The sequence below is a fragment of the Paucibacter hankyongi genome, from assembly GCF_037482915.1.
In the GTDB taxonomy this organism is placed as follows: Bacteria; Pseudomonadota; Gammaproteobacteria; order Burkholderiales; family Burkholderiaceae_C; genus Paucibacter_A; species Paucibacter_A hankyongi.
The window spans coordinates 230,686-343,828 of the sequence record NZ_JBBHJX010000004.1; the positions used below are offsets into that span (position 1 = coordinate 230,686).

General features: G+C 61.6%; 97 protein-coding genes and 1 tRNA gene (1 of these 98 cut by a window edge). 36 read left to right on the plus strand and 62 right to left on the minus strand.

Going from position 1 to position 113,143, the window contains the following annotated elements; all coding sequences use genetic code 11:
* From WG899_RS09175 to WG899_RS09235, 13 genes are all read right to left on the minus strand, one after another.
* Positions 1-717, minus strand: the 5' portion of a protein-coding gene (locus WG899_RS09175; RefSeq protein ID WP_339595330.1) for a hypothetical protein. Its footprint begins 633 nt before the window's first position; only the first 717 of its 1,350 coding nucleotides appear in the window; it begins with the start codon at positions 715-717; the stop codon falls past the left edge of the window.
* A 346-nt stretch (positions 718-1,063) separates the two neighbouring features.
* Positions 1,064-1,792 carry a PEP-CTERM sorting domain-containing protein gene (locus tag WG899_RS09180; RefSeq protein WP_339595331.1) on the minus strand — a complete coding sequence of 243 codons (729 nt, stop codon included), beginning with the start codon at positions 1,790-1,792 and terminating at the stop codon, positions 1,064-1,066.
* A gap of 393 nt (positions 1,793-2,185) precedes the next feature.
* Complete coding sequence (gene epsA, locus WG899_RS09185; RefSeq protein WP_339595332.1) at positions 2,186-3,037, minus strand: XrtB/PEP-CTERM-associated transcriptional regulator EpsA; 852 nt, start codon at positions 3,035-3,037, stop codon at positions 2,186-2,188.
* A 164-nt stretch (positions 3,038-3,201) separates the two neighbouring features.
* Positions 3,202-3,900 carry a type II secretion system protein gene (locus tag WG899_RS09190; RefSeq protein ID WP_339595333.1) on the minus strand — a complete coding sequence of 233 codons (699 nt, stop codon included), beginning with the start codon at positions 3,898-3,900 and terminating at the stop codon, positions 3,202-3,204.
* 16 nt (positions 3,901-3,916) lie between these two features.
* Complete coding sequence (locus tag WG899_RS09195) at positions 3,917-4,318, minus strand: type II secretion system protein (protein WP_339595334.1); 402 nt, start codon at positions 4,316-4,318, stop codon at positions 3,917-3,919.
* 5 nt (positions 4,319-4,323) lie between these two features.
* Entirely contained in the window at positions 4,324-4,827 is a 504-nt protein-coding gene (locus WG899_RS09200; protein WP_339595335.1) for a type II secretion system protein, read from the minus strand.
* Positions 4,805-6,991, minus strand: coding sequence for a secretin GspD/PilQ domain-containing protein (locus WG899_RS09205; RefSeq protein WP_339595336.1), 2,187 nt, complete (start codon positions 6,989-6,991; stop codon positions 4,805-4,807). Before WG899_RS09205 ends, WG899_RS09200 begins: the two co-directional genes overlap by 23 nt.
* A gap of 101 nt (positions 6,992-7,092) precedes the next feature.
* Positions 7,093-7,674: a hypothetical protein gene (locus tag WG899_RS09210; protein WP_339595337.1), complete on the minus strand. Its 582-nt coding sequence runs from the start codon at positions 7,672-7,674 to the stop codon at positions 7,093-7,095.
* Complete coding sequence (locus WG899_RS09215; protein ID WP_339595338.1) at positions 7,671-8,333, minus strand: hypothetical protein; 663 nt, start codon at positions 8,331-8,333, stop codon at positions 7,671-7,673. Before WG899_RS09215 ends, WG899_RS09210 begins: the two co-directional genes overlap by 4 nt.
* Complete coding sequence (locus WG899_RS09220) at positions 8,330-8,965, minus strand: hypothetical protein (protein ID WP_339595339.1); 636 nt, start codon at positions 8,963-8,965, stop codon at positions 8,330-8,332. Before WG899_RS09220 ends, WG899_RS09215 begins: the two co-directional genes overlap by 4 nt.
* Positions 8,965-9,780, minus strand: coding sequence for a hypothetical protein (locus WG899_RS09225; protein WP_339595340.1), 816 nt, complete (start codon positions 9,778-9,780; stop codon positions 8,965-8,967). Before WG899_RS09225 ends, WG899_RS09220 begins: the two co-directional genes overlap by 1 nt.
* A 19-nt stretch (positions 9,781-9,799) precedes the next feature.
* The gene (locus tag WG899_RS09230) at positions 9,800-11,341 is read right to left on the minus strand and encodes a GspE/PulE family protein (RefSeq protein WP_339595341.1); all 1,542 of its coding nucleotides are present in this window, start codon (positions 11,339-11,341) and stop codon (positions 9,800-9,802) included.
* 8 nt (positions 11,342-11,349) lie between these two features.
* Positions 11,350-12,567 carry a type II secretion system F family protein gene (locus tag WG899_RS09235; protein ID WP_339595342.1) on the minus strand — a complete coding sequence of 406 codons (1,218 nt, stop codon included), beginning with the start codon at positions 12,565-12,567 and terminating at the stop codon, positions 11,350-11,352.
* Between the two features lie 231 nt (positions 12,568-12,798).
* Between WG899_RS09235 and WG899_RS09240 the strand changes: the two genes are divergently transcribed.
* From WG899_RS09240 to WG899_RS09255, 4 genes are all read left to right on the plus strand, one after another.
* The gene (locus WG899_RS09240; protein WP_339595343.1) at positions 12,799-14,661 is read left to right on the plus strand and encodes a S8 family serine peptidase; all 1,863 of its coding nucleotides are present in this window, start codon (positions 12,799-12,801) and stop codon (positions 14,659-14,661) included.
* A 725-nt stretch (positions 14,662-15,386) separates the two neighbouring features.
* Complete coding sequence (rsgA, locus tag WG899_RS09245) at positions 15,387-16,562, plus strand: ribosome small subunit-dependent GTPase A (RefSeq protein WP_339595344.1); 1,176 nt, start codon at positions 15,387-15,389, stop codon at positions 16,560-16,562.
* A gap of 85 nt (positions 16,563-16,647) precedes the next feature.
* The gene (locus tag WG899_RS09250) at positions 16,648-16,989 is read left to right on the plus strand and encodes a nuclear transport factor 2 family protein (RefSeq protein ID WP_339595345.1); all 342 of its coding nucleotides are present in this window, start codon (positions 16,648-16,650) and stop codon (positions 16,987-16,989) included.
* 242 nt (positions 16,990-17,231) lie between these two features.
* On the plus strand, positions 17,232-19,592 hold the full coding sequence (locus WG899_RS09255; protein WP_339595346.1) for a TonB-dependent receptor plug domain-containing protein: 2,361 nt from the start codon (positions 17,232-17,234) through the stop codon (positions 19,590-19,592).
* On the opposite strand, the gene WG899_RS09260 is transcribed toward WG899_RS09255, so the two are convergent.
* From WG899_RS09260 to WG899_RS09275, 4 genes are all read right to left on the minus strand, one after another.
* Entirely contained in the window at positions 19,582-20,004 is a 423-nt protein-coding gene (locus tag WG899_RS09260) for a hypothetical protein (protein ID WP_339595347.1), read from the minus strand. The two genes, WG899_RS09255 and WG899_RS09260, sit on opposite strands and share 11 nt — an antisense overlap.
* Entirely contained in the window at positions 19,997-20,623 is a 627-nt protein-coding gene (locus tag WG899_RS09265; RefSeq protein ID WP_339595348.1) for a glutathione S-transferase, read from the minus strand. Before WG899_RS09265 ends, WG899_RS09260 begins: the two co-directional genes overlap by 8 nt.
* Before the next feature lie 64 nt (positions 20,624-20,687).
* Entirely contained in the window at positions 20,688-21,152 is a 465-nt protein-coding gene (locus WG899_RS09270; protein WP_339595349.1) for a GNAT family N-acetyltransferase, read from the minus strand.
* 55 nt (positions 21,153-21,207) lie between these two features.
* A complete protein-coding gene (locus tag WG899_RS09275; protein ID WP_339595350.1) occupies positions 21,208-21,405 on the minus strand; it encodes a hypothetical protein in 198 nt (65 codons plus the stop codon).
* A gap of 219 nt (positions 21,406-21,624) precedes the next feature.
* Here WG899_RS09275 and WG899_RS09280 point away from each other — a divergent pair, with 219 nt between their 5' ends.
* A complete protein-coding gene (locus WG899_RS09280) occupies positions 21,625-22,710 on the plus strand; it encodes a formylglycine-generating enzyme family protein (RefSeq protein WP_444718829.1) in 1,086 nt (361 codons plus the stop codon).
* A 28-nt stretch (positions 22,711-22,738) separates the two neighbouring features.
* Here the strand turns inward: WG899_RS09280 and WG899_RS09285 are convergent, their stop codons facing one another.
* Entirely contained in the window at positions 22,739-23,419 is a 681-nt protein-coding gene (locus WG899_RS09285; protein ID WP_339595352.1) for a histidine phosphatase family protein, read from the minus strand.
* Between the two features lie 76 nt (positions 23,420-23,495).
* Positions 23,496-24,236, minus strand: coding sequence for a hypothetical protein (locus WG899_RS09290; protein ID WP_339595353.1), 741 nt, complete (start codon positions 24,234-24,236; stop codon positions 23,496-23,498).
* Between the two features lie 267 nt (positions 24,237-24,503).
* Between WG899_RS09290 and WG899_RS09295 the strand changes: the two genes are divergently transcribed.
* Positions 24,504-26,237 carry a hypothetical protein gene (locus WG899_RS09295; RefSeq protein ID WP_339595354.1) on the plus strand — a complete coding sequence of 578 codons (1,734 nt, stop codon included), beginning with the start codon at positions 24,504-24,506 and terminating at the stop codon, positions 26,235-26,237.
* A 54-nt stretch (positions 26,238-26,291) separates the two neighbouring features.
* Here WG899_RS09295 and argJ read toward each other — a convergent pair whose 3' ends face one another.
* The 6 genes from argJ to WG899_RS09325 all read right to left on the minus strand — a co-directional run bounded on the left by argJ (position 26,292) and on the right by WG899_RS09325 (position 32,373).
* Entirely contained in the window at positions 26,292-27,533 is a 1,242-nt protein-coding gene (gene argJ, locus WG899_RS09300; RefSeq protein ID WP_339595355.1) for a bifunctional glutamate N-acetyltransferase/amino-acid acetyltransferase ArgJ, read from the minus strand.
* Between the two features lie 72 nt (positions 27,534-27,605).
* The gene (locus WG899_RS09305) at positions 27,606-28,988 is read right to left on the minus strand and encodes a hypothetical protein (RefSeq protein ID WP_339595356.1); all 1,383 of its coding nucleotides are present in this window, start codon (positions 28,986-28,988) and stop codon (positions 27,606-27,608) included.
* 261 nt (positions 28,989-29,249) lie between these two features.
* Entirely contained in the window at positions 29,250-30,263 is a 1,014-nt protein-coding gene (locus WG899_RS09310) for a S49 family peptidase (protein ID WP_444718830.1), read from the minus strand.
* A gap of 28 nt (positions 30,264-30,291) precedes the next feature.
* A complete protein-coding gene (locus WG899_RS09315; RefSeq protein ID WP_339595357.1) occupies positions 30,292-30,678 on the minus strand; it encodes a Rieske (2Fe-2S) protein in 387 nt (128 codons plus the stop codon).
* A gap of 4 nt (positions 30,679-30,682) precedes the next feature.
* Positions 30,683-31,342, minus strand: coding sequence for an HAD family hydrolase (locus tag WG899_RS09320; protein WP_339595358.1), 660 nt, complete (start codon positions 31,340-31,342; stop codon positions 30,683-30,685).
* A 2-nt stretch (positions 31,343-31,344) separates the two neighbouring features.
* Positions 31,345-32,373, minus strand: coding sequence for an RluA family pseudouridine synthase (locus tag WG899_RS09325; RefSeq protein WP_339595359.1), 1,029 nt, complete (start codon positions 32,371-32,373; stop codon positions 31,345-31,347).
* Between WG899_RS09325 and WG899_RS09330 the strand changes: the two genes are divergently transcribed.
* From WG899_RS09330 to WG899_RS09345, 4 genes are all read left to right on the plus strand, one after another.
* On the plus strand, positions 32,366-32,608 hold the full coding sequence (locus WG899_RS09330) for a hypothetical protein (RefSeq protein ID WP_339595360.1): 243 nt from the start codon (positions 32,366-32,368) through the stop codon (positions 32,606-32,608). The genes WG899_RS09325 and WG899_RS09330 overlap by 8 nt on opposite strands.
* Positions 32,609-33,298: 690 nt before the next feature.
* Positions 33,299-36,331: an Rne/Rng family ribonuclease gene (locus tag WG899_RS09335; protein WP_339595361.1), complete on the plus strand. Its 3,033-nt coding sequence runs from the start codon at positions 33,299-33,301 to the stop codon at positions 36,329-36,331.
* A gap of 199 nt (positions 36,332-36,530) precedes the next feature.
* On the plus strand, positions 36,531-38,051 hold the full coding sequence (locus WG899_RS09340; protein WP_339595422.1) for a POT-type proton-dependent oligopeptide transporter: 1,521 nt from the start codon (positions 36,531-36,533) through the stop codon (positions 38,049-38,051).
* 290 nt (positions 38,052-38,341) lie between these two features.
* Positions 38,342-39,664: a dicarboxylate/amino acid:cation symporter gene (locus WG899_RS09345; protein ID WP_339595362.1), complete on the plus strand. Its 1,323-nt coding sequence runs from the start codon at positions 38,342-38,344 to the stop codon at positions 39,662-39,664.
* A gap of 92 nt (positions 39,665-39,756) precedes the next feature.
* On the opposite strand, the gene WG899_RS09350 is transcribed toward WG899_RS09345, so the two are convergent.
* The 4 genes from WG899_RS09350 to WG899_RS09365 all read right to left on the minus strand — a co-directional run bounded on the left by WG899_RS09350 (position 39,757) and on the right by WG899_RS09365 (position 44,388).
* On the minus strand, positions 39,757-40,710 hold the full coding sequence (locus WG899_RS09350) for an NAD(P)H-dependent flavin oxidoreductase (RefSeq protein WP_339595363.1): 954 nt from the start codon (positions 40,708-40,710) through the stop codon (positions 39,757-39,759).
* A gap of 29 nt (positions 40,711-40,739) precedes the next feature.
* Positions 40,740-42,533 (minus strand): acyl-CoA dehydrogenase, encoded by a 1,794-nt coding sequence (locus WG899_RS09355; protein WP_339595364.1) that lies wholly within the window; start codon positions 42,531-42,533, stop codon positions 40,740-40,742.
* Positions 42,534-42,671: 138 nt separating this feature from the next.
* A complete protein-coding gene (locus WG899_RS09360; RefSeq protein ID WP_339595365.1) occupies positions 42,672-43,604 on the minus strand; it encodes an electron transfer flavoprotein subunit alpha/FixB family protein in 933 nt (310 codons plus the stop codon).
* A gap of 31 nt (positions 43,605-43,635) precedes the next feature.
* Positions 43,636-44,388, minus strand: coding sequence for an electron transfer flavoprotein subunit beta/FixA family protein (locus WG899_RS09365; RefSeq protein ID WP_339595366.1), 753 nt, complete (start codon positions 44,386-44,388; stop codon positions 43,636-43,638).
* A 162-nt stretch (positions 44,389-44,550) separates the two neighbouring features.
* Between WG899_RS09365 and murI the strand changes: the two genes are divergently transcribed.
* On the plus strand, positions 44,551-45,360 hold the full coding sequence (murI, locus tag WG899_RS09370; RefSeq protein ID WP_339595367.1) for a glutamate racemase: 810 nt from the start codon (positions 44,551-44,553) through the stop codon (positions 45,358-45,360).
* A gap of 18 nt (positions 45,361-45,378) precedes the next feature.
* Here murI and WG899_RS09375 read toward each other — a convergent pair whose 3' ends face one another.
* The 5 genes from WG899_RS09375 to WG899_RS09395 all read right to left on the minus strand — a co-directional run bounded on the left by WG899_RS09375 (position 45,379) and on the right by WG899_RS09395 (position 51,279).
* Positions 45,379-45,909, minus strand: coding sequence for a YfiR family protein (locus WG899_RS09375; protein WP_339595368.1), 531 nt, complete (start codon positions 45,907-45,909; stop codon positions 45,379-45,381).
* Entirely contained in the window at positions 45,906-47,921 is a 2,016-nt protein-coding gene (locus WG899_RS09380) for a TonB-dependent receptor plug domain-containing protein (protein ID WP_339595369.1), read from the minus strand. Before WG899_RS09380 ends, WG899_RS09375 begins: the two co-directional genes overlap by 4 nt.
* A gap of 40 nt (positions 47,922-47,961) precedes the next feature.
* Complete coding sequence (locus WG899_RS09385; RefSeq protein ID WP_339595370.1) at positions 47,962-49,302, minus strand: diguanylate cyclase domain-containing protein; 1,341 nt, start codon at positions 49,300-49,302, stop codon at positions 47,962-47,964.
* A 190-nt stretch (positions 49,303-49,492) separates the two neighbouring features.
* A complete protein-coding gene (locus tag WG899_RS09390; protein WP_339595371.1) occupies positions 49,493-50,140 on the minus strand; it encodes a response regulator in 648 nt (215 codons plus the stop codon).
* Positions 50,137-51,279, minus strand: a complete 1,143-nt coding sequence (locus WG899_RS09395; protein ID WP_339595372.1) for a hybrid sensor histidine kinase/response regulator — start codon at positions 51,277-51,279, stop codon at positions 50,137-50,139. The genes WG899_RS09390 and WG899_RS09395 overlap by 4 nt, the downstream gene beginning before the upstream one ends.
* Positions 51,280-51,567: 288 nt before the next feature.
* Here WG899_RS09395 and WG899_RS09400 point away from each other — a divergent pair, with 288 nt between their 5' ends.
* The 7 genes from WG899_RS09400 (at position 51,568) to WG899_RS09430 (ending at position 61,337) form a co-directional block, all read left to right on the plus strand.
* Positions 51,568-52,023 carry a hypothetical protein gene (locus WG899_RS09400; protein WP_444718831.1) on the plus strand — a complete coding sequence of 152 codons (456 nt, stop codon included), beginning with the start codon at positions 51,568-51,570 and terminating at the stop codon, positions 52,021-52,023.
* 50 nt (positions 52,024-52,073) lie between these two features.
* A complete protein-coding gene (locus WG899_RS09405) occupies positions 52,074-52,436 on the plus strand; it encodes a response regulator (RefSeq protein WP_263537105.1) in 363 nt (120 codons plus the stop codon).
* A gap of 25 nt (positions 52,437-52,461) precedes the next feature.
* Positions 52,462-54,606, plus strand: coding sequence for a chemotaxis protein CheA (locus WG899_RS09410; protein ID WP_339595374.1), 2,145 nt, complete (start codon positions 52,462-52,464; stop codon positions 54,604-54,606).
* A gap of 48 nt (positions 54,607-54,654) precedes the next feature.
* On the plus strand, positions 54,655-56,442 hold the full coding sequence (locus WG899_RS09415) for a methyl-accepting chemotaxis protein (protein WP_339595375.1): 1,788 nt from the start codon (positions 54,655-54,657) through the stop codon (positions 56,440-56,442).
* 49 nt (positions 56,443-56,491) lie between these two features.
* The gene (locus WG899_RS09420; RefSeq protein WP_339595376.1) at positions 56,492-57,022 is read left to right on the plus strand and encodes a chemotaxis protein CheW; all 531 of its coding nucleotides are present in this window, start codon (positions 56,492-56,494) and stop codon (positions 57,020-57,022) included.
* Positions 57,023-57,120: 98 nt separating this feature from the next.
* Positions 57,121-59,259, plus strand: a complete 2,139-nt coding sequence (locus tag WG899_RS09425) for a methyl-accepting chemotaxis protein (RefSeq protein ID WP_339595377.1) — start codon at positions 57,121-57,123, stop codon at positions 59,257-59,259.
* 44 nt (positions 59,260-59,303) lie between these two features.
* Positions 59,304-61,337, plus strand: a complete 2,034-nt coding sequence (locus tag WG899_RS09430; protein ID WP_339595378.1) for a methyl-accepting chemotaxis protein — start codon at positions 59,304-59,306, stop codon at positions 61,335-61,337.
* Positions 61,338-61,403: 66 nt separating this feature from the next.
* Here the strand turns inward: WG899_RS09430 and WG899_RS09435 are convergent, their stop codons facing one another.
* The gene (locus WG899_RS09435; RefSeq protein WP_339595423.1) at positions 61,404-63,917 is read right to left on the minus strand and encodes an ABC transporter permease; all 2,514 of its coding nucleotides are present in this window, start codon (positions 63,915-63,917) and stop codon (positions 61,404-61,406) included.
* Between the two features lie 197 nt (positions 63,918-64,114).
* Here WG899_RS09435 and WG899_RS09440 point away from each other — a divergent pair, with 197 nt between their 5' ends.
* The 10 genes from WG899_RS09440 to gbpA all read left to right on the plus strand — a co-directional run bounded on the left by WG899_RS09440 (position 64,115) and on the right by gbpA (position 73,213).
* Positions 64,115-64,993, plus strand: coding sequence for a dioxygenase family protein (locus tag WG899_RS09440; protein ID WP_339595379.1), 879 nt, complete (start codon positions 64,115-64,117; stop codon positions 64,991-64,993).
* 10 nt (positions 64,994-65,003) lie between these two features.
* A tRNA-Gly gene (locus WG899_RS09445) sits at positions 65,004-65,077 on the plus strand.
* A 122-nt stretch (positions 65,078-65,199) separates the two neighbouring features.
* The gene (locus WG899_RS09450; protein ID WP_339595380.1) at positions 65,200-66,537 is read left to right on the plus strand and encodes a tyrosine-type recombinase/integrase; all 1,338 of its coding nucleotides are present in this window, start codon (positions 65,200-65,202) and stop codon (positions 66,535-66,537) included.
* Positions 66,538-66,640: 103 nt separating this feature from the next.
* The gene (locus WG899_RS09455; protein ID WP_339595381.1) at positions 66,641-67,246 is read left to right on the plus strand and encodes a hypothetical protein; all 606 of its coding nucleotides are present in this window, start codon (positions 66,641-66,643) and stop codon (positions 67,244-67,246) included.
* 115 nt (positions 67,247-67,361) lie between these two features.
* Entirely contained in the window at positions 67,362-67,604 is a 243-nt protein-coding gene (locus tag WG899_RS09460; RefSeq protein WP_339595382.1) for a helix-turn-helix transcriptional regulator, read from the plus strand.
* Positions 67,601-67,897: a helix-turn-helix domain-containing protein gene (locus WG899_RS09465; RefSeq protein WP_339595383.1), complete on the plus strand. Its 297-nt coding sequence runs from the start codon at positions 67,601-67,603 to the stop codon at positions 67,895-67,897. The genes WG899_RS09460 and WG899_RS09465 overlap by 4 nt, the downstream gene beginning before the upstream one ends.
* Entirely contained in the window at positions 67,897-68,646 is a 750-nt protein-coding gene (locus WG899_RS09470; protein WP_339595384.1) for a Rha family transcriptional regulator, read from the plus strand. Before WG899_RS09465 ends, WG899_RS09470 begins: the two co-directional genes overlap by 1 nt.
* 1,650 nt (positions 68,647-70,296) lie before the next feature.
* On the plus strand, positions 70,297-70,824 hold the full coding sequence (locus WG899_RS09475; protein ID WP_339595385.1) for a hypothetical protein: 528 nt from the start codon (positions 70,297-70,299) through the stop codon (positions 70,822-70,824).
* Positions 70,825-70,899: 75 nt separating this feature from the next.
* Positions 70,900-71,139 (plus strand): hypothetical protein, encoded by a 240-nt coding sequence (locus WG899_RS09480; RefSeq protein ID WP_339595386.1) that lies wholly within the window; start codon positions 70,900-70,902, stop codon positions 71,137-71,139.
* A gap of 619 nt (positions 71,140-71,758) precedes the next feature.
* On the plus strand, positions 71,759-73,213 hold the full coding sequence (gene gbpA / locus WG899_RS09485) for an N-acetylglucosamine-binding protein GbpA (RefSeq protein WP_339595387.1): 1,455 nt from the start codon (positions 71,759-71,761) through the stop codon (positions 73,211-73,213).
* 123 nt (positions 73,214-73,336) lie between these two features.
* Here the strand turns inward: gbpA and WG899_RS09490 are convergent, their stop codons facing one another.
* Complete coding sequence (locus WG899_RS09490) at positions 73,337-74,971, minus strand: response regulator (protein ID WP_339595388.1); 1,635 nt, start codon at positions 74,969-74,971, stop codon at positions 73,337-73,339.
* A 90-nt stretch (positions 74,972-75,061) separates the two neighbouring features.
* The gene (locus tag WG899_RS09495) at positions 75,062-76,807 is read right to left on the minus strand and encodes a bifunctional metallophosphatase/5'-nucleotidase (RefSeq protein ID WP_339595389.1); all 1,746 of its coding nucleotides are present in this window, start codon (positions 76,805-76,807) and stop codon (positions 75,062-75,064) included.
* A 638-nt stretch (positions 76,808-77,445) separates the two neighbouring features.
* On the opposite strand from WG899_RS09495, the gene WG899_RS09500 reads away from it, so the two are divergent.
* Positions 77,446-79,863: a TonB-dependent receptor gene (locus WG899_RS09500; RefSeq protein ID WP_339595390.1), complete on the plus strand. Its 2,418-nt coding sequence runs from the start codon at positions 77,446-77,448 to the stop codon at positions 79,861-79,863.
* Positions 79,864-79,980: 117 nt separating this feature from the next.
* Here the strand turns inward: WG899_RS09500 and WG899_RS09505 are convergent, their stop codons facing one another.
* Positions 79,981-81,468: an NAD-dependent succinate-semialdehyde dehydrogenase gene (locus tag WG899_RS09505; RefSeq protein ID WP_339595391.1), complete on the minus strand. Its 1,488-nt coding sequence runs from the start codon at positions 81,466-81,468 to the stop codon at positions 79,981-79,983.
* Between the two features lie 166 nt (positions 81,469-81,634).
* Between WG899_RS09505 and alaS the strand changes: the two genes are divergently transcribed.
* Positions 81,635-84,265, plus strand: a complete 2,631-nt coding sequence (gene alaS, locus WG899_RS09510) for an alanine--tRNA ligase (protein WP_339595392.1) — start codon at positions 81,635-81,637, stop codon at positions 84,263-84,265.
* Positions 84,266-84,363: 98 nt separating this feature from the next.
* A complete protein-coding gene (locus WG899_RS09515) occupies positions 84,364-85,083 on the plus strand; it encodes a UPF0149 family protein (RefSeq protein ID WP_339595393.1) in 720 nt (239 codons plus the stop codon).
* 22 nt (positions 85,084-85,105) lie between these two features.
* Here WG899_RS09515 and WG899_RS09520 read toward each other — a convergent pair whose 3' ends face one another.
* Entirely contained in the window at positions 85,106-85,588 is a 483-nt protein-coding gene (locus tag WG899_RS09520) for an SET domain-containing protein (RefSeq protein WP_339595394.1), read from the minus strand.
* Between the two features lie 390 nt (positions 85,589-85,978).
* Between WG899_RS09520 and WG899_RS09525 the strand changes: the two genes are divergently transcribed.
* Complete coding sequence (locus WG899_RS09525) at positions 85,979-86,503, plus strand: GNAT family N-acetyltransferase (protein WP_339595395.1); 525 nt, start codon at positions 85,979-85,981, stop codon at positions 86,501-86,503.
* 460 nt (positions 86,504-86,963) lie between these two features.
* Here WG899_RS09525 and nagZ read toward each other — a convergent pair whose 3' ends face one another.
* The 19 genes from nagZ to WG899_RS09620 form a co-directional block, all read right to left on the minus strand.
* A complete protein-coding gene (nagZ, locus tag WG899_RS09530) occupies positions 86,964-88,031 on the minus strand; it encodes a beta-N-acetylhexosaminidase (protein ID WP_339595396.1) in 1,068 nt (355 codons plus the stop codon).
* 14 nt (positions 88,032-88,045) lie between these two features.
* Positions 88,046-88,441, minus strand: a complete 396-nt coding sequence (acpS, locus tag WG899_RS09535; protein ID WP_339595397.1) for a holo-ACP synthase — start codon at positions 88,439-88,441, stop codon at positions 88,046-88,048.
* A complete protein-coding gene (locus tag WG899_RS09540) occupies positions 88,438-88,974 on the minus strand; it encodes a GNAT family N-acetyltransferase (protein WP_339595398.1) in 537 nt (178 codons plus the stop codon). The genes acpS and WG899_RS09540 overlap by 4 nt, the downstream gene beginning before the upstream one ends.
* Before the next feature lie 8 nt (positions 88,975-88,982).
* The gene (locus WG899_RS09545) at positions 88,983-89,774 is read right to left on the minus strand and encodes a pyridoxine 5'-phosphate synthase (RefSeq protein ID WP_339595399.1); all 792 of its coding nucleotides are present in this window, start codon (positions 89,772-89,774) and stop codon (positions 88,983-88,985) included.
* Positions 89,775-89,826: 52 nt separating this feature from the next.
* Entirely contained in the window at positions 89,827-90,603 is a 777-nt protein-coding gene (gene recO, locus WG899_RS09550) for a DNA repair protein RecO (RefSeq protein WP_339595400.1), read from the minus strand.
* A complete protein-coding gene (gene era / locus WG899_RS09555; RefSeq protein ID WP_339595424.1) occupies positions 90,600-91,532 on the minus strand; it encodes a GTPase Era in 933 nt (310 codons plus the stop codon). Before era ends, recO begins: the two co-directional genes overlap by 4 nt.
* 48 nt (positions 91,533-91,580) lie before the next feature.
* On the minus strand, positions 91,581-92,288 hold the full coding sequence (rnc, locus tag WG899_RS09560; protein WP_339595401.1) for a ribonuclease III: 708 nt from the start codon (positions 92,286-92,288) through the stop codon (positions 91,581-91,583).
* Positions 92,289-92,308: 20 nt separating this feature from the next.
* The gene (locus tag WG899_RS09565) at positions 92,309-92,713 is read right to left on the minus strand and encodes a DUF4845 domain-containing protein (protein WP_339595402.1); all 405 of its coding nucleotides are present in this window, start codon (positions 92,711-92,713) and stop codon (positions 92,309-92,311) included.
* Between the two features lie 53 nt (positions 92,714-92,766).
* On the minus strand, positions 92,767-93,741 hold the full coding sequence (gene lepB, locus WG899_RS09570) for a signal peptidase I (protein WP_339595403.1): 975 nt from the start codon (positions 93,739-93,741) through the stop codon (positions 92,767-92,769).
* Positions 93,742-93,771: 30 nt separating this feature from the next.
* Entirely contained in the window at positions 93,772-95,580 is a 1,809-nt protein-coding gene (gene lepA, locus WG899_RS09575) for a translation elongation factor 4 (protein WP_339595404.1), read from the minus strand.
* A gap of 567 nt (positions 95,581-96,147) precedes the next feature.
* Positions 96,148-97,635, minus strand: coding sequence for a DegQ family serine endoprotease (locus WG899_RS09580; protein ID WP_339595405.1), 1,488 nt, complete (start codon positions 97,633-97,635; stop codon positions 96,148-96,150).
* A gap of 739 nt (positions 97,636-98,374) precedes the next feature.
* A complete protein-coding gene (fabF, locus tag WG899_RS09585) occupies positions 98,375-99,622 on the minus strand; it encodes a beta-ketoacyl-ACP synthase II (RefSeq protein ID WP_339595406.1) in 1,248 nt (415 codons plus the stop codon).
* A 47-nt stretch (positions 99,623-99,669) separates the two neighbouring features.
* Positions 99,670-99,909 (minus strand): acyl carrier protein, encoded by a 240-nt coding sequence (gene acpP / locus WG899_RS09590; protein ID WP_263537748.1) that lies wholly within the window; start codon positions 99,907-99,909, stop codon positions 99,670-99,672.
* 155 nt (positions 99,910-100,064) lie between these two features.
* Positions 100,065-100,814, minus strand: a complete 750-nt coding sequence (gene fabG, locus WG899_RS09595) for a 3-oxoacyl-ACP reductase FabG (protein WP_339595407.1) — start codon at positions 100,812-100,814, stop codon at positions 100,065-100,067.
* Between the two features lie 16 nt (positions 100,815-100,830).
* Entirely contained in the window at positions 100,831-101,772 is a 942-nt protein-coding gene (gene fabD, locus WG899_RS09600; protein WP_339595408.1) for an ACP S-malonyltransferase, read from the minus strand.
* Positions 101,773-101,822: 50 nt separating this feature from the next.
* Complete coding sequence (locus tag WG899_RS09605; protein ID WP_339595425.1) at positions 101,823-102,800, minus strand: beta-ketoacyl-ACP synthase III; 978 nt, start codon at positions 102,798-102,800, stop codon at positions 101,823-101,825.
* A gap of 29 nt (positions 102,801-102,829) precedes the next feature.
* The gene (gene plsX / locus WG899_RS09610; RefSeq protein WP_339595426.1) at positions 102,830-103,927 is read right to left on the minus strand and encodes a phosphate acyltransferase PlsX; all 1,098 of its coding nucleotides are present in this window, start codon (positions 103,925-103,927) and stop codon (positions 102,830-102,832) included.
* 265 nt (positions 103,928-104,192) lie between these two features.
* Entirely contained in the window at positions 104,193-104,378 is a 186-nt protein-coding gene (rpmF, locus tag WG899_RS09615) for a 50S ribosomal protein L32 (protein ID WP_339595409.1), read from the minus strand.
* Positions 104,379-104,680: 302 nt separating this feature from the next.
* Positions 104,681-105,250 carry a YceD family protein gene (locus WG899_RS09620; protein WP_339595410.1) on the minus strand — a complete coding sequence of 190 codons (570 nt, stop codon included), beginning with the start codon at positions 105,248-105,250 and terminating at the stop codon, positions 104,681-104,683.
* Positions 105,251-105,323: 73 nt separating this feature from the next.
* Between WG899_RS09620 and WG899_RS09625 the strand changes: the two genes are divergently transcribed.
* Both WG899_RS09625 and WG899_RS09630 read left to right on the plus strand, forming a co-directional pair.
* On the plus strand, positions 105,324-105,947 hold the full coding sequence (locus tag WG899_RS09625) for a Maf family nucleotide pyrophosphatase (RefSeq protein ID WP_339595411.1): 624 nt from the start codon (positions 105,324-105,326) through the stop codon (positions 105,945-105,947).
* Positions 105,944-106,714, plus strand: coding sequence for an SAM-dependent methyltransferase (locus WG899_RS09630; protein ID WP_339595412.1), 771 nt, complete (start codon positions 105,944-105,946; stop codon positions 106,712-106,714). The genes WG899_RS09625 and WG899_RS09630 overlap by 4 nt, the downstream gene beginning before the upstream one ends.
* Before the next feature lie 33 nt (positions 106,715-106,747).
* Here WG899_RS09630 and WG899_RS09635 read toward each other — a convergent pair whose 3' ends face one another.
* Both WG899_RS09635 and WG899_RS09640 read right to left on the minus strand, forming a co-directional pair.
* Positions 106,748-108,247 carry a DEAD/DEAH box helicase gene (locus WG899_RS09635; RefSeq protein WP_339595413.1) on the minus strand — a complete coding sequence of 500 codons (1,500 nt, stop codon included), beginning with the start codon at positions 108,245-108,247 and terminating at the stop codon, positions 106,748-106,750.
* A gap of 27 nt (positions 108,248-108,274) precedes the next feature.
* Complete coding sequence (locus WG899_RS09640) at positions 108,275-109,423, minus strand: MraY family glycosyltransferase (protein ID WP_339595414.1); 1,149 nt, start codon at positions 109,421-109,423, stop codon at positions 108,275-108,277.
* Between the two features lie 195 nt (positions 109,424-109,618).
* Between WG899_RS09640 and WG899_RS09645 the strand changes: the two genes are divergently transcribed.
* Both WG899_RS09645 and WG899_RS09650 read left to right on the plus strand, forming a co-directional pair.
* Complete coding sequence (locus WG899_RS09645; protein WP_339595415.1) at positions 109,619-111,535, plus strand: SLBB domain-containing protein; 1,917 nt, start codon at positions 109,619-109,621, stop codon at positions 111,533-111,535.
* A gap of 31 nt (positions 111,536-111,566) precedes the next feature.
* Positions 111,567-112,676 carry a Wzz/FepE/Etk N-terminal domain-containing protein gene (locus WG899_RS09650; protein ID WP_339595416.1) on the plus strand — a complete coding sequence of 370 codons (1,110 nt, stop codon included), beginning with the start codon at positions 111,567-111,569 and terminating at the stop codon, positions 112,674-112,676.
* Between the two features lie 9 nt (positions 112,677-112,685).
* Here the strand turns inward: WG899_RS09650 and WG899_RS22340 are convergent, their stop codons facing one another.
* Both WG899_RS22340 and WG899_RS22345 read right to left on the minus strand, forming a co-directional pair.
* Positions 112,686-112,850 (minus strand): integrase core domain-containing protein, encoded by a 165-nt coding sequence (locus WG899_RS22340; protein ID WP_444718832.1) that lies wholly within the window; start codon positions 112,848-112,850, stop codon positions 112,686-112,688.
* Positions 112,774-113,007 (minus strand): integrase core domain-containing protein, encoded by a 234-nt coding sequence (locus WG899_RS22345; protein ID WP_444718833.1) that lies wholly within the window; start codon positions 113,005-113,007, stop codon positions 112,774-112,776. Before WG899_RS22345 ends, WG899_RS22340 begins: the two co-directional genes overlap by 77 nt.
* Between the last annotated feature and the right edge of the window lie 136 nt (positions 113,008-113,143).

The following is a 113,143-nucleotide window of genomic DNA, read 5'->3' on the forward strand; positions in this document are numbered from 1 at the left end:
TCGGCAAACGTTCACTTGCTTTGTATTGACAGCGGCATCAACGGAACTTGGGATCAAGATGTTCCAACCAACCAAGGTGCTCAGGCTGCCAGACGCTTTGCCTGTCAAGGCAGTGCGCACGAAACCAGCCGGAATGGAGGGTTGCTTGGTAGCATCTTCGTCAATGCCGGAGGCGGAGATGTCGACCAAACCTTGAGCCTTCTGCAAGGCCAGGTAAAGCGACTTGCTGACCGCCACGCCGAAGATACCCTGAGCAACGGAATTCGCGTTCAAGGAAGCGGTTGACAGGCTGGAACCACCATTGATCGGTTGCTGGATCATCGCTGGCTCAACGTCGGACATGCCGACATGAGCAAAGCGCTGTTGTGTGGCATTGCAAATGAAGCCAGCCGATTGGACGTCGACTGCTGGGGACACGCCGCCCGGGGCTGCCGTGCAGTTGCTGTCCACCAACATGTGGAACTGATTGGCACCGTCACCATCGACGCCAGGCGTCAAGGTTGCATTAGCATTGACCAAAGGGGTCACGCCTTGCGCCGAGCCGTCCTTGTCCCGCTTGACGATCAGCACCGGCGTACCAGCAGCCCAGGTACCGACGGCCTGCTTCAGCTTGAAGGCGTACGCGCGGTGATCCTTTCCGCTAGCTTGATAAAAGTACACATCGAAGGTGGCGGGTTGGGCCAACTCTTGCATATAGCCGCCGAGCACCAGGCGCAAGGCCGAGGCACCCGCGACATAGACCTCCTTCAGCGTGCCGTCAGCACGAGCGGCGCTGACTTCAGAAGGGGTGAGGGCGTGGGCCGAACCGATGGTAGCCAGGCAAGCCAAGGCAATGGCAGTGGAGCGAATGATGTTCATGATCTTGAGATCTCGCGTTAGAAGTATTCAAAGGTAGGCATAGCTCCGCCAATCCTGGCAACCACAACAACCAAGGTTTGCTTGCGGCAGTTGGCAAGAAGGCAGATCAAACAAATCGAAGGTCGATCTGACCAGGCTGCTTAAGTCAAATCGGTAGACCCAGAGTCGATCGACATATTCAGCGCTTGATCAGTCGACCTAAGCATCAAGCCTGACGGCGACGGGCCACAAAGCCCACGGCGCACAGACCACCCAAGAGCAGCGCATAAGTGCTTGGCTCAGGGACAGCCGTGGTGATGGTCAAGGTCGAGCCAGCAAATTGAGCTGTCTTACCCAGATCGGTGATGGCGACGTTCTCGAGGCCCGCGTCGCCAGCGGTGGCGATGTTCATCATGAACTGAGTTGCACCGCTATTGATGCCGGCTGTGTTCCGAATGGCACCGTTGTAATTGGCATACCCGCCGGAAACGTCGCCCAATTCACCTGTGGCCAATGCAAGCTCATGGTTGGCGACGGCAACACCGCCATTCAATTGCTTGGCGCGGTTTGCAGCATCAACAAACTTCAGAGCCAGACTTTGAGAGCCATCGTTATGCCGCTCAGTAGTGACGGAGATGGATTTGCTCTGAAAGGACGAAGTCAGGTTGTAGTCACCAAGGTTGAAACCATCCCCTTGGAAGCTGGCCGAAGACACGGCCCACTGCGTATCAGCACCATTCAATGCCAAGAAGGCATTCCACTTAGCACCGGAGAAGTCGAAGGCAGTCGTCTCAGTGATGCTGGCGAGGGTCAAACCAAGATCTTTGGTGTAAGTACCCTTGTCGTTCCAGGCCATAAAGACCAATTCCGGGGAGTCTTCAACATTCACGGCGGCGAAAGCCGGAGCGAAAGAGGCGGCAGCCAGAGCGGCCAAGACGATTTTCTTCAGTTGCATAGTGTTCTCCGTTGAGTACAGAAGTAGATGGTTGATAAATAAATCAATGAACCAAAACAGTTCCAGAACTCGGCGCGCTCTGCTTCGAGAGCAGAGTGCGCAACCGGTCCGCTACGCCTGAACCGCCATCCCCTGAAATACAGCTTCGCTAACAAAACTCGCATTTGGCGGTGGCCATGGGCGCCTGGGTCTTTTGGACCCGACATCAAAGAGCAAAAACAAAGTAGCGAACTACTTGCTAAATCCAACAGGCTGAACTTTGACTGCAGCCCGTGACATGCATACCCGCGCTGTGAGGAAATTCACAATCCGAACGGACTAGGGACTTACACGTGGCATTCAAACGCCGCGCCATTCAGGCCCATTCGGGCCTATTCACCCCAAAGCTCGGCATCAAGCCACCGGCACGGGGGGCGTCTTGACCAACTCAATCGGAGCGCGGTCCAGCAGGTTCATCGACATCGCCCGTGCCACCGCCTGGGCCCGGTTGGCTGCGTTGAGTTTGCGCAGGATCTTTTGAACGTGGTTTTTCACGGTGAGCGCGCTGATGCCCAGCACCTCCCCCACCTGCTGGTTGCTCATGCCTTCACGCAGCCAAGACAAGATCTGCCGCTCGCGCTCGGTGATGCCGCTCTGGCGCGCCCCCGACACCGGGGACGGAGAGCTGGCCGAGCTATTGACCTCGCGCTCCACCACCTGCACCCGCTGCCAAGTCGCGTGGATATGCGGCATCATCAATTCGAGATGACTGCAATGCTGTGCCGTCAGTTGAGCGCTTTGATGAGCAAAGACGAAGAAGCTCTCAATCTCGCTGGGGCGTTGTGGGCGTGACACGCCATGCACCAGCAACTGGTGAAACCCGGCCGCACGCAATCCCGCCAACTGCGGCTGCAAGGCCTGACCCTCCAACTGATCGACACCGACGAGCAAGGGCTTGCAGCGCGCCTCCAACCACATCCCCTGCAACTGCTGCATCAAGACGCAGCGCGGCGCACTCAGGCTCAGCAAGACCTCATCGGCCACGGTCACATTGTTGAAGGCATCAAACACCAACTCGCGCTGGCTGCGCTGGTAGGCACCGCAAATCGCCATCTGGTGCGGAATCAGCAATTGGAGATTGCTCTGCGTCCAGACGAAGAATTGGTAGCGACGCCGCACCTCCAAGGAGGACTCGGCAGCACGCACGATGGCCTCGATGTGGCTGTTGCTCAGCAGCACGGCGTCATTCATTTCTTGTTTGTGCATGATTGGCATGGACGCGATGACAAAAGGGGTAGAGGAAGGTACAGATCCGGGGGGTACCGGCGCGTGGACTGTAGAGAGCGCATATGACCGGGTGTTGAACCTCGGGACGAAATGCAGGGCAGAAAATGAGCCATTCGGACCATGCCCAGTGACGCATCCGACCCTCAGGGATCAGCGGAAGGCGCTTCGGCGCCCTGCGCGCCCGAAGTCGCCGCCGAACTGGGCAACACCGTCGGCATAAAACGCAGCTCAGAAACGCGTGGTTTTGGCGCACTGGCTGGCTGGCTGGCCATGGCTGCACCGGTAGAAAGCAAGAGCTGCCGAGCCCGGCTGTGCACCCCGATGATGCCGCTCATCAAGGCCTGGCCCTCGGCATGCGGCTGCGCCGCGTTCTTGGCGACGCCGCCCTCAGCAGGACCTTCAAGGTGCGACCTAAAGGTGGCAGCCGGCAAGCTCGCTGAGCCAAGAGACGAGGTATCACCCGAGCCTTCTTGCGGCGCGCCGAGTTCTGCAGGCGCCCTCGCCGCCGCAGTCTGGCCGATCAGCAAGACCCAGTCAGGGCGACCAGTGAAGGGGTCAGCGTAGAGCCGGCGCAGATGTCGGCGCGTGGCGCCGCTGCGACGGTCTTCCAGCAAATCCTCCAGCCGCTGCGGCAAAGGGTTGGCACCGGCGGGTGTGGCATGCGCGTAACTGGCCAAAGCCTGGGCAATGGCCGTACCGCGAAAACGCAACTCGGCCTCGCGTTCACGCTGCTGCAGGGTCTGCTGACGCTGACCCAAAGCGGCCAGAGCCACGCCACCCAAGGCGATCACGAAGAGCAGCCACAAATAGGTAAAGCCGCGGCTCTTGGCCCTCCTACCCATGAAATGCTGCTGTGCCCTACCAGTCCGCATACAGACTGCCATCGGGGGCCCGGCCGGGCGTGCCGCTCTTAACATCAAACACCTGACCGGCCATCTCCAGCTCTGCCGGCGGGGGCAGCAGCAGCCAAGCGCTACGGCTACCGCTCAGCGGATCTTCCGGGATCTGACGCAGATAGCGTGCTTCGACCAGTTCCTGCAAGGTGTCTGGATAACGCGCTTTATCGGCGGCAAAGTGATCGATGGCGCTGCGCATCACATTCAGCGAACTGCGCAGCGCATGGCTGCGCGCCGCATCCACCTTGGCAAAGTAGCGCGGCGCGGCAATGCCGGCCAAGAGCGCCACGATGGCCATCACCACAATCAGCTCGATCAGGGTGAAGCCCTGGGCGCGCGTCCGTTGACGAGACAAGGCTTGCATCCCCCTCACCAATCTCGGTAAGGCGTGCCGTCCAGGCCGATGCCGGGCGCCCGCGAATAAACATCGAAGACATCGCGGCCGGGCTGTGGCGAGTCGGCCGGGCTGTCATAGCTGCGTAGTCCCCAGCTCCGGGCGGCGGGCAGATTGCTATCGCCCAGCGGGTCGCGCGGCAGGCGACGCAAGAAGTAGATCTTGCGTCCCTTGGGGTCTTTTTGATCGACCACTCCTTCGACCAGGTTCGTCAAACTCGGCGGATAGCCGCTGGCATCGGCCGGCACCGCGATGCGCCCTTCTTGGCCGGCTTGTTTGTAGGCATCCAAGGCCAGACGAATGCTGCGCAGGCTTTGGCGTAGCTCGCTTTCTTGCTGGCGCTTGTGCACCCAAACACTGAGCGGCTGAGCAGCAGCGGCCAAAATGCCAACGATGGTGACCACCGCCAGCATCTCGACCAAGGTGAAGCCGCGCTGACGCGCCGGCCGAGGCAACTCAGCGCCCCACCACGGCCACATTGGGATCCCCCGAGACCTGCACGGTCAGCGGCTCGCCCTTGGGGCCAGCACCACGCAGATTACTGAGTTCAATGCTGGAACTATTGCCCGCTGAGCCGGGGCGCGCCCGCAGCACCATCACCCGATGACCATGAGGCGGCAGCTCAAAATCAATCACCCCGTTGCTGCCGGCATTGTTGGCCTCGGCGGACATGAACAGAGCAACGTCAAACCGAGCTTCGCCTTCCAGTTTGTAGGGCGACTTGTTGTGCAGCGTCACAGACAAGGTCTCGCCGACATCGGCCTCGCTGCTGGTCTGAATCTCGATCTCCCCTTGTGAGGCAGCAGCTTCCTGCCCGTACTGCGCAGGAGCCGCAGTATTTGGCAATGCGGGCACCTGCACCGGCGGCGCAGCGACCACGCCGCTCGCCCCCAGTCCCCCGCCACCCGTCATCGGCAGCGCCACCGCGCCGCTCGCCCGTAAGCGCGAACCTTCAGCCCCAGGGTTGCCGTCAAAGCCGGAGGACAGCACCGTGCGGCTGGCCTCCGGCAGGTTTAAGTTGCGCAAGACCCTCGGTGTGATCAACAACACAATCTCGGTCTTCTTGCGGTTATCGCCATGCACGCCGAACAGGCGGCCCAGCAGCGGCGCCTCGGACAAATAAGGCAAGCCATTGATGCTCTTGCGGTCTTCGTCGCTGATCAGGCCGGCCAGCACCTGGGTTTCGCCGTCGCGCAGGCGCAGCGAGGTGCTGGCGTTGCGCGAACCGATGCGGTAGGCACTGGTCGGCTGCGCGCCGCCCGAGCTTTCCTTCAGGCCCAGGCTGCTGACCTCGAGGTTGACCTTCATCACCACCTCGTTGTCGAGCTGGATGCTGGGCTCCACCTCCAGCTTGAGCCCCACATCGATATAAGTCACCGCGGTGGAGACCCCCACATTGGCCGTCGAGGTGCTGGTGAAGACCGGCACCTTTTCACCAATCTGGATCTTGGCTTTTTCTTTGTTGCGGGCGCGCAGCTTGGGGTTCGCCAGCACATTGCTAGCACCGGTGCCGCCCTTGAGCTTGGCGGTCAAGACCGGGTTGGCCACCATGCTGCGAAAAGCATTGCGCTGCCCTAACTCGACCACGCCGCTGACACCCGGCAGGCCGTAAGTGACCTCGCCGGGCCAGTTCACGCCGAATTGGTCATCGCGGCTGGTCTCGATTTCCAGCACCTCCACATCCAGCATCACCTCGGGTTCGGGTAGATCCAGGCCGCTAATCAATTGCTCGATCATCGCGACCACCTCGGGCGTGTCGCGCGCCACCAGCAGGTTGAGGCGCTCATCGATGAAGATGTCGCGCGTCTTGGCCATCATGCGCACCAAGGCCTGGGCCTGCTTGACGTCAGCGTTATTGAGATAGAAGCTGCGCGTCACCAGTTCCTGATGCTCGCGCTGTTTGGCCTGTGTATTGGGATAGATCAACACTGACTTGTCGTTCAAGAGTTTGCGCTCGAGCTGCTGGGTCGACAGGATCACCCGCATCGCCTCGTCGAGGCTGACGTCCTTCAAGTAAATGGTGACCTTGGCATCGCCGCGCACATCTTTGTCGAAGACAAAATTGACGCCGGCGCCGCGCCCCATCGCCTCGAACACGGTGCGCAGCGGCGCCTCCCGAAACTCCAGGCTGATCGGTTTTTGAAACGAAGCCGACAAGCCACTGGCCACGACAGGTGGTGCGTACTTCTGGCGAAGCTGTTGGTTCAGAGCCAGGGCGCCCGACTGACCTGGGTCCTCGGCCAACACCTGCTGCACGGCGGCCCGCGCCGCATCGAACTGGCCGCTTTGCATCAATTGGCCGGCCTGGCGCACCCGCGCCTCATGCTGGCGCGCGCGCCGCAGGGCCTGGCGCAGCCCTTTGCTGCGCGGCGAATTGGCATCCACCATTTCCATCTTCAGCAACAAGGCCTCGGCCAGGTCGAGTTGGCCCACCGCACGCGCCGTCTCCGCCTGGTTGGCCAGGGCCAGCAGGCTGCGCTCGCTTTGGCGCGCATAAGCCATGCGCAAGGACTGGTCTTGCGGGCTGGCGGCCGAGGCATCGCGAAGCAGGCGCCATGCAGCCTCTTGTTCTCCGCGCTGCAATAACGCTTCAGACTCACGCAGCGCCGGCGAAGCGCAGCCGGCCAGCAAACAAGCACTCAAGAGCGCCTGAACCAGCGGCCTTGGACGCGCGGCCGGCCAACGCCGATTTGAAAAAACAGGAGTCATGGTGAGGGAGAGACAGTAGATGCGTTGAAGGCGACTCAGTTGAAGGCCAGGCTTTGCTTGAGCCCGCCAGGTAGCCAGGTGAACTGGGCCCCGCCGGGGCCGATGGCATCGAGCCGCCATTGCTGATCCAGGGTTTCGCCGACAGCCAAAACCACGGTGCGCAAGCTATTGCTCAGGACAATGCGCGGGCGCTGCGGCTCGTCCATGCGGCCCACCAACTGATAACTCAGCGGTGGCGCGCTCGGTGGTTCTGGCGCGGCCTCTTCGGGCGCTGGAGCGGGGGCAGGCGCGGCAGCGACAAGCGCAGCGGCCTTCGCCCGTGCGCCCGCAAGCCCCCAGCTTTGCAGCACCACATCATCGACCTCGGGCCAGCCTTCACGCGAACCTGAGGCCAGGGCCGGCGGCCAAGTCGTTGTCGCCCTTGCCTCGGCCCCGGCAGCAGCCGTCGGCGCCAAGGCCTGCGCACCGCGCGCTGTCCGCGGCGCGGCCGGCGCCACTGGCACTTCTTCTTCATCCCGCCCAGCCACCCAGGCGGTGGCGGCCAGGCTCAGCGCCAGCCCCGCCATCAAGAGGCGCCGTCGCCAAGCCGGCGTTGCAGTGGTCGATACAACTGTCATCGCTGAAGCCCCGCCGTATGCGGCGCAGCATTGGGCTGCGGCGGCATCTGCATATGCAGCACCCAAGCAAGTTCGGCACTCAGATCCGGCGCGGCGGGGCGAAGGCGGCGCAGCTTGATAGACTCCAAACTCAAGGCCGGATCGCGCCGCAAGGCTTCTTGCACATAACGCCTAATCTGTTCGTAGTTGCCACTCGCATTCATCGCGATCTTGTACTGGGCCAGCCCCAGGCCCGGCTCGGCTTGGTAGCGAAACTCGCTGCGCGGCCAAGGCAGGCCCATTTCGGTAGACAGGGCCAGCAGCGCGGCGGTGCGCGCCTGACGCTCGCTGTCCTCCGGCAAGCTCTGCAAAAAGGCCTGCGGTGATTCGGTCAGGCTGCGCTGGCCCAGCTCTTTCAGCGCCAAACGGCGCTCGCTCAAGGCCTCGCGTTGGCGCTGCAAGGCGCGATCTTGTGCCGGCAAGCCCCAAAGCAGCAGCGCCAGCGCCAACAGGCTCAACAGCGTCGCGAACAGGCCGGGCCAGCCAAGGCGCGCCAGCAGTTGCCTGGCCGGCGGCGGCAGTTGTTCCCACCATGCATGCAGCTGTTGGGCCTTGAAGCGCTGCCAGACACTGCGCCAGTGGGCAAGCGCCGGCAGGCTCATGCGGGTCTGGGCACTCATCCGCGCGCTCCTGCAGCGCGGCGCCGCACCAACTCGAAACGCAGGCCGGCCGACGCTGCATCGATGCCCGCCCCCTCGGCCAAACCTTCGGGCTTTTGCAATCGCGTCAAGACCACCTCGCCGCCACCGCTCTCGCGCGCCTGCAGCGCCAGCCGGTCGACCAGTTGCATCACCAGATCGGCTTGCGGCGACAGACCTTCCAGGCGCAGCGCTTGCGCATCCATCTCCATGGCTTGCAACTGCAGGCCGGGCGGCAAAGCTTGCTCCACGGCCAACCAGCGACTCGCCCAGTCGGCGCCGGGGCGTGGCCGCAGTTCGGCCGTCAGCGCCCAAGCGCGGCGTTGCAATTCGGGAGTCTTGCTCGCTGAACTCTCTGCCGCCGGCTTGCCCGGCTGCGCCGCACGTCCGGCACCGGCCGCATTCAGCTTGTCCAGCAACAGCCACTGTTCATCCAAGAGTTGTGCCTGCTCGCGCAAGACCTGACCCTGCCAGCACTGCTGCGCCAACAAGAGTGCGGCCATCAACAGCCACAGCCACATCCAGGCGCTGGGCCGCCGCGCCGCCGGCATGAAGTCCGGCTGCGGCCATGCCACGCTACGGCCTAGCGGCACGCTTGCCCATTTCTTGCTCATCAAGCCACGGCCTCCTTGGCCAACCAATGCGCGCCTTGCGGACTGTCGTGCAAGGCTTCGAGCCGGCTCCCCTGCGGCCCCCAGCCCATCAGTTTGGGCGCATGGCTGCTGCCGGTGTCGGGCTGCAGGCCTTGCATCAAGGTTTGCAACTCATGGCCATCGGCCTGATCTAGATAGCGCTGCTGCACCTCCACCAGCTGCCCCTTGGACAGGCGCAACCAACTCAGCATGCGCCCCTCCAACAGGGCCAGGCCCGAGCACTCGGCCTTGGCCCAGGCTTGGTCCAGCGTGGCAGCGATCGCCAGCGCATGGCTCCAAGCCGGCCGCAGCGACAAGATGCGCACCCGGTGCGCCCGCGCTGTGTGGCTCAGGGCCGCCAGGCTGAGCCCGCCCTGCTCCTGCAGGGCCACCGCATGGCGCTGCCCCGCGGCCGGGCCACTGCCCGCTTGCCACAGCGCCAAGGGCCAGTCTTGCGCTGCCGCGCCAAAGTAATGCACAAACTGCAGGCGCGCATAGGCCTTCACCGCCTGCGCATCGGCCAGCGGCATATCGGCCGGCACGCTGACGTTGTGCACCCAGGCGCCACCGACCCAGATGCGCAGCTGCTGGCCTGGGTGGGCTGCACACCAGCTCTCAAAGTCGGGCCAGCTCCGGCCGCTCGCCTGCGCGATCGTGTCGCCTTCATGATTGAAGCTCCACAAGCCGGCTTCGCCCCAGTACAGCGAGGCGACCGGCATGGCACAGGCACGCTGCCAGGCGTGAAAGCGCTGCACCCAGCGCGACAGCAGCCCCGGCCGCGCAAGCGTCGGGGACAAGGAAGTTTGAGGGGCGATTTCAGTCGGCAAGCGTGACACGATCGAGTTCCTCCAATGTGGATTCGCCGCGCCGCACCAGGGCGACTGCAGCCTCGCGCAGCGTGCGCATGCCACGCTCGCGCGCGGCCTCCTTGATGCGACTCATCGCGGCGCGTGCTGCGATGAGGTCGCGTAACTCATCATCCAAGCAGAGCAGCTCCGAGACCGCGCGGCGGCCCTTGTAGCCGGTGCCCCGGCAATGGCTGCAACCCCGGCCCTGCATGAATTGATCGTCCGGCTGCGGGCTCAGGCCGAGGGCGGCCAACTCCGCGCCACTGGGCTCAACCGGCGCGCGGCAATGCTGGCAATTGATGCGCATCAGACGCTGGGCCAAGACTCCGTTCAAGGCGGCGACCACGTTGTAGAGGTCCAAGCCCATATGCATGAAGCGCCCGACCACGTCGAAGGCGTTGTTGGCGTGGACGGTCGAAAAGACCAAGTGACCGGTCAGCGCCGCTTGCACCGCAATCTGCGCAGTTTCGGCGTCACGGATTTCGCCCACCATCACCCGGTCGGGGTCATGGCGCAAGACCGAGCGCAGGCCGCGCGCAAAGCTCAGGCCTTTTTTCTCATTGACCGGAATCTGCACCACGCCGGGCAGCTGGTACTCCACCGGGTCTTCAATCGTGATGATCTTGTCTTGCCCGGTGTTGACCTCGGAGATCGCCGCGTACAGCGTGGTGGTCTTGCCACTGCCGGTGGGGCCGGTGACCAAGAGCATGCCGTGCGGTTGCCGCGCCAAGGCGCGGATGGCAGCGCGCGCCTCGGGTTCGAAACCGAGGGAATCAAGTGTTAGCGCGCCCTGCGCCTGGATCTGCGCCCGGTCCAAGACCCGCACCACCGCGTCTTCGCCGAAGACGCTGGGCATGATGGACAGGCGGAAGTCAATCTCGCGACCCTGCATGCGCAGCTTGAAGCGGCCGTCTTGCGGCAGGCGGCGCTCGCCGATGTCCAGCTCGGCCATCACCTTCAGGCGCGAGACCAGCTGCTCGGCCGCCAAGCTGCCCTCGAGGTTCTTCACCTCCAGCATCACACCGTCGACTCGAAAGCGCACCTTCAGGCCGCGCAGATGGGTTTCAAAATGAATATCGCTGGCGCCGTCTTGCAGCGCGTCGTACAGCGTCGCGTCCAAGAGGCGCAGCACCGGGCTGGCCTGCTCGCTCAGATTCAACGCCGACAGTTCCTGCGCCTGCGCGCCTTCGCTGCCATCGGCAAAGGCTTCGCCCAGGTCTTGCAAGGCGCGAAAGTCCAGTTCACCGGCGCCCAAGGCCGCGTCCAGTTCCGCCGCGCTACAAGGCACCCAGCGCAGCGAGCGCTTGAGCCGTGCCTCGACGCGTTGCAGCAGCATGCCGTCCAGCGCCCGGTCCGCCAGCAAAGCCAAGCGCCCGAGCGCAGAAACAGCCATCACCGCGCGCCAACGTTGCGCCTCGGCCTGGCTCCAAAGCTCAAAGCTCAGGCTCCACGGTCCTTCCTCCAGCGGCAGTCGCGCCAGCGCGGCCTGCGCCGTCAGCTCAACATTCAAGACCGCACTCAATTGACCTGCTCCACCAGTTGGAAGATGGGCAGATACATCAACACCACCACGGTGCCGATGACCAAGCCCATCAAAAGCATCAAGACCGGGTTGATCAAACGTGTGACCAACTCACTCAAGCGGGTCAGCTCCTCGTCATAAAAGGCAGCGGCCTGGGCCAACATCAGGCCCATTTCGCCGCTGCGCTCGCCGACACGCAACATGCGCAGCGACACCGGCGTGCCCAGGCCCTCGCGCTCCAGCGTCATCGACAGGCGCTCACCGGTGCGAACGCCTTCGATGCAGCGGTCCAGCTGCGGGCGCAGATGCGCGGCAATCACACCGCGCGCCGTCTGCAGCGCCGGCACCACCGGCACACCGGCCATCAAGAGCATGGCCACACTGCGATAGAACTGCGCCAGAGCCAGCAAGTGCAGCTTGGCGCCCAGCACCGGCAGGCGCCACAAGCGCGACAAGACCGCCTGCCGCAGACCGCGCTGCCAAGCCATGATTGGGCCAAGCAAGAGCGCCGCACCCAAGCCCATCACCGCCCAGGGGTGCTCGCCGCTGAACTGCCCCACCGAGATCAACATCTTTGACGCCCAGGGCAGATCGCCGCCAACGCCCTCCAGCAAACCGGCAAAGCGCGGCACCACAAAAACCAACAAGAACACCACCACCGCCGTGCCCGCTGCGATCAAGGTGGCCGGGTAGATGGCGGCCGCCACCAGCTTGCTGCGCAACTGCTCGGTCCAGGCCAGGTACTCGGCCTGCTCGGCCAAGGCGCGGTCCATTTGGCCGCTGCGTTCGCTGGACTCCACCACCGCGATGAAAAGCCCGTCAAAGGCCTGCGGCTGGCTGCGCAAAGCGGTAGAGAAAGACTCGCCCAGCTGGATGCGCGCGATCACGCCGTCCAAGGCCTCGGTCACGCCGCTGCCCTGCTGCTGTTCTTCTTTCTGTTTCAAGGTCACCAAGGCTTCCAACAGAGGAATACCTGCTTTCAGCAACACCGAGAGCTGCTGCGCAAACTGCCGCAAGGGAAAGCGCTGCGCCGCGCGGGCTTGGCGTGTCTCGCTCGCCCCTGCCCCTCCGGCCGGCAAAAGCGGATGCACCGAGATCAGCGCCGACGGCGCCACGCGCAGCGCGGCGGCCACGGCTTGCGCGTCCGCCGCCTCCACCTGAGCTTGCGCTGGGCGCCGGGCGGCGTCGAGATAACTGACCAGATACTGGGGCATGTGTCTTGGGAAGCGGAGACGAATCGAGGTCGAATCGAGGAACAAGCAGCAGCTCGCAATGAGCCGAAGGAGCTATGAAAGTGAGGCAGCTTAAGAAAACCCTGTGACTGCGCCATGAAAGACAGATTTGTGACGCTTCGCCTCTCAAGCTCGGTGGGTGGTTTGAGCCGTTTGAGCCATGGACAAAGGCTTTGTCACAGGCAATTCATGCGCCGGCGATACCTTGAGCGGATGAAGACCTCACACGCCAAACCCCTCACCTTTGCGCGCAGCCTGACTGCAGCCAGCCTTGCTCTGTTGAGCCTGAGCGCACTGCTTTCGCCTGCCGCTGCAGCAACAAGCACAAGCTCATCAAGCCAGGCCACCAAAGCGCTGCAAACCAGCAGCCAAGGTCTGCTCGTACAGCTGCAGCCCTCCGCCAAAGCGCCTGAAGCCGAAGTCAAACGCCTGCTGGCCGAGCTGAAGCTGCCCCTGCACTACAGCCGCAGCCTGGGCAATGGCTGGCATGTGCTGGAAGGCACGCAAGCCGCTTTGCCGCGCAGCGAAGCCAGCGCGCTGGCCGAGCGCCTGCGCGCCGATGCGCGCGTGGCTTTTGTCAGCCTCAATGGCCGCGAGCAGCGCGCCGCCGTCCCCAATGACAGCTTGTTCCGTCCCACCGACGGCAAGAATGCGCAGTGGTGGTTGGACGACTACAACGCCAGCAGCAACCCGGCCGTCGCGAACTTCACCAAGGCCTGGGATGCCGGCGTGGGCAACGGCTCGCCCATCGTGGCGGTGCTGGACTCAGGCCTGGTGGATCACCCCGAGTTGCCGCCCGGCAAGCTGGTGGCCGGCTATAACTTCGTCAGCAAGATTGAATACGCGAACAACGGCGTTGGCCGCGGCGTCAGCACCGTGGACCCGGGTGACGCGCTGACGCAAGCCGAGTTCGACGCCAACAAGGCGCTGTGGGACGGCTGCGTGGTCAACCCCACGAACAGCTGGCATGGCACTTTGATCGCCGGCCAGATCGGCGCCAACACCAATGACGCCAAGGGCGTGGCCGCCATCAACTGGAACGCCCGGGTGATGCCGGTGCGCGTGTCGGGCAAATGCGGCGCCGCTGTCTCCGACATGGTGGACGGCATGCGCTGGGCGGCAGGCTTGAACGTGACCGGCGTGGCGCTGAACCCCAACCCCGCCAAGGTGTTGATGATCGGCTATGCCGGCCTGACCTCTTGCGATATTGCCGATCCCGACAAAGATGTGGCCGCCGCCGCCAAGCTCTACACCGACACCATCAACGAGCTGCGCGCCAAAAACGTGTTGATCGTGGCCGCCGCAGGCAATCTGCGCGGTGCCGTCGGCCGGCCCGCCAACTGCGCAGGCGTGTTGGGCGTGACCTCGGTCAACAAACAAGGCTTCAAGTCCATTTACGCCAACTTCGGCAAGCAAATCACCCTGGCCGCCCCGGGCGGTGACCAGGACAACGGCGCCACCTGCGACTCAAGCGTAGCGGATACCGGCATCGTTTCGACCTACAAGCCGAATCTGAGCGCGACGCCGGCGACATACCACGCCGCCGTCAGCGGCAGCAGCTTTGCCGCGCCCCAAGTGGCCGGCACCGCGGCCCTGATGTGGGGACTGAATCCAGCACTGACGCTATCCCAAGTGGAAGCCGGCCTAAAAGCCAGCGCTCGGCCCCATGTGCTGGCGCCCGCCCTGGGCTACTGCACCGCGACCAACAAGAGCCGCTGCACCTGCACCGCCGACACCTGCGGCGTCGGCCTGCTGGACGCTGAAGAGGCGATGAAGTTTGCAGCCGCCCCCACGAGCTATGCCGCACCGAAGCGCAATGCCGTGGTGGTGGAGAGCGACTCCCTGAAGGCCTGCGGCAAGCTGCAAGGCAGCACCGCATTCACACCGCCGGCGCCAACGCCCGATCCAACTCCGACGCCTACCCCGACGCCAACTCCGACCCCGCCCCCAACACCTGAGCCTTCGACCGGTGGCGGCGGTGGTGGTGGCGCGGCTTCGCCTTGGTGGGTTGGGGGTTTGGGCCTGGCCGTGGCCGTGCTGCGTCGCCCCAGAAAGGTCCATGCGATCCAGCGTTAGCCTGATGGAAGCGGGGCCACATGAGTCGCCCCGCGCTCAAAGTGAATTTGCACTGCTTTTCCTTTGCTTTTCGTCAAAGCGCTGTCACAAACCCACTGCACAATAGCGTTCATTCGAGGCAACAACAACCGGCTGCAGATTGGGCAGAGTTCTGGAACCCGTCACCAGAGCCAAGAATACCGTCGCCATGTGAGCATGGTGTCCGGAAGTCAACAGGGCCACAAACCGCAAGGGGGTGGCCCTTTGCTTTTGTGGCGCCGGTTTTGGCAAGAGGCCTCAGCATGAACGCCTGAACCAGTCCTCAGCCTCCTGTGGCGTGCACGCCGCATTGCGCGATCTGCCTTGACAAGCGTAAGTCAGACTCGGCACACTGCGCCCTCCATTCGATGCCACCCCGGCATCTGAAACCACCAACCCACTGAGAAGGAGCACACCATGCATGCAACTGATATTGCCCCCAATGCGTCGGCCCTGCTTCTGCAGATGGGCGCTTGCCGCTGAAGTTCCCTCATCTCTTGGTTCAAAACTGACGCCAAGCTTGAGCGGACACTGAACTGAACTGAACTGAACTTCACTTCAGCTGATAAGCAAGCCTGCTTGCCTGATTGAGCAGCACCGCGGTCTCAGCGAGACCTGCGGCCGACGCAAGACTTTCCTCAGCAGCCCCGACAGCGCCCACTCGCGCTGCCGGCCTCTCACGCCTGCACCTTCTTCAAGGCTGCGGCGTGTTGGAAACGTACGACCGTCTTTTCATCACCATGCTGAACAGCAACACAAGCACCACCAACATCACCAACACTCAATTCAACACCGACACAGGGATTGAATCCCTGCAGCCCTTTCGCAGCTTGGGCTTGAACCCCAGCGCCCTGTGGCCGGCCCTGAGCCAGCTCGACTGGAGCGATGACGCGCAGCTCTGGCGTGTGACCGAACTGCATCGCGACCGACTGGGCCTGCAAAGCTGCAAGTCCGACGCGGCCTTGAATGCGCGGGTCTTACCCGCTTTGAGCCAAAGCCTGGCCAGCCAAGGCGAGAGCCTGGCCGTGGGGGACTGGGTCTTGGCGCGCCGCAATGCAATGAACGAGCTCTGGGTCCATGCCCGCGCCACACCGCTCAACACCTTGAACCGGCGCGACCCCGAGGGCCGCCGCCAGGCTCTGGTCAGCAATGTGGACTTGGCACTGCTGGTCATGGGCTTGGACCACGACTTCAAGCTGGCCCGGCTGGACCGATATTTGGTGCTGACGCATTCCGCTGGGGTGCCGGCCGTGGTGGTCTTGACCAAGGCGGATCAATGCCCGGATGTGGTGACGCGCATCGCGCAGGTGCGCGCGCATCTGGCCGGCTCGCCCGGTGCGGTGCTGGAGGTGCTGGCGCTCGACGGTACCGCGCCGAGCAGCCGCCAGGCCCTGCTGCCCTGGCTGGGCCTGGGGCAGACCTTGGTGATGCTGGGCTCCAGCGGCGCGGGCAAGTCAACCTTGAGCAACACCCTCAGCCAGACAGCGCAACAGCAGGTGGGCGGCGTGCGTCTGGACGACAGCCGCGGCCGCCACACCACCACCGCGCGCAGCTTGCAGCGCTGCGTGGGCGGCGCCTGCATCATCGACACGCCGGGCCTGCGCAGCCTGCAACTGGACGCCGACGAAGCGGCCGTGCTGCGGGCTTTTGACGATGTGCAAAGCCTGGCTCAGGCCTGCCGCTTTCGCAACTGCGCCCACCAGGGCGAGCCCGGTTGCGCGGTGCAGGCCGGCCTGAACGCGCAGCGGCTGAAGAGCTTTCACAAGCTGCAGCGTGAGGCCAACCGGGAGCAGATGACGCACCTGGACCGCCAAGAAGCATTGGCCAAATGGAAGACGATTGCGCGGGCCAGTCGCGCCGTCATCAAGTCCAAGCGCGGCTGACAGCACGGCCTTGCAAGCGGCGCGGTGAAGCAACATGCATGCGTGCGACACTGCGCCGCTTCCAACACCCATGGAGCGACAAACGATGAGCCCTGCCGAACTCACCCAGGCCCAATTGCTGGCCTATAACGCCAAGGATCTCGAGGCCTTTGTGGCCTGCTACAGCGAGGATGTGCGCGTCTGGCGCAAGCCGGGCGAAGCGCCGAGCTTGCAAGGCCGCGAGGCCTTTCGAGAAAGCTACCGCAACGGCCCTTTTGCACAGCCCCAGGTACAGGCGGAGATTGCCCAGCGTATCGTGATGGGCAATACCGTGATCGACCATGAGTTGGTGCACGGACGCGGTGGCGACCAGCCGCAGCAGGTGGCGGCCATCTACCGTTGCCGAGACGGGCTGATTGCCGAGGTTCACTTTTTCTCGCCCGATTGAAGGCCGACGCCGCCGAGCCGCAAGCCGGGTAAAGAAGTTAAAACGTGGGTGGGCGGGGCAGAAAATACAGCGCAGGTATGCGATGCTGCGCACCTGCGCAAGCACCCATCCTCATCGTCAACCCCATTGAATAAAGGCATAGAGAGTTTCGCCGCCGCAGGCTCTGTCAGCCCTTACGCCCAATCGATTCCTCTCTCATGCTTGATCTTGATCTCTCCCGCCCCTCGCAATCCCGTCGCAACATGAAGCACGCCCAGCGACTGAGCCGCTGCATCGCTGCCCTGCTGCCCTTGCTCGCGACCAGCCTAGCCCAGGCCCAGGCCCAACCCCAGCCCGTCAGCGGCGCTGCGAACGAAGCGCCGCAAGCCCCCAGTGCTGCGGCCAGTGCCGCAAAGAGAACCTTGTCGCCACCGGCAAAGCCTGCCAGCGCCAGCAAGACCAATGAACAGCCGGCTCAGCTGGAGCGTGTGGAACTCAGCGGCAAGGCCAGCGATGAGGCCGCGCGGCGCGCCTCCACCGCCTCCAAGATCGTCATTGGCCGCGAGGAGATTGAACGTTTTGGCGACTCCAGCGTCGGCGAGGTGCTCAAGCGCCTGCCCGGCGTGACCACCGGCGGGCGGCCAGGCCGTGGCGGCGAGGTGCGCATGCGCGGCATGGGCAGCGGCTATACGCAAATCCTCGTCAATGGAGAGCGGATGCCGCCGGGCTTCTCGCTCGACCAGTTGCCACCCGAGCAGCTTGAGCGCATCGAGGTGATGCGTGCCCCCACCGCTGAATACGGCGCGCGCGGCGTGGCCGGCACCATCAATGTGGTCCTGCGCGAGGCCCTGGCCAAGCGCCTGAATGATTTAAAACTGGGCGTCTCATCGGAGCGCGGCCGGCTGCGCCCCAATGCCAGCTGGAGCCGCAGCGACAAGCTCGACGAGCATGGCGGCGCCTACACCTTGAGCATCAACGCCCAGCAAGGCGATACGCTGGACGACCTCAACAGCCTGAGCCTGACGCGCAATCTGAAGACCCAGGCCGAATCGAGCTTGCTGACCCAGGGCCGCACCGAGGCCTCGCGAAAGAGCTTGAACCTCAATGCCCGCTTGCAGTGGAAGTTAGGCGAAGGCGAGAACTTCAATCTGCAACCTTTTGTCAACGCCGCTCGCGGCAGCAGCGACAACGCCCAGACCTTCAGCCGCACGCCCCCGCAGCCGGGCGACGGCAGCTATTACTTCGACCGTTCCAACACGCACAGCGACACCCGCTTTGATATGGCCCGGCTAAACGCCCAGTGGACCAAGGCCTTGGATGAAAGCCGCCGCATTGACCTGCGGGCCGGCCTTGGCCGCGCCCACGCACTCGGGGACACGCTGACGCAGGAATACCTGGGCGCGCCCGGCTCTGCCGCCATTCGCACCCAGCAAGACCATACCGACAGTCGCGACAGCAATTGGAGCTTCAACGGCAAGTACTCGCATCAACTGGAAAACGAACACAGCCTGGTGGCGGGCTTGGAGAGCGAAGGCACCCAGCGCAATCAAACACGCGACTGCCTGCAAAACGGTGCCACCTGCCGGGGCCAACTGGAGTTTGGCGATGAGCTCTCGGCCAGCACCCAGCGCTTTGCCGCCTATGTGCAAGACGAATGGAGCTTGGGCAAGCAATGGTCCTTCTACGCCGGTCTGCGCGGCGAGACGATTGCCACGCGCAGCCAGAGTAGCGCCCAGGAGGTGAAGAACCGTTCCAGCGTTTGGACTCCGCTCTTGCATGGCGTTTGGAAGTTTGACGAAAAGAGCCGCGATCAGATCCGCGCCAGCCTGACGCGCAGCTACCGCTCACCCAATTTGCAGGACTTGATCGCCCAGCCCTCGATCAACAGCTTTTATCCCTGCCCTGACGGCCAGCCCTGCGGCGCCAACAGCTACGACCACCCTGACCGCGCCGGCAACCCAAATCTCTTGCCCGAGTTGGCCACCGGCATTGACCTGGCCTACGAGAACTATCTGAGCAAGGGCGGCATTCTGAGCGTGAGCGCCTTTGCGCGCCAGATCAGCAATCTGATCCGCAATGACACCCGGCTGGAAAACGTCAGCTGGGCCAATACGCCACGCTATGTGACACGGCCGCAAAACATCGGCAATGCCAAGACCTACGGTGTGGAGTTGGAGGCCAAGTTCCGGCTCGACGAGTTCATCGACGAGGCCTGGCCGGTGCAGGTGCGCAGCAATCTGAGCATATTCAGGTCTTCGGTGGACGGCATTCCCGGCCCGAACAACAAGCTCGACCAGCAGCCCAGCGCCACCGCGAACCTGGGGGCCGACTACCGCCTGCGCAGCCTACCGCTGAGTCTGGGCGGCAGCATCAACTGGACGCCGGCCAACACAGTGCAGCAAAGCCGAGAGACTGAAGCCAATACCAGCCGCAAGATCGTGCTGGACGCGTTTGCACTTTGGAATATCGACCGCGATATGTCGCTGCGTTTGTCAGCCAGCAATCTCGCGCCGTTGGACTACAGCAATGGCAGCCAAACCCTCACCAGCGACAGCCTGATCACCAAGAGCAGCAACGGCGCCAGCTACACGCAGTGGCAGCTGCGCTTGGAAATCAAGATCTGATCAAGCCCATCTGCGCTACGGCAATGGTCAAGAACAAGGCCCCGAGCCCGCCGACGGCGAGCAAGAGGGCCGAGCTGAACCACAGTTCGGCCCAGGTACCGATCTTGGCTCGCGGCCCTTGCCCTGGCCGCTCGACGTTGAGCACCGGCACCCATTGGCCCAGCTTGGGACCGGATATAAAGCTCGTCACTCGGCTGCGCAACTCGGCGCGCTGCCCATTGGCCAACTGAAATTCAACCCGGTAGTAGCGCATCACGCGACCAAAGCGCAGATAGCGCCACTCGCCAATGACCGCGCCCCGAACGAGGTAGGCGCAACGCAGGAAGAAGAGCTGGCGTAGCGCTGAAAGCAAGCCCGACAAAAGCACAAGCAACACGGCGAAGGCCAGCATCAAGAGAGAAAACTCAAGCATCGCGATGCTGGCGCAGCGTTGCAGCCAAACGGGGCTGGGCTTCTAGCTCGAGCGAGCTTTGAAAAAACTCCGGCTGGTTCGCTTGCAAATACGCCCGGCTGCCCAACCACTGCGAAACCACCACAGCCAAGAAGGCCAAAGCACCGGGCTCGGATTCATGCAACAAGGGCCCAAAGACATCCGCAAACACCGCCCAGGCCTGATGCAGCTTGGCGCGCGCGGCGGCCTTCACGGCCTCATGCGCGGCTTGCTCAGGGCTGGTGGTCCATTGCGCGGGAAAGTCGCTGACCGACACTGCGGCGTAACAGTTCGCGGCGATGTAGACCAGGCCTCGCAAATGCTGAGCGCGCAGGCTGGGCTCCGAAGGCAGCAAGCCAGACTGCGGATACTGCAAGCCCAAGTGAATCAGGATGGCCGCACTCTCGGACAACACCGTGCCATCCGCCAAGCGCAAGCTGGGGATCTGCCCCAGCGGGTTCACTTGCAGCAACTCTTGATAGCGGGACTCGGGCTCCCACGAGGACGCTTGAATCAGTTCATAGTCCAAAGCACTGGCCCGCAAAGCCATCTCGATGGCCGCAGAACCAGAACCTCGACTTCCATAGAGCGCAATCGACATTCGGCGAACCTCCGCAAGACGCGTGACGATTGTCGCGGCTACGCGGCGTTCTCGCTCTTGCTCGTCAAATGCTTATCAAACCCGGATGCCTCAACTCGGTGACCGTCACCGCAAAGCGCTCATTGCCGGGCATTCGGCCGCTTTGCTGGCCAAGCGCGACAAAGCCGGCTTTTTGGTAGGTGGCCAAGGCCGCCAGATTGCCGTCCAAGACCTCGGCTGTCAGCGGCGCAGCGGTCTCTTGAAGCACCGCCTGTATCAACTCCGAGCCAATACCTTGGCCATAGTGGAGCGGATCCACATAAAGCCAAGCCAACTCGTCCGGCGTGAAGGCAACAAAACCGAGCACCCGGCCCTCCACTTCGGCAAGCCGAATGGCGTAGTCGAAAAAGTCTTCGTTCTCTGCCGTCTCTGCCAGCGTCAGAAAAGCCTGGCTCAGCCCGGCCGAGGCCAGTTCATCGCGCCGCGCAGCATCGTGAATCTCACAAACGCGAGGCCAATCGGCGTCGGTATAGGGTCGAATTTTCATCATCAAATCACTCTCAAACAGCAAGCACGCGCCCTGATCGAACGCTGCCCTGTCTCAATCAAGGACGCTCTCGATAGCCCAGCAGTCTTGCGGGCAAGAACAAAAGCGTCCTCAGCAAGGCAAATACCGCTTCGACGCTGATGCCGATCAACCTGAAGGGCAGGCTCAACAGCCATATCAGCGGCCACAAGATCAGCGCCAGCAAAGCCAAGGGCCAGCACAGAACCAAGAGCACCAGCCACAACAAGAACTTCATCGCCAGCCTTTCTTAGTTGACGCTCAAAACAAGCCTCAAGGCCGGGCTTGAGTACGCGAGGCCGGCCATGGTAAGAGCCGAGCGTCACCGGGTTCGCGCCTTTTGCGATGAACTGCAGATTCAGTGCGCTGATCGGCATCTGGCCTGGAGGCAGGGAAAAGTCCGAAGACATACCGACAAACAATGCCATTAGGATGCAGCAACACTCAACTGCGACGTATGTCATTTCCTTTTCCACATCGTCTGCCCGCCCATCGGCTTGGATTGATTGCGCTACTCGTTCTCCTGAATGCGTCCGCACCGGTGCATGCGAGCCCCGCCACGGCCGGCGACTCCAAAGACGAGGTCTTGCGCAACTCCATCGGCATGCAGTTTGTGCGCATCCCGGCAGGGGAGTTTTTGATGGGCAGCGAAGAGTCCGTTGAAGCGCTGGCACGAGCCTTTCCGGCGCTGGAGCGAGAGCGATTCGAGATGCTGCGAGACGAAGGCCCGGTGCACCGGGTGCGCATCAGCAAGGCTTTTGCGATGGGGGCTCATGAAGTGACCGTAGGCCAGTTCAAGCGCTTTGTGCAAGCGTCCGGCTATGTGCCCGACTCAATCCGCGACGGCACCGGCGGCTACGGCTACCGGCGTGACTATGACCCTGCCACCACGGAGCGCGGCGATGCCTTCGAAGGCCGCAAGCCGCAATACTCCTGGCTGAACCCCGGATTTACGCAGACCGACGATCACCCGGTCGTCAACATCACTTGGTTCGACGCGGTGGCGCTGGCCGACTGGCTGAGCAAGACCGAGGGCCAGCGCTACCGCCTGCCCACCGAGGCCGAATGGGAATATGCCGCCCGTGCCGGTACGCGCACCCGTTTTCACTCCGGCGACGCCCCCAGCTCGCTGCTCAAGGTGGCGAATGTCTTCGATGCCGACAGTGCGATCAACTGGCCGCAATGGCAGACCCGCGCGCTGCAGGGTCCGGATGGCAAGGGCGATGGCTTCGCCTTCACCGCGCCGGTCGGCTCCTTCGCCCCGAACGCTTGGGGCCTGTACGACATGCATGGCAACGCCTGGGAATGGGTGTCGGACTGGCACGATGACGACTACTACGCCAAGTCCTCCGCGCAAGGCCCGGCGGTCGACCCACAAGGCCCGTCCAGCGGCGATGTGCGGGTGCGGCGCGGCGGCTCCTGGCACACCTGGCCCTTCTACGCCCGTTCGGCCTATCGCAACTGGAACGCGCCGGAAACCCGCTACACCCTGCTCGGCGTGCGCCTGGTGCGAGAAATCAGCGCCGAAAATCCAGGCCGCTGAGCCCTCCGGGTGACGCGGGGCGGCAGCTTCAAGCCGCGCTGATCAGGTGGGCGGTCTCGGGGCTATCCAGGTGTGGCAAGGTGTTGAAGGTCTGTAGCGCCAAGCGTTTGGGGCCAAGGCTGAACTCGCTGAAGGCGCTATTGCGCAAACGCAGGTTCAACTCGATCACCGACTCGCTCGGCATGGCCAGTACCTGGCCAATGGCGACACTGATGGGCCCTCCGCTCGACACCAGCAAGACCTGACCCTCGCAATGCTGCCGCACATGGGCCAAGGCCGCCGCCACGCCGGCAGAGAACTCGGCAAAACTAGGCATGCCCTCGGGCTGGCTTTGGCCCGCCATCCAAGCCCTCAGACCCTCGCGCAGCCAACGGAAATATTGGCGTGCCGCTTCGGCATTTTGCGGCCGCGGCAACGGCGTTGAGGCGCCCTGCACGCTGCGAATCAAGGCCTCGCTGTCGTATTCATTCAGCTCAGGCCAGATCTGTGCTTGCAAGAGGCGGTCTGGACTCAGGCCTTGCTGGATGGCCGCCAGCGACTGCGCATGCCGCCGCAGTCCGCCGCTCAGCACCGCGTCAAAGCGCATCTGACGCGCCCGCCAGTATTCGCCCAACAGCCGGCATTGGCGCTGCCCGAGCTCACTCAGCTGGTCATAGTCGTCGGCACCCAATGAAGCCTGGCCATGTCGAACAAGGTAAAGAGTTCCCATCCGCGCATCATCGGGCCGACGCTGCTAGCCGCTTGTCGCGTCGGTGACCTTGGCCCCCTCTGCGCGGGGCAACGACTCAGTTCGACGCTGCGCCAAACCCTCCATCGGATTGATCCGCGGGGCCACCCAGCCGGCGCCGCAGCAGTTCGCAAGCCTCAGCCGGGCCACTCACCCCGAGCTTGCACCACAGTTGCTCCAAACCACCATGCACCAAACCTGGGCTCGACGCCAAAAGAGCCACCAATTCGGTGCCCGGAGGGCCCTTCAACAGGCCAAACAACAACTCGGCCTCGCTCTCGCTGAGGGCAAAGCTGCGCATCAAGCTGTCCATCAAGGCGGCATCATCGGCCTCGCGCAAGACGATCAGCCACTGCCCTTCACCCAGCACATCGGCATCGACCTGATGCAAGGCGCAGCACAGTCGCTTGCGGGCGGATCGCAGCGGCTCCATCGGCGCAAGCCTGTCTTCCCGCGCCCACACACTCAGGTCTCGCGCAGGCGCGCCGGCCCGCCGCCGCAAGGCCTCTCGATGCAACCACAAGAGCAACTCGGGCGGCAAGCAGCCGCGCTCGAAATGCCCGCCGGGGAAATACTCGGCCATCAGGCTGCGCGCCAAGGCGCTGTGCCAGGTGCAGCGGCCATTCAATTCGGACACTGTCAGGCTGGCATAGCCAAAGGCATCCAGCGCCGAGCGCACCTTGGACTGTGGCTGAGGGGTGGCGGCGTCGCTGTTGATCACCTTGGGGGTGTCACGGTGGGTGACGCTGTCGCTGTCCATATCGGCAATCATGTCGGGCGGGTTCGCGGCTGGCTTCATATGCAGCAAAGTAACGCAAGCCTCATGCCTCCCTTGAGCGAGCGCACTGCGCCGGGCACCAAGGCCGGCTTGACGCCTTGAACATCGCCCCGCCCGCATCATCCGCAATTGGCCTTCTTTTCCAGGCATCAAATGAGGCCTGCAAGGCTGACGCTGAGCCGGACTTCGGGCACCATGGCGACAGTGCGTTGGCATGCCCTGAGGGCGGCCGACCTGCGAGATACTTCCCGGCTTTACAAACACACCTCAACCCAAGACCGCGCGCCCATGGATCGATTGGCCGAGCAAGTGGTGATATGGCATAACCGCCATCCGCTCGCAAAACGGATCACCATTTATGACGTCCACACGATAGGCGTCGTGGCCCTGCCCTTTATGCGCAGCGGGCCGGCCGGCGGCATGGGTGAGGCAGCTCACCCCGGCGACCCCAGAGGCCACATTGAGCCGGTATTGACCGACGAGATTTCGCCCGAAAGCCTGGCCGCGGCCTGGGACGACGAAAACACCGTGGCGGCCAACACCAACGCCGCCCATCTGGACGCATTGGCCGATCAAGAAGCGCCGCCCTCGGCTCAGCAGACGGGCCCGAAATGGCGACAGCTGCTGGCTCGCCTGGCCTTTTGGCGGCGCGGCAACTCGGGGTCGGGCGGCTTGGATAGCCAGATTTGGCCCGCCTTCAGCGAGCGTTTCGTGGCCTCGCTCTCACCCAAGGCGGTGGCTCGCTTCGCCCAAAAACACGGCTATTCCACCCAGCCCGGCGACGCCAGCTGGCCGCTGCGCATCGTCTCCATCGATGACCGACTGATGAGCCGCGGCGGCAAGAGCAGCGGTGGCGCTTGGCCCTTCGAGCTGTACCTGACCAGCGCCGCCATCGATGCCGGACGCTCGCGCAGCCGCGTCTTGGTCGGTCGAGGTGGGCTGCAGGCGCAGATCCTTGGTCATCGCTGCCTCAGCGTGCCGCGCCTGGCCTTGTTGGGCGTCGTGCTGCTGGGCCTGGCGGGCGTTGGCACCGTGCTGCTGGTGCCGGGCGTATTGGTCAAAAAGGGCGAAGACAAGATCGAGGTGCCCGCGGCTCATGAGGCTCATGAGGCCCATGCGCCGGCAGCATCGGCGGCTTCTGGAGCGGCGGCCTCGTCCAACGCTGCGAGCGAGCCCTCGGCCGAAGCCATCACAAACACCGAGCCCGCCGCCTCGGACGCCGCAGCAGGCGAGGCGGACAAGGCAGCGTCCAAGGCAATACCCCCGACACTTGATCTGGCCGCCAGCGCCGCGGCACAACGCGAGGCCATTGCTGCGGCCGCTGCCGAAGCCGCCTCTGCGGCGGCAGCCAAAGCCGCGGCCGGCAAGCAAAGCACCGAGGCTGAGGCTAACCCCAGCACGGACAACGGCCCGCCGCGACCCGACATCCGTCCGCTGTTCATCAAGCCCATTCCCGGCCGAAGCGCCCGTCCCTTGCTCGCCCCGCCGCCCACCGAAGCACCCGCCGCCGCGGAGGACGCGGCCAAGTCAGACAAGTCGGATAAATCAGATAAATCAGACAAGAGCAAGACCGACGCCGGCAAAACAAGCGACAAAGATGCTGCAACTGCAACGGCTAAAGCGGGTGCTGAAAAACCAAAAAGCAAATCAGATGAGAAGCCCGCCGGCAAGAAGGGCGCGCCGGCAGACGAACCCAGCGCGGTGATCAACTCCGCGGCAGGTTTGGGGGAGAAACTCGATGGCCGCGCATCGGCGCGAGTCGCCAGCCTGGCCAACAAACCGGTGGTCGCGCTGGTCGGTCCGGTCAGCGCCAGCAAAGCGGAAGCCGAGGCAACGCTGGAGCGCATGCGCTCAATGGTGGCGCCCACCCAGTCGAGCCGCAGCCCCTTGCAGGCCCAGGTCTTCCAGACCCCCGAGGGCTATCGCCCGGCGGTCTGGCCCTTTGCCAGCCGCGAAGAGGCGCAGCTGATCAATGCGACGCTGGTCGCCCGCGGCATGCGCACGCGGGCGGTGGATTTCTAAGAACCCTGGGCCACCAGGGCACGCCAGCTCGGCGGCCGCTGCCCGCCAAGGCGCTCAGGAACGATAGTCGGCGTTGATGCTGACGTAGTCGTGGCTCAGATCGCAGGTCCAAACGGTGGCACTGGCGGAACCACGGTTCAAGCTGACCCGCACCGTGATTTCGGCTTGCTTCATCACCCGCTGGCCGTCTTCTTCGCGATAAGCCGGATGGCGGCCGCCGGCCTGCACCACCAACACCTCGTCCAGATGCATATCGATCAAGGTCTGATCCAGATCGCCGATACCGGCGTAGCCCACCGCAGCCAGGATGCGACCCAGGTTCGGGTCGCTGGCGAAGAAAGCTGTCTTGACCAGCGGTGAATGCGCGATCGCGTAGGCGGCCAACTTGCACTCGGCCTCATTGCGGCCACCTTCGACCACGATGGTGATGAACTTGGTGGCGCCTTCGCCGTCACGCACGATGGCTTGCGCCAGTTGCTGCGAGACCTGGATCAGCGCGGCGCGCAAGATCTTCGCCTCGGCCGAATCCAGCGATTCGATGCGCGCATGGGCGGCCTTGTGAGTGGCGATCAACACAAAGGAATCATTGGTCGAGGTGTCGCCGTCGATGGTGATGCGGTTGAATGAAGCGTCAGCAGCCTCAGTCACCAGGGCCTGCAGCAGCGCAGGATTGACGTTCGCGTCGGTCGCCACATAGCCCAGCATGGTGGCCATATTCGGGCGGATCATGCCGGCGCCCTTGCTGATGCCGGTGAGTGTGACCGTTTGACCTTGAATCTGCACCTGGGTCGATGCGGCCTTAGGCAAGGTGTCGGTGGTCATGATGCCAAGGGCTGCCTCGCCCCAAGCATCGGGCCGCAAGGCTTCAAGCGCTGCGGGCAGCCCCTTGATGATGCGATCCACCGGCAGCGTTTCCATGATCACGCCGGTTGAGAAAGGCAAAATCTGCTCGGGCTGCACGCCCATCAAACCCGACAAGGCCTGGCAGCTTTGCTGGGCACGCGCCAGACCGTCGGCACCGGTGCCTGCGTTGGCATTGCCGGTGTTGACCAAGATGGCGCGAATACCTGCCCCACCTGCGGTCGCACCGGCCAGATGCTGACGACAAATCTGCACGGGAGCGGCGCAGAAGCGGTTGCTGGTGAAAACACCGGCCACCGAGGCGCCCTCATCCAAGGCAATCACGCTGAGGTCACGTCGATCGGCCTTGCGGATGCCCGCCATCGTGATGCCCAGACGGACACCGGGAACGGGATGCAAGGAGGCGGGATCGGGAGCGTTGAGATTGACGGGCATGATGGGGCTTTAGCGGATCCAAGAACGGTTCGGATTGTAGGGCGACGCCCCTCGCCCTATCGAGGTCCGACGCTAGAACGCACAAGGTGTGGCGGCCACATCGGCCAGCACACTCAGACTCAAGACCATCCGTTGACGATCCAGCACCAGCAAAAACCCACTGCTGCTGGACAAGGGCAGATCGCAGCTGCCGCCGAAGTTGAATCCCGGCCGATCCAGCCACTGGCTACCCGACGCGTAGTTGGGACCAAAGACATTCTTGTCGCTGGCGATCAGGCTCAGCACATGGGCCGACTGTAAGTCCAGGCCGCTTTCACTGATCTGCAGCAAGGCCGTGGGCGACTGGAAGCGGGCATAGCTGCCGCCACCATCAAGTCCGCGCAGATCGGCTTTGACCTCATCCATGGCCAGGCTAAGCCCGCCTCGCACCAGGGGCGCGGCGTAATCGGCCGCCAAGCCCATGCGGGTCAGCGGCAAGACCAGCTCACCGGGCGACAAGGTTTTGGCATCCGCCGCATTCAGCACCTGTTGCAAGGCGGGCTGCGGGCTGCCAGCCAAAAAGGCTTGCAGGCTGCCCGCCATCGGGCGCAAATAGATCAACAAAAAGTCGTCCTGCTGCAGCAAATCGGCCGTGAACTCCGGCACCTGGTAGCGCTGCACACCCTGGCGGACACGCAAGAAATCGCCGTGCCCGACCTCGCCTCTTTCATTCTTGAAACGACCCTTGGCCAGTTCCACATCCGGCCAGACAAAGCGCGTACGCAGGCTGTCAATCACCACCAGCCGAGTCTGCGCCACCGGCACGATGGTATCGGCCGATTGGGGTGGGAGCTGCGCTTGCTTGGCAAGCTGGAATTCCTTGGCGGCGCTGGAAGTGAAATCAGTCTCGGCACCGCGCCATTGCGGCAAGCCCATGGCGCCCGATGACAAGTCACTGGCGGCCAAAAACTGCACATTGAAGGACTGCCCTTGAGCCGCCCACAGCGAGCGTTGCACCCAATTGCTGGCCGCCACTTGGCGAGCCTGCGCCAGGTCGGGCAACAGACTCGGGATTTGGGCCAAGGTGGCCCCAGCGGCAGCCGCCCGAAGCAGTTGCTCCAGTGAAGCACTCAGGGCCGGCGAGACTTGGGCGTTGCCCAGCCATGTGCCCGCGGGCGCGCCCGCCTGCAACTGAGCAATGGCCAGGGCCAGGCTGGCGTTTTGCAATAGACGGCGTTCACTATCGGGCGCCGGGCTGCCCGCCGGCACTTTGCGCGTTGCAGCATAGGCCGGCAAGCTGAGACGCGCGGCACTGGCCGCGCCATCGGCTGGCGTGGTGCCCGGTACGGTACTGGGGACCGTGCTGGGTACCGTAGTGGGAGCGGTCGCTGTTGGCGTCGAATCTGCGCCGGAGCCGCCTCCGCCACCGCAGGCCGCCAGCATCAAGGCGCTGAAGCAGACGCACAAGGACTGCATCGACAACTCAATCGGCCGCCTTGGCTTACACGTTTTTTGTCGATTCACCCTCATGCCCCCTGACTATTCGGCCTCCGTCAATGCCGCTCCGGGCAAGCACTTCGCTGGGCACCAGCGCAAACAAACACGCCCAGGCACCACAGGCCGCGTTTATAACGGTTCATCACGACGGTGCCACTCCCCCAGAAGGACGAAGGGGAGCAGGTTCTTGAAACCTGCTCCCCTTGGTGGGTAGCGCTGAACTGCGCCAAGTCGCTTGGATCAGCGAATTGGGTTCATGCTGCGCATGGTCTTGACAGCGCCCTCACCCATGGAGGCGCCAAAGCGTTTGGCCAAGCGTTCGGCCACGTTTTCACGCGGCGTGTAGTCCACCACCTCCTCAGCCTTGACGACCTCGCGGGCGACAAAGTCCAGGTTGCCCAGGTGATCGGCCAAGCCCATCTTGACGGCTTGTTCGCCATTCCAGAACAGACCGGAGAAGGTTTCCGGTGTTTCTTTCAGGCGCTTGCCACGCCCTTCACGGACCACCGCGATGAACTGCTGATGAATCTGGTCCAACATAGCCTGCGCGAAAGCCTGCTGCCGCGGCGACACCGGGCTGAAGGGGTCCAGCATGCCCTTGTTCTCACCGGCGGTCAGCAAACGGCGCTCCACACCGAGCTTGTTCATCAGGCCGGTGAAGCCAAACCCGTCCATCAGGACGCCGATGGAGCCCACCACAGAGGCCTTGTCGACATAAATTTCATCGGCGGCCGCGGCGATGTAGTACGCCCCCGAGGCGCACATCTCTTCCACCACGGCATAGACTTTCTTGCCATGTTTGGCTTTGAGCCGCTTGATCTCGTCGTAGACGATACCGGCCTGCACCGGGCTACCACCGGGCGAGTTGATGCGCAGCACCACCGCTTGTGAGCCTGCATCCTCAAAGGCGCTCTTCAAGGCGGAGAGCATCAACTCGGCGCTGGCCTCGGTGTCGGCCGCAATCTCGCCGCGCACCTCCACCAGGGCCGTGTGCGGCGTATTCGGCGCCTGCATATGGTGGCGCTGCGGGTAGATCGCCCAGGCCAGCAAGCCCAGCAGCGCCAACCAGATCAAGCGGAAAAACAAACGCCAACGGCGCTCGCTGCGCTTGTCGAGCAGATATTCGCGGGCGAACTGCGCCAGCATCGGCTCATACGTGCTCATTGAAGCCCCTAGCGCCTTGGCGGCTTCGGGTGCCTGACCCCCGATGACGGGGTCGGCAATAGGCTTGGGCAATTCGTCGTTGGGATTCATTGTTCTTGTCTTTGTTGTTCTGCGAAGTTCAGTCTTTGACTGCAGCTTTGGTGTCGCGGGAAGGATACCAATAGACACGCCCCTCGCGCTCCTGCACCTCGAGCTTGGTGAGGCCCATACGGCCACACATGCCGGTGACGCAGCGGCCGGTCAAGGGATCGTAGACCGCACCATGAATAGAGCACATGATGTATTGCTTGTCGCCATCCAGGAACTCGCCTTCTTGCCAATCCATCTCGGCAGGCACATGGGCGCAACGATTCAGATAGGCCACCACCTGCCCCTCGAAGCGCAAGGCAAAGGCGCGCGCCGGCTCCCGGTACTGCAAAACATCAAAGGTGTGAGCGCGGCCGCGCTCCAACAGTTCTTCAGACGGGCACAGCAGCACCGGCTCCGCCGACTCAGGCGTTTTCATCGACTCAGGCATTTTTCAATAACCAATCGTGCAACTCAGGCACCGACTGAGCAATGTACAGCGGCGCGAATTCACCGAAACTTTGATGGTCATGTGCGCCATAGCCCACACCGACACTGGCGGTACCGGCGTTGCGGGCCAGTTGCAGGTCATGGATGGTGTCACCAATCATCAATGTGCGTTCCGCGTCGACCCCGAATTCACGCATCAACTCATTCAACATTTGCGGATTTGGCTTGCCGGCGGTTTCGTCGGCCGTCCGGGTGCCGTCAAACACCGCACGCAGCGACTCGACCTGCAAGACCTCGTTCAGGCCGCGCCGGCTTTTCCCGGTCGCCACCGCCAGCCAATGATGCCTAGCCTTGAGCGCGCCTAGCATCTCCAAAACGCCATCAAACAGGGTGATCTGATGTTGCGCCGCCACATAGTGATGCCGGAAACGCTGGCCCAACTCTGGGTAACGCGACGGCGGCAAATCGGGCAGCGCATGCGCCAAGGCCTCATTCAGCCCCATGCCGATCACATAGCTAGCCCGGGCAGTACTGGGTTCGGGCAAGCCCAGGTCCACTGCCGCGGCCTGAATGCTGCGGGTGATCAACGCGGTGGAGTCGAACAAGGTGCCGTCCCAATCAAAGACGATCAAGTCGAACTGCTGTGGTCTCATGCCTAGCGACCCTGGCTTTTGCCTTGATTCTGCAAAGCTTGGATCAATTGCAGGCATTCAGCCGGCAAAGGCGCCAGCAATTCCATTTCCTTGCCGCCCTCGCTGGGGTGCACAAAGCGCAGGCGCTTGGCATGCAGGAACATCCGGTCAAAACGCAGCGGGCCGCGCGCCAAAGCGCGGTTGGCCTCGAAATCGCCGTATTTGGGGTCACCCACGATTGCATGGCCCTCATGCGCCAGATGAACGCGAATCTGGTGGGTGCGGCCGGTCTTGATGGTCACGTCGAGCAGACTGTGCTCGCCCAAACGCTCCGCCACCCGAACCAGGCTGATGGATCGCTTGGCTTGATCGGCATGGGCGTCCTTTGGATCGGTCACCGCACGGACCCAGCGCTCGCCATCGCTGCCAATGAACTTGAGCAGGGGCACGTCGATGACTTTTTTGTTCGCCGCCCATTCGCCGGCCACCAAGGCCGCATAGGTCTTGCCGGTCTCGCGCTCGCGGAACTGATCTTGCAAGGCCACCAGGGCGCCGCGTTTCTTGGCGATCAGCAGCAGGCCAGAGGTTTCCTTGTCGAGCCGGTGCACCAATTCCAGGAACTTAGCCAACGGCCTTGCCTGGCGCAATTGCTCGATCACACCAAAGCTGACCCCAGAGCCGCCGTGCACCGCCACCCCGGCCGGTTTGTTGATCGCGAGCAGGTAGTCGTCTTCAAAAATGATCGGGAACTCGCGTGCTGGCACATGTTCGACCTTGGTTTCCACTCGTTCGGGCAAGCGCACCGGCGGGATGCGCACCTCGTCGCCGAGCTCCAAGCGCGTGTCGGCATGGGCGCGACCCTTGTTGACGCGCACCTCACCGGCCCGGATCACTCGGTAAACATGGGTCTTGGGGACGCCCTTCAACTCGCGCAGCAGGAAATTGTCCAAGCGCTGGCCGGCCGAGCCCTCATCAATCAGCACCCGCCGAACTGCCGGGGCCGGCGCTTGAGCCGCTTCAAGGACTGGCTCAGCAAGCTGAGGCTTGGCCACAGGCGCCTTCGTCCGCGAGGCCGCGACCGACGGGCGAGAACGCGACTGGGAAGAAGAAGAAGAAGAAGAAGAAGAAGAGGAAGAAGAAGTCGGCGCCCGCTCACTTTTGGACACCGAAACCGCCGGCTTTCGCCCAACCGCAGCGGGTCGCCGCGCGCCGGATTTGCGGGTTTCCGTGGCGGCCGGCGCTTTGGCTTTAGCCCTTATAATGTTGCTCACCACGTTGTTGCCGTAAGTATTTGATTTGTCTGATTTTACCTGGGTAGCCGAAGACAAAGGCTCGCAGCGCTGAAGACAAGGCATACAAGGGATGACGGGGGTCAGTGGGAATGGCGAATTGCCCGGCCCATTGAGCAATGAACAAAATTGGTGATGCAACGCGCAATCGCCGGAAGCGGGCCTTGTCCCCATGTGACAAGGCGGCCTCGGGTGCTGCGCGGCAGAGCAATGTAGAACGAGCCACGCCGCGTGCAGTCCCAATTGACTGTACGAGGCACCAGACAAGGTTTTTTGGGGCGTGAGGCCGGTCGATCAAGAGTCTGACCGCCTCAGCCCAGCGTCCAACAGTCCGCACGGATGATTTCCTTCACTCCCCTCACCCCCCACCGCTCATCAGCACTGCCCCGGCCGAATGCCGGCGAGGCCGTGTTGCCTTGCCGTGGCCGGGCCGCGCAGCTCAGGGTTGCGTGTTCATGGGACGGGACCTCCGCGCCGACTGTCATGTCGCAAGCGCCAACGCTGGCCATTTGATCGCACTCCGATCACGGTCAGTCCAGGGCGATTCCTTCCTCGGTTCCTCCACATTGCCCGTGCATCGATGTGTTGCCGCCAGGGCCCGAATCCGGGTTCGAGCGGTGACGTGATGCTGCGCGTGTGCCGGCCGGACTAGAACTCCGTCCGCTCACGCGTTTGAGGAGTGATGACGATGAAACGCATGCTGATCAATGCGACGCAGCCGGAAGAGCGGCGCCTCGCAATCGTTGATGGCCAAAAACTGCTCGATTTCGAAACCGAGATCGAAGGCCGCGAGCAACGCAAGGGCAATATCTACAAGGCCGTGGTCACCCGCGTGGAGCCTTCGCTGGAAGCCTGCTTTGTGGACTACGGCGAAGACCGCCACGGCTTCCTGCCTTTCAAGGAAATCGCCCGCCAATATTTCCGCGAAGGTGTGGACGTGCGCTCGGCACGCATCCAAGACGCCATCAAGGAAGGCCAGGAACTGCTGGTCCAGGTGGAAAAAGAAGAGCGTGGCAACAAGGGTGCAGCCCTGACCACCTTTGTTTCGCTGGCCGGCCGCTACCTAGTGCTGATGCCCAACAACCCGCGCGGCGGTGGCGTTTCGCGCCGCATCGAGGGCGAAGATCGCGAAGAGCTGAAAGAAAACCTCGACCAGCTCGAGTACCCCAAGGGTATGAGCTTGATCGCTCGCACTGCTGGCATCGGCCGCTCCGCCGCCGAACTGCAGTGGGACCTGAACTACATGCTCAAGCTCTGGACCGCCATCGACGATGCGGCCAAGGGTGGCAAGGGCGCTTACCTGATCTATCAGGAATCGAGCCTGGTGATCCGCGCGATCCGCGATTACTTCACCGCTGATGTCGGCGAAATCCTGATCGACACGGATGACCTGTTCGAACAGGCGCATCAGTTCATGAACCACGTGATGCCCGAGCAAGGCCATCGCGTGAAGCGCTACCGCGACGACGCGCCGCTGTTCAGCCGTTTCCAGATCGAGCACCAGATCGAAACCGCCTTCAGCCGCACGGTCAACCTGCCTTCCGGCGGCGCCATCGTGATCGACCACACCGAAGCCCTGGTTTCGGTGGACGTCAACTCGGCCCGCTCGACACGCGGCAGCGACATCGAAGAAACCGCCACCCGCACCAACCTCGAAGCCGCCGACGAAATCGCGCGCCAGATGCGTTTGCGCGACCTGGGCGGTCTGATCGTGGTCGACTTCATCGACATGGAAGAGTCGAAGAACCGCCGCGAAGTTGAGCAGCGCCTGCGCGATGCGCTGCGCCCTGACCGCGCCCGCGTGCAATTCGCCTCCATCAGCAAGTTCGGCCTGCTGGAAATGAGCCGCCAGCGCCTGCGCCCTTCCTTGAGCGACGGCAACCACATCACCTGCCCACGCTGCAACGGCACCGGCCACATCCGCGACACCGAATCCAGCGCGCTGCAGATCCTGCGCATGGTTCAGGAAGAGTCGATGAAGGACAACACCGCCGCCGTGCATGTGCAAGTGCCGGTGGAAGTGACCTCCTTCTTGCTGAACGAGAAGCGCACCGAGATCACCAAGATCGAAATGAAGCAGCGCGTCACCGTGCTGCTGGTGCCCAACAAGCATCTCGAAACGCCCAACTACAAGCTGGAACGCCTGCGCCACGACGACCCGCGTCTGGAGAACCTGCAAGCCAGCTACACCATGATCGAAGAGCCGCAGGATGAGGTGGGCATCACCCGCCGCAACGACGCGGCCGGCGACAAGGGCAAGAACAAGCAAGAGCCCGTGATCAAGGGCGTGCTGCCCGAGATGCCGCCCCCAACACCGGTGGCACCGGCACCCAAGGCTGAGGCTCCCAAAGCAGCCGCGCCGGCACCTGCCGCTGCAGTGCCTGCTTCGAGCGGTGGCTTCTTCGGCTGGATCAAGGGTCTGTTCGGCGTGGCTGCTCCGGCGCCAGTCGAAGCGCCCGCAGCCGCACCGGCCAAGTCAGCCGCTGGCGGTGATCGCAAGCGAGAAGGTGGACGTGACGGCGGCCGCGAAGGCGGTCGCGATGGTCGCGGCCGTGGCCGCAATGGCGAACGTGGTGGTGAGCGCGGTGCTGAGCGTGGCGAACGCGCTGAGCGCGGCGATCGCAATGCCAAGCGTGATGGCGCCCGCAGCGAGCGTCCGCAAGAAGCCCGCGGCGACAGCCGCCCTGAGGGCCAACGCGGTGAGCGTACAGAACGCACTGAGCGTGGTGAGCCGCGTGGCGAGCGCACCGATCGCAATGGCAATCGTCGTCCAGAGCGCAGCGAACGCCCGGAAGCCGGTGCCGAGCAGCCGCGCACCGAGCGCAACGAAGGTGGCCGCCGCCCGCGTGGCGACCGTCCTGAGCGCGGTGAACGTAGCGAGCGCAATGAAGGCCGCAACGAGCAGCGCAATAGCGAAGAGCTTGGCCTGAACAGCGGAGCCGCCGCGCTGCCGGTGCAAGCCCAGCTGATCGCCGACGCGCCGACAGGCTTTGCCGACACGCAAGCCGATGCCAACGCTGAAGCCTCCAACGAAGAGCGCCAAGGCCGAGGCCGTCGTCGTCGTCGTGGCGGTCGTGACCGCGAAGACGGTGGCGCAAGCAACGAGGCCCCGGTGTCTATCGAAGGCCAAGAGGCCAACGCAGCTGAAGCCGGTTCGGCCCAAGCTGAAGAGGCTGGCGCGACTCGCGCCGAGGGCGAGGCCGATGGCCAAGGCGGCGAAGCCCGCCGTGGTCGCAACCGGGGCCGCGACCGCGTGCGCCGCGAGCGCCGCGATGACCAAGCCCCTGAGCTGAACGGCGAAGCCGCAGCTGCTGAGCTGGCGCCACAAGCGGAAGCTACTGGCAACGCTGCTGTTGAAGCCGCGCCTGCCGCTGCAGCCGTGAACGCTGAAGCTGCTGCTCCGGTCGAAGCTGTACCGGCAGTCGCCGCAGCGCCCAGCCCAGCCCCGGTCGCCGCTGCTCAGGCTCCGGTGGCACCCGCTGCACCGGCTTTTGTGCTGGACCTCGACGCTCTGCAAGCCGTTGCCGCCTCCACCGGCCTGCAATGGGTCAACTCGGATGCCGAGAAGATCCGCGCCGCCCAGGAAGCGATTGCTGCCGAGCCCAAGCCGGTGCATGTGCCGCGTGAACGCGTGGCCACGGTGCTGGCCGATGAGGGCCCGCTGGTCTTGGTCGAAACCCGCAAGGACCTGGCCCAAATCAAGTTGCCCTTTGAGCAGTGATTTGAAGCGGGCTTGATCGCCCGCTTCAGCTCCGGCTGATCCAGCAACGCCGCCGAGGCGCAAGCCCGGCGGCGTTTTCATTTGTTCCATTTGAATAACACTTTTCATTGACGCGATGCCTGCCCTTGCCGCTGAAGAAGGCGCAGCCGCGAAACGAGAACTCCCTGTGACAACAAGCAGCAGTACCCCAGTGGCCAAGATGCCACCCCAAATCCCCTACATCATCGGTAACGAAGGATGCGAGCGCTTCAGCTTTTACGGCATGCGCAACATCCTCACCGTCTTCCTGATGACCAGCCTGCTCTTGGCCGTGCCCGAGCCTTTGCGCAAGGGCGAGGCCAAGGAGGTCTTCCACACCTTTGTGATTGGGGTGTACTTTTTCCCGCTGTTGGGCGGCTGGTTGGCCGACCGCTTTTTCGGCAAGTACAACACCATCTTCTGGCTCAGCCTGGTTTACTGCGCCGGCCATGCCTGCCTGGCGATCTTTGAGAACAATATCCGCGGCTTCTACACCGGCCTGTTCTTGATTGCCTTGGGCTCCGGCGGCATCAAGCCGCTGGTCAGCTCTTTTGTAGGCGACCAGTTTGACAAGAGCAATCGCTCGCTGGCGCAAAAAGTCTTTGATGGCTTTTACTGGATCATCAACTTCGGCAGCTTCTTCGCTTCGCTCTTGATGCCCCTGCTCTTGAAGAACTTCGGTGCCAGCGTGGCCTTCGGCGTCCCCGGTGTGTTTATGTTCATCGCCACCATGATTTTCTGGATGGGCCGCCGCAAGTATGTGCACGTCAAGCCCACAGCCAAAGACGACCCCAATAGCTTCCTGAAGGTGGTGCTGACGGCGCTGAAAACCCCTCGCCCCGGCCAGCTCAACTTGGGTTTGTTCACGGCTTGGGCCGGCGTGGTCTTGGCCGCGCTGAGCCTGGTGCTGCTGAAGCCCACTGGCATCGTGCCGGCCTTGTGCTCGGCCTTGGTCCTGGTGATGGGTTTCGGCGGCTTTGGCGCTTGGCTGCAACTCGATCGGGCCACCGCCAAACATGGCGCCGAAGCCGTGCAAGGCGTGCGCACCGTCTTGCAGCTGCTGGTCTTGTTTGCCTTGGTCACGCCGTTCTGGTCCTTGTTCGACCAGAAGGCCTCAACCTGGGTCTTGCAAGCCGACCAAATGAGCAAGCCCGAGTGGTTCCAGTCGTCCATGATGCAGGCACTGAACCCGGCCTTGGTGATGCTGCTGATCCCTTTCAACAATATGGTGCTCTACCCCTTGCTGGAGCGCATGGGCCTGCGCATCACCGCGTTGCGCCGCATGGGCGCCGGCATTGCCCTCTCAGGCCTGGCCTGGATCGTGGTGGGCGGCCTGCAACTCTGGATTGACCAAGGCCAGGGCATCAGCATCGTCTGGCAGATCCTGCCCTATGCCATCTTAACCATGGGCGAAGTCTTGGTGTCTGCCACTGGCCTTGAGTTCGCCTACAGCCAAGCGCCGCTGGCCATGAAGGGCGTGATCACCAGCTTTTGGAATCTGTCTGTGACGATTGGCAACCTCTGGGTGCTGCTGGCCAACGGCAGCGTCAAGAGCGAAGCGGCGACCGCCTATATCCAAACCACGGGTTTGAGCGTCACCGCCTTTCAGATGTTCTTCTTCGCCGGATTCGCTTTGGTGGCCGCTTTGGTCTTTGCCATTAGAGCGCGCAGCTACACGGTAGTGGACAACTACCGCGACTGATAGCACCCCAAGCGCACCCACCCCAAGCCCGGCATGCCCGGGCTTTTTTCATTTGAACTGGTGAAACTGCCGTCGGAACTTCGCAGACTTCCGTCTTGCTCACTGGAAGCCCACCTGACTCGACTTGGACGGGGCACTAGGGAGGGCTCTGCGCCCCTTCGGCCAACTCAAGCGCGCAATTGGCGATTTAGGCTTGCGGTCAAGTGAAGCAGGTGATGATCTGCAATTCCCCTCATATCAAACCGGGAATTCAGCGCGCAAGATAAGCCCAAGCAGACATTGGAGTTCATATGCAAGCGAGACAGCCCATTTACAAGTCCCTTTATGCCCAGGTCATCAGCGCCATCGTCATTGGCGTGTTGCTGGGCCACTTCTACCCTGAGAGCGGGGCGGCGATGAAGCCGCTGGGCGACGGCTTCATCAAGCTGATCAAGATGATCATCGCCCCCATCATCTTCTGCACCGTGGTGGTGGGCATCGCCGGCATGGAGGACATGAAGAAGGTCGGCAAGACCGGCGGCCTGGCCCTGCTCTACTTTGAGATTGTTTCCAGCCTGGCCTTGGTCATCGGCCTGGTGGTGGTCAATGTGCTGCAACCCGGCGTCGGCATGAATGTGGACCCAGCGCATCTGGACACCAAGGGCATTGCCGCCTACACCGGCCCCGGCAAGATGCAAAGCACCACCGAGTTCCTCTTGGCCATCATCCCCAACACCGTGGTCGATGCCTTTGCCAAGGGCGAAATGCTGCAAGTGCTCTTGATCGCCCTGCTGTTCGGCTTTGCCCTGCATCGCTTCGGCGGCCGTGGCACGCTGGTGTTCGATTTGATCGAGAAGAGCAGCCATGTGCTGTTCGTGATCGTGGGCTACATCATGAAGCTGGCGCCGATCGGCGCGTTCGGCGCCATGTCCTTCACCATCGGCAAGTACGGCCTGGGCTCGCTGCTGCAGTTGGCCAAGCTGATGGGCAGCTTCTACCTGACCTGTTTACTCTTCATCATCATCGTCTTGGGCGGCATCGCGCGCTTCCATGGCTTTTCGATCTTCAAGTTCATCCGCTACATCAAAGAAGAACTGCTGATCGTGCTGGGCACCTCGTCCTCAGAATCGGTGTTGCCGCGCATGATGGCCAAGATGGAAAACCTGGGCGCCAAGAAGTCCACCGTGGGCTTGGTGATCCCGACCGGCTACTCCTTCAATTTGGACGGCACCTCCATCTACCTGACCATGGCAGCGGTTTTCATCGCCCAAGCCACCAACACACCGATGACGCTGACGCAGCAGTTGACCCTGCTGGCCGTGCTCTTGCTGACTTCCAAAGGCGCTGCAGGCGTCACGGGCAGCGGCTTCATCGTGCTGGCCGCCACGCTGAGTGCGGTGGGCGGCATTCCGGTCGCCGGCTTGGCGCTGATCCTGGGCATCGACCGCTTCATGAGCGAGGCACGCGCCTTGACCAATCTGATCGGCAATGGTGTGGCCACCCTGGTCGTGGCCAAGTGGACCGGCGATCTGGACATGGACCGCATGCAGCGGCATCTGAACAACGAGACCGAACTGGAAGCCGATGCACCCGAACAAGTGCTGGACCGCGTCGACAACCACCTGAAGGCATAAGCCCTCAGCTACCAGACGTCGAAAAAGCCCCGGTGCTCACGCAGCCGGTGCTTTTTTTATTGCAATTTGCAGCGCTGAGCTAGCGCGACACTTCAGCGCAAGGCCAAGCGCTCCCGCGCGGCCTGGTACTCACGCGCCAAGCGCGCCACCAGTTGCGCCGCCGGCAGCACTTCGCGCACCGCGCCAATGCCTTGGCCGCAGCCCCAGATGTCTTTCCAGGCCTTCTTGGCATCGCCGCCAAAGTTCATCGCGCTTGGGTCGCTCTCCGGCAATTGGTCTGGGTTCATACCCGCATTGACGATGGAGCCGCGCAGATAGTTGCCGTGCACGCCGGTGAAGAGGTTGCTATAGACGATGTCATCGCTATTGCTGTCCACAATCATCTGCTTGTAGGCGTCCGATGCGCGGGCTTCTTCGGTGGCGATGAAGGCCGAGCCGATATAGGCGAAGTCAGCGCCCATGGCCTGGGCCGCCAAGACCGCATCACCGCTGGCAATGGAGCCTGACAAGGCCACCGGGCCATCAAACCATTCGCGGATTTCCTGGGTTAAGGCAAAGGGGCTCTTCACACCGGCGTGGCCGCCAGCGCCAGCGGCTACGGCGATCAAGCCATCGGCGCCCTTCTCGATCGCCTTCTTGGCGAACTTGTTGTTGATGATGTCGTGCAGCACCACGCCGCCCCAGGCATGCACCGCCTGGTTGACATCTTCACGCGCACCCAGCGAGGTGATGATGATGGGCACCTTGTACTTGGCGCAAACCGCCATATCGTGCTCGAGCCGTTCGTTGCTCTTGTGCACGATCTGGTTGATGGCAAAGGGCGCAGCCGGCTTGTCTGGATTGGCCTTGTTGTAAGCCGCCAGCTCGGTGGTGATTTCATTCAACCATTCGTCCAGCAACTCGGCGGGGCGCGCGTTCAGCGCCGGCATAGAACCCACCACGCCGGCCTTGCACTGGGCAATCACCAGCTTGGGGTTGCTGATGATGAAGAGCGGCGAGCCGATGATGGGCAGCGGCAGGTTTTGCAGAATCGGGGGCAAGGACACGTGAGTCTCCGTTCTATTTTCTAGTGTGCTCAGAAGGCATCCAAGGCCATGGCGGTGACGCTGTCGGCGCCGTCCACGATGGCATCGCGCAAGCTGCTGCTGCGGGTCAGGATGTGCTCGGCGTAGAAGCGAGCGGTGGCGATCTTGGCGCTCATGAAGGCGGCGTCTTCACCGGCGGCCAGCTTGTCCTCGGCGACCAGCAAGGCGCGCGCCAGTTGCCAGCCAGCCACCAAATTGCCGGCCAACATCAGGTAAGGCACCGAGCCTGCGTAGGCGGCATTGGGGTTGCTGCGTGCATTGGCCACGATGAAGCCCACCACGTCGAGGTAGGCCTGTCGCGCCGCGCTCAGGCGCTTGTGCACTGCCAATGCGGCCGCGCTGCCGCGTGCGAGCAACTGCGCCTCGGTCGCTTCGACCAGGGCTGCCACCGAGCGGGCGAACTCGCCACCATCACGGCTGGTCTTGCGACCGACCAAGTCATTGGCCTGGATGGCGGTCGTGCCTTCGTAAATGGTCAGGATCTTGGCGTCGCGGTAGTACTGGGCCGCGCCGGTTTCTTCGATAAAGCCCATGCCACCATGGATCTGCACGCCCAGATCGGTCACTTCCAAGCTCATCTCGGTGCTGTAACCCTTGATCAGCGGCACCAGGAATTCATAGAAAGCCTGGGCCTGCTTGCGCACCTCGGCATCGGCATGGTGGTGCGCGGTGTCGTAGGCACTGGCGCCCACCAAGGCCATGGCGCGGCAGCCTTCGGTCAGCGAGCGCATGGTCATCAGCATGCGGCGCACATCGGGGTGGTGAATGATGGCGCCGCTGCTGGGCAGCGAACCATCCACCGGACGCGACTGAATGCGATCGCGCGAGAAGGCCGCAGCCTTTTGGTAGGCCCGATCCGCCACCGCAATGCCCTGCACGCCCACGCCAAAGCGGGCCGCGTTCATCATGATGAACATGTACTCCAGGCCACGGTTCTCTTGGCCAATCAGCGTGCCGATGGCACCGCCGTGGTCACCGAACTGCAGCACAGCGGTCGGGCTGGCCTTGATGCCCATCTTGTGTTCGATGGAGACGCAGTGCGCATCATTGCGGGCGCCCAGCGAGCCGTCGGCATTCACCAGGAACTTGGGCACCAGGAACAGGCTGATGCCCTTCACGCCCTCGGGCGCACCGACCACACGGGCCAGCACCAAATGGACGATGTTCTCGGCCATATCGTGCTCACCGTAGGTGATGAAGATCTTGGTGCCGAAGATTTTGTAAGTGCCGTCAGGCTGCGGCTCGGCGCGGGTGCGCACTTGCGCCAGGTCCGAGCCGGCTTGCGGCTCGGTCAGGTTCATGGTGCCTGTCCAGCTGCCATCGACCAGCTTGGGGATGAAGGTGTTCTTCTGCTCATCCGAGCCGGCAGTCAGCAGCGCTTCGATCGCGCCATCGGTCAAGAGCGGGCACAGCGCGAAGCTGACGTTCGCGCTATTGATCATCTCGCCGCAGGCCGCGCCAATGATCTTGGGCAGGCCCTGGCCGCCGAACTCGGTGGGGTGTTGCAGACCTTGCCAGCCGCCTTCGGCGAACTGCTTGAAGGCTTCCTTGAAGCCGGGCGTGGTGAAGACTTGGCCGTCCTTCCAGTAGGAAGGGTTCTTGTCGCCTTCCCAGTTCAGGGGCGCGATCACGTCTTCATTGAGCTTGGCGCATTCCTCCAACACGGCCTGCGCGGTGTCGATGCCGTAATCGGCAAAAGCAGGGATCTGCTCAGTCAGCGACTGCAGGCCAGCCAGCTCCTGCATATTGAACAACATGTCTTTGACGGGGGCGCGGTAAGTCATGGTGATGTCTCCAGCAATACGAATCTAGGGTCGTTCAAGGGTGTTCAGGGACGTTCAGATGGAACAAGGGCGCCGCGACCGTGAAGTCGGGCGCCCTGGGGCTCACTCAATCAGAGAGCTTCCCGGTGTTGGAGCCACTCAGAGGCTCTTCACCAACTCCGGCACGGCGGTGAACAGATCAGCTTCCAGGCTGTAGTCGGCCACCGAGAAGATCGGGGCTTCGGGGTCCTTGTTGATCGCCACGATCACCTTGGAGTCCTTCATACCGGCCAAGTGCTGGATGGCGCCGCTGATGCCGGCGGCGATATAGAGCTGAGGGGCGACGATCTTGCCGGTCTGGCCAACTTGCCAGTCATTCGGGGCATAACCCGCATCCACGGCGGCGCGCGAGGCACCCAGTGCAGCACCCAGCTTGTCGGCCAGCGGGGTCAGCACTTCCATGAACTTCTCGTTCGAACCCAAGGCGCGGCCACCGGACACGATGATCTTGGCAGCGGTCAGTTCAGGGCGATCGCTCTTGGTCACTTCACGGCCTGCGAAGCTGCTCTTGCCGCTGTCGGCGGCGGCGGCAACGGTTTCAACAGCGGCGCTGCCACCGCTGGCGGCTGCGGCGTCAAAACCGGTGGTACGCACGGTCAGCACCTTGGTGGCATCGCTGCTTTGCACAGTGGCGATGGCGTTGCCAGCGTAGATCGGGCGCTCAAAAGTATCGGCGCTGATGACCTTGGTCACATCGCTCAGTTGCGCCACGTCCAGCAAGGCGGCGACGCGCGGGGCGACGTTCTTGCCTGAGGCGGTGGCGGGGAACAGGATGTGGCTGTAGCCGGAGGCAATTGCCAGCACCTGGGCGGCCAGATTTTCGGCCAGGCCGTTTTCCAGGCCCGCAGCGTCGGCGTGCAAGACCTTGGCAACACCGGCGATCTGCGCGGCAGCAACAGCGGCAGCGCCAGCGTTGAAGCCCGCCACCAGCACATGCACATCACCGCCTGCGGCCAGCGCAGCGGTCACGGTGTTCAGCGTTGCGCCCTTGATGGAGGCGTTGTCGTGTTCAGCAATAACGAGAGCAGTCATTGTGTTTTCTCCGAATTCTTCTGATCTGGGGTCAGCCAATGACCTTGGCTTCGTTCTTCAGCTTGTCCACCAAAGCGGCCACATCGGCCACCTTGACGCCGGCGCTGCGCTTGGGCGGCTCTTCCACCTTCAGCGTCTTGATGCGCGGGGCCACGTCCACGCCCAGATCGGCGGGCTTGATCACGTCGAGCTGCTTCTTCTTGGCCTTCATGATGTTGGGCAGCGTCACATAACGCGGCTCATTCAGGCGCAGGTCGGTGGTGATGACGGCGGGCAGGCTCAGCTTGACGGTTTCCAGGCCACCGTCAACTTCACGGGTCACGGCGACCGAGTCAGCGCTCAGCTCGACCTTGCTGGCGAACGTGCCTTGCGGCAGACCAGCCAAGGCGGCCAGCATCTGGCCGGTTTGATTGCAGTCGTCGTCAATGGCTTGCTTGCCCAAGACCACCAGGCCGGGCTGCTCTTTGTCCACCAGGGCCTTGAGGAGCTTGGCCACGGCCAGCGGCTGCAACTCAGCATCGGTTTCCACCAAGATGGCGCGGTCGGCGCCAATGGCCATGGCGGTACGCAGGGTTTCCTGGCACTGGGTCACGCCGCAGGAAACGGCGATCACCTCGGTGACCAGGCCCTTTTCCTTCAGGCGCACGGCCTCTTCAATGGCGATTTCGTCGAAGGGGTTCATCGACATCTTCACATTGGCGATATCCACGCCGGTGCCGTCGCTCTTGACGCGCACCTTGACGTTGTAGTCGACCACGCGTTTGACTGGGACCAAGACTTTCATCGATTACTCCAAGACGAATTGACGTTAACGTTAATCAGATTCTAAAGGGGCGGCCCCGAGGCCCTGCACGATCATCGCCGACTTCAGCGAAAAAAGCACGATCGTTCTATTTTAACCACGGCGTCGGCACGGTCCAGCGCAAAAGCTAGACTGCCGCACTCAATGAGCTCAACCCCCTCCTCCAAACCTGCCTGCCTGGGTGTTTTTGACTCCGGTGTGGGTGGCTTGACCGTCTTGCGCGAACTGCGCCGATTGATGCCCGATGTGGCCATGCGCTATGTGGCGGACGCGGCCCACGCGCCCTACGGTTTGCGCGAACCGAAGTACATCATTCAGCGCAGCCTGACGGTGGCGGAGCATTTGATTGATCAGGGGGCAGGCGTCTTGGTGGTGGCCTGCAACACCGCCACGGCGCACGCCATCTCGGCACTGCGCCAGCGCTGGCCACAGCTACCTATCGTGGGCACCGAGCCCGGCATCAAACCCGCCGTAGCGGCCAGCCAAAACGGCCGCATCGGCGTGCTGGCCACACCGGCGACGATTTCCAGCGCTCGCTTCGCCGACCTGGTCCGCCGCCACGCCGGCTCGGCACAGATCATCAGCCAACCCTGCCCCGGTCTGGTCGACTTGATCGAACGTGGCGACCTGCAGGCGCCTGCGCTGCAGCGCCTGATTGCTGAGCTGTGCCGCCCCTTGCGTGAAGCCGAGGTCGACACCGTGCTGATGGGTTGCACCCATTACCCCTTGGTGCAAGCCAGCCTGCAAGCCGAGTTGGGGCCCTCGGTGCGACTGCTGAACATCGAAACGGCGGTGGCTCAACAGGCCAGCCGATTGTGGACAGAACTCGCGCAGCCCGCCCAAGCGCAAGCCCCCGCCCCTTGGCTTGAAACCACTGGCAATGCCCAAGCGCTGAGCCTGTTTGTCCAACAGGCCTTGGCTTGGCCACTGCAGGCCCAGGGCCTGCGGATCTAAGCTTGACCCAAGACCGGCCTATTTCACTTCACGCGCCAGCTTCAGCATTTGGGAGCTGAGCGTCAGGCCGCGCCGTTTGGCCTCGGTGTGGTTGATACGGAAAGACAGACCATTGGGCTCCAACACCAGCGCGATCACGGCGCCATTGCCAAAGGCCTCGGCACTGTCGCCCACCACCAACACCGGCTCGGCCGACAAGGCTTGCTGCCAGCGTTGTAGTTCGGCACGTTCGGTAAATCCAAGCAGCAACAACTGACATTGCTGAGCCTGTTGAGGCTCCATCACCACCAACAATCGGCTGCTGGCCCCCTCATGACTCTTCAGCGTCAGGCCTTGCAAGGCAGACTGCATGCCGGCGTTCCCCGCCACGCAATAGGTGAACTCGCGCAGCGGCGGCGGCGGCCATTGGGTGAACTGGGCGAATCGGTAGATGAATGCGGCCTTCAGTTGGGCATTGTCGGGCGCTGGCGCAGCCCGCGCCGAAACCAGCAACAAACCAAGCACGCCAAGCACCAACAAGGCGGCACAGCGACTGCGCGCCCACCTCATGATCCAAACCTCCAGGTCACCGACAGTTGCCAGACCCGTCCTTCCCGTCGCACAGGCTCACCCAGCAGCGAGGTCCGGTCAAAATAGTCCACGGCGCCCAGGTTGTAGACCCCCAGACTCAGATCCAGATCAAGCCGCGGACGCCAAAGCAAATTGACGTTGTTGAGCAGATAGCCCGGCAACTCGCCATCGCTGATGGTGCGCCGACTCATGGCAAACACCTGCCAACTGGCTTGCAAGTTTTCGCCCAGCAGCGGCTGGCTGAACAAGAGTTTGAGCAGCGCCCGCGGGGAATTGCCCAGGCCTTGGCCTTGAGCATCCGTGCTGCGCTGCAAGCTCAGGCCGGCGCGCAACTCCGAGCCCTGATCCCAGCGCTTATCCAGCCCCAACTCCAGACCGCGACTGCGCATCGTCGCCTGATTCTGGAACAAGGGAAGATCGACCTGATTCAGGGAAATCAGGTCCTGCAACTGCGAGGCGTAAATCGACACCCGGTATTGCATCTGCGAACTCAGCGCCTGATCCCAGGCCAACTCCAGCGTGCGAACCCGCTCGGGTTTTGGCGTCGGCTCACCCCAAGGCGCGTTGGTCTGAAACTCGGACAAATTGGCCGCGCGAAAAGCGCTGCCGTACATCAGCTTCAAGGTCGCGTCAGGCGCGGCGCCACTCCAGATCCAGGCCAGCCGCGGGTTGAGGCTGCTGCTGCCCACCTCATCCTTGTCATGCCGCAAGCCCAAGATCAACCGGTGCTGATCGGTCAATCGCCACTCGTCTTGCAGGAACACACCCAGGCGCCGATTCTTGCCGTTGAACTCTTGCAGCGGCGCCTCTCCGACCAAGCCGGCGGCAATGCGTTGCTGACTGTCGTATTGGTACTCAAGCCCGGTCATCAATCGGTGATCAGCCCACTGGCGACCGCTCAAGCGAAGCTCCCAGTTGGACCAACGACCCCAGGAACCGCTGCGCCACTCACGCAGCCGCCCGCCGGGGTCCAAACTGGGGTAGCGATAGCTGTACTCACTGCTTTTGGCCGAGACCCCAAAGAACACATCCCAGTCTGCACCCAGGCTGCGTTCATAGCCGAGCGACACAAAATGGTTATGGATCACCTCTTTGGCCTGCCCGAACTCGACTGGCGGCCCCTCGCGCAAGAATTCAGGAATGCCATTGCTCAGGCTGCTTGTGCCCACCCGCAGCGCCAAGCCGCCAGCATTGAAGCTGCCAAACAAGCGTTTGCCGCGCGTCCACAGCAAATTACGCAGCGTGTTCACATCCTCGGCCGCGGCCACATAAGGCAAAGGCTTGCGCTCCTGTCGAAACTCGCTGGCCGCCAACCAGCCCTCCCAGCCCGACTCTGAGCGATAGCCCCAACTACCGCGCAACTGTTTCTGACCGGATGAATCAAACCCAAGCCTTGCCGCGGCACCAGCCAGCTTGTCCGCTCGCTTGGTCATCACATTGACGACGCCCAGAAAAGCGTTGTTGCCATAGAGCGCCGAGCCCGGCCCGGGTGCGTATTCAACCCGCTCGATCAAGTCGGCATCGATGTAGAACTCACCGCCAATCTGGCCGGCGTCATAGACGTTTTCGTTGATGCGCACGCCATCAATCAGGAACAACAGCCGTGCATTCAAGTCACCTGGCCGCCCCAGGCCGCGCGCGCCCACATAGGTGAAGGAGAGATCGCTGGTGATGTACAAGCCCGGCATGGTGCGCAAGATGTCGGCCATATTGCGCAGGCCATAACGTGCAATATCGGCGGCCGTAAGCACATAGGTGACCGACGGCGCCTGAGTGGCGCTTTGAGCAAAGCGCGAGGCCGTGCTGACCTCGACATCACGCGAGACCTCTTTCGGCTGCTGGCGCAGCAATTGTTCCAAGTCCAAATCGAGGGTTTCCGCCACTGCAGGCACCGACGGCGGCGCCCCGGAGGGCTGCGCCAAGGCACACAGCGGCGCCAGGCTCAGCACGGACAACAGTGCGAGCAGCAGCGCCTTCCGCACTTGTTTCACCGACCGCAATGGCCAAAGCGCCAATGCGCCTCCGCTTTGCTCAATCCCGGCTCGCATGAGAAGCCCTTCTGAAAGTGTTCTTGCCGGCCCGTTTGGCGGCGTACATGGCCACATCGGCCGCGCTAAGCAGTTGCGCAGCATCCACCTCATCGGTCGGGCAAAAAGCCAGGCCGATGGTGGCGCCAATCGGCATCAGGTGGCCGCCGATGATCATCGGCTCGCGGATCGCCGCGATCAGGCGAAGGGCCAGTTGCTCGGCCACCGTCTCATCCTTGAGCCCCGGCAGAATCAGAGCAAACTCGTCACCGCCGAGCCGGCACAGCACATCGGCGCTGCGCAGCGCACGGCTCATCCGGGCGGCAACTTCGCGCAGCACCTCGTCGCCCGCGTCATGACCATGCCTGTCGTTGACCGTCTTGAAGTTATCCAGGTCGATGAACATCAGCGCCATCAACTCAACCTCCTGGCAACTGACCACGACATGGCGTTGCAACGCAGATTGGAAATACAGCCGATTCGGCAACTGGGTCAAACTGTCGCGGTGCGCCAGCATTTCAAACTGCTGACCACTCAACTGCTCCTGGCGCAGGCGCTGCTTCAACTCGTCCTGACCCTTTTCAACCCGCTTCAGCATCTGGTTGAAACGTTCACTCAGGCGCCCCACTTCGTCGAGTCTATGCACCTTGGCACGCCGCGTATAGTCTTGACTGGTCGCGACCTGTTCGGCCAAATCAGACAGTTCAACGATAGGGGCCAGGGCCGAACGCTGGACCCAGCGCAACAAACGCCCGGCAAGCCCAATCGCCAGGCCGATCAATGCCGCCGCCATGGCGACCATGCGCAACACAGCATATTGCACCTGATCGAGGCTTTCTATCAGGTCCACGCGCCCCAGCACCTCGCCCTTGAAGCGGATAGCCGCACTGACCTCTACATGATGCAAGTGCATTTGGCGCAGCGGCTCTGCCGCTAACTGGCCCAGGCCTTTAGGCATCGCACCGTCTTTCCCATCCACGGGCCATTGGGCAAAGCGTTGCCCAGCCGCGGTACTGACCCGCACCCGATGCCCCTCACCCTGGCGACCAAAAGCAGCCAATTCCTGGATCGCGGCATCCTTGTCCTCGAACACCAGCATCGGCGCCAGGTTGTTGGCCAGCAACTCGGCGCTGTGTTCCGCCGTTTCAGCCTGCATATCTCGCGCCGCCAGCAAGGAGGCCGCCGCGATCAAGACAAAGGTCAGCAGCATGGTGACCGACAAGACCTGCAGATTCAACCGCGTCAGTCGCCTCACCAAGGAGACGGACTCGTCCACTGCGGCGACGGCAGGCTGACGCTGGTGTGGCTCGTCGCTGGCGACGCTAGGCAACTCGGTCGTTTTCACGCAGCATGGGCCCATCAAAATGATGAACGGCCACCTTCACCTTGAGGGTGGCGATGCGCTAGTTTCTAACACGAGAGGCGCTGCGGGGTCGACGAAAAAGAGAACCGAAACTAGCCTCGTCCGAGGCAAAAGGCCGAGAGCAGCCGTTCCAGCCTAGAGCGGGCGCTCATTTGGGCCAGCCAGGGCCGGATCAGCTCGCCACCAGGCCGTTGCGAATTGCGTACACCGTCAACTCGGAATTGTTGGCGAGGCCGAGTTTTTCCAAAACCCGGGCACGGTAAACGCTGACGGTCTTGGGGCTGAGCATCAACTCCTCGGCAATATCACTCAGGCGCTTGCCCGAGGCGATCATCACCAGGGTCTGCAGTTCCCGGTCGGAGAGCTTCTGGTGCGCCAGTTCATTGACCGGTGCGGTCAAGCTTTCCACCAACATTTGAGCGATTTCGGGCGTCACGTATTTGCGCCCCTGCGCTACCGTACGCACCGCTTGTACCAAGACCTGCGGGTCGCCGCCCTTGTTGACATAGCCAAAGGCGCCGGCTCGAAGCGCCCGGATGGCGTATTGGTCCTCGGGGTACATCGACACGATCAAGGTGCGAATCGCCGTGCCCTCGTCCTTCATCACATGCAAGACGTCAAGTCCGCTGCGACCAGGCATATTGATGTCCAGCACCAGCACATCACAACCGCCACTGGGGCCCAAATCACGCAGCAGACTACGCAGTTCGCCGTAATCACCGGCCTCGCCCACTACCTGGATATCGGCCGCATCGGACAAGGTGTCACGGATGCCGCGCCGTATCAGTGCGTGGTCGTCGCAAAGAATCACTTTGATCATGAATTGCCCCAGGCCGCGCCTTCTTGTGCAGCCGTTGGGTTGTCATCGCCCAGCAGACCGCCCTCTTCGGCCCGCAGCGGCACCGAAAGTATCAAGCTCACGCCCTTGCTATTGCTGCTCAAATCCACCCATCCCCCTACCGTTGCGGCTCGCTCATGCAGGCCGCGAATCCCAAAGCTGCGCGCCTTGGCCAAGGCACCGGGTGAAATCCCCACGCCATTGTCGCTGACTTCAAGCGTTAGCACCCCGGAGTCAATACTCAGGTCGATGTCGACCCGGCTGGCCTGAGCATGCTTGGAGACATTGGTCAGCGCCTCTTGGGCGGTGCGGTAGGCCACCAAGGGCACGCCGGCCGGCAGGTTCATCTGTTCACTGCTGGTACGCAGCACCACCGTGATGCCGGTGCGTCGCTCAAAGCGCGCCGCCATCCATTGCACCGCAGCCACCAAACCCTGCTCAAGAATGGCAGGGCGCAGGTTCTGCATGATGCGCTGGCTCGCCTCGATGGCGGCCGTGACCGTTTCAAGAGCCGACTCGACACGCTGCAACACGGCCGGGTCCTTGGCATGCCGATTGATCCAGGCCAGATCGAATTTCAAAGCGGTCAGTGAGCCCCCCACATCATCATGGATCTCGCGCGCAATCGCCGCACGCTCCATCTCGACACTGGTCTGCAAATGCCCGGCCAACTCGTGCAGGCGCTGCTTCGATTTGAGCAACTCACGGTCGGCCTCAATGCGGGCCCGCTCCGACTCGCTCGCTTCGATGGCATGCAGCAAGGCGGGAGCCAGTCGCGCCAGATCTTTCTTCAACAAATAGTCGGAGGCGCCGGTGCGCATTGCCGCGACCGCTGTGTCCTCACCAATCTCACCCGAGACCAGAATAAAGGGCAGCAAGAGCTTGCTTTCCTTCAACATATCCAACACCACGAGGCCGGAGAATCCAGGCAGGTTGTAGTCCGAGATGATGGCGTCCCAAGTCTGCGTCAAGGCACGCTCGACCTCGGGCAAGGTATCAATACGCTCAAGCTCAAGATCGAGGCCGGCGCGACGCAACTGAGCCATGATCAGCTGATGATCGAGCTCTGAATCTTCTATATGGAGAACGCGCAGTCGGCGATCGGCGGTTGGAATCGACATGGGGGCGAAGTATGCAGGCAATGCGTGACGCTCCACCCGGGTGGAAACCGTCTGTTTGCGTTGATTCCCAAAGAATTGCAGCAAAAACAAGGGATAACCCTTATTCTTGTTGTCGCGCCGTCGTCGATCCCCAGAAATAGGCCGCTTCTGTCCGCATTGTCCAGTCGACACGCACGCCAGAAATGCGGAAGATGCAGGCAAGCAAATGGTCGCCGTGATGCGCAATTTAGACAGGCTCTCGTTGGGGCCAGGTTTTGCCTCCGGGGGAACAAAAAGTGTGGAGCAAAGATGCAGATGAATGAAACACCAGACCCCTCCGACCCGGGGATGATTCCATTGCTGGTGGCTGCTGAACTTCAGGATCACCTGATGACGGTGACCAATGATTTGGAGCGTCTGCAACGCTTGCTCGATGATGCGGGCGAAGCGCTGTCGACCCATTTCTACAGCGCGTCCAGCCATGTTGGCTGCCTGCTGCGACAAGACCAGCCCACGGCCGAGGCGCCCGTCTTGCACAAGGTCATGGAAGACATTGCCGGCGCCATCACCGCCCTGCAATTCCAGGACATGGCCACGCAGCTGATTGCGCACACCAGCCAACGCCTGCGCAACTGCGCCGACCAACTCGCCCGCGACACCTTCGGCGACGACGAAGAGGGTGAAGCCATTGTCGAGATTGCGCCGCTTCGGCCCAACCCGGTCACCCAGGACGAGATGGACGCAGGTTCAATCGAATTGTTCTAAAGATCCTCAAACAGTTACCGAAATCAGCTTGATACCCCGGAGAGACAACAATGCACTCAATCCTTGCCGTGGACGATTCGGCCTCGATGCGCCAAATGGTCGCCTTCACGCTCAAAAACGCCGGCTTCAACGTGGTTGAAGCGGTGGACGGGCAAGACGCCTTGGAAAAGTCAGGCACAAGAGATTTCGACCTGGTACTGACCGACCAGAACATGCCGCGCATGGATGGCATCAGCTTGACCAAGAAGCTGCGCGACAACCCGAAGTTCAAGACCACGCCCATCCTGATCCTGACCACCGAGTCAAGCGATCAGATGAAGCAAGCAGGCCGCGCCGCAGGTGCCACCGGCTGGTTGGTCAAGCCCTTTGATCCAGCCAAGCTGATCGAAGTGATCGGCAAAGTGATTCGGTGAAGCCTCGTCAACTCTGGAGCAAAGCATGGGAGAAATGACTTCCGAAGGCGCCAGCCTGAGCGCGGGCATCGACCTGAGCCAGTTTTACCAAGTCTTCTTCGAAGAGGCGAGCGAGAACCTCGACAATATGGAACAGCTGCTGCTGAACCTGAATGTCGAAACAGCCGACGACGAAGAGCTCAATGCGATCTTCCGTTGCGCCCACTCCATCAAGGGTGGCGCGGCAACCTTTGGCTTCGGCGACGTCGCCGAGCTGACCCACCAGATGGAAACGCTGCTGGACAAGCTGCGTCGCCATGAACTAAAGCCCACCTCACCGATGGTGGACACCTTGCTGCAGTCCGGTGACGCCTTGCGCGCTCAACTGGGTCGGCATCAAGGCTCCGGTGCCGCAGCGGTGGACACCACCGACCTGTTGAACAGCATTCGTGGCTTTGTCGAGGGCGAAGGCGATTTCGGTTTCGACAGCCCAGCGCCTACCCCGGCGCCTGCCGCGAAAGCAAGCAGCCCCGCACCCGCCCCGGCAGAAGCCACCAAGGCCGCATCCAACAAGCCCGGCGTGCGCGAACTCGAGTTGCAGGTCGGCCCGCTGACCGACATGAGCTTGACGGACAACCTGGTTGACCTGTTCAAGGAAATCACCGACCTGGGCACGATCGAGCCGCTCGACGGCGGTGTGCCTGCCGACGGCATTCGTCGCTTCAAGGTCCTCACCAGCAGCACCGACAGTGATCTGCTGGACCTGTTCACCTTTCACGTGGCGCGCGAGCAGGTCAAGCTGCTGCCATTTGGCCCCGGTTTCGGCTTCCACGACGGCGCGCCGGGCTCGCCCCCAGCGGCCAAGGAAGAGGCAGACCTGGGCTATGGCTTTTTCGACAATGCGCCCGGCATCCCCGAGAACAGCGCTGCCAGCAATGAATTGAAGGTCCAGGCCGAAGCGCCCAAGCCGGCCGTGGTGGCCCAGGCCGCCGCTCGCCCCGAGGCCCGCCCCGCTGCTGCGGGTATGGAGCAGTCGACCTTGCGCGTTTCGATCGAAAAGGTCGATCAGCTGATCAACTTGGTCGGCGAATTGGTCATTACCCAGGCCATGCTGGCCCAGAACAGCCGCGATGTCGCGCCGGGTCTGTACCAGCAACTGACTTCGGGCTTGGCGGATCTGGAGCGCAACACACGCGATTTGCAGGAATCGGTGATGTCGATTCGGATGATTCCGATGTCGGTGGTGTTCAACCGTTTCCCTCGCATGCTGCGCGATCTCGCCGCCAAACTGGGCAAGAAGGTCGAACTGGTCACCCAGGGTGAAGCCACGGAACTGGACAAGAGTCTGGTCGAGAAGATCACCGACCCGCTCACCCACTTGGTCCGCAACAGCTGCGACCACGGCATCGAACAACCGGCCGACCGCGTCGCCAAAGGCAAGCCAGAGCATGGCACCATCACCCTGGTGGCATCGCATCAAGGCGGCTCGATCGTGATCGAAGTGCGCGACGACGGCAATGGCCTGAACCGCAACAAGCTGATCAAGAAGGCCCGCGAGAAAGGCATTGACGCGCCCGACTCCATGACCGACTCGGAGGTCTGGAACCTGATCTTCGCGCCGGGCTTCTCCACCGCGGATCAAGTCACCGACGTGTCCGGTCGAGGCGTCGGCATGGACGTGGTGAAGAAGAACATCACCTCCTTGGGCGGCACGGTTGAGATCGATTCGGCCGAAGGCTATGGCATGAAGGTCTCGGTGCGACTGCCGCTGACTCTGGCCATTATGGACGGCATGAGCGTGGGCGTGGGCGACGAGGTTTACATCTTGCCGCTGTCCTCCGTCGTCGAGTCTTTCCAGGTGCAAGCCGACACGATCAAAACGGTGGCGGGCTCCGGCCGCGTCGTCGAGGTTCGCGATGAGTACATGCCGGTCATCGGCTTGGAGACCATCTTCAATGTGCCGCGCTTTGACTTCGAGCATGTCAGCACCATCATGGTGGTGGTGGAAGCCGAAGGTGGACGGGTCGCGCTCTTGGTCGATGAACTGCTTGGCCAACAACAAGTGGTGGTGAAGAACCTCGAAGCCAATTACCGCAAGGTGACGGACGTCTCGGGCGCCACCATCATGGGCGATGGCCGGGTTGCCTTGATTCTTGACGTGGGCAGCCTGGTGCGGCGCTCGCGCCAATGATGCTCGGCTGACCCTTCAGTTCATAGACATACACAAAGGTAGTCCTCGATGAATATGGGCGAAATGCTCCGACAGTTCAGCATCCGCACCCGCATGATTGGCGCCATTGCCATGGTGCTGAGCTTGTTGGTGATCGTGGGTGGGGTTGGTCTGATGGGCATGAACTCCATGCGCGACCAGACTCGTTTGTTTGCCGACAACTCGGTCGCCAAGGCCAATGCGGCCGCCGCACTGGTCAAGACCATGGGCGATATGCGGCGCCGCGAGAAGGACATGATCATCAACTATGACAAGCCCGAGATCGTCAAGACCGAGCATGCCAAGTGGGATGAATCACGCCAGTCCTTTGCCAAGCTGATCAGTTCACTGCAATCCGACAACAAGGAACGCAGCTCCAGCGTGCTGGCGCAAATCATCCCCTTGGTGGAGGACTACGCCAACAAGGCCCAACCGGTCTTGAAGCAGTTGGAGGCCGGCGGCTATGACAATGCCGCTGCGGCCGACAAGTCGCTCACCTCGGCCAAAGACAGCATCTGGAAGGCTGATCAACTGCTGGACGAAGTGCGCGCCGAGTTGGAAAAGGTCTCCGCCGCCACGCAGGCACAAGCTAACGCCACGCAGGAACGGATGCTGACCATCTTCATGATCGTGCTGGCGATCAGCGCGGCGGTTGTGGTGCCCCTGACCTTGCTGAATATGCAAAGCATCTGCCAGCCGCTGGCGGAAGCCGAGGAACTGGCCGACGCGATTGCCAAGGGTGATTTGACCGGCTCATCGGTGCATGTGGTCGGCAAGGACGAAGCCTCACACCTGATGCGCTCGCTGCAACATATGCAGCAAGCCCTGCAAAGCCTGGTGGGCCAGCTCCGCACCTCGGCCGACAGCATCCGTACCGCCTCGGTGGAGATTGCCAGTGGCAACCAAGATTTATCCGGTCGAACCGAACAGACCGCGTCCAATCTGCAGCAAGCCGCCTCTTCGATGGTGCAACTGACCGGCACGGTCAAGCAAACCGCCGATTCGGCCCGCACCGCCAACCAATTGGCGACCTCGGCTTCGCACGCAGCTGCCAAGGGTGGTGAGGTGGTCGGCCAAGTGGTCTCGACCATGGATGAAATCAACACCAGCTCCAAGAAAATCAACGACATCATTGGCGTGATTGACGGCATTGCCTTCCAGACCAATATCCTGGCGCTGAATGCTGCGGTGGAAGCCGCCCGGGCCGGCGAACAAGGCCGCGGCTTTGCCGTGGTGGCGAGCGAAGTGCGCTCGCTGGCACAGCGCAGTGCCGAAGCGGCACGCGAAATCAAGACCTTGATCGGCGCCAGCGTCGAACGGGTTGAGACTGGCTCACGCCTGGTGCAAGAAGCAGGCGAATCGATGACCGACATCGTCTCCAGCGTGCAGCGCGTCTCCGACATCATTGGTGAGATCACCGCCGCCGCCAGCGAACAAAGTGATGGCATTGGTCAGGTCAATCAATCGGTGGTGCAACTCGACCAGATGACGCAACAAAATGCGGCCCTGGTGGAAGAGTCAGCCGCTGCCGCGGAAAGCCTGAAGGACCAGGCCGAGCGGTTGGCCGAGGCCGTCGACAAGTTCAAAATCAGTGCGCACACCAGCAGCAAGGCCAAGAGCCTCGGCTCGGCCAGCTTCAAGCCCGCCTCTGCACAGGTTTCTAAACCGATGACGTCCGCCAAGGCGACGAGCCACACAATGGCCAAGAGCGCCCACTCAGCGGCGCCTGCGAGCCCGGCTCCAGCGCCCAAGCCGATGGCGCCGAGGCCGCCCGCACCCGCACCTAGCCATTCCGAATCCGATTGGGAATCGTTCTGAATCTCTGATCCTGCATTTCTTCCATTCCGCACACATAACGAGGTAAGCCATGGAAACGACCCGAGACAACGTGCCGGCAATTCGCCAGGAAACCGGCAATCTCGCTTTGCGCAGCCGCGGCCCAGCCAGTGGCGAATTCCTGACCTTCCGACTCGGTGCCGAGGAATATGGCATCGACATCCTGAAGGTGCAGGAGATCCGCTCCTACGAGCCACCAACACGCATTGCCAACGCGCCAGATTTCATCAAGGGCGTGGTCAACCTGCGCGGCGTGATCGTGCCCATCGTGGATCTGCGCCTGAAACTGGGCTGCCCTTCGGCCGAATACAACAGCTTCACCGTGGTGATCGTGTTGAACGTCAGGAACCGGGTCGTCGGCGCGGTGGTGGACTCGGTGTCCGACGTGCTGGAACTGAACCGCGACGCCATTCGCCCTGCCCCAGAGCTGAATTCCTCGTCGGTTGACACCAGCTTCATCACCGGCATCGGCACCGTCAACGATCGCATGTTGATCCTGATGGACATCGAAGGGCTGATGAGCAGCGCCGACATGGGTCTGATGGACTCCTTGGCCCTGTAAGCCTCGGCGCAGAGAGTCCGGCCCAGTACGGGGCTCGCCCCCACAGGTGTCCACTGCGGTCACCTGAGTTTTGCTGATTCGAAAGGCAAAGAGTTGTTATGACAACGGGCTCCACATCGATAGCGCGGCGCGTGTCCACCATCGGTGGAATCGCGCTTGCCCTGGTCCTGCTGACGGTCAGCGGCATTGTCAGCGTCATGCTGACCCGCGACGCACACCAGCGCGTCGTCACCTGGGTGGGCGACAAAGCGCAATCGCTGGTCGATTCCATGCACGCGATGGACGAGTCCTCGCGCATTCTGGTTGAGAGAAATTTCGGTTCTCTGCGGCAAGAGTTCGGGCCGAGCTTCACGCTCGACGAAGCGACTGGCGATCTGCGCGACTGGGGCCCCAAGCTCAACGGCAACTTCACGCAGGTCGACAAATTTGCTGGCGCCACAGGTGGGGTGGCAACTGTGTTTGCCCTCAAGGGCGATGACTTTGAGCGCATCACCACGTCCTTGAAGAAGGCCAACGGCGAACGCGCCATGGGTACGATGCTGGGCAAGCAGCACCCGGCCTACGACACGGTCAAAGCAGGCAAGCCCTATTCGGGCCGCGCCGTGCTGTTTGGCCGGTCCTATATGACGCACTACGAGCCGATCAAAAGCGACGACGGCAAATTGATCGGTCTGCTGTTTGTGGGCTTTGATCTGGACGCCTTTGAAATCGCCATGCAGTCGCTGGCGACCAAGGCCAAATTTTTCGATAACGGCGGCACCTATTTGGTGGCCGTCGGCAAGGACCCCTCCAAGGCGACCTTCGTCGTTCACCCCAGCGCCAAGGGCAAACTCGTCACCGAGGTGTTCCCCGGCTTTGACAAAGCCCTGACCGATTTGGGTGCGAGCTCAGACGGTTATCTAGCCAGCATTCCCAATGTCTTGGGCAGCCCCAGAGACGACAACTTCGCGGTTGTTCGCAAGAGCGAACAAACCGGCTACTGGGTGATTGCGCAGGTCTCCAAGGGTGAGGCGATGGCCTCCCATTGGGGCACCTTGATCCCCTTCTGGATCATGCTGGCCCTGACCACCGGTGGCTTGGGCTTTGGCTTGTTCTGGATGATGCGCCACTGGGTAGCCACACCCCTCGGCGCCTTGACACAGGCCGTTGGGGCCATCGCCCAGGGTGATCTTTCTCAGGCCGTAGACAGCAAGCGCGACGACGAGATTGGTCTGCTGATCCAGCGGACCGAGTCGATGCGTCAGCGCTTGTCGGAGACCATAGGCACGGTGCGAACCTCGGTGGACTCTATCGGCACCGCCAGCGCCGAGATTGCCACCGGCAACCAAGATCTGAGTCAACGCACCGAACAAACTGCGTCCAACCTTCAGCAGGCCTCGTCTTCAATGACCGAATTGACCGGCACGGTCAAGCAGACAGCTGACTCGGCACGCACCGCCAATCAACTGGTCTCCTCGGCGGCCGGCGCTGCCGCCAAGGGTGGCCAGGTGGTGGGGCAAGTGGTCGCCACCATGGACGAGATCAACGCCAGTTCGCGCAAGATCAACGACATCATTGGCGTGATTGATGGCATCGCTTTCCAAACCAATATCCTGGCCTTGAATGCCGCAGTCGAAGCGGCCCGCGCCGGTGAACAAGGCCGAGGCTTTGCCGTCGTGGCCAGTGAAGTGCGCTCGTTGGCGCAGCGCAGTGCAGCCGCCGCGAAGGAGATCAAGTCACTGATCGGGGCCAGCGTCGAACGGGTGGAAGTGGGCTCCCGCTTGGTGCAGGAAGCCGGCACCTCCATGACCGACATCGTCTCCAGCGTGCAGCGTGTGCAAGACATCATTGGCGAGATCACCGCCGCCGCCAGCGAACAAAGCGATGGCATCGCGCAAGTGAACCAATCGGTCGTCCAACTGGACCAAATGACACAACAGAACGCGGCCCTGGTGGAAGAGTCTGCGGCCGCGGCCGAAAGTCTCAAGGGACAGGCACAGTTGCTGGTGGAAGCCGTGGCGATGTTCAAGATTGCCCGCTCAACACAAAGTCCGCCGAGCCTGCCCCCGGCGCCGATCAAGTCGACGCCGCCCGCCAGCCACAGGCCGCATGCTCCAGCCGGCCACGCCACAGCCATCAAGCCCACCCCAGCCAAGAAACCCTCGCCGACCAGTTCCGCCGCTGGAGGCGCAAGACCGTCGGCTCCGCCGCCACCACCTGCAGCAGCGAGCAACGAAAGCGACTGGGAGAGCTTTTGATCACAGCGCCAAGCGCTTTTGAGATTATTTGAGGAGACCCGTTGATGTTTGACTCAATCAAGACCCGACTGATCGGCCTGAGCATCAGCGTCGTTGTACTGACGCTATTTGCAGCGACGGCTGCCAACTATGTGATCGTGCGGGATCACACCCACACCAAAGTACTGAGCAGCCTCAATGCGCTGGTGGCCGGGCGAGCCGCGGTCATCAATGAATGGGTGCAGAACCAGCGCAGCATTGTTGGCGCCTTGGCGCCGGCGGTCGATGTCGCAGAACCGGTGCCCTTCCTTGTCCAAGCTGCCAAGTCAGGCAAGCTGGAGGCCGCCTATATTGGCTTTGCCGACAAGCGCATTCTCTTCAACGCACCTCAGAACCTGCCGCCGGGCTATGACCCGACCGGCCGCCCCTGGTACACCGCGGCGGCATCGTCCAGTGGCACGGTGCTGACCGAGCCCTATATGGATGCAGCCCGCCAGCAGTTGGTGGTGACCTTTGCCCTTGGCGTCAAGGACGGTGGCCAGACCAAGGCCGTGCTGGCCTCCGACGTGTTCCTCGATGCTGTGGTGGGCACGGTCAAGGCGATCAAGCCAACCGAAAACGGTTTTGCCTTCCTGGTCTCTAACAAGGGCACCATCATTGCCCATCCGGACGCCAAGTTGTCGCTCAAACCTGCATCGGAGCTCTCGGCCCAACTGGACGGCAAGGCAGTGAAGCAGTTGCAGGAATCGGGCACGCCTTGGGTTGAGGCACGTATTGGCGATCAAGACTATCTGCTGCGCGGTGAAGCGATTCCGAATACCGATTGGGTCCTTGTGGCAGCGGCCAATAAGAGCGAGGCCTTGGCCTCTTTGGGCTCATTGCTGCGCGCAGCCGCCTTGGTGCTGCTGCTGGTCATGGTGGTGGCAGGTGCGCTGATGACCACGGTGATCACCGCCATGCTGCGCAGTCTGGATCGCGTGCGGGCCGCCCTGGACGAAATCAGCGCCGGCGGCGGCGATCTGACACAGCGCCTGCCCGAAGATGGTCGCGATGAGATCTCTCGGATTGCGGCCTCCTTCAATCTGTTCACCGAGAAGATTCAAAAGATCTTGCTCGACGTTCGCTCGGCCAGCAACTCCATCACCACGGCATCCAGTGAAATTGCACTGGGGGCGCAAGACCTGTCGCAGCGCACCGAACAGACCGCCTCCAATCTGCAGCAAGCGGCTTCTTCGATGGAACAGTTGACCGGCACGGTTCGCCAAACCGCCGACGCCGCTCAGACAGCCAATCAATTGGCGTCGTCGGCCTCCTCGGCAGCGGCCAAAGGCGGCGAGGTGGTCAGCCAGGTGGTCACCACCATGGACGAGATCAACAACAGCTCGAAGAAGATCAGCGACATCATCGGCGTCATCGATGGCATCGCCTTCCAGACCAATATCTTGGCGCTGAATGCCGCCGTTGAAGCCGCCCGCGCCGGCGAACAAGGCCGCGGCTTCGCCGTGGTGGCCAGCGAAGTGCGCTCACTGGCACAGCGTAGCGCCGAAGCTGCCAAGGAAATCAAGGGCCTGATCGGCGCCAGCGTCGATCGGGTCGAGGTGGGCTCCAAATTGGTGGAAGCCGCCGGCGCCTCGATGAGCGATATCGTCTCCAGTGTGCAGCGGGTCACCGACATCATTGGCGAGATCACCGCCGCCGCCAGCGAACAAAGCGATGGCATCGGTCAGGTCAATGGCGCCGTCGTGCAACTGGACCAGATGACGCAGCAAAACGCCGCCCTGGTTGAGGAGTCGGCCGCCGCTGCGGAAAGTTTGAAGGACCAGGCGCAGCGCCTGACCGAGGTCGTGTCGGTGTTCCGACTCAGCAGCAACGAAGGCCAGGGCCAGCGCAGTATTTCCCACACGCCGGCCAAAGCCTCTGCCGGTGCCAAAGCGGGCGCAAGTTTCAAATCGACCAGCAAGCCTGCTAGCAAGCCCATGAGTGCCCACAAAGCCGCGGCACCCAAGCCTGCTGCGGCCAGCCCGGCTCCTCGACCGCCGGCTCCGCCAGCACCGGCCGCCAGCGACAAGGACGACAACGGCGACTGGCAGTCGTTTTAAGTCAGACAAGACCTGAGCATCAACTACGGCGGCTGCCTTCAGCCGCCGTTTTTTATTGCGAACCGACTACTGCGTGTCCGCCTCGCGCAAGGTCTGTGTCACCGGACGTTTCAGCACCCCACGCAGACTCCACCAGCCCGCCATCAAGGCCAGCAAGGCCCCAACCAAGAGCGTGACCAGCGGTACCCAGGCATTCAGCGACCACGCAAAGCCGAACACATAACGCGCCAACAGCCCGCCCAGCAGCAGTGCAAGCAGCCCGGCCAGCAAGCCAGCCAGCGAGCCCACACCCAGCAATTCGGCACGTTGCACCTGTGCCAGCAATTGCGAGCTGGCGCCCAGGGCCCGCATCAAGGCGAACTCGCGGGTCCGCGCCTCGCGCGTGCTGTTGACGCTGGCCAACAGCACCACCAACCCGGTGGCCAGGGAAAAGGCGAACAGATATTGCACCGCCTGAATGACCTGATTCAACACGCCCTGCACTTGATTCAGCTGCGCCGACACATCGACAACCGTGGCATTCGGAAACTCGCGGCCGATGGCGCGGTCGAGTGCATCACCTGGCGGGCCGCGGAAGGCCGCCACAAAGGTACGCGGCAGCTCGGGCATGTCGGCTCGCGGAAACAGCACAAAGAAATTCACCCGCATCGAGGCCCAATCGACCTTGCGCAGGCTGCTGATGCGCCCTTCCACCGAGGCACCAGCCACCTCGAACCGCAAGGTGTCGCCGAGCTTCAGGCCCAGCGTGGTGGCCAGTCCCTCCTCGACGCTCAAGCCATCTTGTTCGTCATTCACCCATTGCCCGCCGATCACCTGGCTTTGCTCGGGCAAACGCTCCGAATGACTGAGATTGAACTCGCGCTCCACCAATCGCTTGGCCCGGTCATCGCTGAACTTCTGCGGCCCGATCTCTTTCCCATTGATAGCAATCAGGCGGCCGCGGATCATGGGATAGAAGTCATAACGCGCCACGCCCACTGAAGCCAAACGCGCACGAAAGTCCGTCGCCTGATCGGGCTGAATATTGATCACAAAGCGATCCGGTCCATTCGCCGGCGTGGCCGCGCGCCAACTGTCGATCAGATCCGTACGCAAAAGCACCAGCAAGGCCAACGCCAACAAGCCGACGGCCAAGGACGAGACCTGCACCACGGCAAACACCGGCCGAGCCGCCACTTGGCGCGTGGCCAACAAGAGCCAGCGCGGCACGGCGACCGCGCCACCACTCAAGGGCACCAGCCGCCGCAAGAGCAGCACCGCGCCCCAGGCCAACAAGGCAAACAGCAGCACCGCGACGCCAAAGCCACCGGCCGCGATCAGACCGAGACGCAGGTCACCGGCGAGCACCTGCAAAATTGCAGCGAAGCCGATCACCCCGGCCCCCAGCACCAGGAGCGAACCGGCATTCAAGGAGCCCAGGTCGCGCCGGATCACCCGCAAGGCCGGCACGGCGGCCAATTGCAGCACCGGCGGAAGGCCAAATCCGAGCAGCAAGCTCATACCCAGGCCCAAGCCCAAGGCGGCCGGCCACCAGCCAGGATTAGGCAGGGTGACATTCAGCAGACCCGCCAACAACTCAACAAAGACGAAATGCAAAGCCAAGCCAGCCGCCACACCCAGCAGGCTGGCGACCAGGCCAGCGATGGCGAACTCCAGGCCATAGGTCCAGGCAATACGCCTTTGCGGCTGACCCAGCACGCGCAGCATGGCGCAGTCATCCAAATGACGGGCGGCAAAATCACGTGCAGCCAAGGCCACCGCCACGGCGGCCAGCAAGGCCGCCAGCATGGCCACCAGATTCAAGAACTTGCTCGCACGGTCCAAGGTCTGGCGCATTTCGGGCCGGCCACTTTCGAGCGAATCGAGCCGCACACCGCGCCAGCCCGAGCGTTCGATCAAGGCCAGGGCTTGCCGGTTAAAGTCCGCCACCCGCTGGGCCGCCCGCCCATCGCCGGGCTTGCTTGCCACAGCCAGGCGATAGCTAACGCGGCTGGCCGCTTGCACCAAGCCAGTGGCCGCCAGATCAGACTCCGCCAACATCAGGCGCGGCGCAAAGTTCAAAAACCCGGCGCCTCGGTCGGGCTCGCTGGCGATAACACCAGCGATTCGCAAGGTGCTTTCGCCCAGTTGCAAGCGATCACCCAGGCTCAGCCCCAGCCCCGTCAACACACCGGGGTCGACCCACACCTCACCCGCCGCAGGTGCCGCTACGGCGCGCCCATCCGCCAGTTGCAGCCGTCCGCGCAGGGGGTAAATCGCCCCCACCGCCTTCACAGCCACCAAACGACTGGCCCCGCCCTGGGCCTCGGACGCGCGCGCCATGCTGGCGAAGTTGGCGCTCCCCACCCGCATCAGCCCCAAGTCATCGGCCAGTGTCAGCAAGGCTTGCGGCGTTTCTTGATCGCTGATCAGCACCGCATCGCCGCCCATCAGCTGTGCTGCATCGCGGCGCAAGCCCTGGTCAAGCCGGTCCGACATAAAGCTGACCGCGCAGACGGCCGCCACCGCCAGCCCCACGGCCAGCATCAACAAGCGCAACTCGCCGGCCCGCCAATCACGCCAAAGTTGCCGCCAGGCCATGCGAAGGACACTGGGCGCCTGCAAGCCTTGGGGCCGATGCGTTAGGGCGACGGTAGAGGTCTCAATGCTGGATGTGCTCATGCTCCGCACTGTAGCGACTCCGCCGTGACGCTGCCGGTCGCATGCAAATGTCCTGAACGTCGCGTTCAATCGATTGCCACCGCAGATGTGCGCAAGCCGCATCCAATAGGGCCATCATGACGCTCACCCATACACAAGCCTCGCACTTCCCGCCCTTATTCATTTCACATGGTTCGCCGATGACGGCACTGGAGCCCCGCGAAGCCGGCAGCTTCATGCAAGCGCTGGGTCGCAGTCTCGATCAGGGTTTTGGTAGACCCCGCGCCATCGTGAGTATTTCGGCCCATTGCCTGGCATCGCAGCCCACTTTGTGGAGCGGATCTCAACACCGCGCCATCTATGACTTTGGCGGCTTTGATCCTCTGCTGCGCAGCCTGCGCTATGACGCGGCCGGGGCACCCGGCTTAGCGTCTGAAGTCCTTGCATTGGCCAGCCAGGCTGGCCAAACCATACAAAGCCGTTCGCAAGGGGGCCTGGACCACGGCGCGTGGACGCCCCTGCGCTACCTTTACCCACATGCCGATGTGCCCGTGCTGCCCTTGGCCTTTGCGCCTCTGGCAAGCCCCGCCGAACAGTTTGCGCTGGGCGCCCTGCTGGCGCCGTTGGCGGCGACTGGCGTCTTGATCATTGCCAGCGGCAGCATCACCCATAACCTCGGCCTGGTGTTCGGCGCAGGTGGCCCGCGTCCAGCCATTGACGCGCCGGAAATTGCGGCCTCGGCGGCCTTCCGCAACTGGTTGTTGGCCCGCAGTGCCGCGCTCGACTGGCCGGCGCTGCTCGACTACCGCAGACAAGCCCCCTATGCCGAATCCATGCACCCGACCGACGAACATCTCTTGCCCTGGTTCATCGCCGCCGGCGCCGGCGGTTCTAACGACGCACCCCAGCGCATTCACGCCAGCCTCACCTTCGGCGCCCTGGGCATGGACGCCTACGCCTTCGGTCCACAAGCTCAGTCGCTAGCGCGAACTCTCTGCGCCGACGCGCCCCTATAATCCCCGCCATGCGGGTGTAGTTCAATGGTAGAACTTCTGCTTCCCAAGCAGATAGCGTGGGTTCGATTCCCATCACCCGCTCCAGATGACCGAATCACAACGATTCAGACCCTATCAAGCCCCTAAGTAAATCAACGACTTAGGGGCTTTTTTACGTCAGGACGGATCACAACGGGGCTTTACAGCGCAGAGCAGGCCGGGGAACAATGCGGGGAACAGACCGGGACACCGGGACAAATCGGGGCAACAGTTCCCCGGTTTACGTTCCCCGGTTTCCCGCCCACTCCCCCGGAGATTCCGCCATGCTGACGAATGCCGACTGCCTCAACGCAACTTGCCCACCAGAGCTGAAGCGGCGGCGCTTGACCGATGGCGCGGGCCTCTACCTGGAGGTATCGCCCAACGGGGCAAAGCGCTGGTTTTGGAAGTTCTACCCTGATGGCAAAGAATCCCGGCTGGCGCTGGGCAGCTACCCAGAGGTGACACTGAAGGCCGCACGGCTTGCGCGCGATGAGGCCCGTAAGACCCGGCAGAGCGGCGTCAACCCGGTGCAAAAGCGCAAGGCCGACAAGATCGCGAAGGCCGCCAGCAATGCAACCACCTATGAGACCGTGGCGCGGGAGTTCCACGGCACCAAGGCCGAGGGCTGGAGCGAAGGCCACGCAACCAAGTGGATTCGCATGAATGAGCTTTACTTGTTCCCCGAAATTGGCAGCTTGCCCCTGGATTCAATCAAGGCCCCTGCCCTGCTGGCTGCACTTCGCAAAGTGGAGGCAAAAGGCATCCTCAGCACGGCACAAGACCTTCAGGCGATGGCGGGCCAAGTGTTCCGCTATGGCGTCCAGACTGGCCGATGCGAGCGCAACCCGGTGGCAGACCTTCAAGGCGCGTTGAAGCCGCACATTGCCAAGAACTTCTCAGCAGTCCTAGACCCCGTAGAGGCTGGCGCTTTGCTGCGGGCCATTGACGGCTACACCGGCCAACCCACAACTGTGGCGGCGCTGAAGCTGTCGGCCCTGTTCTTTCAGCGACCGGGGAACATTCGTGCAATGGAGTGGGCATGGGTTGACCTGGACGGCGCAATGCTCACGATCCCGGCCAAGAGTATGAAAAGCTCCAAGCAAGAGAAAGCCAACGGCAAGGCCCATCTAGTACCCCTGGCACGGCAAGCTATCGAAGTTCTGAAGGCCATCAAACCGCTCACCGGGCATGGGCGCTATGTGTTCCCCGGCGCAAGGAGCAGCGCACGCCCCATGAGCGATGGAACCATCAATGCAGCCTTGCGCAGAATGGACTACGGCAACGACGAGCATGTAGCGCACGGCTTCCGAGCAATGGCCCGCACGATGCTGGCAGAGCGCATTGAAGGCTTCCCCGAAGGCATGGTGGAGGCGCAGTTAGGGCACGGCAAAAAAGGCCCGTTGGGCAGCGCTTATGACCGCGCCGAGTGGGCAGAGCAGCGCCGCCAGATGATGCAGACATGGGCCGACTATCTCGACCAACTGCGGGCCGGTGCTCAGATCATCCCGATCAAGGCGGCTTGACCCACTGCACAATCCAGTTTCGCTGCGCCTAGGCTGATCCCCGAAAACCCGTTCCCTGACGGACTGGCGCGGCACCTATCAAACAGGGGTGCATGAGGGATGCATGAGTAGCCGAGCATTGGGACCAAATGGTCTTTTGAACAAGTCATTTACCGCGTTTGTTGTTTCCGCAGCGTGCGCCTTCACCGCAACGTTCTTGGTCAAGCAATACCTGCCCGAGCTCTACGAAAGTAAGAAGTCCTTCTTTCAGGCACTTGTAACCACTATTCCGATACTGGTTTTGTTGATGGACTTGGCTGTCCGTATTTGGGTTTACCTCTTCAGGCTGGCCAATTTTGTGCAGGTTACGCGCGACTACTCGGTAAGCAACATCGAGCATTTACGACTTCGAATTGCCGAGCTAACGCCGCCGGGGAACAAGGACGAAACCGAGAGCGATGCCCCTGCACCGGACGCGAATGTTCCTAGGCCAAACGATCAGATTGAGCGCCCGCTAAGCACAAAGGAGCGCAACACCTTGCTTAGGTTGGTGGCCGGGATGGCTATTGACTCCTATGGATTTGACCCAAAAGCCGCAAGAAGCAGCACAGCTAGGCAAATTGCCGAGGATCTTGCAAGGCATGGAATCAACATCGACGAGGACACGGTGCGGAATTACCTGAAGGAAGCCAAAGCCACCATCCTGCCCGCAAACCCGCGCCAATCATAGAGTTCAACCCGAATTCGGTTTCAAAACACAGGCATTTCGGTAACCGAAAACCGAGTTCGGGCACAAATAGGAAGCTACTCACCAAAGTTGAGCCATCCCAACCAGGAAGGCTCACATGGAAGCACCAAAGCACCTAGGAAAACAGACCCGCTCAGAGCAGCCACTTCACGCGCTGCAACTCCCTGACGCGCTGCTGAAAATGCAGACCGTCACCCAGGCCACGGGCCTATCGTCTGCAACCATCTACCGCAAAGTCGCCGCTGGCGAATTGCCGATTGTGAAGATGGGCAAGCGCTGCACCCGCTTTCGCGCAGCCGATGTGCGGGCATTTATTCAAGCCCAAAGGGTGGCAGCATGACCGCCGGCCCCATCGACGACGCCCGGCTGCAAGCCTTGTACGCGATCCGCGACCGACACCAGGGCGACTCAACAGCGCCGCAGAAAGCGCGGCTGCTGGAGACGCTGCAAACGCTGGGCCACTGCACAACCTTCGAGGCGTCGCGCTATCTGGACATTTACGACCCGAGGGCGCGCAAGCTCAATCTGGTGAAGGCCGGTTTTGAAATCACCACCACCTGGCGCACAGTCGAAACCGAATCGGGCGAGCTACACCGCGTTGGCGTGTATTCGCTGGCAAGGGGTGCCCAATGATGGCCGCAAAGACAAATGCCCTGGCCGGTGGAGCGGCGCAGGGCATCGAGCAAGAGCAAGTCTTTGCAGTCGCAGGGGAATGTAGCAGCGCCAGCGCCGAGGGTAAAGCCTTTGAGCTTGTGGATTGCCAAACGGAGCGCCGAGCAGATACCCGTCTACTTGCGCGCCATCTCGGAATTGGGCATCGCCCCGTCATGGCCTTGATTGACCGCTACGCCGAGAAGTTCAAAGCCGCAGGAAAGCTGCTTTTTAAAAAAGCACCTTCGGCCAAAGGTCAAGCCGTCCGGTTTGCCCTCTTGAACGAGGATCAGGCGAACTTTCTACTGTCCCTTTCCCGGAACTCAGAGCGCACGGTAAGCCTCAAGCTGAAGCTGACACAGGCTTTTGGCGAATACCGCCGAGCAGCCGAAATGCGGCGGGCCGAGTACCTGCCCGGCTATCACGCAGCCCACAAGACCATTCAAGACTTGGCCGCAGGTTCTGAGAATGAGCGATTCGTTCACATGAACTTCAATCGGCTGGTCAACAAGGTGGCGGGCATTGACGCGGGCCAGCGATCCAGCGCGCCAGTCCCTCAGCAGGCCCTCTTGATCGTTGCGCAAAGCATGGCAGCACAGGCCATGCAGGGGGCCGCCGATCACAAAGACGGCTACAGCCGAGCCAAAAGGGTGTTGGAGCCACTTGCAGCACTCATGCAGGCCCAGGTAACCCCGCAGCTTACAGGGCCGCAGAAGGGCAGCGATGGCTAACGGGCGCAATGGCCGCAACAAGGCCCCGTCAGGCCGCGATTCTGGCGGGTTCGCTGCCATCCCTTGGGCAGTGCTTGATTGCCCCGCCTACGCCCTTTTAAGCCACACCGCACGGTCTTTGCTAATGGAGATTGCCCGCCAGTATGTGAGGGACAACAACGGGCGACTACTCACAAGCCAAGCCTACCTAGGCAAACGCGGCTGGAAGTCTGCCGATGTGATTCGACGAGCCAAGCAAGAGCTGATAGACGGCGGGTTTATCTGCGAGATGGTTAAGGGGCACCGCCCAAACAAGGCCAGTTGGTACGCGATCACTTGGCAAACACTCGACCGACACCCCGGCTTTGATCCTGGCGCGGCGGCGGCTTTCGAGCGCGGGGCATATCGCAAAACACCGGAAAACAAAAACGCACCCCTTACACCTTCTCACGGAGCAGAGAGGCCCGCAATAGCACCTTCTCACGGAGCAGAGAGGCCCCCGCCTACACCTTCTCACGGAGCAATAGAGGCCGTTTCTGGTGTTCTCTCTACACCTTCTCACGGAGACCATCTAGATAAACCATCTGCTGTATTGAAAAGGGAGACAGCAAGGCCAGCAGCGCCAGCACCAACGGCCAGCACCGACACAGCCGAAGAGTGCGAACTTTGCGAACTTGAGCGAGTGCGGGAATGCGATCAAGACCCGGCCTTGTGGGATGAGGCAATCGGCGGCTATCGGAAGGCACCGCCTAAGCCTGCAAGACGCGCAAGGGCTGGCGCTGAACGGTGGGTGAAAGAGGCGCTATCGGCAACCAGCGCAAACCGGCGCTCGATAACCGGCTGAAGGCTTCAAGGCGGCGAATCCAATACCAGGGAAAGGAGGAAATTCGCAAAAGACCCGCCAGTAAAGTACAGCGAATTACTGAGGCCGCATCGGGCAACTGGTGCGGCTTTTCCATTCAGGCGACGGCTCACTTTTGAGCCGACAGTTTGCCGGTCTAAAAACAATGGCGAAAGCAGAAAGCTCTAGGCCCAGGCGCAACAGCCTGCAACAAGAACGCAACAGCCAAGCAGCAAGGTTTCAGCAAGGGTGCCGCCAATTCCGCGCACGCGCGCGAGGACTGCGCACCGAGGCCGCCTACGGCTAGCAAGGGCATGGACTCTCAAACCCTGGCGGGTCAAGGCTCAGGGGCTCACCCCGGTTTAAATAACGGGCAAAAAACGGACAGGCCACAAAGCTATCGGCGTCTTTCGACATCATGGCAAGTTCGCGCGCGAGGCTGACAAATACGGCGGGTATCGCAGCCCATGCCATTTTCAAAGGCCGGGAAAGGCAATTCGGAGCAATACGCGCACGCGCGCGAGGGCTGGCGCTGCTGGTGGGCATCGAGGCCGAGCTATGGCACACTGTCCCCGTCGCTGCACATCAGCGATGCGAGTTTGGCGACTCGGTTTCAATAGGCGCAGCAGCCGCGCCACCTTTGGAGGGATAGCGGCTTTTTTACGTCCGCGTAATGCTGCGCGCATGGCCCCATCAATGGCGGGCCGTGTGGGGACACCCTCGCGGGTGTGCCGGTTCCTATTGCCGGTTCGCCAACCCCGCACGGTCTGCCGCCCCTTTGTTTGGCGACGAAGAGCGGTAGGTTCAAAACCTGTTCAATAGGAGCCATCATGGCTAACGCCACTCAACCCAACGCCCACGCCGACACGACTAGCAATCCCGAGCCAACCCAGCAACAGGCGCGCGAGATGGTCGTGAAAATGCATACCGCTTGGGGCTTCGCTTCGATTTATGGCACCCGAGCCCAGCTAGAGGAAGAAGGCATCATCCCCCAGGACATTAAATGGCCTGAGGGTGTAGACCGGGTTCACTGGGTGGCTGGCAAATGCCGCTTCAGACTGAGCCGCCATAGGCCAGAGGGGCTGAAAGGCCCAATGAAGGTTTGGGCGCACGGCGATTGGTGGGAGTTGTTCTGGATGGAGGCAAACAGCGACAGTCAAACTAGGACTATCCAGAGAAAGAAGGCAGAGCTGGAAAGAGAGCTACACAAGCAATCAGCACCGGGAAGGTACGAAAGCGAACTACAGAGCCGAAGATTCTTCAGGGCGTCATGCGACAAAGCGTTTCAAGCCTTCAAGGCCAAGGTTCCCGGCTTGATTCCACCAAAGCGCACAAGGAAAGCAGCGCCAGCCGCCTAAATCGGCCTAAGCAATTCCTAAACCTCCCGAGGCCCGCCAATATGCGGGCTTTGTTGTTTCTGGAAGGCTCACCCCATGAGCGACCCACCGGTGACCATCCAAGGCATGAAAACTGCTGAATATTGGTTTTGGAAGATGCGGAGCGAAACCACCGGGAAGGTGCAGCGCTCACCCTGTCGTTTTACTGAAGCTGAGGCTCTGAGCCGCGACCCCCAGGCTATCCAGGTTCCTGGCACATGCGAGGTTCGCACCTTGCCCACCAGCCCCGAGGAATTCCGGGCAATGCTGCCTTCTTCGATATTCGGCAATCCTTAAAACTGTCGGCGTCTGTCGAAAGCGGATCAATACGCGCGCGCGAGGCTGCGTTTTGTCAGGCCCTAAAGGCTGACCAGTAAGCGCGCGTGAGGCCCACACTTCCCCAGGCGCAGACCGTCGCCTAAATTGACTTTGCAGGGCCGCAGATGCAGCCGCTAGGGCGCGCAGGCCGCGAGAGTTCCCGACGGGGAGTTCTGAGCGATCCGGCCCTGCCCTTTCGAGCGGCGACGGGATGGAAAGGCATAGCTCTAGCGCAGCACACCACCAGCGCCAGCAGCAAGGGCGAATAGCGAACAAAGCCCAAAAAGAGGGGGTAGCACATGTAAAACCGGGGAACAAACCGGGGAACAAATTCAACTCAACCCATAACGAAGCCCGTAACTACGGGACTTACAGCCATTTTTTAGACTCCCATCACCCGCTCCACCGGATACAAGAATTAGCGCAAGGCCCGGGTCCTCTCGGGCCTTTTTTATTGGCTTGCGTTTACAGATCGGCAAGCGACTGGTCACTGGCCAGATGTGTCGCATTCATCTCCGCTGTAAGCATTCGTTAGCGCGGACCAATTGCAGACCAATCACCCTCACAATCGCGCCTTCTTTGATAGAGGGGGATAGCGATGAAGATGTGGAAGTTCCTGCCTATGGCGCTTGGCGCACTGGTGACCTTGACACAGGCCCGGCCGGCCTGGGCGCATGGCTATATCAGCGTGCCCGAGTCACGCAACGCCTTGTGTCGCAGTGGTGGCAACAGTGCTTGCGGCGCCATTCAGTGGGAGCCTCAGAGCTTGGAGGGTCCATCGGGCTTCCCAGACCGAGGGCCTGCAGATGGCCAATTGGCGAGCGCCGGGCTGGTGCAGTTTTCGCCGATGGACGAGCAAACGGCCACGCGCTGGACCAAGCGCGCCATGCAAGCCGGCGCGCAGTCTTTCAGTTGGACCTTTACCGCCAATCATGTGACGCGCAACTGGCGCTACTACATCACCAAGCAAGGCTGGAACCCAAACCTTCGCCTCAGTCGAGCCGCCTTTGAGAGCCAGCCTTTTTGCGTGGTCGATGGCGGCATGCGTCAGCCGGCCAAGGTGGTGACGCATCAATGCCAGGTGCCCCAGCGCAACGGCTATCAGCTGATTTTGGGCGTTTGGGAAGTGGGTGACACCCCCAACAGTTTCTACAACATCGTCGATGCGATGTTCCAAGACGGCGGACCAACGCCCCCGGTGCCGCCGGTGGCGAACTGGTTGCCCAAGGGCACCATTTTTCCCTCGGTGGACCTGAAGGCCGGTGACAAAGTGGCCACACGCGTGTTCGACGCCAATGGCGAGCGTGCGGACCTGCAGACTCGCGTTGCCATCAACACCGACGCCGAAGGCGAGCGCAACACCTGGCCCTATTTGCTAGCCAGCCGGGTGAATACCGAACAAGCCTTGTTGCGCGCCGGCCAGATGGCGGCCAACGGCACGATTGCCCCGGTGCAAGGACAAAACGAAGTGTTCGTGCGCAAGGACAGTGGCTTGCAACGCGTCGAGGTGCAAATCGACAAAGCTGCGCCACCCATTGGAGCCGACTTGTGGGTGGCAGGTTTGGCCGCGCAGCATGTCATCCCCAGTGCCGGCCCGCTCAACCTGAGCTTCACGCTCACCGCCGTCGGCGAGATCGAGGTCAATGCCAGCGTCTTTGATCACGGCGGCCAAACCAAGGGTGTGGCCACGGCCAAGCTCAATAACAGCGGCCAAGCCTTGCGCATCACGGTCGACAAGGCGCTGCCCGGCCACCATCAGTTGGTGATCAAGGGCGTGGTCAAAGGCAGCGGTGCCTTGATTCAGAAGACCTATGACCTGATGTTTGTCTCGGGTGAGCCTCAGCCGCCCCAACCCGGCAGCTACGACTACCGCTTCCCGGACGGGCTGAAGAACTACAAGGCGGGCACCCGCGTGCTGCAGCCCAAGAACGGCCTCGTTTACACCTGCCGAGCTTGGCCGAACAACGGCTATTGCACGCAATGGAGCACGGGCGCCTCGCACTTTGAACCGGGCCTGGGCAGCCACTGGCCAGAAGCCTGGATCGCGCGCTAACTCCGCGTGAGGACGGCACAGCACGGCGTAAGCCGGGCTGCGCCGTACCGTCCTCTTTCGTGCTCAGGCCTTACTTCGAGTCAGGCGCGGCCGAATGACCGTACATGACTCGGAGGCGCCCAATCACCAACTCTTGCGCTCCACAATGCGGCGGCCGCCATCGACAAATCGCCCGTGCAACTCATCAATGTCCTCACGCATGCGCTCGGCATGCGCCTTGGGCAGGTGCTGCCCATGGTGGGCCAAGGTTGCACGAGCCAGGTTGATGATGCGCATATTCAGGCTCGCTTGCGCCAACGCCAACAAGGCCTCGAGTGTGCGCTGATGCTGCTTGCTGACCAAATGCGACATGGCCTCGCGGGCGGCTTCGTTGATTTGAGAGGCGGCCTTGTGAACGGCGGACTCCAAGGACATCAAGGGCGAGGCGGCCATTTCAAGCAAGCGGGTGCGCGGGCGTGAAATGGCATAGCGCCGCGCCGCCCGCTCGGCCCATGGCAAGGCTTCCGGAATGCCCTGCTGGCCTGCGCAGCGGGCCAGCAACTGCAGCAAATTGCTGGCCATCTCAAAGGTAAATTCGGGGTTATCGAGCTGCGAGCCGAGCCTGGCCAAGCCAGCAAGGGCAGCGTCTTGGCGTCGCAGAATCAAGGCCAGCGCGCATTCCAGCGTCAGTTGCAGCGTCTGCAGACGAAAGCTGTAAGCCGGGTAGCGCGCCACCGCCTCTTGCAAGCACTTGAGGGCTCGCTCGCACTCATCGGCATCGGCTTGATCAATACAGGCAATGCCCAGCGCCACCACACCTTGATAGTCCAAGGTCCGCGAAAACTGCCCGATGCTGAGCGCTGCGCCCAAATGCTTGGCGGCCGCATCGCTGTAACCGAGAAACAACTGCAGGGAGCCGAGCTTTTGCAGGCGGGCCACATTGCCCGGTGTGATCTGCACCGCCTTGCCGAACATCTCCACGGCGGCAGCAAAGTCCATCTCCTCCAGCAAGGCACGGCCGTAGACATCATAGGCGTCGACATAAGCGGGGTTCTCGGCCAGCAAAGTCTCTAGCGTTCGACAAGCCACCTGCGTATCGGCATTGGCCAGATCAATTTTGGCCAGACCCAGCCGGGCCCAGGGAACCGCTTTGAAGGCCAAAAGCGCCTCAAACATGCGCCTCGCTGCATCGATCTGCCCTAAGCGCAAATAGAGCTCGGAGCCAATCCGCGCCGCGTAAACCTTGTAGGTGCTGCTGACCGCAAAAATGGCCTCACAGAGTTGCGCTGCGGCCGCGAAATTACCCGCCTCGATGGCGGCAAACACCTCACGCAAAGCATGCTTGCGCTCAAGGATGACCTCTAGCCGCTCCTCGAATTGACGGGCGGTAAAGGGCTTGAGCAGGTAGTCGTCGAGCGCGCCTTCGACGGCATCCGCCACGTGATGGTAGCGCGCCTCATCGGTCACCATGATGAAGACGGTTTGCATCGGCAGGCCCTTGGCCTGGCGCAATTCGTCCAGCAGATCTTGGCCGGTCAGGTCGTGCGAGCTTTGGCGCGAGAAATGGAAGTCGGTGATGATGATGTCGTAGGCCGGCGAAGCATCCTTGATCATGCGTCGCGCGGCCTCGGGTCGGCGGGCCGAATGCACATGCTGCAGGCCGATGTCGCGCAGCATGGTGCTGAGCACCGAGCGCGTCAGTTCACCTTCATCAATGATCAGGGCCCGCAAGCGACTGGCATCCATGCCGCCCGGCAGGCCACGCAGCAGTTTTTGCACTGGCGCCCTCTCCTCTGGTCAGGCTTGATTGTCGGTCAGCACAACAAGAGCGTCACGCTTGACGCGGAACTGGCCAGGCACATGCCCGACTTATCTGCGCACAATTCGACCAGATTGGATTTGCTGCGCCGCCTGCGGGTTCTCGCTCAACCACTCGACCATGGCATCGATGTCCACACCAATGCTGACCCGATCAGTGCCTTGGCGCAGCACGCCTTGCCCATCACCGCCCTCGGCCATGAAGTTATTCACCACCAGGCGGTAGCGACGCGACTCGTCCAGTGCCTGGCCGCCGACGCTGACTTCACCCAGTTGGGCCACACCATCCGGCCCCTGGCTCCATTGATAGCGCAAGCTGCTGGAAACCTGCAGCAGGCGCGCCGGCGCATCGCCCTTGGGCAGTTGCCGCTGCAGCAGCTCGCGCAGCTGCGCGCCGCTGATCGTCATCACCACCAACTCATTGGCGAACGGTTGAATGGCGAACAGATCGCTCATCGTCACCGGCCGGCCGGCCTCCACCGTCAGGTCGGCGCGAATGCCGCCGGGGTTCATCAAGGCCAGATCGGCCGGGCCTCGCTTCTTGGCATAGGCCAGTTGCGAATCGGCCACCAAGTTGCCCAAGGTCGAATCACCAAACGGCGCAGAAGCGTTGCGCTGGGCGCCCTGCGCCAGTTGCGCCACCGGCTTGTTACGCACGGCGGCCGTCAATTCGGCGGCCCGCTGTACCAGGGCCACGAAGGCCGGATTGGGTGCATACACCGACTGCAACACCGGGTGATTCACCGCCTCGGCGCTGAGCACCTTGCCCTGCGCATCCAAGCTCAAGCGGCTTTCCGTGACCCAACCGCCATAACTGCCAGCCTGCACGAGCAGGCGGCCGTTGATCTTGCAGGTGTAGGCCTGATGGGTGTGGCCGCTGATGATGACAGCGTAAGCCGGGTCGAGACGCTTGGCCACATCGACCCCACGCCCCTGCAAGCCCGGGCAAGCATAGGTCGGATCATTGGCGCCGCCGGTGTGGGTGGCGCCCTCATGCATCACCGCCACCAGCAGCTGCGCCCCCTCGGCCCGCAGCTGCGGAATCAAGGCGTTAAGAGTGTCGGCTTCGTCGGCGAAACGCAGCCCGACAATGCTCTTGGGCACCACCACCATGGGGGTATCGCGCGTCACGGCGCCGACAAAGGCGACCTTGAATCCGGCCACTTCCTTGATGACATGGCTTGGCAACATCGCCTTGCCGGTCTGTGCATCTAATAGATTAGCCGCGAGGTAAGGAAAGCCTGGGCCTTTGAAGCCCGGCCAGACGCAGCCTTCAGCGGCACACTCGCCATTGGCCTTGCGCTGCAACTCGCGCAAGCCGGCATCCAACTCATGGTTGCCCAGCGCGCTGGCCACCAGTCCTAAGTCGCCCATGGCCGCCAGGGTGGGCTCATCTTTCAACAAGGACGACAACAAGGGCGACGCACCGATCAAATCGCCGGCCGCAACAAAAACACTGCTCTCGCGATTAGCCCGCAACTTGCTCATGGCCGAAGCCAGATGCGCAACACCCCCGGCCGCTTGGGGCTTGATCTCGCCGGTCTGCGCATCGGGCAAGCGAGGCATCAAGGGCGTCGGCGACTTGGGCTGGATATGGCCATGAAAGTCGTTGATCGAAAAAATTGTCAACTCACGTGGCGCAGCTTCTGCCGCCGGGTGGCTGGAGCTTACGGCGCAACCCTGCAAGACGCCCAGGCCCAACAGCGCCATGCCGGCCCAACCGCTGGGACGCAGCCAGTGCGGCACGGTCTCGCGCAGCAAAGTCTGTTGAATCGATTCGAAGGCTTTTGTCTTCATGAAAGCGTCAGCCCTGCGGCCGTGAAAATTCGGAACGATGAAAGACAGCCGCCCGGCAAGGGCGCCGCCACAACTGCCGTGGCACCTATTTTGTGCGCAGTGCGGATCGCCGACGAACAACTCGGACTTCCGCCAGCAGGCACCACCAAGATGGCTCGGGCGGCGGATCTTAGCGCCAGGAAATTGCCACCCGCCGCGGCCATCCTGTCGCAGGCATACAACAGCCGCGACAGCCCTCAAAAACCGTCACGGAACTTGAACAATGGCTTGTCACACTCCGAGCCGGAAGCGAATTACGCCTGCGCCATGTGTTTTTTTGTGGCTTCTCGGGTAAGTGCTAGGCAGCCTGAGTGCGTCAAGACGGGCAGACTTAGGCCTGATGACCTACTTGAGGGGTTTTCCTGCTGAGGCCAAAAACAGCACAATGCCTCCGCAAGTAGAAAGTTTTGGCGGAATTCCGTATCCGCAAACGTTTACGTCTTTGGTTTTGATACCGACGGCGCCTCTAAATGGTGCGCATCGCAGGATCCGGGCCCTCTTTCAAGGCCAACGCGTAAACGTTTGCGAGGTCGTTTGAGTTTTGTGTCTTTTTGATCTGTTTCAACGCGTTGGGTCGCGTATTTTTTTGGAGTAATCCCGTGAACAAAAAACAATGGATGAGCTTTTCGAAGACGGCGCTGAGCGCCGCCGTGGCCATCGTCATTGCCGGCCCCGCGCTGGCGCAAACCGCCGCCGCTGAAGCCGACAAGGCCAGCGAAGCTCAGCCGCGCGCCAAGGAAGACTCGGTTCGTCTGGGCACCATCACCATCGTCGGCGAAGGCAATAAGCTGGGCGCCGGACTGATGCTGAACGAAGACACCGTCAAGGGTCGCAGCACCATCACCAAGGCGTCGACCGAAAAAGACATCGCCACCGGCAACCCTTTCCAAGCCCTGGCCCTGCTGCCCGGCATCAACACCTTCAGCCATGACGCCACCGGCCTGTACGGCGGCGGCATGACCATCCGCGGCTTCGGCGCCGACCAGCTGGGCTTCACCATCAACGGCGTGCCGGTCAATGACTCGGGCAACTTCGCTGTCTACCCGCAAGAGTATGTGGACCAGGAAAACCTCTGCACGCAGAGCGTGGCCCAAGGCGCCCCTGAAGTCGAGTCGCCCCACGCCGGCGCCACCGGCGGCAGCGTTAGCATCAACACCTGCGACCCAGAAGACAAGCGCCGCGTGCGCGTTGCCCAAACGCTGGGCATGCTGAACTTGACACGCACTTTCGTGCGCTTTGACAGCGGCCGCTTTGCCGATGACAAGCTGAAGGTCTTCCTGAGCTACTCGCACACCCAGGCCGACCACTGGAAGGGCCCCGGCAGCGCCACCAAGGACCACGTTGATGCGGCCTTCCGTTGGGACTTGGGCAATGAGAACACCATCCTCGGCTCGGTGCTCTACAACCGCGCCATCAACGACAACTTCCTGGCCCCGACGCTGAAGCAGTTGAACGACAACGGCTACAACTGGGACTACTCCGCCAGCTTCACCCCCGGCCACATCAAAGGCACCAAGGGCAAGGCCGACAACGAAACAGGACCCAACCCGGCCTATTACAAGCTGTCGAAGAACCCCTTCGAGAACGCGATTTACTCAGTGTCGGGCTCGTTCAAGCTGGCCGAAAACACCTACCTGAAGGTTCAGCCTTATCTGTGGACCGGCTTCGGCAACGGCGGCACACAACAAGTGGTGCTGTCTGAAACCGCCTTCATGGACTCCGCCACGCCCAAGCGCGGCGTCGACCTGAACGGTGACGGCGACACCTTGGACAAGGTCATCGTCGCTCGCGCCAGCGTGACCAAGACCTCGCGTCCTGGCATCACCACCGAGCTGAACAAGACCATGGGCGACCATCAGCTGCGCGTCGGCGTCTGGTTTGAGAAGGCCACCCACCGTCAAACTCAGCCGGCCGTCAAGGTCAATGATGATGGCAGCTCCACCGATGTGTGGCTGCAAAACGGTCAAATCCTGCGCCCCGATGGTTCAACCTACCAAGGCCGCGACTGGGAAACCAAGAGCACGGCCTATCAAGCTTACGTCAGCGACAACATCAGCTTCATGGGCGACCGTGGTCTGCTGTCGCTGGGCCTGCGTGCCCCGACCGTCAAGCGTGATGTGACCAATACGGCCAACGAAGGCGGCACCATCAGCTACAACCTGCAGAAGTCTTACAGTGAAGTGCTGCCGCAAATCGGCGCCCGCTTCATGCTGGACGCACAGCAGCAAGTGTTCTTCAATGTGGCCAAGAACTTCCGTGCACCGCCGAACTTCGCGTTCACCGGCAGCAATGTGAAGCCCAATGCCACCGGCGGCGTGGATTTGGTGTCGGCAACCAAGGCAGAAACCGCCATCATGACGGACCTGGGCTACCGCCTGCAGACCCGCAATTTCTCGCTGTCCGGCACCTTCTTCAATGCCGACTTCAAGGATCGTCAAGCCAACGCGTTTGACTCGTCGACCCAGACCAGCACCTACACCAACGCCGGTCGTGTGAACACCCGCGGTCTGGAATTTGAAGCGGGCAGCGCACCGTTCCTGGGTGGCTTCACGGCCTACGCCTCGGTCACGCTGCAAAAGAGCGAAATTCTGGACAACCTGATCGTGGCCGGCACCGATGGCAAACCCGTCACACTGGTCACCCGAGGCAATCAGTTCACGCTGACGCCTGAGAAGATGGTTGGCGCTTCGCTGCAGTACGCCTCAGGCCCGGTCTACGCTCGCTTCAAGATCAAGCACACCGGCAAGCAGTACGCCACTTTGATGAACGACGAGTCGGCACCGAGCTTCAATGTGGTGGACTTTGCCGCCGGCTACACCTTCAACAATGTGGGCTGGATGAGCACCCCCCAGCTGCGCTTCAACATCGCCAACGTGTTGAACGCCCAGTATCGCAATCCGAACGGCGGCACTCGTGTGAACGCAGTGGCCTTGCCGAACAAGGGCGTCGACACCCCTACCTACTATCTGGGCGCCCCCCGCTTCGTCTCGGTCAGCCTGAGCGCCGACTTCAACTAAGCACGGGCAAGAAAAAAGACCGGAGCTCACAAAGCGCCGGTCTTCTATTTCACTTTCTCGCTCCTCAAAGCCGCAAAGCGTTCGCGCTCTGCGGCTTTTTTATTTATCTGCAGAGCCTCACTTCTGGATGTCGCCCAGGCAGAGGTATTTGATCTCCACATAGTCGTCCATGCCTTGGTGCGCGCCTTCACGGCCCAGGCCGCTTTGCTTGACGCCGCCAAATGGCACTTCGGCGCTGGCAATCAAGCCGGTGTTGACGCCCACCATGCCGTACTCCAGCGCCTCGCCGACGCGGAAGACGCGGCCGATATCGCGGCTGTAGAAATAGCTGGCCAGGCCGAACTCGGTGTTATTGGCCAGGGCAATCACTTCCGCCTCGGTCGAGAACTTGAACACCGGGGCCAGCGGGCCAAAGGTCTCTTCGCGCGAGCAAAGCATCGCCGGCGTCACATCGGCCAAGAGCGTCGGTTCAAAAAACTGCGCACCAGCCTCTGTGGCTCGCTTGCCGCCGACCAGCAGCCGCGCGCCTAGCGCCATGGCGTCCGCCACATGCGACTCCACCTTGGCCATGGCCGCCTCATCGATCAGCGGGCCCACATTCACGCCCGGCTCAAAGCCATTGCCCAGCTTCAGCGCCCCGACCTTGAGCGCCAGCTTCTCGATAAAGGCCTCGTACACGCCTTCTTGCACATAGAGGCGATTGGCGCACACACAGGTCTGGCCGGCATTGCGGTACTTGCTGGCGATGGCGCCATCGACCGCGCTGTCGAGGTCGGCATCATCAAACACGATGAAAGGCGCATTGCCGCCCAACTCTAAGGACAGCTTTTTGATCGTCGGCGCGCATTGCTTGGCCAGGATGCGGCCCACCTCGGTGGAGCCGGTGAAGGACAGATGGCGCACCACATCGCTGTCGCAAAGCACATGACCGATGGCGATGGAGTTGGCCGCATCGGCACTCAGCACATTCAAGACGCCGGCCGGCATGCCGGCGCGCTGCGCCAGTTCCGCCACCGCCAGCGCCGACAAGGGCGTGGCTTCGGCCGGCTTGATCACCACGGTGCAACCGGCTGCGAGCGCTGGCGCCACCTTGCGGGTGATCATGGCCACCGGGAAGTTCCAGGGCGTGATGGCCGCACAGACACCCATGGCCTGCTTGATGACCAGATAGCGTTTGTTGTTGTCGGTGGTGGGGATGGTCTCGCCGTAAACCCGCTTGCCTTCTTCGGCAAACCATTCGATGAAGCTGGCGCCGTAAACCACCTCGCCGCGCGCTTCGGCCAGCGGCTTGCCCTGCTCGGCCGTCATGATGCGAGCGAGGTCGTCGGCATGCTTCATCAGCAATTGGTGCCAACGCATCAAGATGCCGGCGCGCTCCTTGGCCGTCTTGCTGCGCCAGGGGGCCAGCGCCCGATTGGCGGCGGCGATGGCAGCTTCGGCCTCGCTGGCGCCCAGGTTCGCCACCTCGGCCAGCAAGGCGCCGGTGGCGGGATCGTTGACGGCAAATCGTTCATTGCCGCTGACCCATTCGCCATTGATCAAGGCCTGCGTGCGCAGCAGGCTGGCGTCTTCGAGTTGGCTCAGCGGTGAAGTCTTGGCATCCATGAAGGGTTCTCTCTGTTCTATCTGCGGTTCTTGAGACAAGACTCTAACCGTTTCGACGGGGGCTCAGCGAAGGGCCCGCCCCTATAATCAAAAGCTCCGAAAAATCAAGTATTTACTGCGTCCAAAGGTGATGAGCCAGGGCGCGGTTCCAGCAGAAAGCCCGGGAATGAAAGCAGCAGAAATACGTCAGACCTTTCTGAAGTTCTTCGAAAGCAAAGGTCATCAGATCGTGGCCTCCAGCCCGGTCGTGCCGGGCGACGACCCCACGCTGCTGTTCACCAATGCGGGCATGAACCAGTTCAAGGACGTGTTCTTGGGCTTTGACAAGCGCGCCTACACCCGCGCCACCACCAGCCAGAAGTGCATCCGCGCCGGCGGCAAGCACAACGACCTGGACAACGTCGGCTACACCGCCCGCCACCACACCTTCTTCGAAATGCTGGGCAACTTCAGCTTCGGAGACTATTTCAAGCACGACGCCATCTCCTACGCCTGGGAGCTGCTGACCACTAAGTTCAATCTGCCGGCCGAGAAGCTCTGGGTCACCGTCTACGCTGAAGACGACGAGGCTTACGAGATCTGGAACAAAGTGGTGGGCGTGCCCGCCGAGCGCATCGTGCGCATCGGCGACAACAAGGGCGGCCGCTACATGTCCGATAACTTCTGGATGATGGGCGACACCGGCCCTTGCGGCCCATGCACCGAGATCTTCTACGACCACGGCCCCGATGTGGCCGGCGGCCCTCCGGGCAGCCCGAACGAAGACGGCGACCGTTACATCGAGATCTGGAACAACGTCTTCATGCAGTTCAACCGGACTGAAGACGGCGTGATGCACAAGCTGCCCAAGCCTTCGGTCGATACCGGCATGGGCCTGGAGCGCCTGGCCGCCGTGCTGCAACATGTGCACTCGAACTACGAGATCGACACTTTTGTGGCCCTGCTGGCCGCGGCCAAGGCGGCCGTGGACAGCTCCGGCGCTCAAGATTGCGACAAGGACAGCGCCTCGCTGAAGGTCATCGCCGACCACATTCGCGCTTGCAGCTTCACCGTCGTCGACGGCGTGATCCCTGGCAATGAAGGTCGCGGTTATGTGCTGCGCCGCATCGCCCGCCGCGCCATCCGCCACGGCTATAAGTTGGGCGCCCGCACCCCCTTCTTCCACAAGATCGTGGCCGAGTTGGTCAACCAGATGGGCGAGGCCTACCCCGAGCTGCGCCAGGCCCAAGCCCGCGTGACCGAGGTGCTCAAGCAAGAAGAAGAACGTTTCTTCCAGACCATCGCCAATGGCATGGAAATCCTGGAAGGTGCTCTGACGCCCGAAACCAAGCAACTCGACGGCGAACTCGCCTTCAAGCTGCACGACACCTTTGGCTTCCCGGTCGACCTGACCGCCGACGTCTGCCGCGAGCGCGGCGTGACCGTGGACCAAGCCGGCTTTGACGCCGCCATGGCCCGCCAACGCGAACAAGCCCGCGCCGCTGGCAAGTTCAAGATGGCCCAGGGTCTGGCCTACAGCGGCGCGCCCACCGCCTTCCACGGCTACGAGCACCTGGTCTGCGAGACCTCCAAGGTCACCGCCGTCTACATCGACGGTGTCAGCGTGACTTCCGCCAATGCCGGCGACGACGCGGTGGTCGTGCTGGACCACACGCCCTTCTACGCCGAGAGCGGCGGCCAAGCCGGCGACTCCGGTGATCTGCGCAACCCGAGCAGCCGCTTCGCCGTGGAAGACACGCTGAAGATCCAGGCCGATGTCTTCGGCCACCATGGCCGCGTGCTGGAAGGCTCGGTCAGCGTGGGCGACAGCTTTGTGGCCCGCGTCAACGCCGAGCAGCGCATCAAGAGCGTGCGCAACCACAGCGCCACCCACCTGATGCACAAAGCCTTGCGCGAAGTGCTGGGCAGCCATGTGCAGCAAAAGGGCTCGCTGGTGAATGCAGAACGCACCCGTTTTGACTTTGCCCACAACGCCCCGGTCAGCGCGGAAGAAATCGCCAAGATCGAAGCCATCGTGAATGCCGAGATCCTGGCCAACTCCGGCGCCAAGGCCGAAGTGATGGCCCTGGACGACGCGCAAAAGAGCGGCGCCATGATGTTGTTCGGCGAGAAGTACGGCGAAACCGTGCGAGTGCTGAGCATCGGCACTTCGAAGGAACTCTGCGGCGGCACCCACGTCAAGGCCACCGGCGATATCGGCCTGTTCAAGATTGTTTCCGAAGGCGGCGTGGCCGCTGGCGTGCGCCGCATTGAAGCCGTTACCGGCGACAACGCGCTGGCCTATCTGCAGCAACTCGAAGGTACGCTCAGCCGTGCCGCCGGTACGCTGAAGACCTCGCCCACCGAGTTGGAGCCGCGCCTGCATGCAGTGCTGGATCAAGTGAAGGCGCTGGAGAAAGAACTGGCCAGCGCCAAGAGCCGCCTGGCCGCCGCGCAAAGCAATGACTTGATGACGCAAGCCGTGGACGTCAAAGGTGCCAAGGTGCTGACGGCCACGCTCGACGGCGCCGACGCCAAGACATTGCGTGAAACCATCGACAAGTTGCGCGACAAGATGCACTCGGCCATCATCGTCTTGGCCTCGGTCGATGGCGACAAGGTCAACCTCTCGGCCGGTGTCACCGCCGACTACATCGCCCGCGGGCTCAAGGCCGGCGAGCTGGTCAGTTATGTGGCCCAGCAATGCGGCGGCAAGGGCGGCGGCAAACCTGATCTGGCCATGGCCGGCGGCACGCAGCCCGCAGCCCTGCCGGGCGCTCTGGCCAGCGTGGCGGGCTGGGTCAGCGACAAGCTCTAATCTTCGATGAACACGACAAAGGCCCTCGGGACGTCAACACCCGAGGGCCTTTGTTCTTTTTTGCAAACTCATTCCCCACCGGTTTTCAGGAGCCTGCTATGAACGAAAGCACCATTGACCACGCCAACGCCGAGCGTTTGGCCGCCCTTCTCCAGATCTTGGTCGCGGCCACGCCCGAAGACCAAGACGCGGTGCCCATCGACACGCTGGACGGCTACCTGACCGCGCTGATTTGCGGCCCCGGCGACAACGGCCCGCTGCAAGCGATGGACGCATTGTTTGGCGACGACTGGGCCGATGCCCTGGACGAGCAAGACGCCACCGAAGAGTTCATGAGCGTTTTGCATGAGCGCTGGAATGAAATCGGCGAAGCGCTGGACCCAGAAGGTTTGGCTGCCGACCCGGAAGCCATGCTGTTGGAACCGCTGATCACCGAGTTCGACGAAGCCACCAAGGCCAGCCTCTTGAGCCAAGGCGTGTTGACTCAAGAGCAGTTGGAGCAATTGCCCCCGGCCGGCTTGATGTGGGTCGAAGGCTTTATGCAGGCCGTTGAAGACAATGAGCAAGACTGGTACGTCTTCGACGATGAGAGCGAAGAAGCGCAGATGCTGGATGCGATGCTGATGGGCGTGGCCGCAGTCGCCATGCCGCCCGGTGATCAGCTGGAAGCGTACATCGACGAGTCCTACGACGAAGACGAGGAAGTCGACCAGAATGTCTTGCTCGACGACGCGCTGTTCTCGGTGCAGGACCTGCGCACCTTCTGGCTGCAGCAAGCGGTCAATCAGGCCGTTGGTTCGGGTCAGCTCGATGACTGATCAATCTAGCGACTGAAAAGTCCTAAAGGCGGCCGCAGCAGTTGGGCGCGCCGCAACGACAGGTCAGCCGCCCCTCGTGGTGGCTCTCGCCATAGTCGCAACAGAGTTCTTCGCCCACCTCGATATCGCGCAGGGCGTAGAACTCGACTCGACCTTGGTTGATGCGCAGCTTGGCATTGGGCGCGCAGCTGTGGTTGATGTGGCGCAACGCGTCGGTAGCGTTGGTGGCATCGACAGCGCGGGTCTCCGAAACTTCGACGATATGAATGCGCTCGCGCCCCTTGGCGCGACGACGCGCCTCGCGCACCGAGATCGACTCACCCCGTAACTCGCCAATCTTGCGGCGCTCCGGGATGGGTTCAGCGGCAAACACGCCCAAACCATCGATGTCACTCTCCGCCACCCGCAGCGCAAAGCGTTCGGCTGGCTGGCGCTGACCCTTGATGGGCACTGTCGCCTCGGTTTGAGGCAGGGTCGGGGCTTGGATCACAGTCAAACGCGGCATGGTGACGCTATTGTCGCTGCGGAGCCTGTTTGTCCAACCTGTGAGGTCAGACGACAACAAGGTACACCGATGCGCTTGACCTGCCCTTCAGGCTCCACGCATACTGGGCGTATGCAAGCCGCTTATTTCACCGCCCCCAGCAACACCAGTTTTGGCACTCAGCCTGACCGGGCTGCTGCGGCCGTGCGCGCCCTGCATCAGTCGCATCTAGTGTTGATGCCCATGTTTGCCATCCATACTGATCTTGCCTCAGGCCCACAGCGGCACCCCTGAGGCCCGGCCCACCAGAGCCCCCACTCTCCCCCGACGAAAAGCCCGCTGACACAGCGGGCTTTTTTGTTTTTCCGTCCCCACCGGTCCACCACCCCACCCACAAGGAGCTTGAGAGACATGCAGATCACCATACGCCGCGCCCAAGTCAGCGATGCCGCCGGGTTTGCCGAACTGATGAGCCACCCCGAGGTCTTCGGTGCTTTGCTGCAAAACCCCTACCCGACGGAAGACATGTGGAAGCTGCGCCTGCAAGACGGCGCCGCGCCGGGCAAGGTGGACCTGCATTTGGTGGCCTTGAACGCCGAGGGCAAGCTGCTCGCCAGCGCCGGCTTGTTCAGCGTAGGTGCGCCACTGCGCCGGCGCCACGCCATGGGGCTGGGCATTTCGGTGGCGCATGGCGCCCAGGGCCAAGGCGTCGGCAAAGCCATGATGGCGGCCCTGCTGGACTACGCCGACAACTGGGGTCAAGTCTTGCGCACCGAGTTGACCGTCTATGCCGACAACGCGCGAGCCATCGCTCTGTATGAACACTTCGGCTTTGTGCAAGAAGGCCGGATGAAAGCCTATGCCTTGCGCAATGGCGCCTATGTGGACACGCTGGCCATGGCGCGCTTGCATCCCAAGCCGCCGACTTGGAGTTAAGGTTTGCAGATGGGTATGGCGGTAGTCGGCACTTTGCGGACTTTAGTGTTCCTCTTGCCGAAGCCATCGGGCGCACGGTTCCGCTCATGTCCTCCGGCTCCGGCTGCGCCAGACCCTCCCCCTTTACTTCGCTTCACCGTACCCCCGACGCCCTCGGCGATTCTTCTTGCGCAACGACCAATCCTGCGGGAGCGGGACGGCTGGGCGCTCTGAACCGCGAGGTAAAGGCGGAGACCCGGGCGCAAGCCCGGGGCGGGGGACTGAGCTCGGACTCAAGGCGTCCTGAGGACGGCTTGAGCCTAGCGAAGGGCTGGTCCACTGGACCAGGCAGGAGCGGGGCAGAGTGCCCAGTCGGCCTGCTCAACCACAGCCTTTGCTCTTTCGCTAAGGCTGGCAAGCAGTCGCTCCAAGTCGGATGTCCGCAATGTGCCGACAACAGTCAAACGCAGCTCTGCTTACTTCAGGCCAATTGCTGCAAGGCCTGATGATAGGCAGGGTCGTGCATCAGCTCGTCCCAGGTCAACGGGGCTTTCTCGGGCAGGATCAGTTGACGCCGACCTTCGCTTTCCTCGCTTGGCAACCACCTGCCTTGCTGGGCCGCCTCGCTCAATTGCAGCAAGACCTCATCGATCGCCTGTCCGTCGTCTTCGACCGACTGATTGCACAGCAGAGCCAAATCGCACCCCGCGTGCAAGGCAGCAATGGCCGCCTCGGTAAAACCAATCTCGCGGCCTTCCAGCACGCGGGCACCTCGCATCCCCAAATCGTCACTGAAGATCAAGCCACCAAAGCCCAAACGCTCACGCAAGATCTCTTGCAACCAACGAGAGCTGAAGCCTGCCGGCAGCGTATCCACTTTCGGATAAATGACATGCGCCGGCATCACCGCCGACAAGCTCAGGTTCAACCATTCAAAAGGCTTGGCATCCTCGGCCAAGATCGCCTTGAGGCTGCGCCGGTCCACAGGGACATCGACATGCGAATCCGCCTTCACAAAGCCATGCCCTGGGAAGTGCTTGCCGCAACTGCCCATGCCTGCGATCAACAAGCCATGCGCCACACTCTTGGCCAAGAGCGCCACCACGCGGGGATCGCGATGGAAGCTGCGCTCACCGATCACCGAACTCTCACCGTAGTCCAGGTCCAGCACCGGGGCAAAACTTAAGTCAACGCCACAGGCACGCAACTCAGAGCCCATCACATAACCCGCCGCTGTTGCGGCCTGGGTCGCGGCCATGGCGTCTTCCATCCACAAAGCGCCCAGGCTGCGCATCGGCGGCAAATGGGTGAAACCATCGCTGCGAAAACGCTGTACCCGGCCACCCTCATGGTCCACGGTGATCAACAAGTCAGGCCGAATCGATTTGATTTCGGACGTCAGCAAAGTCAGCTGCGCACGACTTTCAAAATTGCGCGCGAACAAAATCAAACCGCCAACCAAAGGATGGGTCAGGCGTTTACGCTCAATCCTGCTCAGGCGCAGCCCGGCAACATCAATGACCAGGGGCGCGTGCGAGTGGGTTGGCATGGCGGAGGCGTCCTTCATTCTTTGGTTTCAACCACCACGAAACTGGTGGCGTAATCGGTTTCATCACTGACGCTGACATGCGCCTTCAAGCCCTTGGCTTCAAACCATGCGGCGAGGCCGTTATGCAAAAGGATCCCCGGCTTGCCGCTGGGGGCCTTGACGATCTCGCAGTCGCGCCAAGTCATGGGCATGCGCATGCCCATGCCGATGGCTTTGGAAAATGCTTCTTTGGCCGAGAAGCGGGTGGCCAGATAAGCCACGCCGCCCGCCGCGACACGGGCGCTGCGCTCCCGGAAGACCTGCATTTCATGCGGACCCAAGACCTTCTCCGCGAATCGTTCGCCGCGCCGCTCCAGGGTGTCACGAATTCGGCGGATGTCGCAGACATCGGTGCCGATACCGTAAATCATGCCTCTGGCTCCAACGGCGGCCACCCCAGCAACTCATTGCGATGCTGTTGGCCACCCAACTCAAACCAGTCCTCGCCCCAAAGACTCGCACCCTCGCGGCGGTAAAAGCGCAGCGCATCTTCATTGCCTACCCAGGCTGTCAACCAAAGGCTGCGATCAGGCCACTCTTGGCGCGCCTGGTGCAGTAATTTGAGACCCAGGCCTTGGCCCTGGCTGTGCGGAGCCACATACAAGCGCTTGAGTTCGACCGCTGCGCCTGACAGCGACACGGGGCACACCGCACTGTCGTCCAGATGCGCCCAGGCCAGCAAGGTGTCGCCACGTTCGATCAGCCAGTGCCGATTCAAATCGATGGACTGGCGCAGCACCTGCTCATCAAAGTCACGCTTCAAAAACTCGGCCACCGTGCTGTTCACGCCGCCCTCGGCTGCGTAACGGTCCAGCCATACCCAGCGTGCCAAGGCTGCAATGCGCAGGGCGTCCTCGGGTTGGGCCGGGCGCAGGTCGAGAAAATTGGACTTGGTCTTGCTCATCTCAGACTTCAGGCAGCATAGGCACGCTGAATACAGCGCAGATAGTCGCGCACGGTCTCGCTGTAGCCGAGTTCCAGGGCATCGGCCACCAAGGCATGGCCGATCGACACCTCTTGCACGCCAGGTACGGCCTGCAAGAAACGCGTCAAGTTATCGCGATTCAGGTCATGGCCGGCATTGATGCCCAGCCCAACGGCAAGTGCTGCCTGAGCGGTGCGGGTAAAACCAGCCAAGACCTCAACCTCAGTTTCGCTGCCGTACGCGCTGGCAAAGGTCTCGGTATAAAGCTCGACCCGATCTGCATCCAATTCGGCCACGAAGGCCATCGCTTCCGGGACGGGATCCATAAACAGGCTGACGCGCACGCCGCAGGCTTTGGCCTCGGCCACCAAGGGGCGCAAGCGCTCCATGTCCGCGGGGAATTGCCAACCATGATCGGAGGTGAATTGGTCTTCGGAATCGGGCACAAAGGTCACCTGATGCGGCCGCACCCTGCGCACAAAGTCCATCAAGTTTTGGGTCGGATTGCCCTCGATGTTGTACTCGGCATGGGGCCACTGCTGCATCAAGGCCGCCAAGTCATGAACGTCTGCGCTGCGGATATGACGCGCATCGGGCCGAGGATGCACGGTGATGCCCTGTGCTCCGGCCAGCAGGCAAGCTTCGGCCGCACGCACCACGCTGGGAATGCCCAGATGGCGGGTATTTCGCAGCAAGGCCACCTTGTTGACGTTGACGGACAAGGCGCATCGCACCGCGCCATGCGATGAGTGGGATTCAGGGGCAAGCAAGGGGTTCATCTGAAGCTCTCTGTCTGTATTCGAGTCATAGCCCGATGTGTGAAACGTCGCATCAATCCGTCAGCTTTTGCAGGTCCAGCATCACCTGCCGGGTGCGCAGCGGCCGCTGCCCCAGATGATAGTGAAGCAAGCCACGCAAGCTGCTGCGCAAGGCGGGCAAGATGGGCGCACAAGCCTGCCGTAAGGCGGCCATGCTGCCATGCAATAGCGCCGCCTGCAGATGCACCAACTCATCGGCACCAAAGCTGGCGGCCTCGGCCGTGGGCGGCAGCACGCCGGCTTCGGCGTTCAACATATAGCGGCGCTCGGGCTGCAGCGGCGCCTGCGTCACGGTCGACAGGCTCAGGTCCGGCAGCAAACCCAGCTCGCGCAGCAATCGCAATTCAAAGGCACGCAAGGCCGACTGCGACTGCGCGTCCTCATTGGCATGCAGGTGCGGCAGGCTGTCCGCATAGGCATCGAACAACTGCGGGTGCGGGTCTTGCCGAGCCAACAGCTTGAGCAGCAGCTCGTTCATGTAATAACCCGAGAACAAAGCGGCGCCCGCCGGCAAGGTGCTGCCACCGACCCACTCCGCCCCGCGCAGGGTCACCACTTCAGCCGCAGCCTCACCCGCTGCAGTCTTGGCCGGCTTGGCCAAGCTCACTTGGATGCGTTGAAACGGCAGCAGCACCGGGCGCAGCTGTGAATAGGGGCGTTTGGCCCCTTTCGCCACGACGGCCATGCGCCCCTGCTCGCGGGTGAACAGGTCCAGAATCAGACTGGACTCGCTCCAGTCATAGTGATGCAGGACAAAGGCCTGCTGAACGCTGGGCGAGCGCGACTTCACTCGTAACCGTAGGTCCGTAAATGCTCTTCGGTATCGGCCCAGCCGGAGCGAACCTTGACCCATAACTCCAAGAACACACGGCCCTGCATCAGGTGCTCGAGTTCCTGGCGTGCTTCTGAGCCGATGCGCTTCAGGCGTTCACCACCTTGGCCGATGATCATGCCCTTGTGGGCGTCACGCTCCACCACGATGGAGGCGGAGATGCGACGCAGCTCGCCCTCGTCTTCCCATTTATCGATGATGACGGTCGAGGTGTAGGGCAGTTCGTCGCCGGTCAAGCGGAACAGCTTTTCACGGATGATTTCACTGGCCAGGAACTTCTCGGAGCGATCGGTCAGCGCATCTTCCTCGTAGAACCATCCCTGCTCGGGCAAGTAGGGCTTGAGGATCTTGAACAGGCGCGCAACGTCGGCTTCCTTCTTGGCCGAAAGCGGTACGAACTCGCTGAAGTTGCGGCGCTCTTGCATGCTTTTCAGCCAGGGCGCCAGTTCGGCGCGGCGCTGCACCGCATCAAGCTTGTTGGCGATCATCACCACCGGCTTGTCTTCCGGCAACAGCGACAAGACCTTGGCATCATCGAGGCCGAAGCGCCCTGCTTCCAGCACATACAGCACCAGATCCACATCGCCCAAGACGCTGTGCACGGTGCGATTCAGGGTGCGGTTGAGTGCCGCGTTATGCTTCATCTGGAAGCCCGGGGTGTCGACGAAGACAAACTGCGCCTCGTCCACCGTGCGCACGCCGGTGATGCGGTGGCGGGTGGTCTGCGCCTTGTCTGAGGTGATGCTAACCTTTTGGCCCACCAGGGCGTTGAGCAAGGTCGATTTGCCGACGTTGGGCCGGCCGACAATCGCGATCAGGCCACAGCGTTGCGGCAAGGACTGCGCGTCATGAGATTCGGCCGCGCCGTCCGTCGAATCGGCATCCATCGGCTTTGTGTTTTCTGTCATGGTTTGGGCGGCACGAAGCCGGCTCCTTCAGTCGCGCAAGCCAGCGCCTGGCTTGTCACGGGCAATCAATTCGTCGAGCAATCGACGGGCGGCATCTTGTTCTGCGACACGGCGCGAGCGGCCTTCTCCGCGTGTGGCCACGCGCAAGGAAGCAACGGCACATTCCACCTCGAAGGTCTGCGCATGCGCTTGCCCACGGGTCTCGGTAATGCGGTAGGCCGGCACGCTGAGCTTGCGCGCTTGCAGCCACTCCTGCAGCGCTGTCTTGGCATCTTTGGCCCAGTTGTCGGCGCCCGAGGCGCTGCTGATCACTTCGGCCAGCAGACTTCGCACCACCGCCAAGGCTGCAGTGTAGCCGCCATCAACAAAGGTCGCGCCGATCAAGGCCTCGGTGGCATCGGCCAAGATAGACGGTCGCTGTGCACCGCCCCCCTTGGCCTCGCCCTCGCTGATGCGCAAGACCTGGGGCAGATCCAGCGACAAAGCCAGGCGATGCAGACTGTCTTCACGCACCAGATGGGCGCGGATTCGGGTCAGGTCACCTTCATCGGAGCCAGCGAAACGCTCGTACAACAGGCTCGACACCGCCAGGCTCAGCACCGCATCACCCAAGAACTCCAGGCGCTCATTGTGGTCGGCGCTGAAGCTGCGGTGCGTCAGCGCACGCGTCAACAGCTCCGGCTGCTTGAACTGGTGACCCAGTCGGCGTTGAAGACCAAGGAGTTGCGGACTCATGAGGGGCAAGGCTCAGACACTCAGCGTGAACGCCCAGCGTATTTGATCAACAGGAAGACGGGGCCGCCCAATTCGATTTGCTTGTCGTAGGCAAAGCTGATCTGCAATTTGTCGTTTTCCTTGGTCACGACCAAGTCCTTGGGCGCCACGCTGACCATCGAATACTCGACCTGCTGCGCGCGCTCAAAGTCGGCGCGCACGGCCGGGACGGTAGCCGGATTCGAAGCGGCAATGCGGTCCACCACACGTTGGATGGTGTAGAACTCCAACACCGTGGGCAAGACACGTGCTGCCACCACTCCGGCGAACGCCACCACCACACCCCAGAACAACAGGCCGAGCAGGCTGACGCCACGCTGCTGGCGCCGCCCACCTGCGTGAGCAGCACTGCGTGACCGAATTCCAACAAGCTTGCGAAGCCCCATAGTTCCAGTTCCCTTGCGTTGATACGGAAAGCCCGAAGGCGCCACGACCCGACTCAATTGAAAGCGCCAATGCGCTTGAGATTACCGAAATTCATCCAAACAAAAAAGGCCTTGCCGACGATGTTTTCATCCGGCACAAAACCCCAGAAGCGCGAATCGCCGGAGTTGTCGCGGTTGTCACCGATCATGTAGTAGTGACCGGCGGGCACTTTGCAGGTCACGCCCTCGGGGCTGTACTTGCAGTTTTCTTGGAAGGGGAAAGGGCCGTCCTTGCGATTGGGATGAAACAAGGGCGAGCGCTGGGGGTCCACCAGCAACTGATGCTCCTTCTCGCCCAGCTTCTCGGTGAAGCGCGGGCGGTAAGCCATCGAGCTTTCATCGTAGAAGTCGCCCTGCGCTTGCACCGGCACCAACTCGCCGTTGATATAGAGGCGCTGGTTCAGGTACTTGATTTCATCGCCAGGCAAGGCCACCACACGCTTGATGAAGTCAATGCTGGTGTCTTCCGGCCAGCGGAACACCATCACATCGCCACGCTTGACCTCGTTGTTGCTGATGATCTTTTTGTTGATCACCGGCAGGCGCACACCGTAATGGAACTTGTTAACCAGGATCAGGTCACCCACCAAGAGCGTCGGCACCATCGAACCCGAGGGAATCTTGAACGGCTCGAACAAGAAAGAGCGCAACAGGAACACGGCCAAGATCACCGGGAAGAGACCTGCGGTCCAATCGAGCCACCAGGGTTGCTGGAGGATTTGCTGACGCGCGCCTTCAACGTCACCATCCACACGCGCGATGCCCTGCTCCGCCAGCGTCTGACGGCGCTTGGCATCGCTCTCCAACAGCAGTGCTGCAGCGCGCTCACGCTTGGGCTGGAAATGGAAACGCTCGGCCAGCCAATAGGCCAGCGTCACCACGGTCAGGATGAAGAGCAGAAGAGAGAAATTGCCGCTCCAGTAGCCGGTGTACCAGCCCCCCAAATAGGCGACGAGGATGGCGTAAAGAATTCCGGTCAGAGCACTCATCAATCAATCGATCTTGGTTGGGAAAGGATTTCAGTCTTCAACTTGCAAAATAGCCAGGAACGCTTCCTGAGGCACTTCGACCGAGCCGATCTGCTTCATGCGCTTCTTACCGGCCTTTTGCTTCTCAAGCAGCTTGCGCTTACGCGAGACGTCACCGCCATAACATTTTGCCAGCACGTTCTTGCGCATCGCCTTGATGTTCTCGCGCGCAATGATGTTGGAGCCAATGGCGGCCTGAATTACCACGTCATACATCTGGCGCGGGATGTGCTCGCGCATCTTGGCGGCCACACCGCGGCCGCGGAACTGGCTTTGCAGGCGGTGCACGATGATGGACAAGGCATCGACCCGGTCGCCGTTGATCAAGATGTCCACCTTGACCACATCGGAGGCGCGGTACTCCTTGAACTCATAGTCCATCGACGCGTAACCGCGCGAGACGCTCTTGAGCTTGTCAAAGAAGTCCAGCACGATCTCGGCCAACGGCATCTCATAGGTCAGCATGACCTGACGGCCGTGGTAGGCCATATTCATTTGATTGCCGCGCTTCTGATTGGCCAGCGTCATCACTGGGCCGACGTAGTCTTGCGGCATATAGAGATGCACGGTCACGATGGGCTCGCGGATCTCCTGGATCTGCCCCAACTCCGGCATCTTGGACGGGTTCTCGACCTCGATCACATCGCCGTTCGACAACACCACCTCATAGACCACGCTCGGCGCGGTGGTGATCAGGTCTTGGTCGAACTCACGCTCCAAGCGTTCTTGCACGATTTCCATGTGCAAGAGGCCCAAGAAGCCGCAACGGAAACCAAAGCCCAGCGCTTGAGACACCTCGGGCTCGTAACGCAAGGAAGAGTCGTTCAGCTTGAGCTTTTCCAGCGCGTCGCGCAGCTGGTCGTACTCGCTCGCTTCGGTCGGGTACAGACCGGCAAACACCTGCGGCTGAATTTCCTTGAAGCCTGGCAAGGCCGCTTCTGCGGGGCCGAGGTTGTTGGGCAACTTCTTGTCGACTGTGATGGTGTCACCCACCTTGGCCGCTTGCAGTTCCTTGATGCCGGCGATGATGAAGCCCACCTCACCCGCATTGAGCTGATCGCGGCTTTCCGACTTCGGCGAAAACACGCCGAGATTGTCAGCGGGGTAGACGGCGTTGGAGGCCATCATGCGGATGCGGTCACCCTTCTTCAGCGTGCCGTCGACCACGCGCACCAGCATCACCACGCCCACATAGGCGTCGTACCAGGAGTCAATGATCATGGCGCGCAGCGGTGCGTCGACCAAACCCTTGGGCGGCGGCATGCGGGCGATCACGGCTTCGATGATTTCATCGATGCCCATGCCGGTCTTGGCGCTACAAGGAATCGCATCGGTCGCATCGATGCCGATGACGTCTTCGATTTCTTCCTTGGCGTTCTCAGGATCTGCATTGGGCAAATCCATCTTATTCAACACCGGCACGACTTCAACGCCGAGGTCCAGCGCGGTGTAGCAGTTGGCCACGGTCTGCGCTTCAACGCCTTGGCTGGCATCAACCACCAACAACGCGCCCTCACAGGCCGACAGCGAACGGCTGACTTCATAAGAGAAGTCCACGTGGCCCGGTGTGTCGATCAGGTTCAGGTTGTAGACCTTGCCGTCTTTGGCCTTGTATTGCAGCGCAGCGGTTTGCGCTTTGATGGTGATGCCGCGCTCACGCTCGATGTCCATCGAGTCCAGCACCTGTGCCTCCATCTCGCGATCGGACAGGCCGCCGCAACGTTGAATGATGCGATCCGCCAGCGTGCTTTTGCCGTGGTCGATGTGGGCGATGATGGAGAAATTGCGGATGTGATTCATGCTGTTCTTAAGTGCGCTGTGCCAGATGACACAACGGCATTGCCGTTGCAGCGCAAGCTCAAATCGCGGAGCGATATGAAGGCGCGGAGCGCCGTGCTGAAGCTAAAAAAAAGGCACGTCGAAACGGTGACGCGCCTTCCAACAAAACGTATGGCAACTGCATGTTGGGCGTTCATTGTAGCCAAAAGGCAAGAACCGGAAGCCGCACCGGGACTGGAATCCCTAACGTTGCGGCTCGCCAACATCAAAATTATCCACACCTTATCCACACAATTCAATGAACAACTTGTGGATGAATTAGGCCAAACCAAACAACCTGGGTTTTGCTGCCTCCAGACCCCGCAAACCAAGGCTACAAGGCCGAGATTCTATCCGAGCAAGCCAACAATCGCGCCTTGGCCTCAAAGTTTGTCCACAGCAAATCTTGCCTCAAGGTACCAAACGGCACAAAGTTGACGGTCAATACCGGCTCAAGTCGCCCGGCGATCCATCCACCATATGAAAAGACCCCCCAGCTCAGTCAGCTAAACCGGGAGGCCTCCCTCAACAAGGTCGGCGCCAAAAGCCCTATTTAGCAGCAGGCTTCAACAAGACGAAGCTCACCACCTCATCGCGACGCACCATCAGATTGATGGTCTTGGCCTTCTCCAGCTTGCTCATCACAGCCTGGAATTGCTTGACGCTGGTGACCTCGTTGTTGTCCACCGCCAGAATCAGGTCCCCCTCGCGCAAGCCCGCGCGTGCGGCGACTCCGCTGGCGGCATCCACTCGCACGCCCGAGCGCAACTTCAGTTCGCGCTTTTGAGGCTCAGGGATCTCGGACACCTGCAGACCCAGAGCAGCCGCACCTCCGGCCGGTTTGCCTTCCGAAGAATCGCCCCCTGCGCGTCGCGCCGAGCCGTCATCGGGCATTTCGGCGATCGCAATGTTCAGGTCCTTGTAGGCACCGCGGCGGAACACCTGCACCACCGCCTTGCTGCCCGGCTTCAGGGCCGCCACAACGCGGCGCAGATCGCTGGCCTTGTCGATCACCTTGCCGTCGAACTTGGTGATCACGTCTCCGCCCTCGATGCCCGCCTTGTCGGCAGCCCCTCCGGCCGTCACGCTGCGAATCAAGGCGCCGGTCGGCTTGCCCAAGCCGATCGCTTCGGCCACATCTTTACTCAGATCATCTGGAGCGACGCCAATGAAGCCTCGAACCACACGACCATTGCCGCGCAATTGATCGGAAACACGAATCGCCTCATCGATCGGGATCGCAAACGAGATCCCCATGAAGCCACCCGACTGACTGTAGATCTGGGAATTGATCCCGACCACTTCGCCGCGCATATTCAACAAAGGACCGCCAGAGTTACCGGGGTTGATGGCCACGTCGGTTTGAATAAAGGGCAGGAAGTCGCCGGTGTCCCGTGCCTTGGCGCTGACGATGCCGGCCGTCACCGTGTTGTCGAAGCCGAATGGCGAGCCGATCGCCATCACCCACTCACCCACCTTGAGGCGACTCACCTCGCCAATCTTCACCGCCGGCAAAGCATTGGCCTCGATCTTCAGCACGGCCACATCAGTGCGACGGTCCGAGCCGATCAACTTGGCCTTGAACTCGCGCTTGTCCGTCAAAGTGACCCAGACATCATCAGCGCCTTGCACCACGTGGGCATTGGTCATCACATAACCATCGGCGCTCAGAATAAAGCCGGAGCCGACACCTCGACGCTGAGGCTGGTCATCCTCGGCGCCGTTATTGCCATTGCCGCCGCGCGGCGCACCACGCCGTTGATTCGGCAGCGGGATACCAAAGCGACGCAGAAATTCCTGCATCTGCTCATCCATTTCGGGCGAACCATTGGCCCCGGCGCGCACTCGCTCAGAAGTGCGGATATTCACCACCGCTGGGCCAACCCGCTCGACCAATTCGGTGAAGTCAGGTAATTCACGCGCCTGCGCATGACCGACGTCGGGCACGAAACTCAAGCTCAAGGACAGCACAGCGGCCGACAGAATGGCGCGCGAAAACCGCGCAGCAACAGGAAGAGAGACAGACTTAGATGACATGGTTTGACTCAGGGTGCTCACAAAAAAGTTCGGCGAGTACGCATCGATCACACATCGATCGCAAGGACTTATCGAGTTTGGGGCACTGCGCCAAGTTTCAAGTCAAGGCATAGGCGCAGGCTCCGAGAACGATGATGGCAGCCGCTGCGCAGCATAGCGAAAGTCATGATCAGCACGCACCAACCCGAGGCACCCATGCCTGCATTACAGGCTCAACGGTCGCCGCCATTCGCGCCATCTCCGCGATCAGGCCGCGCCATATACAGGCACGCACGCAAGGCCGGCCATTGGGGTTGCCCGGCCGGTGTAAAAGGCAAGTAGACAGGGCGTACCAGCGCGCCGTGACGCCACGATTGGGCTCGCAGCAGCAAGCAATATCCAAGATCAAACAAGACAAGCACGGTGACCGCTTCGTCTTCAGAAGCCTTGTTGGCCAAGGACAAGAGCCACGTCTGTCCATCCCATCGCAATCGTCGCGGAACGACGCGAGATAGCCGCCAAGCCACGGCGGCCGCAAGCGGGACGAACAGCAACACAGGCCAGAGCCAGAAGCCCGTAGGCGGATGCGCCATCACGGCGATCAAGGCGGCTAAGGCGGCCAGCCCCACGAGCAGCGCAACAAGCCCCTGCAGCACAGGCTGGGGGCGAGTTTCTATTTGGAACGCTGGGGCAGTACGCCGCGAGTTGGCCATGACAAGGGCCATCAGACAGCGGGCGAACAATTCGCCCGCCCGGGCACTTAGACCTTCTTGAAGATCAAGGTGCCGTTGGTGCCGCCGAAACCAAAGTTGTTCTTGGCGGCGTACTCGATCTTCATCTCACGTGCTTGGTTGGCGCAATAGTCGAGATCGCAGGCCGGATCTTGATTGAAGATATTGATGGTCGGCGGGGCCACTTGATTGTGCACGGCGAGCACCGTGAACACCGACTCAATGCCGCCGGCACCGCCGAGCAAATGCCCGGTCATCGACTTGGTCGAACTGATGACCAAGTTCTTGGCCACATCTTCACCAAAGGCCAATTTAATGGCGTTGGTCTCATTCAAATCACCCAATGGCGTCGAGGTGCCGTGGGCGTTCATGTATTGGATCTGGTCCGGATTGAGACCGGCGCTACGCAGCGCGGCTCGCATCGAACGCTTGGGGCCGTCCACACTGGGAGCGGTCATGTGGTACGCATCGGCACCCATGCCAAAGCCAGCCAGTTCGGCGTAAATCTTGGCACCGCGCTTCTTGGCATGCTCGTACTCTTCGAGCACCAACACACCACCGCCCTCACCCAGCACAAAACCATCACGGTCTTTGTCCCAGGGTCGGGATGCGGTCTTGGGATCGTCGTTGCGCGTCGACAAGGCGCGCGCCGAGGCAAAGCCTCCGACGCCCAAGGGAGAGACGGTCGCTTCCGCGCCGCCTGCAACCATCACATCGGCATCACCGTCCGCAATCAAGCGGCCAGCAAGGCCAATCGCGTGCAAACCGGTTGTGCAAGCCGTCACCACCGCCAAGTTGGGGCCTTGAAAGCCGTACTTGATGGACACATGACCCGAGATCATGTTGATGATCGAGGCCGGCACGAAAAACGGCGACACACGACGTGGGCCACGCGCCATCAGCTCGCCGTGGGTCTCTTCGATCATTGGCAAGCCGCCGATCCCCGAACCCACGAGCACGCCAATGCGCTCGGCTTCTTCTTCCGACAACTGATCCCCGGTCGGCAGACCCGCATCTTGCACCGCTTGAATGGACGCCGCCATGCCGTAATGGATGAAGGTGTCCATGGACCGCGCTTCCTTGGCAGGAATGTAGTCCGTGACATTGAAGCCTTTCACCTCGCCTGCGATTTGGCAGGAGAAGGCAGAGGCATCAAAGCGAGTGATGCGGTCAATACCGGACTGACCGGCCAGGATGTTGCTCCAGGCCTCGGCCACTGTGTTGCCCACAGGGCTGATCAGACCTAGTCCAGTAATGACGACGCGACGACGGCTCATGCGATTAGGGGTTCAGTTATGGTTTACCTGACAGCTGTGACGCTGACTCAGGCCTTTTGGTGCTTGACGGCGTAGTCAATCGCCAGCTGAACGCTGGTGATCTTCTCGGCTTCTTCATCGGGGATTTCGATGCCGAACTCGTCTTCGAGTGCCATCACCAATTCCACGGTGTCGAGGGAATCTGCGCCCAGATCAGCCACGAAGGCCTTTTCATTGGTCACATCAGCTTCAGGCACGCCGAGTTGCTCGGCGATGATTTTCTTGACACGTGCTTCGATATCGCTCATGACTCCTCCAGGAGGGGTTTGCTAGGAACAGCCCGGGATTCTAAGGCCTCTAGAGTGACTCGCCTAAATTAGGGCTTAATAAGTCACCACATGGAACCTTCACCGGCCGGGCAAATCCGGTGGATGAGAGCAGATTGCTCCCATCACAATTCAAATCAGTTCATGTACATGCCACCGTTGACATGCAGTTCGGTGCCGCTAATGTAGGCGGCCTTCGGCGAGGCCAGGAAGGCCACGGCATCGGCAATTTCCCGGGGTTCACCCAGGCGGCCGACCGGAATTTGCGCCAACAAGGCGGCCTTTTGAGCCTCGGGCAAAACCTCGGTCATGTCGGTGGCAATGAAACCGGGTGCCACGCAATTGACCGTTATGCCGCGGCTGCCCAGTTCGCGCGCCAAGGCGCGCGTCATGCCGGCCACACCCGCTTTGGCGGCGGCGTAATTCGCTTGACCCGGATTGCCTGAAGCACCCACGACCGAAGTGATGTTGATGATGCGGCCATAGCGCTGCTTCATCATGCCGCGCATGACGGCACGGCACATGCGGAAGACGGCTTTGAGATTGGTGTCCAGCACGGCATCCCAGTCTTCGTCCTTCATACGCATGGCCAAGGTGTCCCGCGTAATTCCGGCGTTATTCACCAAAACATGCAGGCCACCATGCGCCTTGTTGATCGATTCAACGGCAGCCTCGACGGCCGCCGCATCATTGACATCCAAGACCATGCCGCGGCCCCCCAGAGGGGCCAGGGCTTCGCTGATGGCAGCGGCGCCGCCTTCGCTGGTGGCGGTACCGACCACGACGAAGCCTTGCTCGGCCAAGGTCAGCGCAATCGAACGCCCAATACCGCGGCTAGCGCCGGTGACGAGGGCGACTTGGCCCGTGGAGGTGACTTCCTTGCTCATATGCTTTGCTTCTTTTTCAACCCAACAAGGCTCGGGCATCCGACAGGCTGGAAGGATCCAACACCGTGGTGCCAATGATTTCGGAATCAATACGCTTGGACATGCCGGCCAAAACCTTGCCGGGGCCGCATTCGATGATGTGGGTGAGGCCTCGCGCCTTCAAAGCCTGGATGACTTCAACCCAACGCACCGGGCCAAAGGCTTGGCGATACAAGGCATCACGCAGACCCTCAGCGTCGGACACTGCCGCCACATCGATGTTATTGATCACCGGGAAGTTCAGCGGCGCAAACTGGGTCGCCGCCAATTTGGTCTTCAAGGCCTCGGCAGCTGGCTTCATCAAGCTCGAATGGAAAGGGGCGGAAACGGGCAGCAGCAGTGCGCGCTTGGCGCCTGCCCCCTTCAACATCTCGCAAGCCTTGTCGACACCGGCCTTGCTGCCTGCGATCACGGTCTGCTTGGGATCGTTGAAGTTAACGGCCTCCACCGGCTCGCCGGCAGCTGCAGCCGCAGCTACACAACCGTCACGCACCGCCTGCGAATCAAGCCCCAGAATGGCCGCCATTGCACCCACACCGACAGGCACCGCCTCTTGCATAGCTTGGGCTCGGAAACGCACCAGCGGCAAAGCGTCTGCCAGGCTCAAGGCACCCGCCGCGACCAAGGCGCTGTACTCACCCAAAGAATGACCGGCGGCGGCAGCCGGCACCAGTCCGGTTTCCGCGATCCAGGCACGATAGCAAGCAATGCCGGCCGTCAACATCACCGGCTGGGTGTTGGTGGTCAGATCCAACTGCTCTTTCGGGCCGGACTTGATCAAGGCCGCAATGTCCTCGCCCAAGGCATCGGATGCCTCCGCCAAGGTACGCAACACCTCAGGATGATCACCCCAGGCATCCAACATACCGACGGCCTGCGAGCCCTGGCCCGGAAACACAAAAGCAAAATTTGCACTCATCGATTCAATGTCTCATCGAAACGGGCCGAGCAAGCGTCGGCCCTCGGGTTTCAGAAGTCCAGCAGCACCGCGCCCCAGGTGAAGCCACCGCCCACACCCTCCAGCATCACGGTATCGCCCGGTTTGACTTTGCCAGCGCGCACAGCGGTATCCAGCGCCAAAGGAATCGAGGCGGCCGAAGTATTGCCATGCTCATCAACGGTGACGATCAGCCGATCCATCGGCAGCTTCATCTTCTTGGCCGTGCTGTGCATGATGCGAATATTGGCTTGATGCGGAATCAGCCAATCAACATCGGACTCCTGTCGCCCTGCCTTCTCCAGCACCGAGCGCGCCACTTTCTCCAGCACGCTCACCGCCATCTTGAAGACCGCTTGGCCATCCATCTTCAGCAGCGGGTCACCCAAGACCTTGCCACCGGACACGGTACCAGGCACGCACAAAATGCCCGAATGGCGTCCATCGGCATGCAGTTCGGTGGCCAAAATTCCGGGCGTGTCGCTGGCGCCCAGCACAACGGCGCCCGCGCCGTCTCCAAACAGCACACAGGTGGTGCGGTCCTTGAAATCCAGAATGCGTGAAAAAACTTCGGCGCCTACAACCAGCGCCTTACTGGCCGCGCCGGTGCGGATCATGGCGTCAGCCACGGTCAGTGCGTAAACAAAGCCGGAGCACACCGCCTGCACATCAAACGCTGCGCCACCAAAAGCGCCGAGCTTTTGCTGCAGCAAACAAGCGGTGGAAGGAAAGACCACATCGGGGGTTGAGGTGGCGACGATGATCAGGTCGATCTGCTCGGCGGTGACGCCGGCGGCCGCCAGGGCAGACTGGGCAGCAGGCAAGGCCAGATCGCTGGAGGTCACCCCTTCTTCAGCAAAATGCCGCGCGCGAATGCCAGTCCGTTCGACGATCCATTCATCCGAGGTTTCCACCCCATCCTTGGCCAACTGAGCCGCCAACTCAGCATTGCTGAGTCGCTTCGGAGGGAGGTAACTGCCGGTACCGAGAATGCGAGAGTAGCGAGGCAGCGCGGAGCCGTCAGTCTGGGAGCTTGATGTCATGCAGCGTGAACGACCGGGGTCGCCTTGTCTCCTGAACCACCCTGCTCTAGTCCGGCTGCCTGCGTGAGGGCAGACTTAGACTGCAGCGTGGCAATGATTCGATCATGAACCCGGTCTAGCAACCGGTTGCGGGCGGCATCATACGCCCGGTTCAAAGCAGTTTCGAAAGCCAACTGATCGGCCGAGCCATGGCTCTTGAAGACCAAACCGCGCAATCCCAACAGGGCCGCGCCATTGAATCGGCGGTGATCAACCCGGCCCTTGAATCGCTTCAACACCGGCATTGCCATCACTGCCGCTGCCTTCGTCAGCCAATTGCGGCCAAATTCTTCGCGAATGATGGTGATGATCATTGTGGCCAGCCCCTCGGCCGTCTTCAATGCAACGTTACCCACAAAGCCATCACAGACCACCAGGTCGACCGTGCCTTTGAAAATATCATTGCCTTCGACGTTACCGACGAAGTTCAATTGACCATCGGCCGCAGCCTGACGCAGCAACTCGCCGGCACGCTTGATCGTTTCGCTGCCCTTGATGACCTCTTCACCGATGTTCAGGAGGCCAACACGAGGCTCGGGCTCACCATCCACGGCGGACACCAAAGCACTGCCCATCAGCGCAAATTGCAGCAGATGCTCGGCCGTGCAATCCACATTCGCGCCCAGATCGAGCATCGTGGTGAAACCACCCTTTTGATTCGGCATTACCGAGGCAATGGCTGGGCGATCGATACCGTCCAGCGTCTTTAACAAATAGCGCGACACCGCCATCAGCGCACCGGTATTGCCGGCGGAGACGCAAGCGTCTGCGGCAGGTGCAGCGCCATCCACCGACTTCAGCTGATTGATGGCAACGCGCATCGAAGAGTCCTTCTTACGACGCAGAGCCACCTCCACCGGGTCGTCCATCTGGACCACCTCGCTGGCCGGCACGATGCGGCAGCGCGGCCAGGTAGCCGCTTCGGCTAGCGCATCCGGCAAACCGACCAGCAGCACCTCGGCCCGCGGGTGCCGCTCCAAAAAGGCCCGGACAGCCGGCAAGGTAACCGATGGCCCATGATCGCCGCCCATGCAGTCAATCGCCAAGCGCACCACTTCAAGCGGCGGCAGGTCGACAGCATCAGCCGAGGCAAGCGTGCCGTTAACAGGAATTGACATCAATGCAAACCAAAAATGGGATCGACAGCGGCTTGATTCGCACGCGAATCAAGCAAGCCAGGACCGCCAGCCAAACAACACCACAAACGCGCCACTAGAACACAAAAACCCGGCTCTGCAACAAGGTACAGGCCGGGAATTTGTGAGCCGTGGCGGATCAAAGCAGCGCGCCACCCAAGGGCGGCGCAGAAGCTGAAATCTATCAGGAAGCGTCAGCCTTGGTCTTCAGGACCTTGCGGCCGCGGTAGAAGCCAGTGGGGCTGATGTGGTGACGCAGGTGAATTTCACCCGTTGTCGGCTCGATCGCGGTGCCCGGTGTAACCAGGGCATTGTGCGAACGGTGCATGCCACGCTTGGAAGGGGACTTTTTGTTTTGCTGAACGGCCATGAAATTCTCCTAAGGCTCCGGTGATTGAGGGGCTTTGCGGCCAGTGCCGTCTCGAGCGAATCGAGTGACAGACACCTACCGCATTTGCGGCCCTTACACCCCGGGCGCCGCGATTGCTATTTATTCAAGCGTCACGAGCTTCATGCGCACCATGCGCCAGCTGCCTGCTTACCCGAGTGACCCTTAAGACTTAGCCTAGAGCCCACCCAGTCTTGCGACATGCCACTTTGATTCTCGAACCGGGGAAAGCCCGAGATTGTAGCACGCAAGCTCAAAACTCCCAAATCACATCCACCGCGCGCCTACTGCTTAGGCCCCTGCTGCTTTTTCAAGGCCGCCAAAGCAGCAAAAGGATGAGGCCGCTCATCCGCCGGAGCCCCCTCTTGCAAGGCCGGATCCACAGGAGCAACCAAGGGCTGCGGGCAAACGTCATGGCGAGGCACCAACGGCAAGGACAAGAGCAACTCATCCTCCAACACCTCGATGACATCGAGGCTACGACTCAAGACCAGCAAGTCCTCTTCGCTTTCAGCATCAATACTCAGCGCTTCAGCCTCATCCTTGACGAAGCGATAGGCATGCGACAACTGAATCGGCACATCCACAGGCTGCAGGCAACGCTGACAAGTCAGTCGCACCAGGGCAGACGCCTCCAAATGCAACCAAGTCTGCGCCTCGGCCCCGCGCGCCTCGCGCCTTTCACCCTGGATGCGCCAACTCACCGCTGGCCATTGATTCGCTGGCGCCTCAGGAGCCGCCGCATCGGCGACACGCGCCAACTTGACCGCCGCGATCTCGCCACTCAACTCGGCCGCGTCACGCGCAAAGGCGGCGACATCGAGCTTGTCCGGGAAATATTGATGTTCTTTCATGGGCTCAAGTGTAGAGGCGCAGGCAATGCCAACACCACTCCACCCTGCAGCGCGGCAATGCGAAAATCCCCACATGCACAACACCCATTCCCCTCGCCCATTGATTCTGGGCTCGACTTCACGCTATCGACGCGAACTGCTTGAACGCCTGCGACTGCCCTTTGAGGTCTGCGCCCCGAACGTCGATGAGACCCCTCTTGCGCAGGAAGCGCCTGCAGAAGTGGCGCGTCGCTTGGCCCTGGCCAAAGCACAAGCTATTGCGAAGCAGCACCCACAAGCCATCGTGATTGGCTCAGATCAAGTAGCCGACCTGAACGGCACATCACTGGGCAAGCCCGGCAACCATGAGCGGGCCGTCTTGCAACTGCAAGCCATGAGCGGACAAACCGTGGTGTTCCATACGGCACTGGCAGTGGTGTGCGCAGAGAGCGGTTTTGTCGCAGAAGATACCGCCGTGATCCGCACCCGCTTTCGAACCCTGTCTGCCGCCGAAATAGAAAGTTATTTGCTGGCCGAGCAGCCCTATGACTGTGCCGGCAGCGCCAAGTCCGAAGGGCTCGGCATCAGTCTGCTGGAGGCGATTGAATCCGACGACCCCACCGCCCTGATCGGCCTGCCCTTGATTCGCACCTGCGAAATGCTCCGCCGCGCCGGCCTCGACCCCTTGCAGCGCACTCAGCAAGGAGCAATGGCATGAAAAAAGGTCGTCTCTACTTGATCCCCAACAGCCTGGATTTTGGCGTTGAAGGTGCGGCCGTCGACCTCCAGCAGGTGCTGCCGCTGCATGTCCTTCAGACCGCCGCCCGCCTCAACTACTGGGCTGCCGAGAATGCCAAGACCACGCGCTCATTCCTGAAGCGAGTCGATGCGATCGCCCCCTTGAGCCAACCCCTGCAAAGCCTGCAGATCTCCGAACTCCCTCGCCCACCCAAGGGCCGCGCCCACCTGGACGCTGCCGGGCAAAATCAGGCATGGCAAAAGCTGCTCGAACCCGCACACGCTGGGCATGACATCGGATTGATCTCGGAGGCCGGCCTGCCCGCCGTGGCCGACCCAGGCGCGCTGCTGGTGGCCGCGGCCCATGACGCAGACATTGAAGTCATACCGCTGAGCGGCCCCAGCGCCCTGTTGATGGCCTTGTCCGCCAGCGGACTGAACGGGCAAAGCTTTGCATTCGTCGGCTACCTGCCGGTGGATGCGCCCGCCCGCACAGCGCGCATCCGGGAACTGGAAGCCCTGTCCGCACGCCAGCAACAGACACAACTGGTGATTGAAACGCCCTACCGCAACTCGGCCCTGCTGCACGCGCTACTGAGCAGCCTCAAGCCGCAGACACGCTTGTCGATCAGCTGCGGCCTGAGCCTGGAGCAAGGTTGGACTCGAAGCGCCAGCGTCGAACAATGGCGCAGCTCTGGCGAATCGATGCAGGACAAGGTGCCGGCCGTGTTCGCTTTTCTAGGCTGATTGACCACCAAGCCCACCCCTCCCAGGGTGGACTCAGGACTCCAAGGAGGAGGCCGGGACCTTGGCGCCAAACAAGGCTGCCACCTTGCGCTTGGGCTTGATATTGCTGGACACCCCGCGCGGCGCGGCGGCGGCATTGCCGGTCGCACCCTTGTCCCAGGCTGGCAGTTCTGCACTGGCGCTGGCTTCGTAGGGTTTGTCGAAAAACGCATCACGAGCGGGTGCCCGATAACTAGGCCGTGGCGCCGCAACCGCCTCAGCACGCCCGACCGGTGGCTCAGCGCGTTCCGAATGACTTGAGCGATCTTCCCATTCGCGCCGCGGGGCACGCTCAGGTCGAGCGCGCCGCGCATCCTCCAATTCGAAGGCGTCCAATTCAATGGTCCGCTTGGTGAGCTTCTCAAGGTCGGCAATCAGCCGCGCATCGGAACGCGTCACCAGCGTTACCGCAATACCGGAAGCACCAGCACGTCCCGTCCGCCCAATGCGATGGACATAGTCCTCCGCATTGAAGGGCACATCAAAATTGAACACCGCTGGCAAATCGGCGATGTCCAGACCACGAGCAGCCACATCGGTCGCCACCAGCAGGTCCACTTCGCCGCGCTTGAAGGCCTCCAGCGACTTCAGTCGCTCGTCCTGCGACTTGTCGCCATGCAGAGCAGCCGTGCGCAAGCCATCACGCTCAAAGGATCGAGCCAGACGCGCCGCGCCTAACTTGGAATTCACAAACACAATCGCCTGGGTGATAGCCCGCTGGCGCAAGATCTGAGTCACCACCGCCCGCTTGTCATCGTCGGTCACGCTGTAAAACAGTTGCTCCACGTTGGCGGCGGTCGCATTCGGACGAGCCACTTCAACCAATAGCGGGTCTTGCAGATAGCTTTGAGCCAGGCGCTTGATCTCGGGCGAGAACGTGGCCGAGAACAGCAAGGTCTGGCGTTGCTTGGGCAGATAGCTCAAGATGCGCTGCAGGTCCGGCAAGAAGCCGATGTCAAGCATGCGATCGGCCTCATCCAGCACCACATACTCCACCTGATTCAAGACGCAATTCTTGGCTTCAATGTGATCGAGCAGGCGACCAGGCGTTGCAATCAAGACCTCAACGCCACCCTTCAGCACCAGGGTTTGCGGCTTCATGTCGATGCCACCGAAAACCACGGTCACCCGCAGATTCGTATGCTTGGCATAAGCCTTGATGTTGTTTGCCACTTGGTCAGCCAACTCGCGCGTTGGCGCCAAGACCAGCGCACGCACCGGATGCCGCGCCGGCGAGGCGCTGGCGTTCTCATGCTTGAGCATGCGCTGCAGCAGCGGAATGGAAAACGCAGCCGTTTTGCCCGTCCCGGTCTGGGCGGCACCCATCACATCGCGCCCGTCCAAAACGATAGGAATCGCTTTGGCTTGAATAGGCGTCATGGTGGCGTAGCCGGAGTCGGCTACCGCCCGCAACAGCTTGGCGTCAAGAGGCAGTGTGTCAAAGCGTGCGGGGGCTGCTTCAGGCGCGGCGGGCGTGGTTTGGGTGTCGGTCATCCCCCGATTATCCGCCATCCCCGCCATTTACTTGGGATTACCCGAACTGCGGACCTTATCGATCTCCGCAACACGGCTGACCAACTCGCGCTTGGCATGCATCCAGCGCGGCGTACGGAAACGCACGATGCGCCAGTACAAGCCCACATAAACCAGACCAAAGAGCACCATGCACAGAGCCATCATCGGGGTCGAGTCCCAGAAAAGCAGAGCGGGCGCCAGCGAGAAGATACACAGCATCCAAAGATAGGGTGCGGTCATTGAGTTGCGGCGGGTCATCGCACGTGCATCGCGGGCACCGACGGTCCAGCGCATCAGGCGGCGGTAGATCAGGGAGTGCAAATGAATGCCATCAGGCAGTCCTGGCGGCGTAGCGCGGATGAAGCGCCGGCGATAAATTGAGAACAGCGTCTCAAACACAGGATAGCTGCACACCATCAGCGCAAACAGCGGAGACACCTCGGGGTGCCGAGCGATCAACAGAATGCCGATCTCTGCGACCATAAAACCCAAGAAATAAGCTCCGCCATCGCCGAGAAAGATCATGCCCGCCGGAAAGTTCCAAACAAAGAAGCCAAGAACGGCACCAACGCCTGCCAAGGCCCAAAGCGTCAACTCGACGTCGCCAACTTGGTGGGCAACATAGGCAAAAGCCAGCAGCATCAGGCAGACACACATCGAAGACAGGCCATTGAACCCGTCAATGATGTTGACTGCGTTGGCCACGCCGGCAACCACGAGGGCCGTCGCAAACAAGGCCCCAGCCGAAGTAGAGACCAAAAAATCTAGGCCCGGAATACCGGTATTGGTGATTCGCGCATTGATCAACCAAAACGCCAACACGGCAGAAACCGCGGTCGCCAACAAACGCTTGCCAGGTGAAACCTTTTTGGTGAAGTCCTCAACCAAACCCGTCGCAAAGGCAGGCAGACCGCATAGCAAAAGCATCAAACCCAAATGCGCATGGTCCGAGCCTCGCCACCACACCAAGCCCGCAGTACACAACAGGCCGGCATACATGCCAACCCCACCGATGCGAGGCACCACTTTGGAATGAAACTTTTGTGGGCCACTCAAGTCGCCATCGGCCGACAAATGCCCGTGAATACTGGCGGAATGCACCACCCAAAGCGTGACAACGGCAGCCACCAGAAAAGAAGCAATGAAATACAGCATGGCGGCAGTGTAGCGAGGGTCTCGAACCACACCTTGGGCATCGGGCGACCAAAAGACCCATCAAAGCCCCGCTAGAATGCTTCCCAGCCTGCACGGGGACATGGCCTCACACGCGATGAGCGCTTATGTCCATAGAGAGAATTACGAACACACGACCGAGGAATGTCAGTGGTCTGCAAACAACAAAAACTCGCAATGGCCGATGATTTGCAATCGAGCCGCCAAGTCAAACTCAACAAGCATCTGACCGCCGGGCGCTTGTCTACAGCACTGGCTCAGTCACTGTTGCTGCTGATGACCTACCCAATCATTCCTGCGGTTGCGGCCGACAGCCAAGACGGCAGCAAGACCGAAACTATCGGAGCCATTCGCCTTCAACAAACCACGCCTCGAGCGGCGTCCGACGGTTTAATGGACGAGTCAACACCTCGTTCTGAAGAAAATGCATCTCGCTTGGGGACCCAGTCGACGGCGTACTCGCCAAGCGAGTTCGAGCGCTACGCGCAGCGCGCGGCAGGAGCCAACGGCGAATCCATTCGCCGATTCGGTTCGGAGTTAATGAGCGCCGGCCATCTGCGCCAAGAAGCCAGCACCCAAATCCCGCAGGATTATCTTATCAACGTTGGTGACGAAATCTTGGTCACCCTTTGGGGCTCAGTTGATGCAGACCTGCGACTCACGGTAGACCGCAGCGGGCGCATCACCATTCCGCGCGTTGGCCCAGTGTTGTTGGCCGGTATACGCTACGCCGATCTCAATGCAGCGATTGAGCAACGCGTTAACCAAGTCTTCCGCAACTACAAACTCAGCGCATCGCTGGGCAAACTGCGCAGCATTCGCGTTTACATCACTGGCTTTACCCAACGCCCGGGCGCCTACACGGTCAGCAGCCTCGCGACCTTGGTCAACGCACTGATGCAGGCCGGCGGCCCTTCTTCTGCCGGCAGCTTCCGCCAGATCGAGTTGCGCCGCAATGGCAAAACCATCAGCAACTTCGACTTTTACGAGTTGCTGATCAAAGGCGACAAAACCGCCGACCGCGCACTGCAAGCCGAGGACGTTATCCATATTGGCGCCGTCGGCCCGCAGGTCGCCCTCATCGGCAGCGTCAACAAGCCCGCCATTTTTGAGCTCCAACCACAAGACACACTGGAAGACGTACTCGCCATGGCGGGCGGCTTCACTGCAGTTGCCGACCGCAGCCGCTTCACCGTCGAACACCTGGATGCCCGCACCGACGCACGCATCACCGAATTGAGCCTGCCGCTGCAAGCCAAGCTAAAGCCCCGCGACGGCGACCTTTTGCGCGCCTTCAGTGCCGTTGACGCCTCATTGCCACAACACAAACAAAGCAAGCGAGTCAAGATCGAAGGTGAAGTCCAACGCCCAGGAGAATTCATCCTCCCGGCCAACAGCAGCCTGACTGACGCCATCCGCGCCGCCGGCGGCTTGACGCCCGATGCCTATGTTTTCGGCACCGAGTTCAGCCGCGAAAGCACTCGCCTGTCTCAGCAAGAAAACTACGAACGCGCGCTGCGCGATATGGAGACCGAGTTCGCTCGCAGCAACGCTTCTCAACGCACCGCCAATGCCGAAGAAGCTTCCGCACAAGCAGCCAAAGCACAAGGCTCCAACCAGCTGATTCAGCGCCTGCGCGCAGTCAAACCCACAGGCCGGATTGTTTTGCAGCTGAACCCCTCCGCCAAAACGCTACCCGAACTGGCCGTGGAGGACGGCGATCGCCTTCTGATCCCCGCAACGCCAAGAACCATCGGTGTCTTTGGCAGCGTGTTCAACGGCGGCAGCTATCTGTACAGCGATGGAAACTCGGTCAACGACTTCTTGAAGCTCGCCGGCGGCCCCACCCGAGGAGCTGACACCAACAGCATTTTCGTTCTACGCGCCAATGGCAGCGTAGTCAGCGCCCGTCAGAAATCAGGCTGGTTGCTTGCCGGTGGCACGCTTGATGGCGTGACTGCAATTCCGGGCGACACCGTAATCGTACCGGAAGAGATGAATAAGACAACCTTTATACAAGAAGCTAAAGATTGGGCTCAAATCATCTATCAATTTAGCCTGGGCGCAGCCGCAATTAAGACTTTGAAAAATTGAAAAATCGATTGACGCAAAAATCCAATCAAAAATGAGCACACCAATCGAACACCCGCTCGAAGACAGCAAACTCAGCTCGAGTGCTGCAGTTATAGTATTGGCGGAAAAATGGAAGTTACTACTCGCGGCATCCCTTGCCGCAGGCGCTTTTGGCTACGGCGGCAGCTTTCTAATCAAGCCAACTTTTACCGCAAAGGCTACATTCATTAGCCCACAGCAGCAGCAAAATTCAGCATCAGCGGCACTGGCTTCGCTGGGCGCACTATCCGGGCTAGCCGGAGCTGCCGCTGGCATCAAAAGTCCAGCTGACCAGTATGTCTCACTAATGCAAAGCGCCAACATATCCAATCGAATTATCGAAAAATTTAATTTGATTGAAGTTTACGGCGTGAAATACAAAGTCGACGCACGCAAACAACTTGCCTCCCAGGTCCAGATTAGCGCCGGCAAGAAGGACAACATAATTTCAATCGAAGTAGACGACAACGACCCAAGCCGAGCAGCAGACATCACAAATTCCTATATCGAAGAATTAAGGAAGCTAACAAACTCCCTATCCTTAACTGAAGCCCAAATTCGTAGAAAGTTCTTTGAGGCAAGTCTTAAAGAAACAAGAGCAGCGCTAAAAACCTCTTTAGTAAACCTTCAACAAACTGGATTCAACCCCGGCGCACTAAAAAACGAACCCAAAGCAGCCGCAGAAGCTTACGCCAAGTCAAAAGCAGAGCTAACCGCTTCGGAGGTCAAACTAAACGCCCTACGCTCTCGTTTTACGGAACAATCCACGGAAGTACAACAACAATTGGCCGTAAACAGTCAACTCAAGTCGGTATTAAACAGCTTTGAGTTTCCGGCATTGGCGCAATCGAATCAAGACTACATCAGTGCATATCGAGACTATCGATATCAAGAGGCACTACTTGAAATATACTCAAGGCAATTCGAAATTGCCAAAATGGATGAAGCTCGCGAAGGCACCATCATACAAGTGCTCGACATTGCCACGATACCCGAAAAAAGAAGCAAGCCGAGACGATCTATCATTACCGCAATTGCATTTATGCTTGGAAGCATTGTGAGTTCAATTTTCATCATAAAAACAAACATCCTTACTCGGCAACGCCGTAAGCTTGCTCCGTAAGCTCCCCTGTCAAGAAGACAGTTGATTTCTAGAGTTTGCGGCGGTTGTGATGATCAATCTGGGCATGAACTGCTTGAGGGGTACGCCCCCAAGTGCGTCATGTGGTCGGTACTCGTTGTATTGGGTCAGCCAATCGTCGGTGATGGCTTGGACTTGTTCGATGGAACTGAACATGTAGGCGTCGAGCACATTCCGTTCGGAATGTCCGGTTGAACCGTTCGATGTACGCGTTCTGGTTCGGCTCGCCAGGCTCGATGTAGTTCAAGGCAATACCTTTGCGCTGGGCCCATTCGACGAAGTCATGGCTGCTCATCTCGGGGCCGTTGTCCATGCGAATCGACTGCGGCGTACCTTACCAATCCACCAGACGGTCCATCGTTCGAATCAACATCGAAGCCGGCAGTGATTGGGCCACCTGGATCGCCAGGGCCTCGCGATTGGCTTCGTCGATGACGTTGAGGGTTCGG

What these genes read in the sequence shown, in the direction of transcription:
- WG899_RS09180 (WP_339595331.1), bottom strand. Translation starts at nt 1,792, where the DNA reads ATGCAACTGAAGAAAATCGTCTTGGCCGCTCTGGCTGCCGCCTCTTTC.
- epsA (WP_339595332.1), bottom strand. Translation starts at nt 3,037, where the DNA reads ATGCACAAACAAGAAATGAATGACGCCGTGCTGCTGAGCAACAGCCAC.
- WG899_RS09190 (WP_339595333.1), bottom strand. Translation starts at nt 3,900, where the DNA reads ATGGGTAGGAGGGCCAAGAGCCGCGGCTTTACCTATTTGTGGCTGCTC.
- WG899_RS09195 (WP_339595334.1), bottom strand. Translation starts at nt 4,318, where the DNA reads ATGCAAGCCTTGTCTCGTCAACGGACGCGCGCCCAGGGCTTCACCCTG.
- WG899_RS09200 (WP_339595335.1), bottom strand. Translation starts at nt 4,827, where the DNA reads ATGTGGCCGTGGTGGGGCGCTGAGTTGCCTCGGCCGGCGCGTCAGCGC.
- WG899_RS09210 (WP_339595337.1), bottom strand. Translation starts at nt 7,674, where the DNA reads ATGACAGTTGTATCGACCACTGCAACGCCGGCTTGGCGACGGCGCCTC.
- WG899_RS09215 (WP_339595338.1), bottom strand. Translation starts at nt 8,333, where the DNA reads ATGAGTGCCCAGACCCGCATGAGCCTGCCGGCGCTTGCCCACTGGCGC.
- WG899_RS09220 (WP_339595339.1), bottom strand. Translation starts at nt 8,965, where the DNA reads ATGAGCAAGAAATGGGCAAGCGTGCCGCTAGGCCGTAGCGTGGCATGG.
- WG899_RS09235 (WP_339595342.1), bottom strand. Translation starts at nt 12,567, where the DNA reads ATGCCCCAGTATCTGGTCAGTTATCTCGACGCCGCCCGGCGCCCAGCG.
- WG899_RS09240 (WP_339595343.1), top strand. Translation starts at nt 12,799, where the DNA reads ATGAAGACCTCACACGCCAAACCCCTCACCTTTGCGCGCAGCCTGACT.
- WG899_RS09250 (WP_339595345.1), top strand. Translation starts at nt 16,648, where the DNA reads ATGAGCCCTGCCGAACTCACCCAGGCCCAATTGCTGGCCTATAACGCC.
- WG899_RS09255 (WP_339595346.1), top strand. Translation starts at nt 17,232, where the DNA reads ATGAAGCACGCCCAGCGACTGAGCCGCTGCATCGCTGCCCTGCTGCCC.
- WG899_RS09260 (WP_339595347.1), bottom strand. Translation starts at nt 20,004, where the DNA reads ATGCTTGAGTTTTCTCTCTTGATGCTGGCCTTCGCCGTGTTGCTTGTG.
- WG899_RS09265 (WP_339595348.1), bottom strand. Translation starts at nt 20,623, where the DNA reads ATGTCGATTGCGCTCTATGGAAGTCGAGGTTCTGGTTCTGCGGCCATC.
- WG899_RS09270 (WP_339595349.1), bottom strand. Translation starts at nt 21,152, where the DNA reads ATGATGAAAATTCGACCCTATACCGACGCCGATTGGCCTCGCGTTTGT.
- WG899_RS09275 (WP_339595350.1), bottom strand. Translation starts at nt 21,405, where the DNA reads ATGAAGTTCTTGTTGTGGCTGGTGCTCTTGGTTCTGTGCTGGCCCTTG.
- WG899_RS09280 (WP_444718829.1), top strand. Translation starts at nt 21,625, where the DNA reads ATGTCATTTCCTTTTCCACATCGTCTGCCCGCCCATCGGCTTGGATTG.
- WG899_RS09285 (WP_339595352.1), bottom strand. Translation starts at nt 23,419, where the DNA reads ATGGGAACTCTTTACCTTGTTCGACATGGCCAGGCTTCATTGGGTGCC.
- WG899_RS09290 (WP_339595353.1), bottom strand. Translation starts at nt 24,236, where the DNA reads ATGAAGCCAGCCGCGAACCCGCCCGACATGATTGCCGATATGGACAGC.
- WG899_RS09295 (WP_339595354.1), top strand. Translation starts at nt 24,504, where the DNA reads ATGGATCGATTGGCCGAGCAAGTGGTGATATGGCATAACCGCCATCCG.
- argJ (WP_339595355.1), bottom strand. Translation starts at nt 27,533, where the DNA reads ATGCCCGTCAATCTCAACGCTCCCGATCCCGCCTCCTTGCATCCCGTT.
- WG899_RS09305 (WP_339595356.1), bottom strand. Translation starts at nt 28,988, where the DNA reads ATGCAGTCCTTGTGCGTCTGCTTCAGCGCCTTGATGCTGGCGGCCTGC.
- WG899_RS09310 (WP_444718830.1), bottom strand. Translation starts at nt 30,263, where the DNA reads ATGAATCCCAACGACGAATTGCCCAAGCCTATTGCCGACCCCGTCATC.
- WG899_RS09315 (WP_339595357.1), bottom strand. Translation starts at nt 30,678, where the DNA reads ATGAAAACGCCTGAGTCGGCGGAGCCGGTGCTGCTGTGCCCGTCTGAA.
- WG899_RS09320 (WP_339595358.1), bottom strand. Translation starts at nt 31,342, where the DNA reads ATGAGACCACAGCAGTTCGACTTGATCGTCTTTGATTGGGACGGCACC.
- WG899_RS09335 (WP_339595361.1), top strand. Translation starts at nt 33,299, where the DNA reads ATGAAACGCATGCTGATCAATGCGACGCAGCCGGAAGAGCGGCGCCTC.
- WG899_RS09340 (WP_339595422.1), top strand. Translation starts at nt 36,531, where the DNA reads ATGCCACCCCAAATCCCCTACATCATCGGTAACGAAGGATGCGAGCGC.
- WG899_RS09345 (WP_339595362.1), top strand. Translation starts at nt 38,342, where the DNA reads ATGCAAGCGAGACAGCCCATTTACAAGTCCCTTTATGCCCAGGTCATC.
- WG899_RS09355 (WP_339595364.1), bottom strand. Translation starts at nt 42,533, where the DNA reads ATGACTTACCGCGCCCCCGTCAAAGACATGTTGTTCAATATGCAGGAG.
- WG899_RS09360 (WP_339595365.1), bottom strand. Translation starts at nt 43,604, where the DNA reads ATGACTGCTCTCGTTATTGCTGAACACGACAACGCCTCCATCAAGGGC.
- WG899_RS09365 (WP_339595366.1), bottom strand. Translation starts at nt 44,388, where the DNA reads ATGAAAGTCTTGGTCCCAGTCAAACGCGTGGTCGACTACAACGTCAAG.
- murI (WP_339595367.1), top strand. Translation starts at nt 44,551, where the DNA reads ATGAGCTCAACCCCCTCCTCCAAACCTGCCTGCCTGGGTGTTTTTGAC.
- WG899_RS09375 (WP_339595368.1), bottom strand. Translation starts at nt 45,909, where the DNA reads ATGAGGTGGGCGCGCAGTCGCTGTGCCGCCTTGTTGGTGCTTGGCGTG.
- WG899_RS09390 (WP_339595371.1), bottom strand. Translation starts at nt 50,140, where the DNA reads ATGATCAAAGTGATTCTTTGCGACGACCACGCACTGATACGGCGCGGC.
- WG899_RS09395 (WP_339595372.1), bottom strand. Translation starts at nt 51,279, where the DNA reads ATGTCGATTCCAACCGCCGATCGCCGACTGCGCGTTCTCCATATAGAA.
- WG899_RS09400 (WP_444718831.1), top strand. Translation starts at nt 51,568, where the DNA reads ATGCAGATGAATGAAACACCAGACCCCTCCGACCCGGGGATGATTCCA.
- WG899_RS09405 (WP_263537105.1), top strand. Translation starts at nt 52,074, where the DNA reads ATGCACTCAATCCTTGCCGTGGACGATTCGGCCTCGATGCGCCAAATG.
- WG899_RS09410 (WP_339595374.1), top strand. Translation starts at nt 52,462, where the DNA reads ATGGGAGAAATGACTTCCGAAGGCGCCAGCCTGAGCGCGGGCATCGAC.
- WG899_RS09415 (WP_339595375.1), top strand. Translation starts at nt 54,655, where the DNA reads ATGAATATGGGCGAAATGCTCCGACAGTTCAGCATCCGCACCCGCATG.
- WG899_RS09420 (WP_339595376.1), top strand. Translation starts at nt 56,492, where the DNA reads ATGGAAACGACCCGAGACAACGTGCCGGCAATTCGCCAGGAAACCGGC.
- WG899_RS09425 (WP_339595377.1), top strand. Translation starts at nt 57,121, where the DNA reads ATGACAACGGGCTCCACATCGATAGCGCGGCGCGTGTCCACCATCGGT.
- WG899_RS09430 (WP_339595378.1), top strand. Translation starts at nt 59,304, where the DNA reads ATGTTTGACTCAATCAAGACCCGACTGATCGGCCTGAGCATCAGCGTC.
- WG899_RS09435 (WP_339595423.1), bottom strand. Translation starts at nt 63,917, where the DNA reads ATGGCCTGGCGGCAACTTTGGCGTGATTGGCGGGCCGGCGAGTTGCGC.
- WG899_RS09440 (WP_339595379.1), top strand. Translation starts at nt 64,115, where the DNA reads ATGACGCTCACCCATACACAAGCCTCGCACTTCCCGCCCTTATTCATT.
- WG899_RS09450 (WP_339595380.1), top strand. Translation starts at nt 65,200, where the DNA reads ATGCGGGGAACAGACCGGGACACCGGGACAAATCGGGGCAACAGTTCC.
- WG899_RS09455 (WP_339595381.1), top strand. Translation starts at nt 66,641, where the DNA reads ATGAGTAGCCGAGCATTGGGACCAAATGGTCTTTTGAACAAGTCATTT.
- WG899_RS09460 (WP_339595382.1), top strand. Translation starts at nt 67,362, where the DNA reads ATGGAAGCACCAAAGCACCTAGGAAAACAGACCCGCTCAGAGCAGCCA.
- WG899_RS09465 (WP_339595383.1), top strand. Translation starts at nt 67,601, where the DNA reads ATGACCGCCGGCCCCATCGACGACGCCCGGCTGCAAGCCTTGTACGCG.
- WG899_RS09470 (WP_339595384.1), top strand. Translation starts at nt 67,897, where the DNA reads ATGGCCGCAAAGACAAATGCCCTGGCCGGTGGAGCGGCGCAGGGCATC.
- WG899_RS09475 (WP_339595385.1), top strand. Translation starts at nt 70,297, where the DNA reads ATGGCTAACGCCACTCAACCCAACGCCCACGCCGACACGACTAGCAAT.
- WG899_RS09480 (WP_339595386.1), top strand. Translation starts at nt 70,900, where the DNA reads ATGAGCGACCCACCGGTGACCATCCAAGGCATGAAAACTGCTGAATAT.
- gbpA (WP_339595387.1), top strand. Translation starts at nt 71,759, where the DNA reads ATGAAGATGTGGAAGTTCCTGCCTATGGCGCTTGGCGCACTGGTGACC.
- WG899_RS09495 (WP_339595389.1), bottom strand. Translation starts at nt 76,807, where the DNA reads ATGAAGACAAAAGCCTTCGAATCGATTCAACAGACTTTGCTGCGCGAG.
- WG899_RS09505 (WP_339595391.1), bottom strand. Translation starts at nt 81,468, where the DNA reads ATGGATGCCAAGACTTCACCGCTGAGCCAACTCGAAGACGCCAGCCTG.
- alaS (WP_339595392.1), top strand. Translation starts at nt 81,635, where the DNA reads ATGAAAGCAGCAGAAATACGTCAGACCTTTCTGAAGTTCTTCGAAAGC.
- WG899_RS09515 (WP_339595393.1), top strand. Translation starts at nt 84,364, where the DNA reads ATGAACGAAAGCACCATTGACCACGCCAACGCCGAGCGTTTGGCCGCC.
- WG899_RS09520 (WP_339595394.1), bottom strand. Translation starts at nt 85,588, where the DNA reads ATGCCGCGTTTGACTGTGATCCAAGCCCCGACCCTGCCTCAAACCGAG.
- WG899_RS09525 (WP_339595395.1), top strand. Translation starts at nt 85,979, where the DNA reads ATGCAGATCACCATACGCCGCGCCCAAGTCAGCGATGCCGCCGGGTTT.
- nagZ (WP_339595396.1), bottom strand. Translation starts at nt 88,031, where the DNA reads ATGCCAACCCACTCGCACGCGCCCCTGGTCATTGATGTTGCCGGGCTG.
- acpS (WP_339595397.1), bottom strand. Translation starts at nt 88,441, where the DNA reads ATGATTTACGGTATCGGCACCGATGTCTGCGACATCCGCCGAATTCGT.
- WG899_RS09540 (WP_339595398.1), bottom strand. Translation starts at nt 88,974, where the DNA reads ATGAGCAAGACCAAGTCCAATTTTCTCGACCTGCGCCCGGCCCAACCC.
- WG899_RS09545 (WP_339595399.1), bottom strand. Translation starts at nt 89,774, where the DNA reads ATGAACCCCTTGCTTGCCCCTGAATCCCACTCATCGCATGGCGCGGTG.
- era (WP_339595424.1), bottom strand. Translation starts at nt 91,532, where the DNA reads ATGGATGCCGATTCGACGGACGGCGCGGCCGAATCTCATGACGCGCAG.
- rnc (WP_339595401.1), bottom strand. Translation starts at nt 92,288, where the DNA reads ATGAGTCCGCAACTCCTTGGTCTTCAACGCCGACTGGGTCACCAGTTC.
- WG899_RS09565 (WP_339595402.1), bottom strand. Translation starts at nt 92,713, where the DNA reads ATGGGGCTTCGCAAGCTTGTTGGAATTCGGTCACGCAGTGCTGCTCAC.
- lepB (WP_339595403.1), bottom strand. Translation starts at nt 93,741, where the DNA reads ATGAGTGCTCTGACCGGAATTCTTTACGCCATCCTCGTCGCCTATTTG.
- lepA (WP_339595404.1), bottom strand. Translation starts at nt 95,580, where the DNA reads ATGAATCACATCCGCAATTTCTCCATCATCGCCCACATCGACCACGGC.
- WG899_RS09580 (WP_339595405.1), bottom strand. Translation starts at nt 97,635, where the DNA reads ATGTCATCTAAGTCTGTCTCTCTTCCTGTTGCTGCGCGGTTTTCGCGC.
- fabF (WP_339595406.1), bottom strand. Translation starts at nt 99,622, where the DNA reads ATGAGCCGTCGTCGCGTCGTCATTACTGGACTAGGTCTGATCAGCCCT.
- acpP (WP_263537748.1), bottom strand. Translation starts at nt 99,909, where the DNA reads ATGAGCGATATCGAAGCACGTGTCAAGAAAATCATCGCCGAGCAACTC.
- fabG (WP_339595407.1), bottom strand. Translation starts at nt 100,814, where the DNA reads ATGAGCAAGGAAGTCACCTCCACGGGCCAAGTCGCCCTCGTCACCGGC.
- fabD (WP_339595408.1), bottom strand. Translation starts at nt 101,772, where the DNA reads ATGAGTGCAAATTTTGCTTTTGTGTTTCCGGGCCAGGGCTCGCAGGCC.
- rpmF (WP_339595409.1), bottom strand. Translation starts at nt 104,378, where the DNA reads ATGGCCGTTCAGCAAAACAAAAAGTCCCCTTCCAAGCGTGGCATGCAC.
- WG899_RS09620 (WP_339595410.1), bottom strand. Translation starts at nt 105,250, where the DNA reads ATGAAAGAACATCAATATTTCCCGGACAAGCTCGATGTCGCCGCCTTT.
- WG899_RS09625 (WP_339595411.1), top strand. Translation starts at nt 105,324, where the DNA reads ATGCACAACACCCATTCCCCTCGCCCATTGATTCTGGGCTCGACTTCA.
- WG899_RS09630 (WP_339595412.1), top strand. Translation starts at nt 105,944, where the DNA reads ATGAAAAAAGGTCGTCTCTACTTGATCCCCAACAGCCTGGATTTTGGC.
- WG899_RS09635 (WP_339595413.1), bottom strand. Translation starts at nt 108,247, where the DNA reads ATGACCGACACCCAAACCACGCCCGCCGCGCCTGAAGCAGCCCCCGCA.
- WG899_RS09640 (WP_339595414.1), bottom strand. Translation starts at nt 109,423, where the DNA reads ATGCTGTATTTCATTGCTTCTTTTCTGGTGGCTGCCGTTGTCACGCTT.
- WG899_RS09645 (WP_339595415.1), top strand. Translation starts at nt 109,619, where the DNA reads ATGGCCGATGATTTGCAATCGAGCCGCCAAGTCAAACTCAACAAGCAT.
- WG899_RS09650 (WP_339595416.1), top strand. Translation starts at nt 111,567, where the DNA reads ATGAGCACACCAATCGAACACCCGCTCGAAGACAGCAAACTCAGCTCG.
- WG899_RS22340 (WP_444718832.1), bottom strand. Translation starts at nt 112,850, where the DNA reads ATGTTCAGTTCCATCGAACAAGTCCAAGCCATCACCGACGATTGGCTG.
- WG899_RS22345 (WP_444718833.1), bottom strand. Translation starts at nt 113,007, where the DNA reads ATGGACAACGGCCCCGAGATGAGCAGCCATGACTTCGTCGAATGGGCC.